At 35.4% G+C, this 86,304-nt stretch carries 83 protein-coding genes and 1 tRNA gene (1 of these 84 running past the window's edge); 33 read left to right on the forward strand and 51 right to left on the reverse strand.

Annotated features, from left to right (window positions below; genetic code table 11):
• Both H7350_RS09370 and H7350_RS09375 read left to right on the forward strand, forming a co-directional pair.
• A protein-coding gene (locus H7350_RS09370; RefSeq protein WP_204345646.1) for a hypothetical protein crosses the window boundary here: on the forward strand, positions 1–230 show its 3' portion. 220 nt of this gene lie to the left of the window's left edge; 230 of the gene's 450 nt are visible here — the last part of the coding sequence; its start codon lies off the left edge, out of view; its stop codon occupies positions 228–230.
• A complete protein-coding gene (locus H7350_RS09375; protein WP_204345647.1) occupies positions 230–430 on the forward strand; it encodes a helix-turn-helix transcriptional regulator in 201 nt (66 codons plus the stop codon). Before H7350_RS09370 ends, H7350_RS09375 begins: the two co-directional genes overlap by 1 nt.
• Positions 431–480: 50 nt before the next feature.
• Here the strand turns inward: H7350_RS09375 and H7350_RS09380 are convergent, their stop codons facing one another.
• Together H7350_RS09380 and H7350_RS09385 are read right to left on the reverse strand one after the other, a co-directional pair.
• A complete protein-coding gene (locus H7350_RS09380; RefSeq protein WP_204345648.1) occupies positions 481–1,158 on the reverse strand; it encodes an SIR2 family NAD-dependent protein deacylase in 678 nt (225 codons plus the stop codon).
• Positions 1,159–1,160: 2 nt separating this feature from the next.
• Positions 1,161–2,366, reverse strand: a complete 1,206-nt coding sequence (locus H7350_RS09385; protein ID WP_204345649.1) for a tetratricopeptide repeat protein — start codon at positions 2,364–2,366, stop codon at positions 1,161–1,163.
• 287 nt (positions 2,367–2,653) lie between these two features.
• Here H7350_RS09385 and H7350_RS09390 point away from each other — a divergent pair, with 287 nt between their 5' ends.
• The 3 genes from H7350_RS09390 to H7350_RS09400 all read left to right on the forward strand — a co-directional run bounded on the left by H7350_RS09390 (position 2,654) and on the right by H7350_RS09400 (position 5,398).
• Positions 2,654–4,228: an autotransporter outer membrane beta-barrel domain-containing protein gene (locus tag H7350_RS09390; protein ID WP_204345650.1), complete on the forward strand. Its 1,575-nt coding sequence runs from the start codon at positions 2,654–2,656 to the stop codon at positions 4,226–4,228.
• 60 nt (positions 4,229–4,288) lie between these two features.
• On the forward strand, positions 4,289–4,942 hold the full coding sequence (locus tag H7350_RS09395) for a TrmH family RNA methyltransferase (protein WP_204345651.1): 654 nt from the start codon (positions 4,289–4,291) through the stop codon (positions 4,940–4,942).
• A gap of 81 nt (positions 4,943–5,023) precedes the next feature.
• A complete protein-coding gene (locus H7350_RS09400; RefSeq protein ID WP_204345652.1) occupies positions 5,024–5,398 on the forward strand; it encodes a VOC family protein in 375 nt (124 codons plus the stop codon).
• Between the two features lie 2 nt (positions 5,399–5,400).
• Here the strand turns inward: H7350_RS09400 and H7350_RS09405 are convergent, their stop codons facing one another.
• From H7350_RS09405 to H7350_RS09415, 3 genes are all read right to left on the reverse strand, one after another.
• Entirely contained in the window at positions 5,401–6,210 is an 810-nt protein-coding gene (locus H7350_RS09405; RefSeq protein ID WP_204345653.1) for a carboxypeptidase-like regulatory domain-containing protein, read from the reverse strand.
• A gap of 126 nt (positions 6,211–6,336) precedes the next feature.
• Positions 6,337–8,235 (reverse strand): DEAD/DEAH box helicase, encoded by a 1,899-nt coding sequence (locus H7350_RS09410; RefSeq protein ID WP_204345654.1) that lies wholly within the window; start codon positions 8,233–8,235, stop codon positions 6,337–6,339.
• A gap of 398 nt (positions 8,236–8,633) precedes the next feature.
• The gene (locus tag H7350_RS09415) at positions 8,634–9,209 is read right to left on the reverse strand and encodes a non-canonical purine NTP diphosphatase (RefSeq protein WP_204345655.1); all 576 of its coding nucleotides are present in this window, start codon (positions 9,207–9,209) and stop codon (positions 8,634–8,636) included.
• Positions 9,210–9,294: 85 nt separating this feature from the next.
• Here H7350_RS09415 and H7350_RS09420 point away from each other — a divergent pair, with 85 nt between their 5' ends.
• The 5 genes from H7350_RS09420 to H7350_RS09440 all read left to right on the forward strand — a co-directional run bounded on the left by H7350_RS09420 (position 9,295) and on the right by H7350_RS09440 (position 12,039).
• Positions 9,295–10,323, forward strand: a complete 1,029-nt coding sequence (locus H7350_RS09420; RefSeq protein WP_204345656.1) for a helix-turn-helix domain-containing protein — start codon at positions 9,295–9,297, stop codon at positions 10,321–10,323.
• A 14-nt stretch (positions 10,324–10,337) separates the two neighbouring features.
• Entirely contained in the window at positions 10,338–10,766 is a 429-nt protein-coding gene (locus H7350_RS09425; protein WP_204345657.1) for a BLUF domain-containing protein, read from the forward strand.
• 10 nt (positions 10,767–10,776) lie between these two features.
• Positions 10,777–11,202 carry a VOC family protein gene (locus H7350_RS09430; RefSeq protein WP_204345658.1) on the forward strand — a complete coding sequence of 142 codons (426 nt, stop codon included), beginning with the start codon at positions 10,777–10,779 and terminating at the stop codon, positions 11,200–11,202.
• Positions 11,203–11,267: 65 nt separating this feature from the next.
• Positions 11,268–11,627: a lipocalin-like domain-containing protein gene (locus H7350_RS09435; RefSeq protein ID WP_204345659.1), complete on the forward strand. Its 360-nt coding sequence runs from the start codon at positions 11,268–11,270 to the stop codon at positions 11,625–11,627.
• A gap of 106 nt (positions 11,628–11,733) precedes the next feature.
• Positions 11,734–12,039, forward strand: a complete 306-nt coding sequence (locus H7350_RS09440) for an HPF/RaiA family ribosome-associated protein (RefSeq protein ID WP_204345660.1) — start codon at positions 11,734–11,736, stop codon at positions 12,037–12,039.
• A 4-nt stretch (positions 12,040–12,043) separates the two neighbouring features.
• On the opposite strand, the gene rlmH is transcribed toward H7350_RS09440, so the two are convergent.
• Positions 12,044–12,517, reverse strand: a complete 474-nt coding sequence (rlmH, locus tag H7350_RS09445) for a 23S rRNA (pseudouridine(1915)-N(3))-methyltransferase RlmH (protein WP_204345661.1) — start codon at positions 12,515–12,517, stop codon at positions 12,044–12,046.
• A gap of 89 nt (positions 12,518–12,606) precedes the next feature.
• Here rlmH and nadC point away from each other — a divergent pair, with 89 nt between their 5' ends.
• From nadC to H7350_RS09460, 3 genes are read left to right on the forward strand one after another with little or no spacing between them, the layout of a single operon-like run.
• A complete protein-coding gene (gene nadC / locus H7350_RS09450; protein WP_204345662.1) occupies positions 12,607–13,464 on the forward strand; it encodes a carboxylating nicotinate-nucleotide diphosphorylase in 858 nt (285 codons plus the stop codon).
• On the forward strand, positions 13,464–14,420 hold the full coding sequence (locus tag H7350_RS09455; protein WP_204345663.1) for a YihY/virulence factor BrkB family protein: 957 nt from the start codon (positions 13,464–13,466) through the stop codon (positions 14,418–14,420). The genes nadC and H7350_RS09455 overlap by 1 nt, the downstream gene beginning before the upstream one ends.
• On the forward strand, positions 14,410–14,838 hold the full coding sequence (locus H7350_RS09460; RefSeq protein WP_204345664.1) for a DUF2147 domain-containing protein: 429 nt from the start codon (positions 14,410–14,412) through the stop codon (positions 14,836–14,838). Before H7350_RS09455 ends, H7350_RS09460 begins: the two co-directional genes overlap by 11 nt.
• Here H7350_RS09460 and H7350_RS09465 read toward each other — a convergent pair.
• Together H7350_RS09465 and H7350_RS09470 are read right to left on the reverse strand one after the other, a co-directional pair.
• Positions 14,835–15,569 (reverse strand): LytR/AlgR family response regulator transcription factor, encoded by a 735-nt coding sequence (locus tag H7350_RS09465; protein ID WP_204345665.1) that lies wholly within the window; start codon positions 15,567–15,569, stop codon positions 14,835–14,837. The genes H7350_RS09460 and H7350_RS09465 overlap by 4 nt on opposite strands.
• Entirely contained in the window at positions 15,570–17,321 is a 1,752-nt protein-coding gene (locus tag H7350_RS09470) for a tetratricopeptide repeat-containing sensor histidine kinase (RefSeq protein ID WP_204345666.1), read from the reverse strand.
• 195 nt (positions 17,322–17,516) lie between these two features.
• Between H7350_RS09470 and H7350_RS09475 the strand changes: the two genes are divergently transcribed.
• From H7350_RS09475 to priA, 4 genes are all read left to right on the forward strand, one after another.
• Entirely contained in the window at positions 17,517–18,050 is a 534-nt protein-coding gene (locus tag H7350_RS09475) for a hypothetical protein (protein ID WP_204345667.1), read from the forward strand.
• A 40-nt stretch (positions 18,051–18,090) separates the two neighbouring features.
• Positions 18,091–18,504, forward strand: coding sequence for a hypothetical protein (locus tag H7350_RS09480; RefSeq protein ID WP_204345668.1), 414 nt, complete (start codon positions 18,091–18,093; stop codon positions 18,502–18,504).
• A gap of 22 nt (positions 18,505–18,526) precedes the next feature.
• Positions 18,527–19,411: a tetratricopeptide repeat protein gene (locus H7350_RS09485; protein ID WP_204345669.1), complete on the forward strand. Its 885-nt coding sequence runs from the start codon at positions 18,527–18,529 to the stop codon at positions 19,409–19,411.
• 74 nt (positions 19,412–19,485) lie between these two features.
• Positions 19,486–21,939, forward strand: a complete 2,454-nt coding sequence (priA, locus tag H7350_RS09490; protein ID WP_204345670.1) for a replication restart helicase PriA — start codon at positions 19,486–19,488, stop codon at positions 21,937–21,939.
• A 62-nt stretch (positions 21,940–22,001) separates the two neighbouring features.
• Here priA and H7350_RS09495 read toward each other — a convergent pair whose 3' ends face one another.
• The gene (locus H7350_RS09495) at positions 22,002–22,697 is read right to left on the reverse strand and encodes a LytR/AlgR family response regulator transcription factor (protein WP_040254020.1); all 696 of its coding nucleotides are present in this window, start codon (positions 22,695–22,697) and stop codon (positions 22,002–22,004) included.
• A gap of 200 nt (positions 22,698–22,897) precedes the next feature.
• Between H7350_RS09495 and rpsF the strand changes: the two genes are divergently transcribed.
• The 4 genes from rpsF to H7350_RS09515 all read left to right on the forward strand — a co-directional run bounded on the left by rpsF (position 22,898) and on the right by H7350_RS09515 (position 24,585).
• Complete coding sequence (gene rpsF, locus H7350_RS09500) at positions 22,898–23,236, forward strand: 30S ribosomal protein S6 (RefSeq protein WP_204345671.1); 339 nt, start codon at positions 22,898–22,900, stop codon at positions 23,234–23,236.
• A 2-nt stretch (positions 23,237–23,238) separates the two neighbouring features.
• Positions 23,239–23,535, forward strand: coding sequence for a 30S ribosomal protein S18 (rpsR, locus tag H7350_RS09505; RefSeq protein ID WP_028873640.1), 297 nt, complete (start codon positions 23,239–23,241; stop codon positions 23,533–23,535).
• A 13-nt stretch (positions 23,536–23,548) separates the two neighbouring features.
• Positions 23,549–24,010, forward strand: coding sequence for a 50S ribosomal protein L9 (gene rplI, locus H7350_RS09510; protein WP_204345672.1), 462 nt, complete (start codon positions 23,549–23,551; stop codon positions 24,008–24,010).
• A gap of 101 nt (positions 24,011–24,111) precedes the next feature.
• Complete coding sequence (locus H7350_RS09515; RefSeq protein WP_204345673.1) at positions 24,112–24,585, forward strand: DUF6495 family protein; 474 nt, start codon at positions 24,112–24,114, stop codon at positions 24,583–24,585.
• 27 nt (positions 24,586–24,612) lie between these two features.
• On the opposite strand, the gene H7350_RS09520 is transcribed toward H7350_RS09515, so the two are convergent.
• The gene (locus H7350_RS09520) at positions 24,613–25,851 is read right to left on the reverse strand and encodes an ABC transporter permease (protein WP_204345674.1); all 1,239 of its coding nucleotides are present in this window, start codon (positions 25,849–25,851) and stop codon (positions 24,613–24,615) included.
• A 201-nt stretch (positions 25,852–26,052) separates the two neighbouring features.
• On the opposite strand from H7350_RS09520, the gene hisS reads away from it, so the two are divergent.
• Positions 26,053–27,423 carry a histidine--tRNA ligase gene (hisS, locus tag H7350_RS09525; RefSeq protein WP_204345675.1) on the forward strand — a complete coding sequence of 457 codons (1,371 nt, stop codon included), beginning with the start codon at positions 26,053–26,055 and terminating at the stop codon, positions 27,421–27,423.
• Between the two features lie 93 nt (positions 27,424–27,516).
• On the opposite strand, the gene H7350_RS09530 is transcribed toward hisS, so the two are convergent.
• From H7350_RS09530 to H7350_RS09540, 3 genes are all read right to left on the reverse strand, one after another.
• Entirely contained in the window at positions 27,517–34,005 is a 6,489-nt protein-coding gene (locus H7350_RS09530) for a choice-of-anchor D domain-containing protein (protein ID WP_204345676.1), read from the reverse strand.
• Between the two features lie 256 nt (positions 34,006–34,261).
• Positions 34,262–40,510, reverse strand: a complete 6,249-nt coding sequence (locus H7350_RS09535; RefSeq protein ID WP_204345677.1) for a M14 family zinc carboxypeptidase — start codon at positions 40,508–40,510, stop codon at positions 34,262–34,264.
• A 269-nt stretch (positions 40,511–40,779) separates the two neighbouring features.
• Positions 40,780–40,853: transfer RNA gene (locus tag H7350_RS09540), tRNA-Met, on the reverse strand.
• Between the two features lie 130 nt (positions 40,854–40,983).
• Here H7350_RS09540 and H7350_RS09545 point away from each other — a divergent pair.
• Positions 40,984–41,376 (forward strand): START-like domain-containing protein, encoded by a 393-nt coding sequence (locus tag H7350_RS09545; RefSeq protein WP_204345678.1) that lies wholly within the window; start codon positions 40,984–40,986, stop codon positions 41,374–41,376.
• Between the two features lie 56 nt (positions 41,377–41,432).
• On the forward strand, positions 41,433–42,278 hold the full coding sequence (locus H7350_RS09550; RefSeq protein ID WP_204345679.1) for an aminotransferase class IV: 846 nt from the start codon (positions 41,433–41,435) through the stop codon (positions 42,276–42,278).
• Here H7350_RS09550 and H7350_RS09555 read toward each other — a convergent pair.
• From H7350_RS09555 to H7350_RS09575, 5 genes are all read right to left on the reverse strand, one after another.
• Positions 42,275–42,835, reverse strand: a complete 561-nt coding sequence (locus H7350_RS09555; protein WP_204345680.1) for a YqgE/AlgH family protein — start codon at positions 42,833–42,835, stop codon at positions 42,275–42,277. The two genes, H7350_RS09550 and H7350_RS09555, sit on opposite strands and share 4 nt — an antisense overlap.
• Positions 42,836–42,958: 123 nt before the next feature.
• Positions 42,959–43,231, reverse strand: a complete 273-nt coding sequence (locus tag H7350_RS09560) for an HU family DNA-binding protein (protein ID WP_204345681.1) — start codon at positions 43,229–43,231, stop codon at positions 42,959–42,961.
• A gap of 198 nt (positions 43,232–43,429) precedes the next feature.
• Complete coding sequence (gene fmt / locus H7350_RS09565) at positions 43,430–44,383, reverse strand: methionyl-tRNA formyltransferase (protein WP_235989314.1); 954 nt, start codon at positions 44,381–44,383, stop codon at positions 43,430–43,432.
• Positions 44,380–46,284 carry a RecQ family ATP-dependent DNA helicase gene (locus tag H7350_RS09570; RefSeq protein ID WP_204345682.1) on the reverse strand — a complete coding sequence of 635 codons (1,905 nt, stop codon included), beginning with the start codon at positions 46,282–46,284 and terminating at the stop codon, positions 44,380–44,382. Before H7350_RS09570 ends, fmt begins: the two co-directional genes overlap by 4 nt.
• On the reverse strand, positions 46,285–46,824 hold the full coding sequence (locus H7350_RS09575; protein WP_204345683.1) for an AAA family ATPase: 540 nt from the start codon (positions 46,822–46,824) through the stop codon (positions 46,285–46,287).
• Between the two features lie 90 nt (positions 46,825–46,914).
• Between H7350_RS09575 and H7350_RS09580 the strand changes: the two genes are divergently transcribed.
• The 3 genes from H7350_RS09580 to murA all read left to right on the forward strand — a co-directional run bounded on the left by H7350_RS09580 (position 46,915) and on the right by murA (position 49,276).
• Positions 46,915–47,208 carry a DUF493 family protein gene (locus H7350_RS09580; RefSeq protein ID WP_204345684.1) on the forward strand — a complete coding sequence of 98 codons (294 nt, stop codon included), beginning with the start codon at positions 46,915–46,917 and terminating at the stop codon, positions 47,206–47,208.
• 91 nt (positions 47,209–47,299) lie between these two features.
• Positions 47,300–47,950 (forward strand): DUF4290 domain-containing protein, encoded by a 651-nt coding sequence (locus H7350_RS09585; protein WP_204345685.1) that lies wholly within the window; start codon positions 47,300–47,302, stop codon positions 47,948–47,950.
• Between the two features lie 9 nt (positions 47,951–47,959).
• Entirely contained in the window at positions 47,960–49,276 is a 1,317-nt protein-coding gene (gene murA, locus H7350_RS09590; protein WP_204345686.1) for a UDP-N-acetylglucosamine 1-carboxyvinyltransferase, read from the forward strand.
• A 74-nt stretch (positions 49,277–49,350) separates the two neighbouring features.
• On the opposite strand, the gene H7350_RS09595 is transcribed toward murA, so the two are convergent.
• The 18 genes from H7350_RS09595 to H7350_RS09680 form a co-directional block, all read right to left on the reverse strand.
• Complete coding sequence (locus tag H7350_RS09595; protein ID WP_204345687.1) at positions 49,351–49,713, reverse strand: nuclear transport factor 2 family protein; 363 nt, start codon at positions 49,711–49,713, stop codon at positions 49,351–49,353.
• A gap of 78 nt (positions 49,714–49,791) precedes the next feature.
• Positions 49,792–51,096, reverse strand: coding sequence for a cryptochrome/photolyase family protein (locus H7350_RS09600; RefSeq protein ID WP_204345688.1), 1,305 nt, complete (start codon positions 51,094–51,096; stop codon positions 49,792–49,794).
• Between the two features lie 14 nt (positions 51,097–51,110).
• Positions 51,111–51,578, reverse strand: coding sequence for an SRPBCC family protein (locus tag H7350_RS09605; protein ID WP_204345689.1), 468 nt, complete (start codon positions 51,576–51,578; stop codon positions 51,111–51,113).
• A gap of 1 nt (position 51,579) precedes the next feature.
• The gene (locus H7350_RS09610; RefSeq protein WP_204345690.1) at positions 51,580–52,041 is read right to left on the reverse strand and encodes a TspO/MBR family protein; all 462 of its coding nucleotides are present in this window, start codon (positions 52,039–52,041) and stop codon (positions 51,580–51,582) included.
• Position 52,042: 1 nt separating this feature from the next.
• Positions 52,043–52,213 carry a Lacal_2735 family protein gene (locus tag H7350_RS09615; protein WP_204345691.1) on the reverse strand — a complete coding sequence of 57 codons (171 nt, stop codon included), beginning with the start codon at positions 52,211–52,213 and terminating at the stop codon, positions 52,043–52,045.
• Positions 52,214–52,219: 6 nt separating this feature from the next.
• Positions 52,220–52,702, reverse strand: coding sequence for a glutathione peroxidase (locus H7350_RS09620; protein ID WP_235989315.1), 483 nt, complete (start codon positions 52,700–52,702; stop codon positions 52,220–52,222).
• Between the two features lie 58 nt (positions 52,703–52,760).
• Positions 52,761–53,444: an SDR family NAD(P)-dependent oxidoreductase gene (locus H7350_RS09625; RefSeq protein WP_204345693.1), complete on the reverse strand. Its 684-nt coding sequence runs from the start codon at positions 53,442–53,444 to the stop codon at positions 52,761–52,763.
• A gap of 82 nt (positions 53,445–53,526) precedes the next feature.
• Positions 53,527–53,751 carry a hypothetical protein gene (locus H7350_RS09630; RefSeq protein WP_204345694.1) on the reverse strand — a complete coding sequence of 75 codons (225 nt, stop codon included), beginning with the start codon at positions 53,749–53,751 and terminating at the stop codon, positions 53,527–53,529.
• Between the two features lie 4 nt (positions 53,752–53,755).
• A complete protein-coding gene (gene folE, locus H7350_RS09635) occupies positions 53,756–54,451 on the reverse strand; it encodes a GTP cyclohydrolase I FolE (protein WP_204345695.1) in 696 nt (231 codons plus the stop codon).
• Between the two features lie 53 nt (positions 54,452–54,504).
• Positions 54,505–54,777 carry a TIGR03643 family protein gene (locus tag H7350_RS09640; protein ID WP_204345696.1) on the reverse strand — a complete coding sequence of 91 codons (273 nt, stop codon included), beginning with the start codon at positions 54,775–54,777 and terminating at the stop codon, positions 54,505–54,507.
• A gap of 5 nt (positions 54,778–54,782) precedes the next feature.
• Positions 54,783–55,208, reverse strand: coding sequence for a hypothetical protein (locus H7350_RS09645; protein ID WP_204345697.1), 426 nt, complete (start codon positions 55,206–55,208; stop codon positions 54,783–54,785).
• Positions 55,209–55,368: 160 nt separating this feature from the next.
• The gene (locus H7350_RS09650; RefSeq protein ID WP_204345698.1) at positions 55,369–56,901 is read right to left on the reverse strand and encodes a cryptochrome/photolyase family protein; all 1,533 of its coding nucleotides are present in this window, start codon (positions 56,899–56,901) and stop codon (positions 55,369–55,371) included.
• Positions 56,902–58,212, reverse strand: a complete 1,311-nt coding sequence (locus tag H7350_RS09655; protein WP_204345699.1) for a DASH family cryptochrome — start codon at positions 58,210–58,212, stop codon at positions 56,902–56,904.
• Complete coding sequence (locus tag H7350_RS09660) at positions 58,188–58,331, reverse strand: DUF2256 domain-containing protein (protein ID WP_204345700.1); 144 nt, start codon at positions 58,329–58,331, stop codon at positions 58,188–58,190. The genes H7350_RS09655 and H7350_RS09660 overlap by 25 nt, the downstream gene beginning before the upstream one ends.
• Positions 58,324–59,748, reverse strand: coding sequence for an SDR family oxidoreductase (locus H7350_RS09665; protein WP_204345701.1), 1,425 nt, complete (start codon positions 59,746–59,748; stop codon positions 58,324–58,326). Before H7350_RS09665 ends, H7350_RS09660 begins: the two co-directional genes overlap by 8 nt.
• A complete protein-coding gene (locus tag H7350_RS09670; RefSeq protein WP_204345702.1) occupies positions 59,745–60,371 on the reverse strand; it encodes a flavin reductase family protein in 627 nt (208 codons plus the stop codon). The genes H7350_RS09665 and H7350_RS09670 overlap by 4 nt, the downstream gene beginning before the upstream one ends.
• Positions 60,371–61,681, reverse strand: coding sequence for an ABC1 kinase family protein (locus H7350_RS09675; RefSeq protein ID WP_204345703.1), 1,311 nt, complete (start codon positions 61,679–61,681; stop codon positions 60,371–60,373). The genes H7350_RS09670 and H7350_RS09675 overlap by 1 nt, the downstream gene beginning before the upstream one ends.
• Positions 61,682–61,689: 8 nt before the next feature.
• Positions 61,690–62,346: a TetR family transcriptional regulator C-terminal domain-containing protein gene (locus tag H7350_RS09680; RefSeq protein ID WP_204345704.1), complete on the reverse strand. Its 657-nt coding sequence runs from the start codon at positions 62,344–62,346 to the stop codon at positions 61,690–61,692.
• Positions 62,347–62,584: 238 nt separating this feature from the next.
• Between H7350_RS09680 and H7350_RS09685 the strand changes: the two genes are divergently transcribed.
• A complete protein-coding gene (locus H7350_RS09685) occupies positions 62,585–63,433 on the forward strand; it encodes a DUF2911 domain-containing protein (RefSeq protein ID WP_204345705.1) in 849 nt (282 codons plus the stop codon).
• Positions 63,434–63,523: 90 nt separating this feature from the next.
• On the opposite strand, the gene H7350_RS09690 is transcribed toward H7350_RS09685, so the two are convergent.
• The 9 genes from H7350_RS09690 to H7350_RS09730 form a co-directional block, all read right to left on the reverse strand.
• The gene (locus tag H7350_RS09690) at positions 63,524–64,501 is read right to left on the reverse strand and encodes a Gfo/Idh/MocA family protein (protein WP_204345706.1); all 978 of its coding nucleotides are present in this window, start codon (positions 64,499–64,501) and stop codon (positions 63,524–63,526) included.
• Positions 64,488–66,194 carry a sodium:solute symporter family protein gene (locus tag H7350_RS09695; protein WP_204345707.1) on the reverse strand — a complete coding sequence of 569 codons (1,707 nt, stop codon included), beginning with the start codon at positions 66,192–66,194 and terminating at the stop codon, positions 64,488–64,490. The genes H7350_RS09690 and H7350_RS09695 overlap by 14 nt, the downstream gene beginning before the upstream one ends.
• A gap of 97 nt (positions 66,195–66,291) precedes the next feature.
• The gene (locus H7350_RS09700; protein WP_204345708.1) at positions 66,292–68,817 is read right to left on the reverse strand and encodes a PIG-L family deacetylase; all 2,526 of its coding nucleotides are present in this window, start codon (positions 68,815–68,817) and stop codon (positions 66,292–66,294) included.
• A gap of 94 nt (positions 68,818–68,911) precedes the next feature.
• Complete coding sequence (locus tag H7350_RS09705; RefSeq protein ID WP_204345735.1) at positions 68,912–69,460, reverse strand: mechanosensitive ion channel domain-containing protein; 549 nt, start codon at positions 69,458–69,460, stop codon at positions 68,912–68,914.
• A gap of 44 nt (positions 69,461–69,504) precedes the next feature.
• Positions 69,505–70,440 (reverse strand): septum formation inhibitor Maf, encoded by a 936-nt coding sequence (locus H7350_RS09710; RefSeq protein WP_204345709.1) that lies wholly within the window; start codon positions 70,438–70,440, stop codon positions 69,505–69,507.
• 34 nt (positions 70,441–70,474) lie between these two features.
• Positions 70,475–71,062: a Maf-like protein gene (locus H7350_RS09715; protein ID WP_204345710.1), complete on the reverse strand. Its 588-nt coding sequence runs from the start codon at positions 71,060–71,062 to the stop codon at positions 70,475–70,477.
• Between the two features lie 7 nt (positions 71,063–71,069).
• Positions 71,070–71,984, reverse strand: a complete 915-nt coding sequence (locus H7350_RS09720) for a geranylgeranylglycerol-phosphate geranylgeranyltransferase (RefSeq protein WP_204345711.1) — start codon at positions 71,982–71,984, stop codon at positions 71,070–71,072.
• Between the two features lie 42 nt (positions 71,985–72,026).
• Positions 72,027–72,557 (reverse strand): KdsC family phosphatase, encoded by a 531-nt coding sequence (locus H7350_RS09725; protein ID WP_204345712.1) that lies wholly within the window; start codon positions 72,555–72,557, stop codon positions 72,027–72,029.
• Positions 72,547–73,305, reverse strand: coding sequence for a Rossmann-like and DUF2520 domain-containing protein (locus tag H7350_RS09730; RefSeq protein ID WP_204345736.1), 759 nt, complete (start codon positions 73,303–73,305; stop codon positions 72,547–72,549). The genes H7350_RS09725 and H7350_RS09730 overlap by 11 nt, the downstream gene beginning before the upstream one ends.
• Positions 73,306–73,390: 85 nt before the next feature.
• On the opposite strand from H7350_RS09730, the gene H7350_RS09735 reads away from it, so the two are divergent.
• The 3 genes from H7350_RS09735 (at position 73,391) to mscL (ending at position 77,743) form a co-directional block, all read left to right on the forward strand.
• Positions 73,391–73,792 carry a group III truncated hemoglobin gene (locus H7350_RS09735; protein WP_204345713.1) on the forward strand — a complete coding sequence of 134 codons (402 nt, stop codon included), beginning with the start codon at positions 73,391–73,393 and terminating at the stop codon, positions 73,790–73,792.
• 107 nt (positions 73,793–73,899) lie between these two features.
• The gene (locus H7350_RS09740) at positions 73,900–77,151 is read left to right on the forward strand and encodes a cytochrome c biogenesis protein CcsA (RefSeq protein WP_204345714.1); all 3,252 of its coding nucleotides are present in this window, start codon (positions 73,900–73,902) and stop codon (positions 77,149–77,151) included.
• A 142-nt stretch (positions 77,152–77,293) separates the two neighbouring features.
• Positions 77,294–77,743 (forward strand): large conductance mechanosensitive channel protein MscL, encoded by a 450-nt coding sequence (mscL, locus tag H7350_RS09745; RefSeq protein ID WP_204345715.1) that lies wholly within the window; start codon positions 77,294–77,296, stop codon positions 77,741–77,743.
• On the opposite strand, the gene H7350_RS09750 is transcribed toward mscL, so the two are convergent.
• From H7350_RS09750 to H7350_RS09770, 6 genes are all read right to left on the reverse strand, one after another.
• Positions 77,740–78,147: a DUF2452 domain-containing protein gene (locus H7350_RS09750; protein ID WP_204345716.1), complete on the reverse strand. Its 408-nt coding sequence runs from the start codon at positions 78,145–78,147 to the stop codon at positions 77,740–77,742. The genes mscL and H7350_RS09750 overlap by 4 nt on opposite strands.
• A 654-nt stretch (positions 78,148–78,801) precedes the next feature.
• On the reverse strand, positions 78,802–78,951 hold the full coding sequence (locus H7350_RS09755; RefSeq protein WP_204345717.1) for a DUF1737 domain-containing protein: 150 nt from the start codon (positions 78,949–78,951) through the stop codon (positions 78,802–78,804).
• A 14-nt stretch (positions 78,952–78,965) separates the two neighbouring features.
• On the reverse strand, positions 78,966–79,631 hold the full coding sequence (locus H7350_RS09760; RefSeq protein WP_204345718.1) for a hypothetical protein: 666 nt from the start codon (positions 79,629–79,631) through the stop codon (positions 78,966–78,968).
• 20 nt (positions 79,632–79,651) lie between these two features.
• Complete coding sequence (locus H7350_RS17080) at positions 79,652–79,780, reverse strand: hypothetical protein (RefSeq protein ID WP_262891166.1); 129 nt, start codon at positions 79,778–79,780, stop codon at positions 79,652–79,654.
• Positions 79,781–79,958: 178 nt separating this feature from the next.
• Entirely contained in the window at positions 79,959–80,246 is a 288-nt protein-coding gene (locus H7350_RS09765; RefSeq protein WP_204345719.1) for a DUF2188 domain-containing protein, read from the reverse strand.
• 111 nt (positions 80,247–80,357) lie between these two features.
• Entirely contained in the window at positions 80,358–81,026 is a 669-nt protein-coding gene (locus tag H7350_RS09770; RefSeq protein ID WP_204345720.1) for an HAD family hydrolase, read from the reverse strand.
• Between the two features lie 320 nt (positions 81,027–81,346).
• Between H7350_RS09770 and H7350_RS09775 the strand changes: the two genes are divergently transcribed.
• Complete coding sequence (locus H7350_RS09775) at positions 81,347–82,753, forward strand: MATE family efflux transporter (RefSeq protein ID WP_204345721.1); 1,407 nt, start codon at positions 81,347–81,349, stop codon at positions 82,751–82,753.
• A 237-nt stretch (positions 82,754–82,990) separates the two neighbouring features.
• Positions 82,991–86,304 (forward strand): beta strand repeat-containing protein (locus H7350_RS09780; protein ID WP_420825365.1); only part of this gene is annotated, 3,314 nt, incomplete at its 3' end.

Genomic DNA, 86,304 nt, shown 5'->3' on the forward strand with positions numbered 1-86,304 from the left:
GAGATAAAAATGAAGATGAGATGATTGTAAAATTAAGAATGCAATCCTACACATATGCTTTTGTTGTAGGTGTTATTTATGCTTTAGTTATGCCTTATGTAGATTATGGTGTGTCTAATGTATTGAAACCAGAAGGTGAAGCATTTCATGATTTAGGTGATTTTCAGGTGTTGTTGTTTATCCTAATGATACAGCTTTTATGTTTTCATGTTTTAAAACGTATGAGATAATGGAAAACACAATAAAAGTAGAGCGTGCTATTTTAAGTTTAACTCAGGATGATTTGGCTAAGAAAATTGGGGTGTCTCGTCAAACCATAAACTCTATAGAAGCCAATAGATATGTGCCTTCAACGGTTTTAGCACTTAAGCTTTCAGAGGTGTTTCAAAAACCAGTTAATAATTTTTTTAAACTGTCTGATGATGATTAAATTGTCTCTGTTTCTAGTGATATTAGTATGCTTTGTAGTACTTTTACTCGTTAAAGTTTAAGCAAGTCAATGATGTGTTTCATGCCATTAGTGGCTGTATCTGAAATCACAGTCAGGTTTTTATGACTGTCAACAGAGGGTTTGGGATCTATAAAATAGATAGGGATTTGTTGTGACACATAATTTATCAAGCCTGCTGCAGGATAGACCTGCATAGATGTACCAATTATTAATAATATATCAGCTTGCTCGCAAATGTCTATAGCTTTTTCTATCATAGGGACATCTTCACCAAACCAAACAATATGTGGTCTTAACTGATGACCTTCGTCGCATAAATCACCTAGATGTAAATCATTTGTCCAGGATTTAACGTTAGAAAGGTTTTTAGTACTTCTTACTTTTAATAATTCACCATGTAAATGAATCACATTTGAACTACCTGCACGTTCGTGTAAATCATCAACATTTTGTGTTATAATAGTTACTTTGTAATCTTGTTCGAGTGTAGCTAAATCCTGATGAGCGCTATTAGGTTGAACCTCATGCAATTGTCGACGTCTTTGATTATAAAAATCTAGTACTAACTCAGGATTTTTTGCAAAGCCTTGAGGTGTTGCTACTTCCATAACATCATGACCTTCCCATAAACCATCAGCATCTCTGAAGGTTTTGATACCACTTTCGGCACTCATTCCTGCGCCTGTTAAAACGACCAGATGTTTCATGATTAGTCTTTTGCGGCTTTCCAGGATTTGAATTCGTCCGATTTGGTAAACCCGTCAAGAATGTTTCCTCCAAACTCATCTTCTTCTTCAACATAATCTATAAGCGATTGTTTTTCATAGCCTTCAGCAACTAAAGTTTCTAAATATTTAGAAGCGTCACTGTAGTTTTTCATCATCACTAAAGTACTTAAGTAACCTGCTTGTCCTTCAAAAAAATCGGGATAGTTTTCAATAGTATACTTGTAAAGGTTGAGCGCTAAATCATAGTTGTTATCCTCAAAAGCAATACCAGCTTTCATAAAGTTTAAAAAGTCATCCTCAGTTTCATTTTGGAGTTGATTGACCACCTGAATAGCTTCAAAGTATTCCTCTTTAAAAATATGATAATCTATTTTGTTGAGCGCTATAGTTTGATCGTCAGGAAATGTAGTAATCAAATCTTCTAAAGATTTTAAATATTTGGTTTCGTCAAGCTGACTGGCTATTAGGGATTTGAAAATGAGTAGGAATTTTTCTTTAGAGAGTTCAGATTTTAAACCATCCATAATTTCAAAAGCTTTCTCATAGTCACCATTATTATTAAGCAAAACAGCTTTAAAGAGATCTTTTGATTCACTATTTAAGGTTGATTTACTGTTTCCTAATAATTTACTTTCAGGGATTGAGTAACTCATCATTCTCCCAATAGTATTAGTAAAATGCTCACCAGTTAAGTACACGTACATGTCTGAAAACTGAAGTTCATCATTGTTTTTAATTACCCTATAATCGTGATAATTCATACCTGTTTCCGAAGAATATAATCTAAATAAAGCATAATAGGTTTGAGCTTCATCATCATAACGGTAACTGATAAAATCATAGTATGCACCATTTTCAATCTCAGTAATGATTTCACTTGGGAATGATGTTAGGGCTTGACTCATACCAATTAAAAAACCTCTGACAAAGTTGTCTTCTCGATCTACATTTGGGTAATCACTAAATACGCGATCAAAAAAGATGGTCTTATTTAAATAGGACACAAACTTGTCTGGATCGCTATCATGAATTGCGGTTTCGATTAATTTTCCAAATTCGATTATTTTTTGAGTGTTTTCTTCACTTAAGCTAATAGTATCTTTTACGGTTTCTTTTGTAGAGTCTTGAGCATAGGTTTTACTAAAGCAAAATAGTACCAAAAGAAAGGGTAGGTATTTTAATCCCATGGAGTTTTATATTTTGAACTAATATAAACTTTTAATGATACATACAAAACATTAGAACATCTAGAAACATAACTTTTTTAAGAACTCTGCTGTAAATTCCTATTAGCTATTGTTTATGATTATTCGTGTTTTAATAACTAATTACAAGCTTATAAATACTAAATAATTTTGCTGAGACCTTTAATTACAGGCATTTTATCATATGAGTCAATATGCAATTGGATAGCATCATAAAGAAAGGTATCATGATAGTATATTACCTGTGAACTTAAAAAAAGAAATTTATTATGAAAACATTATTAAAACTATTATTAATCGTGCCTATTGCTTTTATGACAAGTTGTAGCAACGATGATGATTTAAGCTCAAATGGTAATCCATTTGTTGGAGATACTAAAACCTATCAATTAGAATCAGTTGCAGATCCTACTATTTCAGGTTCAGCAACATTCATTGAAAATGAAAATGGATCAACTACCATTGAATTGCAACTTTCAGGAACACCAAGTGGAGGGATGCATCCAGCACACATCCACTTTAATACGGCTGCCGAAGGTGGTGATATAGCATTAACCTTGGGTACTGTTGATGGTGATACTGGTTTTAGCACAGTGACAACTTCCGAATTAAACGATGCCACATCTGTAACTTATGATGAACTGATTGCCTTTGATGGATATATCAATGTACATTTGAGTGCAGATGCTCTGGAAACATTAGTGGCACAAGGAGATATTGGTCAAAATGAATTAACTGGTGCCGAAAAAGTATATACTTTAGGAAGTGTAGATGTGCCTAGTGTTAGTGGTACGGCAACATTTTCTGAACGTGTAAATGGTGAAGCTCTAGCTACTATAGCTTTAGATGGTACAGCAGATGGCGATATGCATCCAGGTCATATTCACCTTAACACTGCAGCAGAAGGTGGTGCGATTGCATTTACTTTTAATCCGGTAATTGGAGCCACAGGAATGAGTAAAACCAATGTAGCTATGTTAGACGATAGCTCAGGTTTTGGTTATGACGATATATTATCCTTTGATGGTTATATTAATATTCATTTAAGCGCTGATGATTTAGGAACTTTGATTGCTCAAGGCGATATTGGTCAAAATGAATTAACTGGTACCGAAAAGGTATATGCTTTAGGAACTGCAGATGTTGCAGGTATTAGTGGAACCGCTACGTTTTCTGAACGTACAAATGGGGAAGCCTTAGCAACAATTAATTTAGATGGTGCACCTGATGGCGGAATGCATCCAGGACATATTCATTTTAACACTGCTGCTGAAAGTGGAGGAGTTGCATTTACCTTTAATCCGGTTAACGGAACAACAGGCGTGAGTGTAACAAATTTAGCCATGCTAGATGATAGCACTGCTTTTGGTTATGCTGATATTTTAGATTTTGACGGATATATCAATATTCATTTGAGTGCAAGTGAATTGTCAACTATAGTTGCTCAAGGAGATATCGGTCAGAATGAATTAACTGGCATTTCAACTGTATATAATTTAGCTACTGTTGATGTTGTAGGTATTAGCGGTACTGCTACCTTTTCAGAACGAGTGAATGGTGAAGCTTTGGCAATACTTACCTTAGACGGAACACCAGATGGTGGTATGCACCCAGCTCACATTCATATGGGTAGTGTAGCAACTGCACCAGGCGGAATCTTATTTACTTTTAATTCGGTAGACGGAACAACTGGTATGAGTATGACAAATGTGGCTGCACTTGATGACACGACAGCATTTGGATATAATGATGTTCTAACAGTTGATGGATACATTAATGTGCATCTTAGTGCTGATAATCTTGGGACACTTGTTGCTCAAGGTGATATTGGAGTAAACCAATAAGAACACATATTAATTAAATTAAAACCCGACCATTAGGTTGGGTTTTTTTATTTTTACATTATGATAGATTTAAAACTTCTTGAACATCTAGAGACCTATCTTACCGAGGCACGTCATGATAAGTTTCATAGAGTACTATCACAGCGCACAAAACATTTTACAGTGGCTACCGAAGATGTGTACCAGCTGCATAATACTAGCGCAGTGATTAGGAGTTGTGATGTGTTCGGAATTCAAGAAGTACATATTGTAGAAGAACGAAACACGAAGCGAATTGATAGAGAGATAGCCATGGGAGCGCAAAAATGGGTAGACCTAAAGCGCTATCATTCGGTTAAGGATGCTATTCAAACTTTAAAACATCAAGGCTATCAAATCGTAGCGACAACACCTCATGAAAATGATAGCTTGCTTGCAGATTTTGATGTTTCAAATAAGTCTTGTTTCTTCTTCGGAAGAGAGATGTCTGGTTTATCTCAAGAGGTTTTAGATGAAGCCGATTGTTTTTTAAAAATCCCTATGGTGGGTTTTACTGAAAGTTTAAATATTTCTGTATCTGCGGCTATTATTCTTCAGCATGTTACAACACAACTCAAAGCCTCAACTATCGACTGGCAACTCTCTGAAAACGAACGTTTGGAAAAACGGTTAGATTGGTGTAAAAAAACAATTAAAAGCTATGATGAAATTGTCGAACGGTTTTATCAAAGCTAATAATTTCGTGTTTTTAGATAAAGAATCATTATCTTATAGTCATGATTATTCTATACATTTTAGAAATTTAATAATTTGGATATGAAGCACAATATGGTAGGATGGTTCGAAATCCCTGTTCACAATATGGATAGAGCCAAGGCGTTTTATGAATCCGTGTTCAAGGTCGAACTGGCTATTCATGATTTTGGAGGAATTCTTATGGGCTGGTTTCCTTTTGATGAAAAGAAACCTGGAGCAACAGGAACTTTAATAAAACAAGAAAGCTACATACCTAGTCAGGAAGGTACACTGGTCTATTTTGTGTGTGACGATGTGGCTAATGAAATAGGACGAGTAGAAGCCGCAGGAGGTATCATTTATCAGCCTAAAACGCAAATATCACCTGAACATGGATACATGGCCGTATTTTTAGATACTGAAGGAAATAGAGTTGCCTTGCATTCTAATTCTTAGGTTTAGAATCGTCCCGATTTGTTACGGTTCAAGACTTTGTACTCTTCATAACATTCGTTAATGGCATCTAATATTTGAAGATCATTTGCCGATTGGATGAAGTCTTTAGAGTAGTTACATTGGTTAACGATTTCATCTAAATCATAGCGATCTACCTGTAATAAAACCATTAGCATTTCTCTGTCAAAACGGGAAGCAAGTAAGTTTCTAATCTCGTCATCCTGTTTCATTTTTTTGAGCCTTCGGAGTTCACGAGGCTTTTTCCCAAACATATTGTGCAAGAAATCGGCAGGATTAAATATCGCTCCTAATACTTTACTAACCGCATTTGGTCGTCTGTTACCTGCTTCGTAACCATTGTTTAAACCAGAAATACTATATCTGTAATTTGATTTTATAGGCACTTGTTTAACGTCAATTTCCAAATATCCTGTCAGTTTAAGTTGGTTGACAACAACTTCCTCTAAGGCTAATGCCAGTTCGGTCATACCAATTTTGGTCTCACCAAATTTTAACCAGTCATTAGTGACTCTAACTTTTATAGATTTAAATCCTAAATACGATAAATGTAGCGTATCGTTGAGTTGTGCTCTGATTTCAAAATCACCATTGTCATCTGTTGACGTTCCAATAACCTGATTGAGGTTTACAATATTAACGCGATCTATAGGTGTGTCGGTGCTTAAATCAATGACAGTACCTTTCACATAAGTTGGAACTTGAGTAGATATTGAATCTTTTGTTTCTGCCTCCTGAGCAAAACTGACAGCAGAAACAGAGACTAATAATAGTATAGTAAATAGGTACCTCATGTAATCAATTAAGTGATAAAAATAGTAAACAAATAGCATACAGCTATGTCAATAGACGTAAATTTGACTAAATATTAACATGATGGTTTAAAAAAACCTCGCCGTAGTATGGCGAGGTTTCTTAATTTAATCTCTTCGTCTAGAGCGTCTTGGCCTATCAAAACTCGAAGCACTTTCCGATCGGCGAGCAGGCTTAGAGTCTCCTCCAGAACGTCGCCTTTCACTTCTGTTTCCAGATGTTTCACTTGAGCGTCTTCCTGATCGTTCAGAAGAACGTCGGTCACTTCTGTTTCCAGATCCCGAATCACTTCGTCTACCACCAGAACGTCTTTCTCCTCTTGGTTTATCATCACGTCTGCGTCTTCCGCCTCCGCCACCATCACGACGTCTTCCACCGCGATTTCGACCGCCTTTGTCTTCACTAACTTCAACATTAACAAAGCGTCCGTCATGTTTGAAATCGGTAAAAAAGGCCAGTACTTTTTCTTGGTTTTCTTTTTCCGTGTTAAAGAAAGAGAAGCTGTCTTTGACATCAACTTTAAAGACATCATCACGTCCTAAAACTAAGACTTCTTTTAAGAAATCTTTTAGCTTCATCCAATCGTAACCGTCTTTACGTCCTACGTTAATAAAGTAACGTGTTTCATTATCGCTACCTCCATAACCACGTCCGCTTTCTCGTTCAGAATCTCGGGATGAACTAGCAACGTTGAGGTCTTTGGATTTTTGGTAATAGTTAAAAAAACGTGAGAATTCAACAGAAAAGAATTTTTTAATCAATTCGTCTTTATCAGTGTCTTCAAACAATGCATTAATACTGGTTAAATATTTGTCAATTTCGTGATTGACTTCTGTGTTGTGAACTTTATTGGCAAGTGACATTAACTGCACTTCGCAAATTTCCATGCCATCAGGAATTTCCTTTTTCTCAAATTCCTTCTTGATGATGCGCTCAATACTTTTAATTTTACGTACTTCACTCTTAGAAACAATCACCATAGAAACACCAGTTTTTCCAGCACGACCAGTACGACCAGAACGGTGCGTATAGGTTTCAATTTCGTCTGGTAACTGGTAATTGATCACGTGAGTAATATCATCAACATCAATACCACGTGCTGCAACATCGGTAGCTACAAGCATTTGAATTTGTTTATTTCTAAACGATTTCATGACCAGATCACGTTGATTCTGACTCAAATCACCATGTAAAGCTCCTGCGCTATACCCATCTTCAATTAAGTTTTCAGCCACTTTTTGCGTATCGCGTTTGGTACGACAGAAAATCACAGAAAAAATATCTGGATTAGCATCGGCTAAACGTTTTAAAGCCTGGTAACGGTCTCTGGCGTTTACCAAATAATATTCGTGAGATACCTGACTGGTACTTTCGTTTTTATTTCCTACGGTTATTTCAATAGGGTCGTGCATGAAATCTCTGGCAATTCTGGCGACCTCCTTTGGCATGGTAGCCGAAAATAACCAGGTGCTTTTATCGTTTGGTGTATGAGATAAGATGTCTGTAATGTCATCATAGAATCCCATGTTTAACATTTCATCGGCTTCATCTAAAACAGCATATTCAATTTTAGAAATATCTACCATGTTACGACTAATCATATCTTTCATACGACCAGGAGTTGCCACAATAATTTGCGCACCACGTTTTACAGATCTTGCCTGATCAGTAATACTGGCACCACCATAAATAGCAGTAACATTTAAGCCTTTACAATGCTTTCCGTAAAGTTTAAGTTCGTTAGTAATTTGTAAGCATAACTCACGGGTAGGTGATAAAATTAAGCCTTGAGTCGTACGACTACTAATGTCAATTTTTTGAAGCATTGGAAACCCAAATGCTGCTGTTTTACCTGTTCCTGTTTGCGCTAAGGCAACTAAATCGGAGTCTTTTTCTAATAAAATAGGAATTGCTTTTGCTTGTACATCACTAGGCGTTTCAAATCCTAAATCGGTAATAGCATGTAATAGGTCTTCATTAAGACCGAGTTCTTGGAATGTGCTCATTCGTTTGTTTTGTATTCGATTATGTCCTTTGGTGTTACAAAAGAAGCGAATCGACATACTAAACACTTAAACTTCTAGGTAACACATCCTCACTCTGAGGAATTTAGCGACACTCAATTTTTAAAAGCTAATTGGCGATATAAAAATTGTTTGTTGAACTAACCGCGTTTTTATAACTAAGTCTCGCTATTTATTTTTTCAAGGTGCAAAGATAGTCTTTTATTTGGATAATCAATACTTGGGCGTTTTAACACGCTCTCACTACTCAATCTTTTTGCAAAAAAGCAAAAAGGATTTTAAACAAACCGTTCCATCGTTAACGCGAAGTGTAGGCCTTTTATACGTCATTAAGGCATAAAAATACTTTCAATGACATACACAGTCTTTAATGTACTGCTTTACAAGGTATTTAAAAATTCGACAAGCTTACGAATAGCTTTCCCACGATGGCCAATCTTGTTTTTTTCTTCTAATGAGATTTCAGCAAAGGTTGCATCATAACCTTCTGCTTTAAATAGAGGATCGTATCCAAAGCCTCCTTGACCATGCTTTTCTTTGGTGATTTCACCTTTGCAAATACCAGTAAATGTGTTTAAATGGTCGTTAAGTTGCAAGGCGATTACGGTTTTAAATTGAGCGGTTCTGTTAGGTTTATCGTCAAGATTTTTTAGCAGCAAATCCATGTTGTCATTGGCATCGCGTTGTTCTCCAGCATAACGCGCACTAAAAACACCAGGTGCTCCATTTAATGCATCAACTTCTAAGCCTGTATCATCGGCAAAACAAGCATAACCGTATTGCGTTTTAATGAACTCAGCTTTTTGAATAGCATTACCTTCAATAGTTAGTTGAGTTTCTGGTATATCTTCAAAACAACCAATATCGCTTAAGCTAATCAATTTGATATGCTCAGGAATTAAACGTTGTACTTCCTTGAGCTTATTGAGATTGTGTGTAGCGAATACGAGTTGCATGGAATTTAATTATTAGATTAAACCGTAAAATTATAATAAAAGAGTTAAATTTGAATTACGCGCAAACTAAAATCGCAGTAATCATATGATAAAGCTTCAGGCAACATATATTAAACATTTAGAAAACCTTGAAGCCATTTCTAATGAAATAGGCGATAAGTGTGTTAAAGGTAAAGCTTTTGCTTACACTCAGTTACGGGATGAGTTTGGGAAAGGTAACATTTCAATGACATTAATTTCTAATGATATTTCTGTTATTGTTTTTGAGGTTACTTTTCATAAGGAAGTCACGTTGCATTTAATAGGAGATGCAAGTAAGGTCATCGATTTTATATTTTGTTTAGAAGGTCATGTGGATCATAAGTTTGGAAGCCAGTCTAATTTCATTCCTGTGAATTTTAGACAAAACACTATTGTCAACAGGAGTCAAACGACGACAAGCATAATTAAATTTCCTGCTAACAAGTCCTTAAAAGTAAGTTTGATTTCTTATTACCCAGATCTGAATACATCAGACAAGGAAGATTTAAATGAATTACGTTTAAATGCCTTTAGTTGTTTGTCAGATTTTTATGCCAATGGAAATCAACTGTATTCAGGAAGAGTCTGTTTTAGAACATCAAATTATGTTAATGATATAATGAAGTATGGTTTTAAAACGCCTTCTGAAATATTATTCAAAGAAGCAGCCATTTTAAATACGATAGCATCTCAAGTCGATAGGTATTTAAAAGATATCTCAAATGATTATAGTAAAGCGCCTTTACGATTATATGAGATTGACAAATTACTTGCATTAGAGACATTTATTGAAAATAATTTATCAGAAAACCTATCTATTCGAAGGCTAGAATCCATTGCAGGTCTTAATGCGTCTAAACTTCAAATAGGGTTCAAATATCTCTATGATAAAACCGTGTCAAATTATGTGACAGAAAAACGTTTAGAAAAAGCTGCAAAATTAATCTATGAGTCCGATTTAAACGTGTCTGAGTTAGTTTATAGTGTTGGCTTTTCAAGTCGAAGCTATTTCTCTAAAATTTTTAAAAATCACTTTGGAGTTCTTCCATCAAAATGTATCTCTAATCCAGACCTGTTAGTCGTCAACTCATAATTTTAATTTTTTTTATGTCTTATTCTGTAATCTATCAATCCAAAGCTAAAGCAGATTTTACTATTGCTCAAATAGACACGATGTTACTCAAAGCAAAGCAGTTTAATAAAACTCATAACATTACTGGATGCATTATCTATAATAATAACAGATTCATACAAATTATAGAAGGAGCTAAAGCAGATATCACAAATTTATATGCTAAAATTAAATCAGATCATAGGCATGAAAACGTCATAACATTGGTTGAAACTTCTACCTATGATACACTGTGGAATGACTGGTCAATGGCTTTTTATAAGTTTACAGGTGATACTACAAAAGATCAGCATAATCATATGTTATTAGAAGTTTATTTGAATGCAGTTGGCGATGCTCAAAAATCATCTGAAGTCTATACTATTTTTAAAAAGAATGTGTCTCAATTATTAGCTTTAGACTAAACGTTAGTGTATGGCTGAAGATAATCTCATAGAGTTAATTTTTTTAGACCACGTGGCTATTCGTGTGAGCGATATATCCCGATCTATAAACTGGTATGAGGAGGTACTCGGACTTAAAACTTACAAGCTTCCTGAATGGGGAGAGTTTCCTGTTTTTATGCTTTCTGGTAAATCTGGTATTGCATTGTTTCCAGCAAAGCAAAACAATACACAGTTTGATAAGAATGAGCATCCCATACAAATTGATCACTTTGCTTTTAATGTGACTAATGAGAATTTTGAAAAAGCAAAACAACGATATAAAAACCTCAATTTAGAATTTAGCATTCAAGATCATTTTTATTTTCACTCTATATATACTAATGATCCAGACGGACATACTGTAGAGTTAACCACCTTAGTTGTTAATGACGACGAATTTTATAAGTCGGTTTAATAATAAACCGTTTTATTCTGATATTCTGGGTTGTTTTATGCTACATTTACTTAAAATTAAATATGATGAAAAAGATATTATTACTGTTGTCTGTGTGCTTTATACTGTCTTGTGCCGATGCAAAGTATGCAGAAGCAATTGTAGGTGAATGGGAATGTGTAAGCTGGATTGATACAGCATCATCTCAGGATAAATGTAATGATAATGCCTATTTCAGTTTTAAAAGTGATAAAACCTATACATCTCAGGTTGGTGCTCAAAACACCAAAGGTACCTATAAAATTGTAGATGGGATTTTATATTCAATGCCTGAAAATAAATTAGAGATTGCAGTAGAAATCAAGACACTTAGTAATGACACTTTATCATTTACGATGAGTCGTTCAGGGAATGAAGAAATTCTAACTTTGATTAAAAAGAACTAGAATTTCTTTTAGAAAAAATTACCAATACTTTATGACATTCGGAGTGTTAGATTCATGAAAATTTTGTAAATTAGAGTTAAGAAATTAACCTAAAACGAGAATGATTATGAATGTAAATTTTCAGTATGTAGATGTCGATGTAAGCGAAACCCTAAGCGCTTTTACCGAAGAGAAACTAAGTAAATTATTTAACAGATACGAGTTTGTAGTTGGTGCAGACGTGTTTTTTAAGAAAGATCTTAATGAACATGAAAATAATGCTGTGTGCAGTATTAGGTTGAGTTTGCCTGGACCGCGATTATTTGCAACATCTAATGAGAAAAAATATGAAGTTGCAGTAAGGCAAACGATAAGTGATTTAGAACGCCAGCTAAAAAAGCGTAAAAACGTAGTGTTTAAGAAAGTAAGTTAAAGATTTAGCGATGATGGTAAGGCTCATTTTTTAAAATAGTGAAGCCTCGATACAATTGCTCAATCATAAATAAGCGAATCATTTGATGGGAAAAGGTCATTTTAGATAATGACAGTTTCCCATTTGCTTTTTGATACACCTCTGGTGAAAACCCGTACGGACCTCCAATTACAAATACCAGTTGTTTAATTCCAGAATTCATATGCTTCTGTAAGTATTGAGAAAAGTTAACCGAATCTAATTGTTTTCCGTTTTCGTCGAGTACTATCATAACATCGGTAGAATTGAGCTTTCCTAAAATAAGCTCACCTTCTTTTTGTTTTTGCTGATCTTCACTTAAGTTTTTGGTTTTTTTTAGGTCTGGAATGATTTCAAATTCAAACTTCACATAAAACCCTAAACGCTTCTGGTACTCATCAATTAATGATTGTAAATCTGTATGATCTGTTTTGCCTATGGCTAGAAGTTTAATTGTCATGTTTCAAAGTTATACTTTTTTATAATTTGCAATTTATTTTTTTAAACTTTTTAAGTTGCAATTACTATTTTTACAATAAATACATCGATATGATTTCTAAAGAACAATTCAACACAGAAATAGACCTTATAATTTCAAATGCAATTCGTGAAGACGTTGGTGATGGTGACCATAGTTCATTGGCTTGTATTCCAGCTTCAGCTAAAGGAAAAGCAAAGCTTTTGGTAAAAGATGAAGGCGTTATTGCTGGTGTGGAGTTTGCCAAAAAAGTCTTTGCTTATGTTGATAAAGATATGACTGTCGAAACTCTTATTGAAGATGGAAGTCAAGTCAAATATGGCGATATTGTATTTTATGTCGAAGGTGCTTCACAATCAATTTTAAAGGCTGAACGTTTGGTGCTCAATGCCATGCAACGTATGAGCGCAATTGCGACTAAGACCAGACATTTTGTTGATTTGTTAGAGGGAACAGGAACAAAAATTCTAGATACTCGAAAAACGACACCAGGAATTAGAGCTCTCGAAAAATGGGCTGTAAAGATTGGTGGAGGCGAGAATCATAGATTCGCATTATACGATATGATTATGCTTAAAGATAATCATATTGATTTTTCTGGAGGCATCACAAAAGCAATCAATACAACCAAACAGTATTTAAAAGATACCAATCGCGATTTAAAAATTATTGTCGAAGCGAGAAATCTTGATGAAATTAAAGAAATTCTCGAAACAGAAGGCGTGTATCGTATTTTAATTGATAACTTTAATTATGAAGATACCAGAACTGCTGTTGCATTAATTGGCGACCAGTGCTTAACCGAATCTTCAGGAGGAATTAATGAAAAAACAATTAGGAAGTATGCCGAATGTGGTGTGGATTATATTTCTTCTGGAGCATTAACACATTCTGTATATAATTTAGATTTAAGCTTAAAAGCTGTTTAATGTCAAAATCCTTAAAAGAGATACTAAGTGGGATTCCTATTGTTAATCGAATTGTAGATTTACTTAGGAAATTAAAACTTCCCGGACTCGAAGGTTTGTCATTTTATGATTTACTCGAATTGTATGCTATAGGCATTTTCAAAGGAGCTCTAACAGCCAGAGCGAGTGCCATTGCTTTTAGTTTTTTTACAGCGATATTTCCGTTTTTACTATTTGTTTTAATCGTCATTCCATATATCCCAATCGAAGGTTTTAGAACAGAGTTTTTAGCATTTTTAGATTCCTTTCTTCCGCCTCAAACATCTGATTTTTTCTTTACAAATATTTTTGATAATATCGAAAGTACAGAACGAGGTGGTCTTTTATCATCAGTGCTTTTAGTGTCTGTGTTTCTAATGGCTAATGGTGTAAATGCTGTGTTTTCAGGGTTTGAGAATTCTTACCATCAGGAACTGACTAGAAATGTATTTAAGCAATATCTCTATGCGCTGGGTGTTGCATTGATTTTGGCCTTATTATTAATTCTTACTGTTGCGGTTTTTGGATATTTTCAAATTTATGTCATACAACCTTTATATGAACAGTTTGAAAATTTAGAGTACGCATCTAAAGATGCCAATCTATTTTGGGTGGTTTTTGCTAAATATCTGTTTTTTGTGTTAATGGTTTACTTGGCTACAGCAACCTTGTATTACTTCGGGACAAAGGAAGGAAAGTCTTCAAAGTTTTTCTCTATTGGCGCTTTGTTTACCACCTTGTTAATTATTTTAACTTCTTATTTATTCGGTATTTATATTGAAAATTTCTCACAATATAATAAGCTCTATGGTTCTATTGGAGCCTTATTGATTTTACTATTTTATCTATGGCTTAATGCTAATATTTTATTACTTGGATATGAACTAAATGCCACAATTAGACGTTTAAAGAAAAAAGGAACTGAGGATGAAGAATAAATATTGGTTACTCATAGTGGTGCTTTTAATGAGTTTGTCAATAAACTCCCAGAGTATTTTAGGACAATGGAAAACAGTAGATGATAAAACTGGCGAAGAGAAATCTATTGTAGAAATCTATATGAAAAACGGGAAAGTCTATGGTAAAATCGTAGATATATTCGATCCCGAAAAAAGAGATTTGCCTTGTCAGTTTTGCGAAGGAGCCGACTATAATCAACCTATTCTGGGCTTAAATATCATTAAAGAGATGACCAAGTCTGGAAATGCATATAAAAACGGAACCATAACCAATCCTGAAGATGGTAAAGTTTATGATTGCCGACTTAAGTTAGATGAGGATGATGTTAACAAACTTCAGGTAAGAGGCTATGTTGCCTTTTTCTACAGAACGCAATACTGGATTAGAGTCAACTAATTAAAATGTCTTAAGAAGTCTTCTTTTTTACGTACGGAAATAGGCACTTTCGAGTTATTAGTCATCACCACATAACTCTGCTTTCCTTTATAATATTTTTGGACGTGATTGATATTAATCAAATGCGACTTATGTGTCTTAAAAAAGGTGGTGTCATCCAATAGGTCTTCATAATATTTAATAGGCTTTGAAACTACAATCTTTTTATTTTTAGTGTAAATATGAGTAATACTAGTATCGGCTTCTAGGTGAACAATATCTCCAACTTTAAGTGTTTCAAACCCTGTTAATGAAGGTATGGTTATAATTTTTGCCTGATTGGGTTTAAGATTGTTAAACAGATTTTGAATTTGGTGTTCAATGGATTGTTGTGAGAGTTCCGTTTTTAAACGTTCTATCGAATTACTAAAATCATCACTATCTATTGGTTTCAATAAATAGTCAAAAGCACTAAATTTAAAGGCCTTAATTGCAAAATTGTCAAAGGCTGTGGTGAAAATAATCTTGAAATTGATAGTGTCTAAACCTTTTAAAAAATCAAAACCAGTCTTTTCATGAATTTTTATATCTAGAAACACGAGATCAGGTTGTAGCTTTGGAACCACCTCTAGAGCTTCTTCAACAGTAGTACAGGTTGCAATAATATCAAAAGTGTTCGGTTGCCTATTTATTAAATCCAATAAGCGTGTGATGCAATGTTGTTCATCATCAATAAGTATCGTTTTTATCATCTAGTAAGCAAATTGTATAGGTAGCGAAACTTCAACTCTGGTGCCTTTAGCCTTATCAATAATTTTAAGGTCTCCATTAGTGTTTTTTAGTTTATTAATAATGTCAATTCTACTTTTAGTTATAGCAATTCCCATAGATGTATTACTAGTATTCGATGTTGCTGATTCTGAATTTTGACGTCCAACACCATTGTCATCGACACTACATACAATCATATTGTTTTGGTCTTTAAAACTAATAATAATTTGTCCTTTTTCGGTGTTTTTATTTAAGCCATGAATAATACTGTTTTCTAAAAAAGGTTGAAGTATCATTGGCGGAATCAAAATATTATCGACATCTAAAGTGTCATCAACTTCAATGCAATAATCAAATCTATTCTCAAAACGTTTACGCTCTATATCTAAATAGGTTTTTAAAAGCGAAATATCTTCAGAAAGTAGAATTTCACTTTTTTCAGAATTTTCTAAAGTTAGACGCATCAGTTTAGCAAATTTGCCCAAGTAGTCACTTGCAGATTGTGTATCATTTTTTAAAATATAGTCGCCTATCGAATTTAGCGAATTAAATATAAAATGCGGATTCATTTGCGACCTGAGTGCTTTAAGTTCTGTATCTGAAACCTTAGCATTAAATTCGGCTTCTTTGGTTTTAGTTACGGCTTCTTGCTTTCTTCTGTATAGTATAAATCCAATTAAAGAAGCAGCTATAAGTCCGCTACCTCCAATAATTGAAGCATTTTTTATAGATTTTTGACGCGCTATTTCAACCTGAGCTATGGCGCGATCTTTATCTGCCTCGTACTGAATTTCCTTTCTCGAAATTTCTAATTTCCTGTCAGCATTAATCACGCTATCTTTTATAATGATATGTTCTTTATAATGGCTTAAAGCATTTTTGTAATCGCCTTTACGTTCATATACATGAGCAAGAGTTTCTAGTGCGCTATTTTTTGTAGCCAAACTGTTTAAGGCTTCATTGAGCTTTAAGCTATTGGTAGCGTAATATTCGGCTTTTTCAATATTGTCATTTTTTAAATACACTTCGGCAGCATTAACATAAGCAGAAACTCTCAGCATCTCAAGATTGTTTTCTTCAACAAGTGCTAAGCTTTCAGTAGTGTTTTTTAAGCCTTCATTTAAATATCCTGCAGTGCTTTGCACAAGTCCTAAATTGCTTTTAATATTAGCAATATGCATGATATTATTACTTTTTTCTGCTTCAAAAATAGCGTCCTTATAGTAATAGATCGAGGAGTCTAATTGTTTTTTATGGCCATAAATATTGCCAATATTAAAAAGGGTGTTGGTTCTATAATCTGGATATTCTAATAGTGTTTTAAAGGTTTTTAGAGACTTGTCATATTCTTGTTGCTCATAATTAATAAGTCCAATATTTGTAAGCACACCAACGGCATATTTTTTTAGCGTAGGTTCATTTTCAATAATCGCATAACTTTCCTGATAATAATCTAAAGCGTCTAATGGATCTGACAGAAAATAATGTTGAATAATCCCTAAACTATTATATGATAATGCAATGCCTTTAGCGTATTTGAGACGTTTTGAAATTTCTAAAGTTTTACGATTATAATCCGTCCAGGTTGTGTCTGATGGAGTCAGAAACATTTTTTTTGCAACATAAGAGATCCTTAAATTAACGTATGTGGTGTCTTCAGATTTATGATTTTTAATCACTCTGTCGAGGGAATCTATGACTGCATTTTGAGAAAAACAAAAAAGCGAAGTCATGAAAAAGATGATTGGTAAAACTCTTTTCATATAAGACCTTAATAAAAAATAGCTGTATAAAAGTAGCAATTAAATGTCATAAATAGACTACAAGTGCTACGTTAATATGTTCAATGTCAACGATAATAAGTTTTCTGTGGTTTTTTTCTTAAGTAAAGGGTTTCTTTAAGTTTTTAACCTTGAAACTTGTGTCTTATGAAAACGAAAATTTATGTATTAAAAATTGTATTACTGGCTTTATGTGTAATTGGTTGTTCAAGCGACGATGATGGTAATTCAGGAAGTGGCGATATTTTTGGAAACATTCAATTATCAGGAACCGATACGTCTACTGTTGGTAGTGTACTGGTTGTTGGTAATATTGATGAAAGTGCGCTTTCAACAACTGGAACGACAAGTTCAGTTGTACTATTTGATGAAAACACGAGTATAGTAGGCGGTGAATTGGTATCAACCGATTTCACTAATGGCTTTGTTATAGTAGCTGCACAGTTTGATAGCGATGATAATGCCGAAGTTGAAACTGCCATTTCAATGACTATTGTTAAAAATAGTGAAGAGTTTAGTTACGTCTGTACTAATCCTCCATCTTCTGGTGGCGATAATACCGATTGTGGTACAGGTTTTAGTGTAGATAAAATAGCAAAGAAAATAGTATTTGATAATACTACGGTTATAAATGTAGATTCTGGCGCTATACTAACCATGGATGGAATTATTAACTATTAATTTGAACCTGATGAAAATAAGTTATTGTATACAACAGCGATTGTCTCTATTTATACTGATTGGTTTTTTTATTCCTCTTAGTGGTTATGCCCAACCCAAACGATTAAAACCACCAAAGAGACCCTCTAAAATTCAAAGTGTAGATCGCTTTGTCGATAATGCTTTTGAACTGTATCATAATGTGTTTGTATATGACAGTTTAACGCAAATGGGTGTGGAGGTACCTACGGAAATTGAAGATGCTCTGGTTGAACGGGCTGAAAGAGATATTGATAGTCTATGGCAGGTTTTGCCAACAATTGTGGATGATATGTCTAGCGGAAATGCTAATATCATGAAAAAAGGAAAGGCTACAATAAATCTGAATAAATCAAAAAAAGCTTTGAAATACTGTATGCAAACCGTGAAGGCTTATTTTATTGGCTCTAAGGACGATGAGGAAGATAATGAGTAATCGTTTTTAAAATTTTAAAAAAATGAAAAATATCAGCATCATAACAACTTTGATAATTAGTATACATATCAGTTATAGTCAGGCTTATAAAACAGCTTTTAGAGCAGAGATGTGTGATTGTCTCACCACTGAAAGTTTAAAAAGGCCGCTTTCAGAAAATACTTATAAAACATGCTTTAGAGAAACCTTGCCTAAATTTGCTAATCAAATAGATGCGTTAATCATTGAAGAAGATCTTAATCAAAAATACCTATTAGGACAAATTGCCAGGCGAGATTTGATTGTTGAAATACAACCAGAATTGGTATATACGTGTACAACATATTTTGAGTATTTAGAACGTGGAAAACTAAGTAAAAAACTCATAGCTCAAGAATCTATAAATGAGAGTGCTTTGGAAGCTCAAAATCAATATGTAGCAATGTCTCCGAATGCTTATGCATATTTTTCTAGAGCACAACTGCATTATAATCTTGGGAATTTGGCGGAGTCTGAAGCCGATATCAGAAAAAGCCTAGAGGTAAATCCTAATAGTGATAATCCAAAATCGACACGAAACGAATTACTTTTACTCGCTTTGATCTATGAAGAAAATCAGCAGTATGAAAAAGCCATAGCGATATACGATCAGGTTTATATGGGAGTTTATGACTCTGGAACTGCTATTCTACGAGCGTTAGCCGATAAAAAAAATGGTGGAACGATTTCTAATATACCTAAGTTCAGTGAAGATAAATTATCATCAGTCAATTCGAACTCTAGAAGAAATGGACGAGCGGCTAGATCAGGTAAAAATAAGGAAGCGGGACAGCAAAATGCTAAGGCTAAAGCCAGAAATGAAAAGAATCGTAGCAAAAAAAAGTCTGACACATCAGCTCTCAAAAAATTATTTAAAATCGATAATTGATGCTACAAAATAGCTTGTAAAAAACCATCACTCTCTACGATGGTTTTTTTGTGTAAACCTATTACCTTTGGCATGTGGATTACTTCATTAATGTCATATTACCAATTCCCTTAGAAAAGAGCTTTACGTATGCTATTACAAAAGCAGAAGCCGATTTTTTGAAGCCTGGTATTCGTGTGTCTGTTCCCTTCGGAAAATCAAAAATTTATACCGCGTTAGTCATCGAAATTCACACCAATGCTCCTTTAGTTTACGAAGCAAAAGAGATTCACCAAATACTCGATGAAGTTCCAATTGTGACAACTGAGCAACTAAAACATTGGACTTGGATTTCTAACTATTATATGTGTACCCTGGGAGAGGTGATGCGTGCTGCTTTGCCAAGTGCTTTTATTTTAGAAAGCGAAACTGTAATTAGTAAAAATGATGAGGTCAGACTTAATGATGAGGACTTAAAAGATGATGAGTTTATTGTTTACGAAGCCTTACACCATCAGTCTTCGTTAAAAATTCAGGATTTAATGGCAATTCTTGATAAGAAAAATGTATTGCCAGTTATTAAGCGCTTGTTAGAAAAAAATGTAATTTCAGTTCAAGAAGAAATCTATGAAAAGTATAAACCTAAGTTAGTCCGTTATGTCAAGTTAGGTGCTAATTACTCCTCAGAAAAGTCGCTGCAAAACTTAATGGAAGATTTAAGCCGTGCGCCAAAACAGAGAGATGTGGTTATGACATTATTTTCTGTTTCTGCGCAAACTAAAAAACCTGTCAAGGTATCTGATTTATCTCTGGAAAGTGGTGCGTCATCATCGATTATAAAAACATTAATTGATAAAAGTATTCTTGAAGAATATCATATTCAAACCGATAGAGTTCAATATGATGGAGGCGATAATGAAGCTTCAAAACATTTAAACGAACACCAAAAGAAAGCTTTAAGTAATATTAGTGAATCTTTTGAAAATCAAAATATTACATTATTGCATGGTGTGACATCTTCAGGTAAAACTGAAGTTTATGTTAAGCTCATCGAAGCTCAGCTTGACGCCAATAAACAAGTTTTATATTTATTACCTGAAATTGCATTAACAACGCAATTGGTCGAGCGTCTTCAAAATTATTTCGGAGAGAAAGTCGCGGTGTTTCACAGTAAGTATTCGTCTCATGAACGTGTTGAAGTGTGGAATAATGTCCTTCATAATGCACCAACAGCTCAAGTGATTTTAGGAGCCCGTTCATCAGTTTTGTTACCGTTTCAAAATCTAGGACTTATCATCGTTGATGAAGAGCACGAATCATCTTATAAGCAGTTTGATCCAGCACCTAGATATCATGCTCGTGACACAGCAATAGTGTTGGCAAGTATTTTCAATAGTAAAACCCTTTTAGGGTCAGCTACTCCAAGTTTAGAAAGCTATTATAATGCCAAGCAAGGTAAGTACGGTTTAGTAGAATTAAATCATCGTTATAATAATGTTCTTATGCCTGATATCGAACTGGTTGATATCAAGGACAAGCATAAACGAAAACGAATGCAAGGTCATTTTAGTGATCGTTTAATAGAGGAAATGACAGAAACCTTAAAGAATAACCATCAAATTATTCTGTTTCAAAATCGACGCGGTTTTTCTCCGATAGTTGAATGTCAAACTTGCGGACATTCGCCACAATGTCCTAATTGTGATGTGAGTTTAACTTTTCATCAATATAGAAATCAGTTGCGTTGCCATTATTGTGGCTATCATACAGTCATGCCTAAAACCTGTGATGCTTGTGGTAGTGTAGAACTAGATAGTAAAGGTTTTGGTACTGAGCAGGTAGAGCAGGAGGCAAAGTTGCTATTTCCTGATCATAATGTGGCTCGTATGGATTTAGATACAACCCGAGGTAAGTACGGTTATGAGAAAATTATAACCGCTTTGGAGCAAGGTGAAATTGATATTTTAGTCGGAACGCAAATGCTGACCAAAGGTTTGGATTTTAGAAATGTAAAATTGGTTGGCATTATGAATGCTGATAATATGCTCAATTTTCCAGATTTCAGAGCGCATGAACGCAGTTATCAGTTAATGGCTCAGGTATCGGGTAGGGCAGGACGCACTGAAGAACGCGGAAAAGTGCTTATTCAAACCTATAATCCGTATCATAAAATACTTCAGCAAGTCTCAACAAATAACTACCAGCAAATGTTTGAAGAGCAATTGGATGAGCGACATATTTATAAATATCCGCCAGTGTTTCGAATGATAAAAATTACGTTGAAGCATAAAGATTACAATCGGGTAAATATTGGAGCCGACTGGTATGCGAGATCGCTTCGAACGGTTTTTGACGCCCATGTTTTAGGTCCGGAATATCCTCCAGTAGCTCGTATACGTAATCAGTATTTAAAGCATATTTTGGTAAAGATTCCTCAAAAACAATCGCTATCAAAAACAAAAGAAGCTATTATTAAAATAAATAATAGCTTCTTGAGTGTAAAAGATTTTAGGGCAATAAGAGTAATTTTAAATGTCGATAATTACTAAGTTAAAGTCAATTGGTTAAATATTTAACGTTATATCTTCAAACGAAATCGTCTTTATTGGCCTTAAATATTATTTAATGCGTCTACAAGTTGGGTTTTCTTGTTTCTACTTAATGGAATTTCATAAGCTCCAACTTCAACATTTTTACTGTTAAATCGATCAACCTTATCAAGGTTTACAATATAAGATTTATGGATTCTTAGAAATTTACCTTCTGGTAATTCATGTTCGAAAGCTTTCATTGTAGATAAAACGACCAAGCTGTTTTCTTCAGTAACTAGTTTTACGTAATCACCAAGTGCTTCAATCCATTTAATATCTTTGATGTAAACTTTTCGTTTTTTCAAGTTACTTTTGACGAAAATATGTTCGCCATCAGTTTCATTGAAATCTAGCTTAAGTTTATGTTGCTCAAGTGCTTTTTCTACAGACGTATTAAAACGTTCCCTTGTTATAGGCTTTTGTAGGTAGTCGGTTGCATCATAATTAAAAGCTTTAAACGCGTATTCAGTTTTACCTGTAACGAAAATAATTTGGGGTTTGTTGTTGAGTACATCGAGCAGTTCAAAACCATTGAGTACAGGCATCTCAATATCTAAGAAGATTAAATCTACTTTATGAGTATTGAGCCCGTTCTTGGTCTCTAATGCGCTACTGTATTCTGCAATAAGGTTAAGTGAGGAATGATTCTCAATTAACTTTACAATTGATAATCGTTGAATCGCAGAATCATCAACTACTACACAGTTTAAAGTCATAACATTATTATATTTTAGGTTAAGATATCGACAATAGTACAAAAAATTCGGTTAAAAACCAAAAAACATCGGTAAAGTGTTAATTTTAACAAAATTTTAAGAAACTAATAGAATCCAAATTTTTATATGCAAAAACGTTGCCAGAAAAAGAAATTATAGTTATTTTTGCACTCATTTTTAACACAATAAAATAGATTTTTATGAATCATTATGAAACTGTTTTCATCTTAAATCCCGTTTTATCTGATGATCAGATAAAGGAAACAGTAAAGAAATATGAAGATTTTCTTGTTTCTAGAGGAGCGAAGATGGTAGCCAAAGAAGATTGGGGCTTAAAAAAATTAGCGTATCCAATCCAAAACAAAAAGAGTGGATTTTACCACTTATTTGAGTACACTGTAGATGGAGAAGTAATTACTCCATTAGAAGTAGAGTTTAGACGTGATGAGCGTTTTATGCGTTACTTAACAGTAAAATTAGACAAGCATGCGATTGCTTGGGCAGAAAAGAGAAGAAACAGAGATAAACAAAAAGCGTAATTATGTCTTCAATTGAACAACAAGCAAAAGGAAAAAAAGATGGAGAAATTAGATATCTAACTCCATTAAACATTGACACAAGTAAAACGAAGAAATATTGTCGTTTTAAGAAATCTGGAATTAAATACGTTGATTATAAAGATGCAGATTGGTTATTAGGTTTTGTTAACGAACAAGGTAAAATTTTACCAAGACGTTTAACTGGAACTTCATTAAAATACCAAAGAAAAGTATCTGTTGCTGTAAAAAGAGCACGTCACTTAGCGTTAATGCCATATGTGGCTGATTTATTAAAATAAAATACCAATAACTATGGAACTTATATTAAAACAAGACGTTGAGAACTTAGGATTTAAAGACGATATTGTAACAGTAAAGAACGGTTATGGTAGAAACTTTTTAATTCCTCAAGGACAAGCTGTTATGGCAACGTCATCTGCTAAGAAAGTATTAGCAGAAACTTTAAAGCAAAGAGCTTACAAAGAGAAAACAATTATTGCTGATGCTGAAAAAACTGCTGAAGCAATTAAAGGTTTAGATATTAAATTAACGTCTAAAGCTGGAACAGGCGCTACTGCAGGTGATAAATTATTTGGTTCTATTACCAATATGGATTTAGCAAATGCATTAAAAAATGAAGGTCACGATGTAGATAAGAAATTTATCTCTATCACTGGTGGTAACATTAAGCGTTTAGGTCAGTACGAAGCTGTGATTAGATTACACAGAGAAGTAACTGTAGATTTAACTTTCGAAGTTATCGCAGAAGCTTAAGCGTTATTTTCTATAATATTTTAAAGCCTCAGCAAAATATGCTGAGGCTTTTTCAATACTAAATTTTAGTTATTACACATTTAAAGGCATAACATTTCAAAATGAAATACTCAAGACTCACAAAAGAACAGTTTGAAGAATTGCATCAAGAATTTATCAATTTTTTGGCAACACAATCTATCACGGCTGATGAATGGACCGATATAAAAGCTAATAAACCTGAAGTTGCCGAACAAGAACTGGATGTGTTTAGCGATTTAATATGGGAAGGTGTATTGTCTAAAGTTAGTTACTTAGAGCACATTTCTCCACAACAAATGCACTTGTTTCATTGTACCGAAAAGCAAATGCGATTGATTGCTTTAAAAATAAATAAAGCAGATATAGACATTACAACTAAAGAAGGCTACAATTGGTTTAGAGATAATTTGATGTCTGATGATGTCGAATTTTATACTGCGACTAAAGACTATTCTGAAGATAAAGGCTTAGATAAATTCAAACTTATCCAAGAAGGCGCTACAATTACCAAAGGTCAGTTATATCAGTATTTTGAAAATTTAGTGAGTAAATAATACGTTTTAAGTAACCAATAGTATTATTTATTCATAACGTAAGGATTCTACAGGATCTAATTTTGAAGCTTTTACAGCAGGCATCAAACCAGAAACTATAGCGACAATGAAAGTGATACCTACAGCACTCATCATCGCAAACCATGGCGTTGTAAATTTAAATCCAAGTCCGGAAGAAATTCCCCAACCTGCTAAAATCCCGAGTAAAATCCCGAATAAACCACCTAACTGACTAATAATAAGGGTTTCAATTAAAAACTGAAATGCGATAGTACCGCGTTTAGCGCCTAAAGCTTTTCGTACACCAATTTCTCTTGTTCTTTCAGAAACGGACACCAGCATCATGTTTAAAAGTGCAATAGTCGATCCGAAAATGGTGATAATTCCGACAATCCAGGCAATAGTATTTAAAACGCTGGTCATTGAGCCTACACGATTTATCAAATCATCACTTCGTTCTAAACCAAAATTGTTTTCCTCTACAGGGTTAAGACCTCTAATATTTCTAAATAAAATAATAGCTTCGTCTTGAGCGCCTTCAAGCATATCCTTTTTTTCAGTTTTGATGCTTAAATTGTAGTTGATATTCGGATTTGTAAAAATAGTTCGTGCTTTTTGAATAGGCATCAGTACGCGTAAATCCTGATTGTTTCCAAAGGTTGATCCTTTTTCTTTTAATACACCAATAACTTTAAATTTTGCACCTCTAATACTTATCATTTTATTTAAAGGGTTGACATCATCAAGTAATGCTTTTTTCAAATCACTACCAATCACACATACACTATTGTTGTTTTCAACATCAAAATAATTTAGCGATCGTCCCACTTCTAGTTCTAAACCAGAGTTTTGTATAAAATGTTCATTAATTCCGAAGACTTGTACCTCAGGATCAGTTTTTTTATTGTCAAACTTCACTTCTGCAGTACGTGTTCCTAAAAATGAAATGGCAGTTTTTGTAAATGGAAAATTATAATCTTCTTTAAAAGTTTTTACTTGTCGGTAACTGATTACAGGGTTTATTTTTTGAGCTTCATCACCACGACGCTGTGTGTTGAATTCATAACGCTGTATATTAAAGGTGTTAGCTCCCATCGAAGAAAAATCACTGGATATGGTGTTCTGTAATGCTGAAACAGCACTTAAAATGCAAACTAAGGCAGTTATTCCTATGGCTATGATTAATATGGTAAGAATGGTTCGTAAGAGCTGACTTTTAATAGAATCGAATGCAATACGAATATTTTCTCTGACTAATGAAAACATATATGGTCTCTAAAGTGGTTGCGTTTTACAATAAGACTACAAAACACCTATAAAGTTACTATAAAATTGAAATAAGTTTCGAATGCGACTAAAAATTATAATATTTTTGTGCTAGATTAAACGAATTCAGCGCATTTATTTCCTACGGAAATTTTAAATGAACACAAAAAATGAGATTCCTGATTTCTCAGGACGTTAACTATGGCACAAAAACCAAGCATTCCAAAAGGCACAAGAGATTTTAATCCGCAAGAGGTCGCAAAGCGAAATTATATATTTAACACCATTCGTACACAATTTGAAATTTTCGGATTTCAACCTATTGAAACCCCAAGTTTTGAAAATTCAGAAACCTTGATGGGTAAATATGGAGATGAAGGCGATCGCTTGATTTTTAAGATTTTGAATTCTGGGGACTATTTAAGTAAAGTTAATGATGACTTATATCAAACTAAAGATTCTCAAAAAATTACTTCTAGTATCTCAGAAAAAGCCCTACGCTACGATCTTACCGTTCCGTTTGCGAGATATGTGGTACAACATCAAAATGAGATTGACTTTCCGTTTAAGCGTTATCAAATTCAGCCAGTCTGGAGAGCCGATCGTCCTCAAAAAGGTCGTTTTAGAGAATTTTATCAGTGTGATGCCGATGTTGTAGGAAGTGATTCTCTATGGCAGGAAGTGGAGTTCGTTCAACTTTACGATGCTGTTTTTACTGCTTTAGGTTTACATGGTGTAACGATTAAAATTAACAATCGTAAAATTTTATCAGGTATTGCAGAAGTGATTGGAGCACAAGATAAGCTCATCGATTTTACAGTAGCTTTAGATAAATTGGATAAAATAGGAGAGGAGAAGGTAAAAGCTGAAATGTTAAGCAAAGGGATTCCTCAATCTGGAATAGACAGATTGCAACCGCTTTTTAATTTAAAAGGTGATTTCGGAACTCAAATTTCCGAATTAAAAGAGATGCTTTCGATATCTGAAGAAGGTAAAAAAGGTATAGAAGAGCTTGAGTTTATCAATACAGGAATTAATACCTTGGGCTTAAAAACAGCTACACTTCAATTGGATGTGACACTGGCTCGTGGCTTAAACTACTATACAGGTGCTATTTTTGAAGTGGCAGCGCCAGAAGGTGTAAAAATGGGCTCCATTGGAGGTGGTGGTCGTTATGATGATTTAACCGGGATTTTTGGATTAAAAGATGTAAGTGGCGTTGGGATTAGTTTTGGTCTCGATCGTATTGCTTTGGTTCTTGAAGATTTGAATTTGTTTCCTGAAACAATTACCAACACTGTTAAGGTGCTCTTTATTAATTTTGGTGAGGCTGAAGCAATGGCAAGTATGAAAGCGATTAAAGCGCTTAGAGAAAGAGGAGTGAGTGCCGAATTGTTTCCTGATCATAAAAAAACAATCAAGCAATTTAATTATGCTAATAAGCGTAACATCCCTTTTGTGGTATTATTAGGAGAGTCTGAACTTTCATCACATACTTACACACTAAAAAATATGAGTTCAGGTGAACAGCAGCAGTTAACTTTAGATGAGCTTATTTCTGCATTGCAATAATATTTTAGAAATTAGAATTAGATATAAAAATAAACCTCTTTCCAATTAAGGAAAGAGGTTTTTAAGTTAAGATCATGGTAGATTTGGGTCTATTTATTTCACCAAAACTTTCTTAGACAACATACCGCTTAAAGTGTTTATCTTAATGATGTAAGTTCCAGTGCTTAGGCTCTTAACTTTGTATTCAGAATAGTCCAGTTCTGAAATATCTTCTATGGTTGTAATATTTTGTCCGATGATGTTTAATAATTCAATAGACTTTACATCGACCAAATTAGGATTTAATAAGGCTATACTTCTAGTGTCGTTATTGTAGAACACATCTAAGGTTCTCAATTCAGTATCGTCAACACTTAGCGAATCGGCATTAACATCTCTAAACGTTAATTCAAATCTGTCTAAATATTCACCTGCAGGAAGGAAGAATTCAAAATCGCCTTCTCTTAGGTTGTGATACGTATCATTATCGATATCATGAATGTAAATTTCAATACTATCAGGTACATTTTCTAAACTGTCAATAGTAATGGTGTTTAAACCGCTATCACTGGTTTTAATTCCTAGTGGGTATACACTTTCTGGTTCAGCTTCATTACTTCCCTGAATTGTATATTTTTCACTATCTATAATCCAGTATAAATCATCCATTTGATTGTCATAGATTTTAGCATCAAATGCCCAGTCAAATCCAGTTGTCGTATTTTCATCAATAGTTAATAATAACTGTCTGTGAATAGTATTAATTGAATTGAAACCAATTCTAAATTTCATACGATCATCTAGATCCTCATTGTTATAAGCTGTGTTAGCACTACTGCCATCATTTCTAACAAATATTGAAGTACCAGGCGCTTCTTTTCTATACACACGCTGACCGTTATTAAAGTTAATAGTTCCTGTGCTTTCACCAACTACGAAGAATCCTTGACTTACTGGGATGTAACGGGCAGGTAACTTTGTAGGTGTTCCGCCTGTAGCTACATCTGGATCATTGGTTCCTAATGATGGAGCACCAACACCTCCTGAGAAGTTATAAGTTGCGTAACCACCTTGGTATTCGGCTAAATTATGACTTCCGCCTCCCCAATGTTCCCAGAAATAAAGTGTACCACTAATTAAAGGGTCAGCACCAGCACCAGTAATATTTGGTCCGTTATCTGTAATGAATTGGTTGGCGTCAATTGCAGAAGGGTATGGGTTACCAACGAGGTAATCGTTTCCTGCATTGAGTGTAAGGTTCACATCTCCATTGTTAGGTTTTCCTAAGAACACATAGTTTTGTTGATCTACAATGGTTCCAGAACCTGGCCCTTTCATCGTAAACCCTTCACCTGTTAAAAGTGTTCCATTACGGCGTACATGTTGCCAAGCTGAATAGTCATCGTCTAACTGATTTGCAAATTTCCAAATCCAGTAATCAGCAATACTAATAGTAGCACCATCTGCACCATCATATCCTGATGTTATGAAGTTTATTGGGTTGACGCCATCATACATCACATCTGTAACAGAATATGAATTGTTATTTGTTGTGGCATTAGTTTCTCCAACTGGAGAAGACCAGTAATTATAAGTGTATACATCGGCAGTTCCTTGTTGATCCTTTTCTAAAGAACCAGATGATGTAGGATCTAAGTCACTACCAATTGTTTGAACCAATTGTGACTGTCCTTCAAGGTCAATTTTTCCGTCAAGTTTTAAATAGTGTGACACTGTTAAACCGTTTCCTGCAGCAGCATCGGCATTGTTGCCATCAACTGTTAACTCTCCGGCATCTAGCATTAATCCGAGTACTTGTCGATCTCTTCCTAATACAACTTCAGTATCGATAGTCACATCATGACTTATTCTAACAATGTTCCAGTCTATCGGAGTAACATTATCTACAATAGATAATGCGTTTGGTAAGGTTTGAACAGCATTATTTAACCACGTAGCCTCTGTAGTCCAATCACCATTAGCTTGAGATTCATATGGAAGCGGAGCAGTTTGTCTGTCAACTGTATCTAAGTTTCGTAATGCACCTTGATTTCCATTACCAGAAGCATCTTCTGTATTTGTATACGTATATGTTGACATCGGGTAATATCCTGCTAATTCTGTCCAAGGAATCGTACCAACATCATTTTTAGTAATCGTAGTTGGTAATACATCTCCAGCAACAAAAGCTGTGTTTTCTAAAATTTCTTGATTCATAATGAATCGTACTTGGTCTATAGTTAAATCTGTATCCCAGATACGTACTTCGTCAATATTTCCTCTAAAGTGTTGAACTGGACTGTTTTTACCAGCCGCTGCAATATAGAAGGATTCATTAGTGTCTACAGGAGGTGTTCTGTTATCAGAAATACTCAATACACCATCAATGTATATCGATGCTCGCGTACCGTCATAAATTGCAGCAATATGATGCCACTCGCCATCAGGAATTCGTGTAGGAGCGTTTAATATTTGATTTGTTCCGTTTTTCCACCACAATTGAATTCTATCATTATTTAAAATTCTTAAGTCATAACCTTGAGTAAACGTTGCATCTCTTTTTGATAGAATAGATTTAGTGCCAGAATCTGCAGCATCTCTTTTTATCCATGCAGAGATTGTGAATCCTGTTGGGTTAAGATCTAAAGCATCTTCAACATCAATATAATCTACAGCACCATCAAAATAAACAGAACGTTCAACAATAACCTGAGGCGCATAACCAAAAGTGATATATTTTGTACCATCAAAATCGTAATTAGTTTCTAGATTACCATTTCCGTCGGCAGTCATTACTCTATAATCTGCAGTTGGATCAAATACACCAGTACTAGAGATAAACATGTAATAATTACCAGGAGGTGAAATGTTTCTAATAGCGTTTTGTGGTAGTCTTACTTTTACTGAAGGAATATCTCCACCAGTTTCAACAACCTTCCAAACACGTTGCATAGCTGTAAACGACACATCAGTTGTAAGCGCAGGAGAAATACCAGCACTCATATTAACCGTAATTGTAGATGAGGCTAAGTTAATATCTGCTCCATTATTTCCCCATACTAGAAATTCTCGGTCGTTAAAATTTGTAGCGTTACCAGATTGATTTAATTTGTTTGTATCATAGATGTCTGTTAAGCCCATGGTTAAGAATCCACTTGTAAATCCTGTTCCATCACTTTCAACATTCTGACTTTTAGATTGCTTTTGGTTTAGTATAGATGCATTATCACGTCCAATACCAGCAATATCATAATTGTATGCACTATTAGCACTTGTATCCCAAATCACTGTGCCTTGAGAGTCGATATAATCAACATCATTTTGTCTGTGATTGCTATGGGCATAGGCAGACGATGAACTTTGTAAAGTAACGCCGTATTTTAATGCTAAATAACTTTGTATTTTTTGTTGATTTAAAGCTGAATTAGGAGATACATAAGAAATCACTTCAGCAATCATACCATTCATTTGTGATGATGTTCTTCCTGCAATTCCACTTCGTCCAGTTCCTATTAAAAAGGATAAGTTGTTAAATTCAGTGAAATTAAGAGTTCCACCATCACCAGAAACACCAGTTGTATTGTCAACGCGTTTTCCGTTTTTATAAATTTCTGAAGCTGTACCAGCTCCATTTGTTCTCACATTTACAATGGTAGGATGATTTTGGTAACTGTCTGTAGTAGTTGTAAAAGCTCTACCATAAGAATCGGCATCTGGAGGTCCAGACAATGGATAAGAATCAACAGTATGAGACAGGATTTCATCTGTGTATCTTGCAGAAACACTTCCTAAGCCTAAACCAGTTGGGTCTTCATGGAAGCTAATGGCTGAAAATCGTCCTCCAATAGCAAATTGTCTTCCTGGAGAAAAAGCACCAGTATTGGTATCTACTTCATCATCACTATGAAAAACGACGTAATAATCTTGCGAAAAGAATCCACCTTTACCATTCATGTATTCTATATTATTATGGTCAAAGTCGGCTACTGGATTAAAATTGATATTTCTAGTAGCATTGTCTCTATAAGTAGGTGCAATCGAACTAGCAGCGCTAGCATCTTCTTTATCTAAGGCTGTGGCATAAGCTTGATCTTCCCAAGATGTTAAAGGATCTCCATCAGAAGCAGAGATGCCTTCATTCATTTTTAACCAAAGTCTTAAATTGTTTGTAAGGTTAGCAGGTGCTACAGAAGCATTAGATAAACTTGTAATTGGATCTGCTTCAATTCTGAAGTTATCAAAGGCGACACCATCATCAACATTAGAACCATCACTTCTAAACTGAATTCTAAATCTTACATTACTCTGATTAGAAAATGTACTCTCATCAAGATCTATTCTTGTGTTGTTAAATTGATTGTGAGGATTAAATGTTGGAGAAGCTGTGTGTGTATCTCCATTCCAGGCATCGCTACCAAATACAGATGTACTGCCTTCATACCAATTAGTTCCATCACCAGAAGCTCCAAGTGTTGTCCATGTGCCTCCAGATATAGAATACTGAATAATCATTCCATCATCACTATCTTCTGTTTTACACTTAACATCTAAACTTAGTTGTAAATTATACAAACCTGAAAGATCAATTACAGGACTTTGTATGACAATATCTGTATTGTTATTGTAGTTGTCAAAATTATTGTTTCTCCAAAAACTGCCTTCACCTAACTCATTTGTTGGAAAGCTATTCGTCCAAACCCAAGAATCATTTGTAGATGTAATGCTAGTCCAACCACCATTTGTTATGTCAAAATCTTCAAAATAAGTAGTGTATGATGGAGGTCCAGAAATACCTGAGCCTTCAATGTCAAAGTTGTATGGATTTTCATCACCATCATTATTAGCAATACTTACAGACGCTGTTCTAAGTCCGACACTACTAGCATCGAAAGTAATGTCAAAAGTTGTACTTCCTCCAGAACCAACTGATCCGGCAGGCGCAGATGTTACAGTAAAATCTCCAGCATGAGCACCAGTTATAGAAATAGTTCCTACAGATAATGGTAAAGCTCCTGTATTTCGAATTGTAAATGTATTTGTGTTTGAACCACTTACCGGGTTTACAACTCCAAAATAAGTGTCATCGACAGCAGAAGGTGTTGTGTCCCCATCTACGATTAAAGTACCATTTCCTTGTACGTCAATCTCAGGTAAGGGAGACAGACCATTACCTTGTATATTGAAGGTGTAAGGGTTTTCGTCTGAATCGTCATTTAAAATGGTTACTGTTGCAGTTCTAAGTCCAACAGCACTCGGATTAAATGTAATATCAAATGTTGTTGAGGCTCCTCCAGCTCCTATGGTATTTGAAGGTGTTGAAGTAACAGTAAAATCTCCTGCATGAGCACCAGAAATGGATACATAAGGCGAAGGTCCAGTTAAATTTAAAGTTGTAGTTCCAAAGTTTTGAATTGTAAATGTATTAACTTGAGTCGCCAAGGTAACACTTACTGTTCCGAAATCTGTATCATCAGCTGCCGAAGGTGTTGTGTCTCCATCAGCAATAGTAGTTCCGTTACCCAGAACACTAATTTCAGGACCAGAAACTACAGCAGTAGTTAATGAAATGTCATCAATAGCCATATCACCTCTATAGTTTGAGCCTGTTGTACCATTAAAGCGTATCATGATAACTTGACCAACGTAGCTACTTAAATCTACATTAGCTAAAATCCATGCTTGGCCGCTACTTGTTTGTACTTGTCCGGATTGTGTCCAGACAGGAGTAGAGTAAGAAGCTCCACCATCGGTACTTACTTCTACGTCTAGAGTTCCCATGTCAGAACCGTACATATGGTAATAAAATGAAAAATCAGCTGTCGATGCTGCAGATAAGTCAAAACACGGACTTACTAAATTGAATACATCATTAAAGTTGGGATCACTGGCTTCTGTAAACATATACCATGAACCTCCATTAGCACTATTAGGACCTGTATCTGATGAAGGTGTTCCTCCTGAATTACGAGTCCAATCTCTATCGTCTCCAGTATCTTGAGACCAGTCTCCTAATCCTGATTCAAAACCTTCAGTATATGGGAATGAGTTTATTGGAGTAGCACAACCAGTACCAGTAATAAGGACATCATCCCAAACAGCCCATTCGTTTGTAGCATTACATCTTCCAACAAATCTAATTCTAGAATTGGCGTCAAACGTATATGTTCCTGAATTTATAGAGACACTAAATGACTCTTGACCTGATCCAAAATAATCAGTTCCTTTTCTATAATCTTCTATTAATGTCCAACTAGAACCGTCAAAGTATTCTAAATCATAACCATCTCCTGTATCCTGACGATTACTATTGATATTACAGAATGATATTGTAATGTCTGTGTATGGTGTAAAATCGTAAGTTGGAGAACTTAAGTAAGCACTACTGTCTAAATCAAAATCATAGTAGGTGTAAATTGCTCCATAATTGGTACAACTATTACCATTAAAATTACGTCCTGCTTGAGTTCCTCCATCGGTCCAACCTTCTAAATTAGATCCAAATGTATGATAAGCAATTGTAGTTTGTGAGTATGATAAGATTGATAGTAAAAGTATACAACACATTAGTGCATACTTTCTAAGTGAAAGTGTAGAAGTTTTCATAAGCGGTTAAATTTTAGTTTGGGACTAATAAAATTATGGTACAAACTTAAGTTAATACTCTGTGAAATGCAAAAATAATCGATGAAATGCATTATATATTTTTAAACTATTGATAATCAGTTAATTGGTAAGTCAAAGCGTTTTGAATAATTGTATAAGTTCAGGTTAGACTGTGTTTCTGTTTGATTATTAGTGAGTTAAATAAAAAAAAAGCCAGAGCGTTAACTCTAGCTTTTCATATTTTGTAATGTTTATATTAGAATTTAATTAGCTTTTTGGTGACTACCAATCCGTTATCATTATTTGATATTCTAATGAAATAAGGTGCTTCCTCAAGTCTGTCAAGGTCATTTAATATTATTTCTCCATCTATACTTGATTTTTGTTTCTTGTAAACGATACGGCCATTAAGATCATATATGTTGATATTAAAATCACTTCCATTGAAACTTAATGGTAAGCTGATGGTAATTGTGGTTTTGAACGGGTTTGGTTTTATAGTCACTGTTCTGTTTATAATCTCATCAGTGTCTAAGGTGTTTTCATCCATTCCATCACAATCTTCATCTATACCATTATCAGGAATCTCTGTAGCTCCTGGGTAAATTTGATCATTAGTATCATCACAATCAGTATTGTCTGTTACATATCCGAAAGGTTGAGTACATGTAATGATTTCATTTAGTGGGTCACCAAATCCATCTTCATCAGTATCAGCATAATACGTATTAGTAGCAGGTGTTACTGTAATATTAAGTGTTTGATCAGCATCACAGTTTTCACCTTCAATCGTTACTGAAGTATTTCCATCGGCACCATTATAAGTTAAACCGTTAACTGTCCAAGTATAAGACTCATCCGAACAAATCGTCACATCAGTTACAACTGCAGCAGGCTCAGGTGTTACTGTAATATTAAGTGTTTGATCAGCATCACAGTTTTCACCTTCAATCGTTACTGAAGTATTACCATCAGCACCATTATAAGTTAAACCGTTAACTGTCCAAGTATAAGACTCATCCGAACAAATCGTCACATCAGTTACAACTGCAGCAGGCTCAGGTGTTACTGTAATATTAAGTGTTTGATCAGCATCACAGTTTTCACCTTCAATAGTTACCGAAGTATTACCATCAGCACCATTATACGTTAAACCGTTAACTGTCCAAGTATAAGACTCATCAGAACAAATTGTCACATCAGTCACAACAGGAGCAGGCTCAGGCGTTACTGTAATATTAAGTGTTTGATCAGCATCACAGTTTTCACCTTCAATCGTTACTGAAGTATTACCATCAGCACCATTATACGTTAAACCGTTAACTGTCCAAGTATAAGATTCATCTGAACAAATTGTTACATCAGTCACAACAGGAGCAGGCTCAGGCGTTACTGTAATATTAAGTGTTTGATCAGCATCACAGTTTTCACCTTCAATCGTTACCGAAGTATTACCATCAGCACCATTATAAGTTAATCCGTTAACTGTCCAAGTATAAGATTCATCTGAACAAATTGTTACATCAGTCACAACAGGAGCAGGCTCAGGCGTTACTGTAATATTAAGTGTTTGATCAGCATCACAGTTTTCGCCTTCAATCGTTACTGAAGTATTACCATCAGCACCATTATAAGTTAATCCGTTAACTGTCCAAGTATAAGACTCATCCGAACAAATCGTTACATCAGTCACAACAGGAGCAGGCTCAGGCGTTACTGTAATATTAAGTGTTTGATCAGCATCACAGTTTTCACCTTCAATAGTTACCGAAGTATTACCATCAGCACCATTATAAGTTAAACCGTTAACTGTCCAAGTGTAAGATTCATCCGAACAAATTGTTACATCAGTCACAACCGGAGCAGGCTCAGGCGTTACTGTAATATTAAGTGTTTGATCAGCATCACAGTTTTCACCTTCAATAGTTACTGAAGTATTACCATCTGCACCATTATAAGTTAAACCGTTAACTGTCCAAGTATAAGACTCATCCGAACAAATCGTCACGACAGTTACAACCGGAGCAGGCTCAGGCGTTACCGTAATATTAAGTGTTTGATCAGCATCACAGTTTTCACCTTCAATCGTTACCGAAGTATTACCATCAGCACCATTATAAGTTAAACCGTTAACTGTCCATGTGTAAGATTCATCCGAACAAATCGTCACATCAGTCACAACCGGAGCAGGCTCAGGCGTTACTGTAATATTAAGCGTTTGATCTGGATCGCAACCACTACCTGTGACAGTTACAGATGTGTCTCCATCAGCACCATTGTAAGTCAATCCATTAACAGACCAAGTGTAAGACTCGTCAGAACAAATTGTCACATCGGTCACTACAGGAGTAGGAGGAGTTCCGCTAACATCCCACATACACGTTGTGTAATTATAGTTAGCAGTTTCCCAACATTCTAATCCTGTTGGAGCATCTTGTAATGTGATAGTAACTACAGCAGTGCATGTGTCCACATTTCCATTGGTGTCAGTCACAGTAAGTGTAACGTTATTATCACCTTCATCAGCACATGTGAAATCTGTTTGAGATGCCGCAATTGATGCTATAGCACAATTATCAGTAGATCCATTATTTATTTGAGCAGCTGTAATTGTAGCATTTCCTGAAGCATCTAACTGAACAGTAATATTTTGACACACAGCTACCGGGTTTTGGTTATCGACAACTACATTTACAGTAAATGATGCTGTATTTGTGTTTCCATTTCCATCGTCTACTGAATAACTGATGGTTGTTAATCCATCAGGAAATGTGCTTCCACTATTAAGACCTGTTCCGTCAGTTCTTACAGGTGTTAAGCCTGTTCCGCAATTATCAGTAACGGTAGGATCTGTCCATGTTGGCTGATTATTTCCGCAGGTTAATGTAATATTAGCAGGAACATTAACAAATTCAGGATCTACTTGATCTTCAACAGTAACTGTTGCGATACATGTATCTGTTTGATTATCTCCATCGGTCACTGTCAATGTCACATCAACAGGTGTTCCAATATCACTACAATCGAAAGTATCTATATCGATGCTTAAGTCGGTAATAAGAACATCATCTGTAGAACCACCATCAACATCTGCAGCAACTATAGTTGCATTGCCAGCAGCATCTAACTGAACTGTTATGTTTTGGCAAAGAGCAGTAGGAGGAGCAGATACAGAAGCAACATCAGCTGTTATATTTATATAGTCAATAGCCATATCGCTTCTAAAGGGTGCATTTGAAGCAACACCACCACTAGTATCTAATGGTGTAGTACCCGAAAAACGAATTTTAATAATTTGATTATTGTAAGCAGAGAGGTTGATATCTGCTTTTTCCCAGGCATCAGTTTCATCAGATTGTTCTTGTTGACCACTTAAGGTATTTATGGTGCTCCAAGACGTTCCATTGTCAGTACTTACATCGACAGTTAATATGCCCATATCACTACCAAACATATGATAGTAAAAGGAGAAGTTTCCGTTTTCAAAACCACTTAGATCAATACAAGGACTTACTAAATAAACTGTACTTTCTGGTCCAGGGTTTTGATTAAGAGAAGCTTCAACATACATATAGTTACCTGAAGTTCTGTTCACAGTTGGGTTGGAAGGATCGAAGTCTCCACTCGGTCCAGTATCAGGAGATCCAGTACCAGCAGAATCAATGGTCCATTCACCATCATCACTTGGATCATGATTCCATAATCCGAGTCCTCCATTAACAGCACTTTCAAAATCTTCAGTGTATGGGTATGAACTTACACTACTTCCAGTACAAGCAGCAGATGTAGTTGTTGTAAAGTTTTGTGATGTACTATACGATGATGTTGTCGAGACACATCTAGTTGCTATTTGTACCTCATAATCAGTATTTTCTGAAAGACCAGATATAACGTACGGATTTACATCAACATCTGTAATTACAGTCCAAGTTGGAGCTCCAATTTCTCTATACCTTACATCATAAGTTGCTGAAGGGATAATGTCCCAGCTAATTTCCGCTGAAATAGGAGTTACTATGTCAACGCTGAGATTATTAGGAGGCGTAGTGTTATCACAAGGTGTTTTTATTTCAATAACTCTGAAATCATCAAAAGTAAAACCTTCAAAATCTACATTTGTATATGAATCTTGTCTATTGTTGTTGCTTGATGGGGAATTACCTGTATCCGTTTTAAAATCAAATCTAAGAAATACTGTAGGTTGGTTCAATAGAAACGAATTATTAGAAGCATCAATTACGATTTCTTCCATGTTCCATTTATCCTGAGTATCACCATCGTATAATGGTTCTCCAGCAGGCTGAAACGTATCTGTTGATTTCTGTGAATACTGATTGTTAATTTGAAGAAATCCTGCTTTTGTGAGTTTTCCACATAAAGGCGTCCATCCAGATGTTCCGTTTAATGAGGCCTCAATTTGAACATAATCAAAACTACGTTCAAGATCCCATTTTCCATAAAACTGAATCACTGTAGCATCTTTTCCACTCAAATCAATAGATTGATTGTATTGTAATTGTTTGTTTTCTCCATTAGAATAAGGAGCAGTAGCCGTTGTTGTGATTGCAGTTGTTCCAGAGTAAGCATCAGAAGTAGTAGACCATGTACCACCAGACGCTGTCCAGTTTCCTAAGTTAGTGGTGTCAGGATCATCACTTAATAGTACATTTGGATTATAAGCTTTTTTGATATTAGCTTCATATAATACATTGTCAGTTGCATAATCACTTGTCAATACTATTTTGTATTCTATAAGTTCTTCAGGAAGAATTCCTGGGTCTAAGGTATAACTTATATTTACATCTCTTTGGTCTAAAGTGACCTGAATCGGGTTCGTTTCTGTAGCAGGAAAATTTGGATTAGCTGCATTTGTAAAGCTTTCGGTAACAGCACCTCCAATAGATACAATGTTTGAAGATACTGGTGTTACTGTAAGTGTAAAATCACCAGCAGTTTGACCTAAACGTTCTATTTCGAATTTTAAATCTCCAGAAAGTGTGGTAAGGTTACTCTGTGTCATATCATGAACCTGAGCATATTTACCACTGAAGTATGCCGCCAGAAGATTCATACGCATAGCACGTTTTGCAATAGGTAAAAAAGCTGATGGTGAAGGCCAAAATCCTCCATAAGTTCCACCTGTTGTTTCAATTCCAGTACCAGATCCATTTTCAGGAGTCCAAGCCATTGTGTGTTTGTTAGATCCTGTTCCACCTGAAGATACACCGTTTCCAGGATTAGTACCAGATGGTCCACCAAGCATCCAGTCATTCATATTACCACTATTTAAAGAAGTAATAGATGTAGATGGTCCATAACCATATCTATTGTATTTGGTCATGTCATGGTTATATTTTGAATACTCATCAGGTCTAGGGTTTGGTATATGATCAACACCTGCATAAGCATGTAGCATTGTATTTTTAAAGGAATGGTGATTTAAAGCGATTTTAAAATCGTGCTGTAGAAAGAAATCACGCATAATTTGTGTTTCATTCTCAGAGAATGCAGAAGATCCAGCATATATTGAACTACAGCTATCTGAAGTTGAAGAACCTCCATTGCCCCAATAGTAACCCGAATTTCTATTTAAGTCAATACCTTCACTGTAAGTACCGCATGATCCAGATGTATTTCTGTTTTTTCGTTGTCCGCCACCACCATTTGGCGCTACTGTTTGATTATAAACAAAACCATCTGGGTTAAAAACGGGAATAAAATATAACGCTTGATTATTTACTAAATTTCTTATCGCAGGATCAGTATCATAATTTTCGAGCAAGTACCACATGAAGAATAGTTGATTCATTACAGTAGCAGATTCTCTAGAGTGAATTAATGATTGATATAAAGTTTCTGGTTCACCAGCTTCATCAATATCTGGGTTATCAGATATTCTAACCATCCATACCGTTCTGTTTTCTAAGGTAAGTTGGTTGGTTGGTGATGCATTGGTTTTTGCTGAAATAAGATGTGGATATAAGGCTCTCATATCATCTAACTCTTGAACAACCATGTCAAATGTTAAACAACCACCAAAATGATTTGTTTCTGCTGGATAATTTGCAGCATCATTTATATTCCAGTTTGTTGGGACTGCCCAATCTATCTCGTCACATTCATTATATTGTCCTACATTATTAATCAATTCACTAACACTCAATGATCTTTGAGCGGCTAGTGATTTTTCTTGTTGAATTTCTAAACTTGCTTTTGGAAGGTCACTTATTGCTCGATCACTATAAAATTTAGTGACATCATCAATTAAAACAGTGTATGCAATATTTTCACTTTCAAGTCGCTGTATTTGATAATCTTCGATTTCCATAAATATGCCATTACTCTCGATGAGTACGCCACATGTTAAATCGATGCTAAGATGATCTAGCTTTTCGATAGTCATCTGATCAGAACTGTTGATGCGAATTCTTTTATAAGTCTCTTGCGCAAAGGAAGTTTGCACTATTATAAATAACAGTGCAATTAAGCAGGTAATTTTTCTCATTAGTTTGGGGTTTAATGAATTTATGTCCAATAATTAGGTTGCTAATATATTACTTTATTTATAATTCACTCCATAAAATGCAAAAAAAACCGTTGAAATGCACTTTTTTAACATTTAAAAAAACACTTATAGATTTAATTGATTGATAATTAAGTGTTTATAAAAACTGTTAGATTGGACAAATTTTATTGGGAAAATTGGTAATAAGCAGGTATGTAAAAGGTCATAAAATAAGAAAGTCTTATACAAACGTATAAGACTTTCTTCTGTAGCGAGAACGAGATTTGAACTCGTGACCTCTGGGTTATGAATCCAACGCTCTAACCAACTGAGCTACCTCGCCATTTATGAGGGTGCAAATATAAAAACAAAATTTATCTGAACAAACATAAAATGGGCAAATTATTTTTTTTCAGTTTTAGTTTTAAACTCAACAATTAATGTATATATTGAGCACAATAATAAATATATCTATGGAAGACAAAGTAAAAATTGAGATGGAGTTTGTAATACATGCGTCGCCTCAACTTTTGTATCAATATATATCAACACCTTCGGGCTTATCAGAATGGTTTGCTGATAATGTAAATTCTCGTGGAGAATTATTTACATTTATTTGGGACGGAAGTGAAGAAAAAGCAAAGTTGTTGAGCAAGAAAAGTGGAGAGCGTATAAAGTTTAGATGGTTAAATGACGATGAAGATGGCGCAAGTTATTTTTTTGAAATCAGAATTCAGGTTGATGAAATCACTAAAGACGTATCTATTATTGTAACTGATTTTGCTGATGAGGATGAAGTTGATGAAGCTAAAATGCTCTGGGATAATCAAATTTCAGATTTAAAGCAAGTTTTGGGTTCTGCCTAGAACATAACAATCAATAAGTTTTATATTTGTCTCGATGTTTAATCGAGACTTTTTTTATGATAAATTTTAATGGCAAACTTATAAAAGAGGATAACTTCATTACCAACGATAATAGAGGGTATAAGTTTGGTGATGCACTTTTTGAAACATTAAAAGTAGTGCATGGTAAAATCTTATTTTGGGAGGATCACTATTTTAGACTCATGGCTTCTATGCGAATTATGCGTATGGAAATCCCAATGAATTTTACGATGGAGTTTCTTGAAGCTGAAATTTTAAAAACCATAAACGTTAATGGATTGGCAAAATCATCAGCGAGAGTTCGTTTCAATGTCGATAGAGGTGATGGAGGTAGATATCTGCCAAAAGAAAACAGAGTTAGTTATAGTATTGATGCCGAGCCTTTACCTAATGATTTCTATACAGTATCTTCATTAAAATCTTATACTGTAGATTTATATAAAGATTATTCTGTTGCTCCTGGATTGTTATCTACACTCAAAACTAATAATAAAGCGATTAATATTTTAGGAAGTATTTACGCCAAAGAGAATGATTTTGATAACTGTCTATTACTCAATACAAATAAAAGCGTCGTTGAAGCGTTACAAGGTAACTTGTTTTTAGTGTCTGGTGAACACATTAAAACACCACCAATAACAGATGGATGTTTAAATGGTGTTATGAGAAAGCAAATTATTGATGTTATATTAAATTCTGGAGATTACGTCTTAGAAGAGGCATCAATTTCACCGTTTGAACTTCAGAAAGCAGATGAATTATTCATTACAAATGTCATTATAGGAATTCAACCCATATTGAAATATCGCAAAAAGGTGTTTGATACTAAAGTTTCCGAAGATATTTTGAGAAGGTTAAATACTAAGATGCGCTTATCTTAATTATAACTTGGGTTTTCTGGCGCATTAGACCACAGCGAATAATCACCACCTAATTCTAGCATTTTTTCTTTCCAAAATGAATCACAACATTTATTGATGAGTTCGTTTTTGTAAACATTTTCAGAAACAATCCAGGCATTAGACTCTAATTCGTTATCTAACTGTTTGGCTTCCCAACCCGAATATCCTAAGAAAAATCTAATATCAGAGGTGGTCAGCTTTTCGTCTTTAAGAAGTTGTAAAACAATCTCAAAGTTTCCTCCCCAATATACGCCATGTGAAATTTCAATACTGTCTGGAATCAACTGTGGTACCTGATGTATAAAATATAAATTATCCTGCTCTACAGGACCTCCATTATGGACTTTGAATGTCGCTTCAGTATCAGGTATTAAATCGTTTAATGTGTATTCTAAAGGTTTATTAAGAATAAAGCCAATAGAACCTTCGTCATTATAATCTGCCAGTAGAATAACTGACCTATTAAATGATAAGTCACCAATAATTGATGGTTCAGCAATGAGAAGATGTCCTTTTTTGGGCTTTGATATAATCATATGTGCATGATTTACGTACTAATCTAAAACATATTTTTCTAATAACCAATAAATTCGAAGGAGAATATAAAAACAAAAAAGCTCACTTTTAAGTGAGCTTTTCGTAATCTATTTAAAGACATACTAGTTTACAGCACTACTTAAATCAGATCCAGCTTTAAACTTTACTACGTTTTTAGCTTTGATTTGTATAGTTTTACCAGTTTGAGGGTTTCTTCCTTCTCTTGCAGATCTTTTAGAAACTGACCAAGATCCAAATCCTACTAAAGAAACTCTGTTTCCTTTTTGTAAAGATCCTTCGATGTCAATTAATAATGAATCTAATGCTTTCTTAGCAGCTGCTTTAGTAATTCCAGCATTTTCTGCCATCCCATTGATTAAATCTGTTTTGTTCATAAAATTTGTATTTTAAATTGTTAAAAAAATAGTTGGGTTAAACGTTATTGTTAAATCCGTCTACAAATTTATACGTAAAATCAACCTACGCAAGTAATAGCAAGGGAAATACAAGTATTTGTTGATAACTTAGAGCATTTGTTAATAAAGGTTTGCATTTCATCGGATTTTTTTCAAATATCAATGTATACAAGGGTTTTAGAGCATTTTTGCATTTTTGTTAAAATCATAACCGTTTAATAGTGATTGTACATCCATTTTACGTTTGCCTGGAAGCTGGATTTCTTTAATTATAATGTAACCTCCTCTTACTGCTACTTTTAACTCTTTTTTTGATACTAGTAATGTGCCAGAGTCTAAATCATGCGAAGCCATTTCTTTTTCAACCTTATAAATCTTAATGTTTAAGGTGTCTTCTCCATTAATAAGTTGACACCATGCGGCAGGAAACGGATTTAAACCTCTAATCTTATTATATATGGTGTCAAGGTCTAAACTCCAATCAATTTTACAATTGTCTTTATGAAGTTTGTAAGCCGTTTTTAAATGCTCTGTTTTGGGTTGTATAGTGGTTTCTATATCGCCTTCTTGAATTAGATGTACCGTTTTTAAAACTAAATCACTCCCTATATGCATTAATTTATCGTGAAGCGCACCAACAGTTTCATCATTTTCAATAGGTATCTCTTCTTGAAGCATCATTGCGCCAGTATCAATTTTTTCATCTATAAAAAATGTAGTAACACCAGTTTTAGTCTCACCATTAATAATAGCCCAATGTATTGGAGCTGCACCTCGGTAATTTGGCAGTAGTGACGCATGTAAATTAAATGTGCCATATTTAGGCATGTCCCATACCACTTTCGGAAGCATTCGAAACGCAACTACAATTTGAAGGTTAGCTCCTAGTGATTTCAATTCTGTAATAAACGCCTCATTTTTTAAATTGGTGGGTTGTAAAACAGTAAGCCCTTCCTTTACAGCATATTTTTTTACTGCCGATTCGTTCAATTGACGCCCTCGACCTGCTGGCTTGTCTGGTGCTGTAATAACGCCTACAACATCGTAATTGTTTTCAACTAATGTTTTAAGTGTGGCAACTGCGAAATCTGGAGTTCCCATGAAAATGATTTTTAATTTGTCGCGCTTCATGTATGTTTAATTTTATAGGTGTTTGCAGGTGTTAGTATAATCATATGATGTTCAAGCAATAACTGTAACACAGGTAATATGTGTTCTTTGTTCTGCGGAAATCGTTCTACGAGTTGTCTTGAAGTCATTGGTTGTTTCTCAAGGGCTTCAATGACTAGAGCTTTTATTTCCGGGATTGAGTTTGGATTTTGTGAAATGTCTTTTGATGTACACACCGAACATGTGTTGCAATTGACTTCAGAAACTTCTCCAAAGTAATGCAAAAGTTGTTTGTTTTTACACACTTTATCATTAGTGATATACTCCAATACCGAATTCACCTGATAGCGTTTTAATTCTTGTTGTTGTTCTACAACATTAGCTATTCTATTAATTGTTTTGTCATCTTCTCTGGGTTGAAGAAATATAACTTCAGAATCGGTATTAGAAAACAAAAAATCGACTATACCATCTTTATGTAGTTGATTTAAAATAGCAATGATTTGTTTTTCGCCGATTGTAGATTTATCAGCAATGAGAGATATATTAATCGCTAGTTGATGCTCAAAAATTCCGCCGTAAGTCCTTAAAATTGTTTTTACAAGAATATTGTATTGCGCATGTGTTTCCAGATAAGAAAACAGAGCAGTGTTACTAACAATAAACTGAAGTTTGGTTTTATAATTAAACTGCTGTGATAATTTTATGATACTATTTCTATCTAGAAGTTGTAAGGTATTATAGGTTTTTGAACTTTTAAAGTCATAAGCTTTGCAAAAATCACTAAAGTTAAAGCGATGTGTGCTCAGTTCACCTTCGCCATAAGATATTTGAAAGAAATTACAGAGTTTTCGATATACAAGTTTAATCTCATCAAGAGATGGCAAACTGGCAATGAACTGATTTTTTAAAGTTTGCTCATCAGATTTATTAGTTAAGATGATAGCAAAGGCATCTTCATTATTTCGACCAGCACGTCCAGCTTCCTGATAGTAACTTTCAAGACTTTCGGGTAAATTAATATGAATTACTGTTTTTACATCTGGTTTATCAATTCCCATACCAAAAGCAGTAGTTGCTACCATAATTTCTTTTTGGTTATTCATCCACTGCTGTAAGCGTTCCTGTTTGTCTTTTGAAGGAATGCCACCATGGAAAAACGTACTGCTAAATCCTTTTTTGCTTAAAACATTATGTAAATTAATACTCATTTTTCGACTACGAACATATACAATAGATGACCCTTTATGCTTTTTTAGAAGCTGCTCCAGATCGTAAAGTTTGTCTTCACTAAACTTAACCTGATAGGATATATTTGGCCTTGAAAATGATGCTTTAAATACCTTAGGCGATATAAAATCCAATGCGCTTATAGTGTCTTTAATAACTTCAGGTTTTGCTGTTGCCGTAAGCGCAATTACATTTACACTTGGCTGTAACTGTCTTAGTAAAACGATATTTTTATAAGCAGGTCGAAAATCATTTCCCCATTGACTAATACAATGTGCTTCGTCTACAGCAATTAGGTTCACATTCATTTGCTGAATACGTTGCTGAACAATATCCTGTTGCAAGCGTTCGGGTGAGAGGTACAAAAATTTATAATTTCCGTAAATGCAATTGTCGAGTAAGGTATCTAATTCACTGTATTTTATCCCACTTGTAATCGCCATAGCTTTTATACCCTTAAGTTTCAAACTGTTTACCTGGTCTTTCATCAAAGCAATAAGCGGAGAAATAACGATACAGATACCTTCTTTAATGAGTGCTGGAATTTGAAAGCAAATCGATTTGCCACCACCAGTCGGCAGTAATACAAAGGTATCGTTATTTTCTAAAACCGAATTGATAATATCTTCTTGAAGCGGTCTGAATGAGGTGTGATTCCAATACTGTTCTAATATGTTTATTGGATGTGGCATCTATAATTTTAACACGTCTATAATGAAATCTGCTCGACTTGAAATACTTGCAAAAGGCACATCAATGAGATCATATCCAAATCGATTGTACGTGTCTATTAATGAATGGTGAATTTCTACAGCTTGCTCAAAGTTTTCATAGCGTTCACTGTCGCTAACAAAAATTTCCTGCCATGGCGCTAATATAAATACTTGGTCATACTTGTGTTGCTCACAAGTTTCGGTGAAATGTGCTGGGTAGTCTGTTTTAACAAAATTCATATAAGCTAAAACATCAGGTAAACCACGGTCAAGAAAAACTACGGGTTCAGTAGAGGATGATGCATCTTTGTATTGTTGTATTCTTGCTTCTAATAACAATTCGCTAAAAAGTAGTGGTTTGGTTAAAAAAAGTTGGTCAACGCCATCTTTTCGGGCTTCTAGTGTTACTTGTCTTGATACTTCTTCTAAACAAGTGTAACCTCTTGAAATTAATTCATTTATGATTGATGATTTTCCGGTTCCAGGACCACCAGTTATAACAATACGTTGTGTTTTCAATTTGGCAAGATTTTGGTGATAAAATTAACAATAATTAAGCAAAGCAAAATGCAAAGTATAATGTATCTTTGCTTGGTAATAAAAAAAAGCATGAGTTCACAGAAAAAAACAGAAGAATTTTATAAAAAACTTAGAAGCCAGTTGTACGAAACATCAAGCTGGCCTTCAGAATATCTATACAAGTTTATTGTTCCGACAGATGAACATAAAATCAAGCAAATAGAAGATTTATTTGACAATATAGGAGCCGTTATTACAACCAAAGAATCTGGAAAAGGAACCTATACAAGTGTTTCGGTAAATTTACATATGAAAGATCCTGATGCTGTCATTGCTAAATACAAGGAAGTTGCAGAGAAAGTAGAAGGTGTTATTTCTTTGTAAAAAACAGTTTCGATAATTATTTTTTTGTATTTTGCATCGATATGCAGAAATACTTCATGCATAGTTTACAAATACTACACAAATATATATTTTGATTGACGATTTAGAATACAACACAGAGCGTGAACATTTGATTATTCCTGAGTATGGAAGACATCTTCAAAAAATGATTAATTACGCTAAAGAATTACCAACAAAAGAAGAACGCAATAAAGTGGCAAAATCTATCATTAATGTGATGGGTAATTTACAGCCACATTTACGTGATGTACCAGATTTTCAGCATAAACTTTGGGATCAGCTGTTTATTATAGCCGATTTTGAATTAGATGCAGATTCACCTTATCCAAAACCTTCAAAAGAAGAACTCTCAGAAGGTCCAGAACCTTTAAAATATCCGCAAAATCATCCTAAATACCGTTTCTACGGAAACAATATTAAGACGATGATTGATGTCGCTAATACATGGGAAGAAGGTGAGCTAAAAGAAGCATTAGTATATACTATTGCTAATCACATGAAAAAATGCTTTTTAAATTGGAACAAAGACACCGTTGAAGATGATGTTATTTTTAACCACTTATACGAATTGTCTGGTGGGAAAATCAACTTAAAAGGAAGTGATGAGGATCTTTCAGATGCTACAAGTTTAATGCGTAATAAGAAGAAATATTCTAATTCCAATTCTAAGAAATCACATCACAAAAAAAATAATTCTAACCGAAACAGAAAACGCTACTAATCAAACTTCATGGCAACATTTATTATTGAAGGAGGTCATAAATTAAAAGGAAGAATCCAACCTCAAGGCGCAAAAAACGAAGCATTACAAATTCTATGCGCAGTGCTCTTAACTGCCGAAGAAATTAAAATTGACAACATACCAGACATCATAGATGTCAATAAATTGATAGCCTTACTTAAAAAATTAGGGGTGAAAATCAATAAAGTAGGTAAGGGGTCATATACATTTAAAGCTGATGATATCAATTTAAAATATCTGGAATCTGCCGAATTTAAAGAAGATGGAAAAGGTTTAAGAGGTTCAATTATGATTGTTGGTCCGTTATTAGCTCGCTTCGGAAAAGGTTACATTCCAAAACCTGGAGGTGACAAAATCGGACGTCGACGTCTGGATACCCATTTTGAAGGATTTATAAATTTAGGAGCTAAGTTTCGCTACAACAAAGAAGATTTATTCTATGGAGTAGAAGCCGATAAACTTACAGGAACCTATATGCTTCTCGATGAGGCATCAGTTACTGGTACAGCAAATATTGTGATGGCAGCTGTTTTAGCAGAAGGAACCACAACGATTTATAATGCTGCTTGCGAACCTTATTTGCAACAACTTTGTAAGATGCTTAACAGAATGGGAGCTAAAATCAATGGTGTTGGCTCTAATATGTTGATTATAGAAGGGGTTGATAAATTAGGTGGTACAGACCACAGAATGCTACCAGATATGATTGAAATTGGAAGTTGGATCGGGTTAGCAGCAATGACAAAAAGTGAACTTACTATTACTAATGTAAGTTGGGATGATTTAGGACAAATCCCTAACGTGTTTAGAAAAATTGGAATAACAGTAGAACGTCAAGGCGATGATATCTATATTCCTGCTCATACAAATGGGTATGAAGTACAAAACTATATTGACGGTTCTATTTTAACCGTTTCTGATGCACCTTGGCCAGGATTTACACCAGATTTACTAAGTATTATCTTAACTATTTTAACTCAAGCCAGAGGAAGTGCAGTTGTACATCAAAAGATGTTTGAAAGCCGTTTGTTCTTTGTAGATAAGTTGATTGATATGGGAGCAAAAATTATTCTTTGTGATCCTCATAGAGCTACAGTTATTGGTCACGATTTTAAATCGACATTAAAAGCAACAACAATGACTTCTCCTGATATTAGAGCGGGTGTATCTTTATTAATAGCAGCATTATCAGCAAAAGGCACATCTACAATTCATAATATTGAGCAAATTGACCGAGGTTATGAAAACATTGATGAGCGTTTACGTGCTATTGGTGCAAAGATTACTCGTGTGGATGGAAATTAATAATACCATACTTTTAAAACATAAAAAAGCCTTGATCAATCAAGGCTTTTTTTATGTGAAATAATTAATATTGTTTATTCCATAGAATAGAAAAACTGTTCGCTGGCGATTTTTCCATCTTTAACACCAAAAACAGCGACTTCTTCCATTTGCTGTCTGCCACGATCTTTAAAAGTCACATCAAAAGTCATTTTTGATGTAAAATGATTATCTGCAATGACAGGGTCGCTAATCTGTCCTCCGTGAAATTCACTCACGTTATCTAACCATTCTTTGTTTTTGTTCCATACATTTTGTTTCCCTGAAACAAGCTCTCCTGGCATACCAGGCATTTCTCTACTCACTATATTTTCTGCATAGAGTTCGTTGATGCAATCCAGATTTTTACCTTCTCTACACATTTGTGTCCATTTTTGAGCAACATCTTTAGTGTTCATTGTTATTAGTTTTAAAAATTAGTACTTAAAGTTACTTAAAAATGAAGTATGGGATTTAAAAATAATGTTAATCTTATGTTAGCTAACTGCTTCTTTATAAGTTTTTAAACAGCGTTCTCTGGCTTCTTTATGATCAACTATTTGGTCTACATATTCGTCTGTGTCAAACTCTGGTACATAGGTTTTGATGTATTTTCGGTCTTTATCAAATTTTTCAATTTGAGTTGTCGGATTAAAAATTCTAAAATAAGGAGCAGCATCAACTCCCGAACCTGCTACCCATTGCCAGTTGCCAACATTACTCGCCATTTCATAATCGTGTAATTTTTCAGCGAAATACGCTTCACCCCAACGCCAATCGATAAGCAGATGTTTGCATAAAAAGCTACCAACAAGCATGCGAACACGGTTATGCATAAAACCAGTTTTATTAAGTTGACGCATTCCAGCATCAACTAGAGGATAACCTGTTTTACCTTCACACCACAACTTAAATTCATCTTCATTGTTTCGCCATTCAATGCGATCGTATTTCGGTTTAAACGCCTCTTTAGTGGTCTGTGGAAAATGCCAAAGAATTTGCATAAAAAACTCTCTCCAAATTAATTCTTGCCAAAAGACTTCATTACTCTCTGCTATGGCTTTTTTTACCATTTTCCGAATACTAACTGTCCCAAAACGTAAATGCGGACCCAATCTTGAAGTCGCATCTTTAGCTGGGAAATTCCTTGTATCCTCATAAGATTGGATGAGTGTTGGTGTAACTGTATATTCAGCAATAACCTGATTTGAAGTTTGAAAACCAATATCAGATAAACTTAAATTTGGTAATCGTGTATGCTTTACAAGATTATCGAGATACGCATTAGTATAGAAAATTTCTAAATCATGGGATTTAAATTTTTCTTTCCAGACTTTCATATAGGGTGTGTAAACAACATAAGGGTCGCCATCTTTTTTAACGACTTCATCTTTTTCAAAAATAACCTGGTCTTTATAGGTTTTAAATGCGATTCCATTTTCAGATAACATATCACTTACCTTGGTATCACGCTCTTTAGCATAGGGTTCATAATCATGATTAGTATAAACTGTATGAATGCTATAAGTTTCTATGAGTTCTTTAAAAATGTCAAGAGGTTTTCCGTGATATATGGCAATACTACTGTCATGTTCATCTTGAAGCGTTGAGCGCATGCTCTGTAGTGTATTATGAATAAACGTTACTCTTGCATCATCTTCAGGCAGTTGGTCTAATATTTCAGAATCAAAAATAAAAATGGGCAATACAGGATGCTCACTTTTTAAGGCTTCATAAAAACCAAGGTTGTCATCTAAGCGTAAATCGCGTCTAAACCAAAAAATATTGATGGGTTGTGTCATAATGTCAAGTGACTTTAAATGCTATAGGTTCCAAATAATTCTTCTAATTTTTTTGTGCGATAGTTGAAAATTTCCTCCAGTTTAGGTTTGACTAAGATCGGATGTACCAGCTGTCCCAGAATTCCGAAAGGGACTTTGTAGTCAATAATATCTTCCATTTCAACACCACCTTCAATTTCCTTAATAAAATGTTTGTGATGCCATAAGGCGTAAGGGCCGAAACGTTGTTCGTCAACAAAATAGTGATTGTCTATACTATGAGTGATTTCAGTAACCCATTTTGTTTTTATACCTAAAACTGGTGTTACAATATATTGTATAATCTGTCCTGCAAACATAGGTCTGTCTGCTCCAGACAAAATGTGAAAGCCCATATAATCAGGTGTTATAGTCTTAAGGTTATTAGGGTCTGATAAAAACTTCCAAGCAGTCTCCACTGTGATTGGTAAATTTTGTTTTTTATGTAGCCTGTATATTTTCATATTAATTATATAAAACAATGTATAAATTTAGTGAGGTGGCTATACAAAGCCAGATAAGGTAGGGAAGTATAAGTGCCGATTTTACTTTTAAATCTTTTGAGTAAGTCAATAAAAATGCAGCAACTATAATGGTTAAAAGAATTATAGCAATTAAGCCTAATGTGGTGAGCCTCTGATTGAAAAATATAAAGTTCCAACCTATATTGAGTAAGAACTGTATAGTGAATAATAGTTTAACTTTGGACGTTGGTCGTATAGAATATAAGAATGCCATATACATTGAAAAACAAATCATGATGGTTGTCCACGCGACTCCAAAAACCCATCCATCGGGAGTCCAAGGTGCTTTTGAAAGCGATTGATACCATTCCCCTTGAGGTCCATCAGCCATTAGCCAACTACCAATTCCTAGAGCTGCAAAATTGATAATTAAAAAGACGATAAATGGCTTAAAGAACTTCATTTTAATGATTTTGTAATAATTCTATTTGCTCTTGAATTTTATTAGCTTCAGCATATTTTTTGTCACTCTCTGCTCGATTTGTGGTCGATAATGCATGCCACTCTTTCATTAGCTTTTCGTACTTTTTTTGAAGTTTTTCAACCTCCGATGTGTTTTTGAATAATCCAAACATGATTAATTATTTTAAGTGCTTTGTAATTTTTGAACTCGCTGGAGATGTAATTGAATAGTAATAATCTATTAATTCACCATCAGGACTAATCAGATATTTCTGAAAATTCCATTTCACTTTGGAGTTCGTTATGCCGTTTTTATTTTTTTGAGTGAGCCAAGTATATAACGGGTGTTGTTGACTGCCTTTAACGTCTATTTTTTCTGTTATAGGAAACGTAACGCCATAGTTAATTTCGCAAAAGGATTCTATTTCACTGGCATTTCCTGGTTCTTGCATTCCAAATTGATTGCATGGGACGCCTATAACAATAAGATCATCCTTATATGTATCATAAAGGCTTTGTAAGTCCTTATACTGAGATGTGAAACCACATTTTGATGCTACATTGACTAAAAGTATAAATTTTCCTTTGAAATTTGAAAGCGATAAAGGTACTCCGTTAAGGCTGTTGATTTCAATATCATATATAGATGTTTTTTCTATCATATGTGAATGTTTAGTTTTTGAAAAGAGTGTTACCATAAAAAAGCTAACAGGTTTATAATTATAGTTTAAAGCTAACAATACCACAATCCATTTCAAAGACTTGCCCAGAAATAGGACTCGATTTTTCTGATAATAAAAATTCTGCCATTTCGGCGACGTCTTTTGGTTGTAAGAACTTTTTCATGGGATGTCGCTCTGTAATATTCTCAATCATTTTATCATTACGTAATAGTTTTGAAGCTAAATCGGTGTTTGTAACTGTTGGTGCAATTGCGTTAATTCTTAATGTTGTCGCTAGTTCGGCACCCAAAGATTTCACCAAGCCTTCAACACCAGATTTAGCAGCAGCAATGCTAGCATGATAAGGCATACCTAATTTTGCTGCAACAGTACTAAACAATACAATTGAAGGAGATTCGCTGTGTTTTAAACAACTTAGATAGTGCTGTATGGCTTTTACGGCACCAATGACGTTAATTTCATAATCGTCTCTAAAATCTTCCAGACTTAATCTCCCTATTGGTTTTAAGTTGATACTACCAGGACAATACACCAATCCATCCGCACTTTTGATTTCAGGAAGTTCATCATTAAGTATATCACACTTGTAATGCGTTAAATTTTGATGAGATTGCTCAGGTGCTGTTCTACTTAAGTTAATTACCTTGTGATTTTGAAGTAAATTATTGGTTAATGCGTTACCAATACCCTTACTGCCTCCAATAATGATGTATGTTTTCATGAGTGTTATAATTTTATAAAAAAGCGTAACAGATAGATTTTATAATCCATTACGCTTATGTTTTTTTAGTACGCATGACAGACTATGCTGTTAGAGGTGCACCTTTTAAACGTTTCTCAACTTTACGTTTTATCGCTGTGAGACGTTTCATGATATCCATAATATTTTGATCTTTCTTCTGCTTGTAAATTTGATTTAAATCCAAAATTAAGGCTTTGGCTTCACGAGAAATTTTTACACGATCACTAGTGGATAAGGATCTCATTTTTCTTTGCTCGAACTCTAAGGCTTTGTTTATTAGTTCCATAATATTAATTATTTATATAGTTGTGTAATTCTGCGATTTTTTCTGGTGTATTAAATTGTCCGCCATAGTAAGTCGTAACCGTTGCTGAAGTATTATCTTTTATGCCTCTGGAAGACACACATAGATGTTTAGCATCAATAATGACAGCGACGTCTTCGGTATTTAAAACAGCTTTTAATTCTTCGGCAATTTGGTTGGTCAAACGTTCTTGAACCTGAGGTCGTTTAGCGTAATACTGTACAATTCTGTTCAGTTTTGATAGCCCTATAACTTTTCCGGAAGAGATATAAGCCACATGAGCTTTTCCTATTATTGGGACAAAGTGATGCTCGCAATTAGAATAAAACGTGATAGATTTTTCAACCAGCATCTGATGGTATTGATACTTGTTATCAAATAAGGCGATTTGTGGTTTGTTTTTAGGGTTTAGGCCTGAAAATATTTCGTCAATATACATTTTAGCCACACGTTTAGGTGTTCCTTTCAGAGAATCATCTGTTAAATCTAAACCCATGACATCCATGATTTCTTCAAACAGAATAGCAATGCGCTGCTTTTTTTCGTCATCACTTAATTTAAAAGCGTCTGCTTTCATTGGAGTTTGCAGACCAGTGTACATATGGTCTTCGCCAATGTCTTCTGTAGAGAAATTTGCAAGGCTCTGACCGTTAATTTTTGATTTTAAAGTTTTGGTATTCATAATGTCTTTTTAGTGTGCTGTCCTTAAGAACTCATCTCTTAAGTCAAAGCACGTTATCGTTTTGAAATCGAGTTTTGGGTGATTTGTTTTTGCCTTGAGCATTTGAAACGACCTTCTTGAAATGACCGAAGTTTTTCGTGTTTGGTTTTTCGACCTTGAACCCGCTTGCGCCACATTTTGAAACTTTTGGTTGTCATTTCTTTACGCATGAGCTCGATAACTTCCTGTTCTTTCAAACCAAATTGAAATTGTATAGCTTCAAATGTGGTTCTATCTTCCCAAGCCATTTCTATAATTCTATCTGTCGTTCTTATATCTAATTCCATACATTTTAAAACTGAAAACTGTATTGTTCGTCATGCTTTATTTTGGCATTCATTAATTTCTTAAAAAAAGTAGCATTCTCTTTGAATGTTTTAGTATTGCTAAAACGAATAAATTTTCCTTGGGCATGAATACTCGTACCATTAGTTTTGTACAAAACAAGTTGATAATAAGGAATGACCCAAGTGTAATTTTTAAGCCCTTTGTTGATGTAAATTAATATGCCATTTGGTCGCATTTCTATATTAGCATAATTGATGTCGGAAACTACGTTTAAATACTGTTCCATATTAGGGCTCACCTGCTCAATAATCATACGCTTAGAACCAACGCCTCCCATTTTGAGCGCTTCAAAAAACGAATATGGTTTACCAATCAAATCAGCAATGATATGCTTGTGCTCTTTCTGAGTATAAGTGGAGTTGAGTATCAAATTATAATTTCTATTTGACTCAAATTTACAAAATGTTTAATGTTTTTTGTTAATCATTAAACAAAAATTAACATAATTATAGGATTAATCATCTGCTTTGGATGTATATATTTGATTTTCAAATGATTAAAAATTATATTGAATTTAAGATTTAGCCTTGTTAGTAACTGTTTTGATGTGTAATAATATCTTGCGCCTTTTCTTTTATCTGTTGAAGATCTTGTGGATTCATTTTATCTAATATATTATACATCATTCCCATTCTGAAATTATCACCTAATTGATCTCGTTTATCATCTAAGAAATTCCAATACAGACTATTAAACGGACAAGCATCATCACCAATTTTTTTATTTTTATTATAGTGGCAAGACTTACAATAGTTGCTCATTTTGTTGATATATGATCCTGAAGAGACATAAGGCTTGGTGGCAATTTGTCCGCCATCAGCAAATTGACTCATGCCTCTGGTATTTGGTAATTGCACCCATTCTATAGCATCTACATAGATTCCAAGATACCAGGCATCAACGTCATCAGGATTGGTTTGCGTTAATAAGGCGTAATTCCCTGTAATCATCAATCGTTGAATATGATGCGCATAACCATTGTCAAGAGAATTGGTGATAGCATGCTTAAGGCAATTCATTTTGGTGTCACCAGTCCAGAAAAAATCAGCTAGTGAATTATGATTCTCTAATTCATTTTTAGATTTATAATCTGGCATTAAAGCCCAATACATACCTCTCATGTATTCCCTCCAGCCAATAACTTGCCTTATAAATCCTTCAACTTGCGAAATGTGAATGGCATCGCTATGTTTCCTGTAGTAATTCATTACTGTAGTAACAACATCTCTGGGAGATAACAATTTTAAATTCATAGCAAATGATAAGCGTGAATGAAATAAATACGTTTCATCTGTGTGCATCGCATCCTGATAATCGCCAAAATGAACTAAAAGTGTTTCACAAAAATATTTAAGTTGTTTTAACGCTTGAGGCCTTGTAATAGGGTAGGAGAATGTTTTAGTTTCTAAGCGTCCAAATGTCTTAATTTGTGCTGTTTCTATATCTGTTTGTACTTCGGAAACATCATTTTTAAACAATTTATAAGTTGGTATGTCAACATCGCCTTTCCAAGTATTTCTATTGCTTTTATCATAGTTCCATTGTCCTCCTTCTGGCTGATCACTAATCATTAAAATATCATGCTTTTTGCGCATATCTCTGTAGAAATTTTCCATGAGATATTGTTTTTTTCCTTTAAAAAATTGAGCTAAGTCCTGACGTTTTGTGTAGAAATGCTCTACGGAAACAGCTTTTGATTCAAATTGGAGTGCTTTGCACAAAGTTTTAAGCTGAAGGTCTAAACGGTACTCATCAGGTTGGATATATTCAAAACACTCGATATCGTGACGTTCAATTAATAACTTTAAGTTTTTAGTAAGGTCTTGCGTATTTTGTGTGTCGTTAATTCTGAAGTATTCGATATGATGACCTTCAGAAGCAACAGTCTTTGAAAATTCACGCATGGCAGCAAAAAAGCCAATTACTTTTTGAATGTGGTGCTTAACGTAGTCGGTTTCCTGGCGCATTTCAAACATACAGTAAGTCACATCTTTGGTAGTGCTTTTAAACCACGAATGCTTAATGTTGAGTTGGTCACCTAATATGAGCCTTAATGTTTTCATTTAAAATAGTGTGTCTTGTAACCATAAGTTTTGAAATCTACCATTGGCATCATAACGCTCGGCTTGTAATTTGACATTGAATTTTCGGTCTCTTGGGTCATTTCCAACACCAGCAACATACATCCAGTTTCCGTAGTTGCTATGTACATCATAATCGATAAGCATGGATTCAAAATACGCGGCACCAATACGCCAGTCTAAATGCATGTCTTTGGCAAAGTAAGACGCTACATTTTGCCGACCTCTATTGCTCATCCAGCCGGTTTTGGCGAGTTCAATCATATTCGCATTTACAAAATGTGATGGTGTAGTTCCGTTAATCCACTTTTTGATCTGATTTTCATTTTGATACCAATCATAATCTTTATGGAGAATACCACCAAGTTTGAAAATGTCATTTTGATGTTTCAAAGCAATGTATTTAAAATAGTCTCTCCATATAAGTTCAAAAATGAGCCAGTAGGTTGATTCATTTTTAATGTGTTTGTCTTCAAATGTTTTAATTTGCCAATAAATGGTTCTGGCAGAAATACTACCATTGGCTAACCAAGGTGAGAACTTTGAACTAAAATCTACTCCAACTAAGCCATTTCGTGTTTTTTTATAGGAGGCTATTTTTTTAGATTTAAAAAAATAATTATCAAGTCTTTGTGTGGCATTTGTTTCGCCACCCTCAAAAGGAAAAGCGCTGTTAGGGTGTTTGTCAAACACTTCAAAACCTAATTCCTGAAGTGTAGGAGCATAAGTGTCATTAGTAATCTCGCTAATTTGTTCAGATGGAGAATTGATAGTAACAGGTCTAACTGTACTATTTAACTCCACATTTTTTCTAAACCTGGTAAAGACTTCAGGGATTTCATCAAACGACATCTGAATGTCATCTGGGTGAAATAAAAACTGATCGTAATATTCGTGAAATATAATCGTATTCGGTAAGCTGGATTTTGTTCTTGCTAATGTTTGGACTTCTTCATCTGTCCATTCCTTTTGTAAGTATATGGAAGAAATCGAGAATGTATCTACTAAGTTTTTTATAGCGTTTTCAGGGGTGTCTATGGCTATAAACAACTCGATGTTGAGTTGCTTTAGGTTGGTTTTTAACTGGTTAATGGTTTCAATCAAAAATTGAGTTCTGTAGCGTTCGGTTTTTTTAAAACCAAATTTAGAAATGCTATACTGTTTAGGATCAAAACAATAACAAGCTATAAGGTGCTTATGATTTGAAATGGCCTGATTGAGTGTATAATTATCTTGAACTCTTAAGTCGTTTCTAAACCAAATTAATCCTATGTTGTCTTGTTTCTTCTGCACTTTTCACTACAATATTTTACATGTTCCCAGTTCTTTGCCCACTTCTTTCTCCAGTTAAATGTGAGTCCGCAAGTTGGACACTGTTTTTCTGGAAGATGTTGTTTTTTATGATTAGACATCGACAAGCTTATTAATCATACCTTTAAAAATTAAGCCATGAAACGGTAAAACGCTATACCAGTACAAGCGTCCCCAAAGTCCACGAGGTCTAAACGTTGCTGTTTGTTTGAGTAAACCGTCTTCGATTTTAAATTCCAGCCAGGCTTCACCAGGCAGGCGCATTTCAGCATAGAGTAGAAGCTTTTTTTGAACTTTATCGACAAATATGACGCGCCAAAAATCCAATGCATCTCCAGCATCAAGTTGTGTCGGACTTGTTCGTCCGCGACGCAAACCAATACCACCAAAAAGTTTGTCTATATAACCTCTAATTTTCCATAAAAAAGTACCATAATACCATCCTGTGGTGCCACCAATACGCCAGATTTTGTCAATAGTTTTTTCAGAATTTATGACAGGACGCTCTTTATAGTCCTGAAAACAACCGTACTTAGGAACATTCACGTATTTATGAAGGTTGTTTCTTAACCGACCACTACTTACCATAGAATCTTTCCAACTGGAAATGATACTATTCTGTTCTATCTTTTCAAATGCGTGTTCTACAGCTGCTTTATATGAAATAGGTTCTACCTGAAGTAAGGTGTTTATTTGACTTGGTTTTCCAATAATTTGAACACCCATACTATCAACGAGACTGGTTGCTAGTTTGTAAGAAGTAGATGTGACAAAATATAGCCAGTAGGATGATAATTTTGGAGTCATTACTGGGACTGTCAATATATAACGCTTTAATCCTCTCACTTCGGCAAATTGTAAGAGCATTTGTTTGTAGGTTAAAACTTCAGGGCCAAACACATCAAATGATTTGTTATAGACCTTTTCAAAACCAACACTGCGATGTAAAAAGCTTAGAACATCTCTTACAGCAAGCGGTTGCGTTTTGGTATTTAGCCATTTTGGAGCAATCATAAACGGTAACTTTTCGACTAAATCTCTGATGATTTCAAAAGAAGAGCTTCCGGAGCCAACAATAATTCCTGCTTTAAAAATGGTAAGAGCATAGGCGTCAGACTTCAGTAGATTCTCAACATTTTTACGAGACTGAAGATGCTTAGATAAATTATCTTCGTTTGTAATCCCGCTTAAATAAATAACTTGTTTAACTATTGTTTTTTCAAGTTGATTTTTGAAGTTTTTTGCACAGCGTTCTTCAAGAGATTCGAAATCTTTAGAGGAATTAGACATGGAGTGAATGAGATAGAACGCAACGTCGATATCATCCGGAATAGAATGAAGTGTTTCAGGTTTTAAAAAATCGGCTTCAATAACATCGATTGAGGCTTCTTCAGCATAACTTTTATCGGCTCGTAATTTGTCTCTTACGGCACATACAACTTGGTGGTCGTCATTTGCTAATAACGGAATTAAACGCTTTCCAATATAACCTGTTGCTCCAGTAACCAGAATTTTCATGACAAATCAGTTTTTGGTCTTTGGTATGCAAAGCGTGATTTTAATTCGGGAATTGCGTAGCCATCCAAACCATTAATTGTGGCTACATTTCCTTTTGATAAATTTATAAACCCATCATCTTCAAGTAATTCGTTATCAACATGTAATCCCATAATTTCTCCAATGACAAGGATGGTATCATTAGCTTTGATGTGATATTCTTCAACAAATTTCATGGCTAATTGGAGCGGAGCACCTTTGACGAAAGGCGCATAGAACTCATGTTTATATTCTGAAATGAGCTGTGTTTTATCAAATTCGGAAATATCTGAATCGTATTTGGCCGACGTATGATGCGCATCTTCTAAAATAGGTTCATGAATATGGTTAATGGTATAAAATCCTGTAGACTTTATATTTTCATAGGTATGTCTCAATACCGTTGTTGGTCTACAGAAAAATCCAAGCATAGGCGGATTTGAACCTATATGGGTCACAGAACTAAATACAGCAACATTTTCTATGTCATTTTTAGATTTTGTACCTAATAAATTAGCCGATTTGTAACCCGAACAACTATTGATTAAGTTAATGCGGTATACATGATGAAAGTTGTTCAACGCTTCATTGCTAATATAAGTCATTATAAGGTTTTAAAATTATTGATTTTGATGTCCTTGGCTTTTAAATCAAACATAAGATTGTATAGTCCAAAAAATGTTCTGTTGATGTAAATAAAATGTTTAGAACCACGATTACCATTCATTTTTCTGAGTTCCGTACTTTTTGAATAACGTTCACCCAATTCGGCTATTTTTCCAAAAAAATCACCATCAGAAAAGTCGAAGGTTTTAGCATGAAAAGGCTGTGTGAACAGGCTTAGCATTTCGTGGAACATATCAGTGAAAAAAGCGATTTCGTTAGGTGTATCGTCTGGTCGTAATATTTCAAGTTGGTATAGTTTTTCAATAAAATAATCACGATTATTAATATTGTCTTTTTCAGCTAATTCAAAATATGGGATATAGAATTCATTCGGAATGGTTTTCATACAGCCAAAATCGAGCGCAATCAATTGTCCGTTTTCAGATACCAAAAAGTTACCTGGATGCGGATCGGCATGTACCTTCTTTAATTTGTGAATCTGAAACATATAAAAATCCCAAAGCGCTTGACCTAATTGGTTTGAAAATTCCTGATTGGTATTATGAGCTGTAAACTCTGAAAGGTGCTCACCAACCATATAATCCATAGTGATGATACGGTCTGAAGATAAGTCTTCGTAATATTTGGGGAATAAGAGATTAGGAATATGAGCGCAATTTTGAGCAATTTCTTTACTCTGCTTAACTTCTAGAATGTAATCGGTCTCTTCAATGAGTTTGCTTTCGACCTCTTTAAAATATTTGTCAGAATCTTTTCCTTTAATATTAAACATACTCATGGCTATGGGTTTTACCATGGCGAGATCTGAAGCGATACTTTCTGCAACTCCTGGATATTGGATTTTCACAGCAAGTTTCTTCCCGTTTTTTTCTGCAATATGGACTTGTCCTATACTGGCAGCATTAACAGAAGTTGCATTGAAGGTATCATAGATGTCACTTGGCAATTTTCCAAAGTAAGTTTTAAATGTTTTAAGAACCAGAGGAGCAGATAAGGGTGGTACAGAAAACTGCGCCAGAGAAAACTTTTCTACATAAGCCTGAGGTAATATGCTTTTTTCCATACTGAGCATTTGTGCTACTTTAAGAGCGCTGCCTTTGAGTTGTTTTAAACCATTGTATATGTCGTCAGCATTATTTTGATTGAGGCGTTCTTTAGCTTCGTTCTCTGTTTTAGTTAATTTGTCTCCATAGTATTTAAGATAATTAACTCCAACTTTTGCTCCTGTAGAAACCAGCTTTGTAGCTCTTTGTATTTTTGATGTAGGGATGTTGTCTATAGTTTTCATAGGAAAGTTTAATGCATTTGTACTTTTTCTTTAAAAATGAATTTCCCAAAGTCAATAAGGCTTTTTAGTGGAGCAATATTTAGAACATCAAAACTTGTGTTTACAGATTTTTCAATGAAAATATCGGTTTTTTCAAATCCAGGAGAGGTGTCGTCCATCCAAAACTTCATTGTTATCAGCAACTGCATCCAGGCAGTTTCTTTTAATCCGCGACGTTGAATCTTATCTATTTGTTCTTGCTTGGTGTCTATAAGCTCAATCTCTAGTTGTGCTATATAATTTGTGAAAGCCTGCTTCAGTTGAGACAGTAATGTTAAACCCTTTAAACTGTGTTTATGTCGTTCTAATGCATGTTTAACATAGCTGCGATTAGCAGTCAAGTTTTCAAAAAAAGTGAAATAAAAACTTAAGAGTTTATTTCTTGCATCAAAATTAGTATAATCCTCGCTTTTTTCTAATATGGAAATAGTGTTGTGGAAAAAAGCATAAAAAATATGCTTTTCAATGGCTTCAAATGACCCAAAATGCTCATAGAATTTTTGTTCTTCAAAATGATTTGCCTTTGCAAATGCGTATACCGTTTTAGGTTGAGTATTATGCTCCAAAACATAATCCATATAAAACGTAATAATGTCTGTGTTAGAGATAGTCTTCTTTTTTGCCATGTTTCATAAATTGTGTAGTAAAGATACGATTGTTTAATATATTTTGTATAATGTTAAACAAAATTTAACAAGAGATTAGTAGTTTAATAGGTTTGGATATAATTTTATTGGTGATATAGCAGTGCATTTAGCCTTTGTCAAGTTCAAGAGGTTATATTTAAGGTTTTATTAACAAACAAAGGCTTAGCTTGTTTGTAAATTTACGTGAATTAAAAACTAATCATTAAATCTGATACAAATGAAAAAATTATTACTCGTGTTTGCAGTGTTTGCTATGACATTCACTTCATACGCACAAATCGAAACGCCAGCACCAAGTCCCTTAGCTAAGTTTGAACAAAAAGTAGGATTAACCGACATTACGATTGAGTATTCTCGTCCGAGTGTTAAAGGAAGAACTATTTTTGGGGATTTAGAACCTTATGGAGGTATGTGGAGAACTGGAGCCAACAAAAACACTATAATTACTTTTAGTGATGATGTGACTATTGCAGGGCAAGATGTTAAAGCAGGAGCTTATGCTATGTTTACAAAATTGAATTCTGCTAAGCAATGGGATGTTATATTTTACAGCGACACCGAAAACTGGGGAGCACCAAGAGAGTGGGATGATAGTAAAGTTGTAGCAACTGCTAAAGTTGATGTGATTGAAGTTCCATTTAGTATTGAGACGATGACTATAGATATTAATAATATCACTAACAATGGAGGAACCATTGATATCATATGGGAGAAATCTTATGTGGCAATACCGTTTACTGTACCAACAGATAAAAAAGTGACTTCTGCAATTGATAGTGTGATGTCTGGTCCAAGCGCCAACGATTACTATGCCTCTGCTGTTTACTATTTAAACTCTGGTAAGGATATCAAAAAAGCAAAAACTTGGATTGATAAAGCGATGTCTATGATTGAGAAACCTGGATTCTGGCAAGTAAGACAGCAGTCATTAATTTATGCAGCAGCTGGAGAGAAAAAAGCAGCTATAGAATTGGCAAAAAAATCAATGCAGGCAGCTAAAGAAGCTGGTAACCAAAATTATGTGAATCAAAACATGGAATCTCTAAAAGAATGGGGAGCGATGTAAGCTTGTAATTGAATATAAAATTAAAGACCTTTTGAACTTCTCAAAGGGTCTTTTTTTATGCGAATCTAAGATATGAGGCGTGGTGTAGCGCTAATAGGTTAAGCCTATCTGTTGTCTAACTGTATCGAGCATTGTGATGAGCTTTTTGCTAAAATCAAAAGTCATAATATCACTTTCTGTTTTGTTTTGTCTTATAAGTTCGTTAAAATGATGCGCCTCATAGTTATACCCATTTGTAGTATAGTCAAATTCATATGTGTCTTCGTTTCCTTCTGAAATTACTGTGACACTCGATGGTTCATGAAATCTTGAATTTATTTTAATAATGCCATTGTCACAATAAAAAATAGCTTCAGTAGGTGTCTGTTCTACTAAGGTGCTTTTCAAATGTGCCTCAACACCATTAGCATAGCTTAAAAGCATTAATGTTGACGAATCGACACCGTTTTCAAAGAATGTGGCTTTAGACTCTATTTGAACAGGTTCACCAAGAGTTGACAAAGCTGCAAAAAGAGGATAGATGCCAATATCAAGTAAGCTTCCGCCACCTAAAGATTTTTTAAACAATCTTGAAGTCATGTCTATTTCTGGTTGGAACCCAAAATCAGCTTCAATTTTTTTTATTCGTCCGTAAGTTGCTTGTTGTAAGTGGTTCAGAGTAAATTGATAATGCGGAAGGAAATAGGTCCACAGGGCTTCCATCAATAAGACATTATTAGCTTTTGCTGTGGCTATCATTTCGTCAACTTCACTTAGGCTCATGGCAAAAGGTTTCTCACATAACACCGCCTTTTTATGATTGAGACACAATATAGAATGCTCATTATGAAACGCATGAGGTGTAGCAATATACACAGCATCAATATTTTGATCTTCAACTAAAGCTTCATAATTACTGTATGCGATTTGAGAACCATACGATTTTGAAAAACGATTAGCTTTAAGTTGATCTCTGGAAGCAACTGCGTAGAGTTTACAGTTTGGCACATGGCTTAAGTCTTGCGCAAATTTATGAGCAATTTTTCCTAGGCCTATGATTCCCCAATGTATTGTTTTAGGATGCTGCATAGTTTGTATTATTAGAACTAAGGGATTGAATTAAACACGCTATCACAATAACTATAAGACAGCCTACAAAATTAAGCCATAAAAAAGGCAGGTTAATGATGTCATATTCATTGAGTAAGAACAAGCCTATCACTAAAACCTGAGTTATCAGAGCTGCCGTAAATACAGCATTGGCTTTAACGAATTTAAAAAAGAAAGCCAATAGGAAAATACCGAGCACATTTCCGTAGAAAATGGAACCAATAATATTAACCAGTTGAATTAAATTTTCAGCAAGATTGGCGACACAAGCGACTCCAATGGCGATAATTCCCCATGCTAAAGTAAACCATCTTGAGGCTTTAACCATTTCGGTTTCAGATTTTTCAGAGGTATTTCGTTTGTATAAATCCATAGTTGTAGTACTTGCTAATGCATTTAATTCACTAGAGGTACTTGACATGGCAGCACTTAAAATAACAGCAAGTAACAAACCGATTAATCCACGAGGTAAATTATTTAAAATAAAGTGAATAAAGACATAATCTTTATCATTGCTCTCTACTTTTAAATTTTGAGAATCACCTGCTTTATCAATAAGTCGTCTTGCATTTGCACGTAACGTATCACTTTGTGCATTGTATTTGGCAATGACATCGGGATGCACTTTTCCATCGGATTTTGAAAATTCGTTTATAGACGCTTTTTTCATTAAGAAGTTGTCCTGCTGTGCTTTTTCTATAGCCTTATATTGGTCTGCATATTCAGAATTTAAAACAACTTCGGTCGCAGTAGGGTTAAAGTTTACAGGCGCCTCATTAAATTGATAAAATACAAATACCATCACACCTACAAGTAGTATGAAAAATTGCATAGGTACTTTTAGTAAGCCATTAAACATCATTCCGATTTGCATTTCTTTAAGCGACTTTCCTGATAGGTAGCGTTGTACCTGGCTCTGGTCTGTTCCAAAATAGGAGAGCATTAAAAATGTACCACCAATGAGACCACTCCAAACAGTATAGCGGTTATTGAGATTAAATGAGAAATCTAAGACTTCCATTTTGCCACTGGCTCCTGCAATATCAAGTGCTTTTGAAAAGGTAATACCTTCGGGAAGTTTATCGATGATTAAGCAAAAGGCGATAATCATACCAGTAAAAATGACAATCATTTGGTGCTTTTGAGTCACATTTACGGCTTTAGTTCCTCCAGAAACCGTATAGATGATGACAAGAACACCGATAATAACATTAAGTAAGAGGAGATTCCAGCCTAAAACTGCAGATAAGATAATAGCTGGCGCAAAAATGGTAATTCCTGCGGCTAAACCGCGTTGTATCAAAAATAAAATAGCGGTTAATGTTCTGGTCTTTAAATCAAAGCGATTTTCTAAGAATTCATAAGCGGTATACACTTTTAAGCGATGGTATAATGGAATAAATACCATGCAAATGACGACCATGGCTATAGGAAGTCCGAAATAAAATTGTACGAAACCCATACCATCATTAAAGGCCTGACCAGGAGTAGATAAAAATGTAATGGCACTGGCTTGAGTAGCCATAACCGATAAGCCGATAGTCCACCATTTAGAGGTATTGCCGCCTTTGAGGTAATCTTGTACATTTTTACTGCCTCTCGATTGAATGGTGCCATAAATGACAATAAGTAATAATGTGCTAATGAGCACAATCCAGTCTAATGTTTGCATTTTTAAAAGGCTTTAGTGATGAAGTAAAATGCTATGATATAGATGATATTGGCGCAGAGTACAAGAGTGTACATTTTATTCCATTTGTACTTTTCCATTAGTTTTTGATTTGATTAGGAGAGTTAATATCGTTTTTGCCTAGAGATAGCATATTTGCAAACAGGCGATAAGCACCTGAAACACCAGCAGGAAATTCTCTAAAAAAACTCAAGCCTGTGTATATATAATACCCTTTACCATGTTTAGCAACGAGTAAACTTCCGGTTTTTGGTGTTTCGCCATCATCGTTCATAGATAAGATTGGTGTGAAGTCTTCAGACCATTCATCAGGGAAATACAGACCGCGTTCTTGGGTCCAGCCTTCAAAATCGTTTGGCGAAATTTTATTCGGAAAGTTTAAAACCTCATGATCGGTCGCCAGAAGCTTAACTTCTGCAGTTTCATCAGTCACACGATCTCTCGACAACTTTAAGTCGTAAGGTGCAATTTGATCGACTTTAATACGACGATTGGTATTGTACTGCACGATCATATTTCCGCCTTGAGCGACATAATCAAAAAGTATTTGTTGCTTAAAATTTAAGGTCTCGACAGTGTTATAAGCTCTAATGCCAATAACCACAGCATCAAAACGACTCAGGTTTTCTGCGGAAATATCCTCAGGTTTTAAAATCGCTACGTTGTAACCAATTTGTCTCAGACTCTCTGGAACAACATCACCAGCACCTTCTATATAACCGATGTTCTCACCACGTTTTTGAATGTCTAAGCGTACAATTTTGCTTTCGCTTGGTAATAGTACGGTTTGAAATGGGATATGGTCATAATCGATTTCAATGAGTTCTTTAGTATAAATATTATCACCAATATGAACCATAGGAGTAAGCAAGCCTTCGCTTTGTTCCTTTGGTGGTATAACGGTAAAAATGATATGTGCTTCCTGACCTTTATGATTAATATTTATTTTTTGTTTTTCTGGATAAACGCTCCAGTTATTTGGGTACGCCAACTGGACATATCCTTCTACATTATCTCTTCCTGCTGTAACGATTACCTCAATGTCTCGCTGTTTGTCGGTATCTAGAATGATGACTTTTTCTGAAATTTTAGCAGACACTTCTGGAATAATCTCAAACGGTTTATAAACTTCGCCTTTTACAGGGTCGTTAGTTTTATAGACTATAGGTTTGGTAAATGGAATACTGACATTTTCGATGGCTAGATGAAATGTAACGTTAAGATTTCTTGGTGTTTCAGGTTTCCCAATAAGTGATTTGTCGGTAACAGTGTACATGCCCAGAGTTCCTTTTTTTGTGAGCCAGTATGGCGTGGACACCTCCTGATTTGAATTGATTTTTAAAGTTTCCTTAAAATCAAATCGGGTGTTGTTATCAAGTGGAATGTTTTTATCGATTTTAATACCATTTGGATTCACAAAGCTTGATAAGGTGATGTTGGCATCAGACCTGTTAATGACTTCAATATTTAAATCAACACGAGATCCAGCAGTCGTTTGGTTGGTATTAGAGGTGGCTTCCAGATATAATCCAGCACAAGCAGCAATGATATCTTTTATTTCTTTAGTTTTTACCGCTTTCCAGTGTTCATTTTTCAGATTTTGAATGGCTTTATACGCTCTCATAAGTTCGGTAAGAGACGCTGACGGATTTTTAAAATCATAATACTTTTCTACAGCGTAAAGGATATCTCCAATAGCTTTACCTCCTTCAATGCGATTCCACGAAGTATCTATACCTTCAAAAATATTGGTTTTATCAGAAGGCAACTCGCCTTTGATGAGTTCTATGTATTCAATTTGTGAACCTCTGCTTCCTGTGCTTCCAAACCCTTGTGATTTATGCTGACTTCGACTTAGTGCAGCAATTTCAGGATTACTCAATCCGTCACTAGGAAAAAAGACACCAGTGTCAATAGCTAAAAGATTGGTTTTATCGGCTTTGTCAAAATTTTCCTGACTACCATAAAACCACCATGAGGTATTAAAGAAAAGGCGTTGAGGTTGCCAGGTATCGACCATAGATAATTGGTCTGGATAAGCAGTCTTGTCGCCAACAATATCAAAAGCTTCAAGACTTAACATCGCCGAACTCGTATGATGACCATGTGTGGTACCAGGAGTTCTGTGATTAAAACGGTTGATAATCACATCAGGTTTAAATTTCCGAATCGCTAAAACAACATCGCTTAATACCTGTTCTTTATTCCAGATAGCTAGAGTTTCGTCGGGATGCTTAGAGTAACCAAAATCATTAGCTCTGGTAAATAATTGTTCGCCTCCATCAGTACGACGAGCTGCAAGCAACTCCTGAGTTCTTATCACACCAAGGAGCTCTCTAATTTCAGGGCCAACCAGGTTTTGACCACCATCACCACGCGTTAGTGATAAGTAGGCAGTTCTAGCCTTAACTTCATTAGACATGTATGAAATGAGACGTGTATTCTCATCATCGGGATGTGCGGCAACATACAATACCGAGCCCAAAAAATTAAGTTTTTTAATGGACTCATAAATTTCAGATGAGGTAGGTTTTTTAGGTTGTTGCGCTGTAATTAACGTTGTAGAACATAGGAAAATAAAAAGTAGGCGTAATCTTGTTTTCATTATGATATAGTTAGTTATAACCAAATATAATGAAGTATCTCAGGGAAGCCCTTGGTTTTAGTTTTTCTTTAACGTTAGAAGCGTGAATTGAGTTTTAAATGGAATCGCTACCATCATCCAGCAAACCTTCAATAGCATCTTTTTCAATAAGGGTTACTGCTTTTTGAAGAATTAAATTGTTGGGATAGGTAACCAAATCACCATTGTCTAATCGAAGGTGAAGTTGAAATGCTCTAATGTCTTCAATGATGGCTTCAATAGGAAAGTCTTTGTCATGTATCTGAATTTTATCACCAACTTTATACGGAAAAGAGAAGAACATAATAATACCTGATGTTATATTGCTAAGGATAGACCAAATGGCAAATAAGGCAATTCCGATAACAGCAAAAACCGAAGAAAAGATAAGGGTCATATCTTTAAACTCTGCACCAAAAACAAAAGCTTCAATTATTAAAGCTATAATTAAGAAAGTTACAGATACATATCTGTTAATCAATTTTATACGTGCTTCATTAATATCGCTTTTCTTCCCTATTTTTCTAATAATTGTATGACTGAAAAAACGAATGATTAATAGTATAAGAAGTACAATTCCTGTTATGATTAATTCAGTTTGATAGGTTTGAAAAAACATGTACATTGATTTTAGTTGATGTATCAAAGATACATTTTAAGGATGAAATTTTACTTTAATTTTAGGGTGTCACGTAAGTGTAAATCAGCATTCGATTTTTTAGTCCAATACGGTGATTTTATCGTGTTTAACAAAGTTGCTTTTGTAATGAGCATTTTGGAATTATCTCCATATCCATCTTTATAAGAGACTTCCCAGCTGGTAATCTGGTGAGGAAATGCTACAGCATAATTGATGGTTAATTTACGGTCAAGTGTTTTAAAATCTATTATATATTGTCCTTTGGTATGTGTAACGTTTGCCTCGTATGCCTTTGTGTCTAGATGTTTAAGTCTCAGATATGCTAATGACGGAATGATGTTAAGCGTGCCAGTTGGTAAACTGGAAGGGTCGAGCCTTAACTGCGTCCATAGTTCATTTTCTAAAACCGCTTTATCTAATTTGAAATTGGCATCGCCTTCACTTTCAAAATAACTGTGTGAGCTTATTTCAAATTGCGACCTGTTATTGAGTTGGGAATATACGTGGCCACACCATTCCTGAACCGAGCAGCTCACTTTCATAGCGTGCGCTGTATTGCTTACAGGATAAAAAGTAGACTCCATAATGGAATACGGATAAATACCAGTCGTAAAGGTTTTCATAGCATTCAGCTTTAAAACTGGTGTATTCGCTTTGTCATACTGGTCTGCTTTTACTTGTGCTTCAGGTAAAAAATCTTCAGTAACGAATACTAAAACAGCTTCGCCATCACGTAATTCACCATAACGAGCCTGCTCTAATTTGTAGGATGATATTTCAGCTTCACCTGCATACCAATAAGATTTAAATGCTTCAGACGGAATAAAAGCATCTGTCGTTTCAATGTTGTCTTCAACTTCTGAAATAGACATAGAATGAAGGGTTTGGTCGTTTGAAACAGAAGGATTTTTACAGGATACTAAAATTCCTAACAATATTGTCAAGGTCGGAATAAACGTTTTCATAATTAAAATTTACTACAAAATTACAACCGAAAACTTATTGAACCATACTGTTTAACGTTTTGTAAAGGAGATGTGTTGGTAAGCCTACAACATTGGTATAAGAACCTTCAATGTTGACGATTCCAATTTGACCAATCCATTCTTGTATGCCATAAGCACCAGCCTTATCAAAAGGTCGATAAGTTGTAATATAATGATTGATTTCGTCTTCAGTTAGTACTTTAAAGGTAACCTTAGTTACTGCATTAACTGTTTTTTGAGTTGTAGGTGTTGTAAAGCAAATAGAGGTAATGACCTCATGTGTTGTTCCGCTCATAGAAGACAACATGTCAAAGGCTTCTTGGGCGTCTTTTGGTTTGCCAAGAGCTTTTTGATTATGCCATACAATAGTATCACTCGTGATTAAAATCTCTTTATCTTGAAGCTCATTTTTAAAGGGAAGAGATTTTAATTGTGCTAAATAATCACTAATCTCAAAATGGCGCAACCGATCTGGATAAGACTCATCAACAGGCTTAAGTCTAATTTCAAAATCTAAACCCAATTCATTAAAAAACTGCTGACGCCTGGGAGAGCCAGAAGCCAGAATAATATGGTAGGTCGCAAGTTTATCGTTAATCATGGTTGAGCTATTTTAGAAGTAAAGGTAATAGCACTAAAGATACTAAACCTAAACCTAATATGATTTTATACATCATACTAAGATGTGTGTAGTGTGATTTATGTTCTGCAGAGAACATTTTTATTGTACAATACAGCAAAGGAGCAATAACAAAACATAAGAAGTAGCCAACGACAATAAGATTGGTATACAAAAATGTAACGATAACATAAATTAGTGCTCCAATAGGTAACATGCTTAAAGCAAAGGCAATTTTGTTAGCACGTTCGCGGCCAATAGCTATTGGTAATGTGTTCATGCCTACTTTGTAATCGCCATCAACATCCTGAATGTCTTTTATGATTTCACGAACAAGATTGATTAAAAAAGCAAAAAGCGCATAGACTCCTGCAATTTGTAAAAAGATAATTTGCGTGTCTCTAATTTGCGGAACAGCTGCTGGTAATATATCAAAAACACCTACAATAATGATGCTCATTGCAACTAAAAATGAGATGAGCAGATTACCAATAAGTATAGTGCCTTTTAGATATGAGGCATACACATAGAGCAATATAGAAATGATAACAAATATTGAGAAAAACGAACTCTCACCAATGCTATGAGATAAATAGAGACCGAGTAAAACTCCTATAACATTGAGCGTAAAAAACAGGGTGTAGGCAAAAGATTCAGAGATCTGTTTACCAATAACAACCTGGTCAGGTTTATTTACCAAATCGGTGTCTACATCATAAATATCATTGATGATGTTTCCGGCTGCAGCAATACAGAGTGTTGTAAGTACTAAAAGAATAAAACGGGTAGTATCTAAAACAGTAATAGGAGCATAGGGCTCAAAAAGTGCATACTTAATAAGAACCTGAGCAATGATAATCATTACCAGATTTTTCCAGCGAATAAGGTTTAAAATACTTAGCATTTATGGTATCCGAAACGTTTAAGAAAATGTCCTAAGAGCGACTTAATCATATTTAGCATCAAAATTCCCGTTCCATTTGCCTTGCACTTTCATAATTTGCTCAATAATATCTCTAGCAGCACCTTTTCCGCCGCCTTTATGTGATATGTACTTGCTCACTGCTTTAACTTCTATGGCTGCATCTTGTGGACAACACGGCAAGCCTACCAGTCGCATGACAGGAATATCAGGAATATCATCTCCCATATATAACACATGTTTAGGATCAATATTGTTATGGCTTAAGTACTCATGAAACTGATTCACCTTTTGATGGGCACCTAAATAAATGTCAGTAATGCCTAAACCTTCTAACCGTTTTTGAACACCAAGGTTACTTCCGCCAGAAATAATACAAATATTAAAGCCAGCATCTTTTGCTGTTTTAAGCGCATAACCATCTTTAATATTCATACGTCGTAGCATGTCACCATTGGTCATAACAGTAACAGTGCCATCGGTAAGCACACCGTCAACATCAAAAATAAAGGTGGTAATTTCTGCCAGATATTCTTTGTAACTTTTATCGTCCATGTGTATGTTGTATTGAAGCGGTTAGGAGTTTATAAATCTCTTTATGTTGTGCATTATCAAGTAATTTCAAATGCTTTTTTATGGTCTTTTTGTCTTTTCGTTTTGCAGGTCCGGTTTGCGACATAAAAGGCGAGTGGTCCTGAACTTTTTGTGCCGTTTCTAAAATTAAAGGTTTTAGTAAATCAAACTCTGCGCCTTGAGATTCGGTAATTTCATGTGCAATGCGATAGAGCTGATTGGTAAAATTGTTTACAAATACAGCTGCCAGATGCAGTGCAGCACGTTGATCACTATTAACACGTTTTGTAATATCAGAAATGCATATAGCTAACCGCTTTAAGGGCATATAATCTGTTTTTCTTAAGGTTTCCAGACAAATTGGAACCTGAGAAAAATCAACTTTTGCAGCTTTAGAAAAGGTTTGTAGCGGGTAAAAGACGCCACGTCTGTTTTTTTTATCGAGGTCATAAGCACTTACACTTCCTGAGGTATGTACAACAAATCGGTTCTCAAAAGGCAATTGCTCTGATAATGGAGCAATAGCATCGTCACTAACGGCTATGATATAAATATCGGCCTCTACAAGTTGTGATATGTCATCAGTTATTTCAACCGTATTGCTATACGATCTAATACCGTCCAAATGCCTGTTATACCACTGTTTTACAACAACGCCATCAGAGGCTTTAAACGCCTTGTACAAATGGGTTGCTACATTGCCAGCTCCTAAAATAACTACTGAAATCATGTTGCAAACATACAATAGAAATACGACATATAAATATGATGTTTTACATTTCATATGAAGATGTATTCGATTATCTTAGCAGTATATGAAAAGAGATATTCAAAATAGAGATGATATTTTTTTGTTGGTAAAAACCTTTTATGATAAGGTGCGTGCTGATGAAACGCTCGGGCCTTTTTTTAATGAGACAATCAAAGATTGGGAAGCGCATTTAGACCATTTGACCACCTTCTGGGAAACAAGTCTCTTTATGACCAAAACCTTAGAGGAAAAGTACTATGGAAATCCGCTGGAAGTTCATGTAAAGGTCGATGCAATGCATGATAATAGCATCACCGAAATGCATTTTGGAATTTGGTTAAACCTCTGGGCGCAAACACTCAATAGCTTATTTGAAGGCGAAGTTGCCGAAAATGCCAAACGCAGAGCTCGTAAAATGGGAACCTTTATGTATCTTAAAATATTCGAAGCCAGACAACAGAAATAGCAGTGTAAAACCTGCTAAAGTTTTAACAGATTTTTGGTGCTAAAAGTCAGGCCAGATACAAACAAAAATGGTTATCTTTGCACAACAAAAAAATAAGCTCTCGCGCTATGCAAAAGAAACTTGCTAACATTCTCTTTTCTACACGTCTTACTGGTATTTTATTTATTGTTTACGCTATCGCTATGATAGTCGGCACATTTATGGATGCTGGCCAGGAGACATCACCAACACCTTACTCAAGACATTACATCTATAATGCATGGTGGTTTGAAACCATAATGATTTTATTTATGGTGAATTTCATCGGAAATATCTTTAGATACAGACTCTTAAGAAAAGAAAAATGGGCAACCTTAATTTTGCATCTGGCATTTATTTTTATCCTTTTAGGTGCAGGAATTACCAGATATATTGGCTTCGAAGGTTGGATGCCAATTCGCGAAGGTGAAACAGAAAATACATTCCTTACCAGAGATATTTATGTTACGGCTTTTATTGATGGTGACCTGGTTATCGACGGACAACAGCAACGACGTGTGATTCAGGAGCGTGTTGATTTTTCAGAGCGCTTAGATAATGACATGGACGTCGAAACCGAATATAATGGTACACCTGTAAAGTTAAGTGTCAAAAAATTTGTCAAAGATGCCGAACTGGATATCATTCCGAGTGATGATGGTGAATCGTATTTAAAACTTGTTGAGGCAGGTGATGAAGCGTCTCATAGTCACTTTATTAAAGATGGTGGTGAAGAACTAATCCATAATGTGGTATTTACCTTAAATAACCCTAAAAAGGGGGCAATCAATATCACGACTCAGGAACATCGATTATTTATCGAATCTCCGTTTGAAGGGGATTATATGACCATGGCAACGCAAGCGACAGGGACGCTTGTCAAAGATTCTATCCAGCCACTAATACTGCGTTCACGATATCAGATTGCAAATATGGCAATGGTGTTTCCAAAGCCCGTAATGAAAGGACAATTTGGCGTTGTAAAAAAATCGCAGTTGCTACGTAGTCGTGAAGATGGTGTGGTTATCGATGTCACTGCAAATGGAGAAACCAAAACAGTGAATTTGTTAGGCGGACAATATGTCAACGGTCGTTTTGAGCAAGTTAATGTTGGCGGATTAGATATCGCTGTCAAATATGGCTCTATAGTCAAAGAACTTCCGTTTAGCATAAAACTCAATGATTTTATGGCAGAACGTTATCCTGGTACCGAAGATAATTTTTCGTCATTCGCTAGTGAAGTAACGGTTATTAAGCCTGATGAAGCGCCTTATGATTATCGCATTTTTATGAATAATATTCTGGATGAAGGTGGCTATCGCTTTTTCCAATCCAGCTTTTTTCCAGATGAAAAAGGAACCAAACTTTCGGTCAATCATGACCAATGGGGAACTTGGGTAACCTATTTCGGATACATGTTATTGTACTTCGGCTTAATGGCTATTCTTTTTGCTAAAGGCACTCGTTTCGCAGATCTTAAACGTATGCTCGAAAAGGTAAAGGCTAAAAAAGAAAAGCTCTTATCTATTCTTGTATTGTGTTTCGGACTGGTAGGATTTGCTCAGGAACATACTGAAGATGATGGCCATAATCACGGTCAGAACCAACAGGAACATTTCGAAGGGGATGGGCATAACCACAGTGCGCAGGTAGCGTTTACTCGACCTTCAAAAGCTGAAATTGATTCGGTAATCAGAGCCAATATCAATCCGAAATCGCACAGTGATAAATTTGGCGAATTAGTTATTCAGGATTACAGTGGTCGTATGATGCCAGCCAACACGTTTGCTTCCGAAGTCCTGAGAAAACTGAGTAAAAAAGACCATTACGAAGAGTTTGATGCCAATCAGGTCTTATTGTCAATGCAAGAGAGTCCGCTCTTCTGGTATAACGTCCCTGTAATTTATCTGGCAAAACGTAAAGCCGATTCTATCCGAAAAATTATTGGTGTCGATACCGATGTGAAATATGTATCTATCGCCGATTTCTTAACCGATGATGGTCGTAACAAATTGGGACCTTACTTACAGGATGCTTATAGTACAGATACGCCTAATGGGTTTCAAAAGGAATTCAGAGAAGCTTATGACCGCATGAGTTTGTTATTTAATACGCTCGACGGACGATCAATGAAAATTTTTCCTGTGCCTGGTGATGACAAAAACACATGGATTTCTCCAGTGGAATACAGAGAAGACTACCGAACTAAAATTAAAGATACACTCTACGGAAAGTTTATTGAAAACAGTTTAAGTTATTACCTGAGCGAATTGTATAAAGCGAGACAATCGGGAGATTTCTCAACGGCAGACCGCTTGTTGGACGGATTTAAAAAGAACCAGCAACAGGAGGGAAGTGAAGTCATGCTTTCCGATGATAAAATCAAAACCGAAATTTTATACAACAAATACGACATTTTCAAAAAACTGTATTTGTATTACATGCTTTTTGGTGTTGTTCTGTTTGTATTACTTATCATTCAAATTTTTAAAACACGAAGTAAACTTATAGATGTTGCTGTAAAAGTTTTTGGTATTGCCATCCTCCTCACGTTTTTAGTGCATACAGGCGGATTAATCGTCCGTTGGTATATTTCAGGGCACGCACCTTGGAGTGATGCCTACGAATCGATGATTTATGTCGCATGGGCAACCATGTTTTTTGGTCTCGCCTTCGGACGACAAAGTCGATTAACACTTGCAGCTACAGCCTTTGTAACGTCTATGATTTTACTGGTAGCGCATTTAAATTGGATGGATCCTGCCATCTCCAATCTGCAACCGGTTTTAGATAGTTACTGGTTAATGATTCACGTGGCAGTTATCGTGGCAAGTTATGGTCCGTTTACCTTAGGTATGATTTTAGGCTTGACCGTTTTATTGCTGATGATTTTTACAACCAAAGAAAATAAAGTTAAAATGGACATGAACATCAAAGAGCTCACCATTATTAACGAAATGGCACTTACGGTTGGTCTGGTGATGCTTACTATTGGAAATTTCCTTGGAGGTATGTGGGCAAACGAAAGTTGGGGACGTTATTGGGGCTGGGATCCAAAAGAAACCTGGGCACTCATCAGTATTATGGTATATGCCTTTGTCATTCATATGCGTCTTATTCCTGGATTGCGTGGCCGCTTTGGTTTTAACCTGTTATCGGTTTTTGCATTCTCAAGCATTATGTTTACCTATTTTGGTGTAAACTTCTACCTGGCAGGATTACACTCATACCAATCAGGACAGCAAATCTTAAGCTTTAAAATTATAGCGAGTGTTATTGCTGTTTTAGTGGTTATTAGTTTACTGGCATACCGAAAATATGCGAAATATTATAAAAAATAAACCCAAATAATTAAGAAGTTCAATACTGCATTGCGGTATCAAAAGCGATGTAATGTCTTTAACATACAAGCAATAAAGTTCATTTTGTATCTAAACGACGATTAGAATACCTTTGCAACCAGTCACTAAAACATATAACACCATGAAGTTTTTAAAAGAGTTTAAAGAATTTGCTGTAAAAGGCAATATGATGGATATGGCTATTGGTATCATCATTGGCGCAGCATTTAATAAAGTGATAGATGTATTAGTCAAAAAAGTCTTTATGCCACCATTGTCTTTAATGACCGACGGACTCAATTATCAGGATAAAAAATATATACTACGCGAAGCCGTAACTAACGCTCAGGGTGAGATTACTACGCAGCAAGTAGCGATTGAATATGGTGTGTTATTCGAAACATTTTTAGATTTCCTAATAGTCGGACTTACCGTATTTATCGTCGTTAAAGGCATGAATCGTTTACGAGATAAAGCGCAGGACCCAAAAAACAAAGTCGTTAAAACCCCTAAGGATATTGAACTGCTTTCAAAACTTACTGAATTGCTAGAGGAGCAGAACGCGCTGTTAAAAAAGCCTAAAAAAAATTAATGTGCTACCTTTTTCCAAAGCAATTCGCTGGTCAATTGAAAACTGCCGATATAGTCAAAATTATTACTATCAGGCGTCAGTATAGATAAAAAAGGAGCATCGTGGGTATCGCGATATAAATGATACGTTTCACCAACGATGGGTTCGAAGTTATAACGCGCATTATAAACGAGCGTATTGTATTCCAATTCCTCAACCATTTGATCATAAGCGGCTTTAAGCTCTACATATTTCGCTTGTATCTGCTTATTGGCTTTATGGACGTTACGGTCTTTCCATGATGAGGTATCGCTAACCTGTATAGAAGGCGCACCTACATTTGTAGCAAAAGGCTTCAGAGACGCATCATAACGTTGGGTAGCTTCATTAAATACAACTTGATCTGGTTTTTTCGCTTTCGACATGGTAAATATTCATTTTTGCAAAGATAAAGCACACATTTTATTCATATTGATTAATCTAAAAGTTTTTTTAAAGCCAATTTTGTCATGTTAAACAAAGCTATTAATTAAAACCATCACTAATGGATACGGATACAATCATGTTGATATTAACATTTCTAGTCTCAGCAGCTACAATTCTTTGGGGGATTCAGATTATTAATTCTAAGCGTTAACATCAAGTTAGACATCAACACAAACCTGATACCACAGAAACCTTATTTTTTCTTATCTTAGGAAAGTGAACCAATACATCAACCATGAGTTTTTTTAAAAAAATCGGTCCTTCTAATTTGTTTATGTTGGCACTCTGTGTGCTCATCATTGTAGTGGCCGAATACCTATTCTTAAGAGGTGATCAGCTGCATGGTATATTTGTCGGACTTTGGGTACCGACACTCCTCGGAATAGTCATCTTTATAAAACAGATAAAAAATGGACGCTAACGATATTGTACTGTGGTTTTCGGTGTTTGTTTCCATTTGTGTCGTTATATGGGCTATTCTTGCCATCCGCGCTTATGATAAGGTGGATCGGGATAATCGATAAGTACCAACGCACAAGTCTACGTCAAAATATCATAGTCAGTGTAGCCTCCGTTTATGATCTAATATATATTTAATGTTTAGGCATCACCACAGCCTGATAGACTTCATCGCCAACACCTTTAGCGACACCGCCTTGGAGTTGCCATCCTGATTTAATATGGTCGTTTACGATATGATTTAAATTATGGTAATTGATACTATGTAAAATTTTATATTCCATGATATGTTTATGAGTTATGTGGTTAGGGCATTAAAGTCTTGGTCTTCTTTTTCGGCTAACTGTTTCACTAAAGCGTCAAACCGTTCAGGTTCGCCAATCTCTTCAAAAAATTGTTCGACCAATAGCGGCGGAAAGGCTTTAACCTCAGGATAAGACGCACCAATAGAGTTAAAATAATCCTGAGCCTGAGGTACATGCACAAACATGCTGGCTATTTTTTTAGGATACAAACCTTCCAGATTGGCTAAATCCTGTTTGCTCACAGGTTGCCATAATTCGCCCTTAGAATCCTGCCATTTGGTAACTAATGTTAGTATTAAAAACCCAAGTTTTGGCTGTTTTGGGAGCTTAAGATAATCTGCATAATTTTTTTTAAAGGTATTAGGACTTGTACGTAACAGACTGTAGATATCGGCTTTCCTAATTTTACCTGTAAGATGCGCATCTACAATTGAAGCAAGTGTCTCATTTGATAGACTGGTATATGGGGTTTCACGTAAATCTAACCAGTTGGCATGATACATCACATACACGAGCCAGCGTCGTCGTGAACGAAACCCGTCACTAAACACACCAGCCATCACTACACCACACAGATGCCAAAGATCCTTCCAGCGATGGCCTTTGGGCACTATGGCTTTTAAAAGCTCAGCCCATTCATTATTGCTTTGTTTTGGCATCTGTAGGTATGCTTTAGATGTTACTTTTTTCGATTCGGGTTTAATTGTGCGCCTCGATTCCCTTGGGTTTTGCTGTAGGCTTGGTTAGATCCAGATGTCCCTTTGTTAGCATTAGATTGGTTCGATTTGTGGTTGTTTTGTGTTCGCATGATTTTATAAATTTTAAAGATTAATACCACAAAACTAAAACCTCTTTTTTTGCGGTTTCTAGATATTGACGATTTTTGGGTTTATTTAAAAAAATAATTCAGTTTTAGAATTTTAGTATTTCATAACTAAGTTTAATTTATTTCTAAAAATAATAAAGGATTAAATTTAAAACCACAATCAATCACCATAACTTACCCGATCCCGAATTCCACCACGCTCACGATGAATAATCACATCAGCCTTATAGCGTTTCGCCAGCGTCTTGGCTTTATTAATGGCGGTACTCTGTTTACGGTGTTTGGAAGTAATACGTTTATTCCCCTCACGACGAACAGCCCAGCCGTTTTCATAAGGTACCACATGTTGGTGCCATGTACGCTTCCGTTGGGTATCATATCCCAAAGCTTTCAAAATAGCGTGCAGTAACTTTTGTATATCGTTTGTTAGGGAGTTCTGTTGTGACATGTTTACTGATATACTGTAAAAGTAATAAATTCGGACTATCTTGTGTATGCTATACTTTTAACACTGACAAAGTATAACAAACAACCACATTAGTACAAGTAATGTCGTTTTTCATGAGGCTGTAGATAATAATGTCGCTAAAGCATCATACCTGATAGCTTTAAAATCTGAAACCACCAAATCGGCTTTACTGTAATCCTGATCTTCACTGTGTAAACTGTCATAACCTATACAGTAAATCCCAGCAGCTTTGGCAGCAGCAATTCCATTCGTAGAATCTTCAATCACAAAACAGTCTTTGACATCATGCCCCGAAAGTTCAGCAGCTTTCTCAAATATTTCTGGATGAGGCTTTGAGGCTTTTAAGTCGGCACCACTAATTTTAGCAACAAAATAGCGGTCTAAATCAAAACGCTCAAAAATACGGTTGATATTGGCCATCGATGCTGAAGAAGCGAGCACCAAAGTCATGCCATGACTGTGATAATCTTTGATCAAATCTAAGACACCATCTAAAAGATGAAGCGATGTATCGGTATCAAATAACTGTTTGAAATGGTGACGTTTGATGTCAACTAAAGTCTGAGCACCCAAAGGGAGTTTAAACTGAGATTTCAGAGACTCACAAATTTCTAAGGTAGATTGTCCAGTAAATGAAGCGTATAAATCGTCTGGGACTTCGATATTAACGTCATTAAACATTTGGTAGTAGGCTTTATAATGTAATGGCTCAGAATCGACAATGACTCCGTCCATATCAAATAAGGCGGCTTTAAACATGTTGGTTGAATTAATTAGCGTTACGAATATATAGAAATACCTATTGATTATCAATAGTTTCAATGTATAAATATACTTTCATGGCGTTCAGACGCAGTTATGTTCGATAAACTGTGTGTAACAGGTATTTTTAGTCTGTGCAACATAAAATTGAAATAGGATTTGTCTTTCCTATTTTGAAATCTAAAATTAATTCTGCACCTTTGAGTTATGATTGTTTAAGCCACACTTCGCGATACGTCACAATGTATAAGTGACATTCAAAACTTGCCATGAGCACGTAGCTCTTGGTTATACCTATTATTTTATAGTTTACAATCATGTCAAAATCAAATATTTCAATTTCCAAATTATACCTTTACTTCAAACAGGCAGTTTCAGGTAAGGAACAAGAATTCACGTCTGGTAGCATTCGAAAAGCAGTGTTTATGCTCTCTATTCCTATGATCTTAGAGATGCTTATGGAATCCATTTTCGCAGTAGTCGATATCTTTTATGTGTCTAAAGTTAGCGTTAATGCTGTGGCTACTATCGGACTCACCGAATCGGTTGTCACACTGGTGTATGCGGTGGCTATCGGACTCAGTATGGCTGCAACGGCTATTGTTGCTAGGCGTATTGGTGAAAAAGATAATGAAGGTGCGTCGCAGGCTGCTGTTCAAGTGATTCTCCTAGGGATTTTAGTGGCTGCTGTGATTAGCGTTATCGGAATCTTGTTTCCCAAGGACATCTTAGCACTCATGGGTGGCGAACCCGATTTAATTGCTGAAGGCTACGGATATACGCAAATTCTTTTAGGCGGAAATGTAACCATCATGCTCCTGTTTTTAATTAATGCGATTTTTAGAGGTGCTGGCGATGCATCGATGGCGATGTGGACCTTGATTCTATCCAACGGATTGAACATCATCTTAGATCCCATGTTTATTTTCGGCTTTGGGCCAATTCCTGCTTATGGTGTCGAAGGTGCAGCTATAGCAACGACCATCGGTAGAGGGTCTGCTGTGGTGTTTCAGCTAATCGTTTTATTCTATGGATGGAGCCGAATAAAAGTCGGAGTTAAAGATGTGGTATTAAGAGTTGCAGTAATGGTCAACCTGATTAAAGTGTCGCTTGGTGGAATCGGACAGTTTTTAATAGGAACGTCATCTTGGGTGTTTCTTATGCGTATCATGAGTGAGTTCGGCAGCGAAGTCCTCGCAGGATATACCATTGCCATTCGCGTCATGATGTTCACCTTTATGCCTGCATGGGGAATGAGCAATGCTGCAGCAACCTTAGTCGGACAAAATCTCGGCGCCAAACTACCTGAACGTGCCGAACAATCTGTCTGGAAAACAGGGAAGTACTGTGCTTATTTTATGGGTGTTGTTTCCATTGCTTATTTAGTGTTTGCACCACAAATTATTTCATGGTTTACAGACGTTCCAAGTGTTGTAGAAAACGGAAGTCTTTGTCTTAGAGTGATTGCTGCAGGTTATATTTTTTATGCCTACGGTATGGTTGTCATCAATTCGTTTAATGGCGCAGGAGATACAATGACACCAACCATTATCAACTTTATTTGCTTTTGGTTATTCCAATTGCCATTTGCCTACCTCATGGCGATTACCTTTGATTTCGGACCAACAGGCGTGTTTTTAGCTATCGTTCTGGCCGAAGTTTTAATTTCGATAATAGCCATCCTATGGTTTCGTAAAGGACAGTGGAAATTAAAGCAAGTCTGAAAGACCATGATTTTGTCGAGATTTTCGTACAATATTACCTTGAAAATCAATGTTTAAAGTTTTTTTTAGTGTTTGAACGAGTAAATAGTTTTAGAAAATAACTTAGCTGTATTTTAGCTTATTCCCTCATTTGATTAATAGCCATTTAATAGTACCAAATCTAGTATGTGACTAATGTTTCCATTTTATGGAGATAGCATTACGAATGTGCATTAACCTATTTAAAGGATATTAACAATGAAAAATTTACGTTCATTATTACTCGCTTTAGCATGTTTTTGTTTAGGAATTTTTGCTTCATCTGCACAATCTGGCATCTATGAAAGCTATGCGATTTTAGATACAGGTTCAGGGAATACCTATTTTGACTTACAGGCATCTACAGGAAATATAGATTTTGATGGAGCAAACCTAGGTAATTTTAGTTGTGACGGCTCATTACTCTTAAATGGAGCTCAAAACAAAATTTATAAATGTGATACGGATAATATTACGAACGGTTTTTTAAATTACCGTATTTATCTCACTTCAGATACACCACCAGCATTTACAGGCAGTGTGTCCTTACCTTTTTTAAGTAATGATGCGGCAACAGGACAATGTACTCCAGGAGAAACTAACCAAACTTGGGAAGAAGCCTCAGCCAATATTAATATCATTAGTGGTTTAGCTTTAGGGACATATTATCTCGAAGTTTTTACAACAGCAGATTTTACATATACTTCAGGTGGAGGAGGTTCTGGGACGCATTTTGCTCATAATGCCACTTTAAATTATAAAGCTACATTTTCAGTAGTTGATACCACAGCACCAACGCCAGATGCAGCAAGTCTGTCTGATATTACAGCCGAATGTGAAGTGACGAGTTTATCAGCACCAACAGCAACAGATAATTGTGGCGGCTCAGTGACAGTAAGCCATGATGCTACTTTACCAATTTCAGGAGAAGGCACAACAACCATAGTGACCTGGACGTATGATGATGGCAACGGTAATACATCTACTCAAACTCAAAATGTGATTATTGATGATATCACAGCACCAACGCCAGATGCAGCGAGTCTGTCTGATATCACAGCTGAATGTGAAGTAACCAGTTTAACAGCACCAACAGCAACAGATAATTGTGGCGGAACAGTGACAGTAAGCCATGATGCCACTTTACCAATTTCAGGAGAAGGATCGACAACCATAGTCACCTGGACGTATGATGATGGCAACGGCAACACGTCTACACAAACTCAAAATGTGATTATTGATGATGTGACAGCACCAACGCCAGATGCAGCAAGTCTGTCTGATATTACAGCGGAATGTGAAGTAACAAGTTTAACAGCACCAACAGCAACAGATAATTGTGGCGGCTCAGTGACAGTAAGCCATGATGCCACTTTACCAATTTCAGGAGAAGGATCGACAACCATAGTCACCTGGACGTACGATGATGGCAACGGCAATACATCTACTCAAACCCAAAATGTAAGTATTGATGATATCACAGCACCAACACCAGATGCAGCAAGTCTGTCTGATATCACAGCGGAATGTGAAGTAACCAGTTTAACAGCACCAACCGCAACAGATAATTGTGGCGGCTCAGTGACAGTAAGCCATGATGCCACCTTACCAATTTCAGGAGAAGGATCGACAACCATAGTCACCTGGACGTATGATGATGGCAACGGTAATACATCTACTCAAACTCAAAATGTGATTATTGATGATATCACAGCACCAACGCCAGATGCAGCAAGTCTCTCGGATATTACAGCGGAATGTGAAGTAACAAGTTTAACAGCACCAACCGCAACAGATAACTGTGGCGGCTCAGTGACCGTAAGCCATGATGCTACTTTACCAATTTCAGGAGAAGGATCGACAACCATAGTGACCTGGACGTATGATGATGGCAACGGCAACACGTCTACACAAACTCAAAATGTGATTATTGATGATGTGACAGCACCAACACCAGATGCAGCAAGTCTGTCTGATATTACAGCGGAATGTGAAGTAACAAGTTTAACAGCACCAACAGCAACAGATAATTGTGGTGGCTCAGTGACAGTAAGTCATGATGCCACTTTACCAATTTCAGGAGAAGGATCGACAACCATAGTCACCTGGACGTATGATGATGGCAACGGCAATACATCAACTCAAACCCAAAATGTAATTATTGATGATATCACAGCACCAACGCCAGATGCAGCAAGTCTGTCTGATATTACAGCCGAATGTGAAGTAACCAGTTTAACAGCACCAACCGCAACAGATAATTGTGGCGGAACAGTGACAGTAAGCCATGATGCCACCTTACCAATTTCAGGAGAAGGATCGACAACCATAGTGACCTGGACGTATGATGATGGCAACGGCAATACATCAACTCAAACCCAAAATGTAAGTATTGATGATGTCACAGCACCAACGCCAGATGCAGCGAGTCTGTCTGATATTACAGCGGAATGTGAAGTAACCAGTTTAACAGCACCAACGGCAACAGATAATTGTGGCGGCTCAGTGACCGTAAGCCATGATGCTACTTTACCAATTTCAGGAGAAGGATCGACAACCATAGTCACATGGACATATGATGATGGCAACGGCAATACATCAACTCAAACCCAAAATGTAAGTATTGATGATATCACAGCACCAACGCCAGATGCAGCGAGTCTGTCTGATATTACAGCCGAATGTGAAGTAACGAGTTTAACAGCACCAACGGCAACAGATAATTGTGGCGGCTCAGTGACCGTAAGCCATGATGCTACTTTACCAATTTCAGGCGAAGGATCGACAACCATAGTCACATGGACATATGATGATGGCAACGGCAATACATCAACTCAAACCCAAAATGTAAGTATTGATGATATCACAGCACCAACGCCAGATGCAGCAAGTCTGTCTGATATTACAGCGGAATGTGAAGTAACAAGTTTAACAGCACCAACTGCAACAGATAACTGTGGCGGCTCAGTGACAGTAAGCCATGATGCTACTTTACCAATTTCAGGAGAAGGATCGACAACCATAGTGACCTGGACGTATGATGATGGCAACGGCAACACGTCTACACAAACTCAAAATGTGATTATTGATGATGTGACAGCACCAACACCAGATGCAGCAAGTCTGTCTGATATTACAGCGGAATGTGAAGTAACAAGTTTAACAGCACCAACAGCAACAGATAATTGTGGTGGCTCAGTGACAGTAAGTCATGATGCCACTTTACCAATTTCAGGAGAAGGATCGACAACCATAGTCACCTGGACGTATGATGATGGCAACGGCAATACATCAACTCAAACCCAAAATGTAAGTATTGATGATATCACAGCACCAACGCCAGATGCAGCAAGTCTGTCTGATATTACAGCCGAATGTGAAGTAACAAGTTTAACAGCACCAACGGCAACAGATAATTGTGGCGGCTCAGTGACCGTAAGCCATGATGCTACTTTACCAATTTCAGGAGAAGGATCGACAACCATAGTCACATGGACATATGATGATGGCAACGGCAATACATCTACTCAAAC

It is taken from the genome of Psychroserpens algicola, assembly GCF_014526325.1.
GTDB classification, from domain to species: domain Bacteria; phylum Bacteroidota; class Bacteroidia; order Flavobacteriales; family Flavobacteriaceae; genus Psychroserpens; species Psychroserpens algicola.

Excerpts from the sequence above, each read along its gene's own strand:
- H7350_RS09375 (WP_204345647.1), top strand. The coding sequence starts at position 230 with ATGGAAAACACAATAAAAGTAGAGCGTGCTATTTTAAGTTTAACTCAG.
- H7350_RS09380 (WP_204345648.1), bottom strand. The coding sequence starts at position 1,158 with ATGAAACATCTGGTCGTTTTAACAGGCGCAGGAATGAGTGCCGAAAGT.
- H7350_RS09385 (WP_204345649.1), bottom strand. The coding sequence starts at position 2,366 with ATGGGATTAAAATACCTACCCTTTCTTTTGGTACTATTTTGCTTTAGT.
- H7350_RS09390 (WP_204345650.1), top strand. The coding sequence starts at position 2,654 with ATGAAAACATTATTAAAACTATTATTAATCGTGCCTATTGCTTTTATG.
- H7350_RS09395 (WP_204345651.1), top strand. The coding sequence starts at position 4,289 with ATGATAGATTTAAAACTTCTTGAACATCTAGAGACCTATCTTACCGAG.
- H7350_RS09400 (WP_204345652.1), top strand. The coding sequence starts at position 5,024 with ATGAAGCACAATATGGTAGGATGGTTCGAAATCCCTGTTCACAATATG.
- H7350_RS09405 (WP_204345653.1), bottom strand. The coding sequence starts at position 6,210 with ATGAGGTACCTATTTACTATACTATTATTAGTCTCTGTTTCTGCTGTC.
- H7350_RS09410 (WP_204345654.1), bottom strand. The coding sequence starts at position 8,235 with ATGAGCACATTCCAAGAACTCGGTCTTAATGAAGACCTATTACATGCT.
- H7350_RS09415 (WP_204345655.1), bottom strand. The coding sequence starts at position 9,209 with ATGCAACTCGTATTCGCTACACACAATCTCAATAAGCTCAAGGAAGTA.
- H7350_RS09420 (WP_204345656.1), top strand. The coding sequence starts at position 9,295 with ATGATAAAGCTTCAGGCAACATATATTAAACATTTAGAAAACCTTGAA.
- H7350_RS09425 (WP_204345657.1), top strand. The coding sequence starts at position 10,338 with ATGTCTTATTCTGTAATCTATCAATCCAAAGCTAAAGCAGATTTTACT.
- H7350_RS09430 (WP_204345658.1), top strand. The coding sequence starts at position 10,777 with ATGGCTGAAGATAATCTCATAGAGTTAATTTTTTTAGACCACGTGGCT.
- H7350_RS09435 (WP_204345659.1), top strand. The coding sequence starts at position 11,268 with ATGAAAAAGATATTATTACTGTTGTCTGTGTGCTTTATACTGTCTTGT.
- H7350_RS09440 (WP_204345660.1), top strand. The coding sequence starts at position 11,734 with ATGAATGTAAATTTTCAGTATGTAGATGTCGATGTAAGCGAAACCCTA.
- rlmH (WP_204345661.1), bottom strand. The coding sequence starts at position 12,517 with ATGACAATTAAACTTCTAGCCATAGGCAAAACAGATCATACAGATTTA.
- nadC (WP_204345662.1), top strand. The coding sequence starts at position 12,607 with ATGATTTCTAAAGAACAATTCAACACAGAAATAGACCTTATAATTTCA.
- H7350_RS09455 (WP_204345663.1), top strand. The coding sequence starts at position 13,464 with ATGTCAAAATCCTTAAAAGAGATACTAAGTGGGATTCCTATTGTTAAT.
- H7350_RS09460 (WP_204345664.1), top strand. The coding sequence starts at position 14,410 with ATGAAGAATAAATATTGGTTACTCATAGTGGTGCTTTTAATGAGTTTG.
- H7350_RS09465 (WP_204345665.1), bottom strand. The coding sequence starts at position 15,569 with ATGATAAAAACGATACTTATTGATGATGAACAACATTGCATCACACGC.
- H7350_RS09470 (WP_204345666.1), bottom strand. The coding sequence starts at position 17,321 with ATGACTTCGCTTTTTTGTTTTTCTCAAAATGCAGTCATAGATTCCCTC.
- H7350_RS09475 (WP_204345667.1), top strand. The coding sequence starts at position 17,517 with ATGAAAACGAAAATTTATGTATTAAAAATTGTATTACTGGCTTTATGT.
- H7350_RS09485 (WP_204345669.1), top strand. The coding sequence starts at position 18,527 with ATGAAAAATATCAGCATCATAACAACTTTGATAATTAGTATACATATC.
- H7350_RS09495 (WP_040254020.1), bottom strand. The coding sequence starts at position 22,697 with ATGACTTTAAACTGTGTAGTAGTTGATGATTCTGCGATTCAACGATTA.
- rpsF (WP_204345671.1), top strand. The coding sequence starts at position 22,898 with ATGAATCATTATGAAACTGTTTTCATCTTAAATCCCGTTTTATCTGAT.
- rpsR (WP_028873640.1), top strand. The coding sequence starts at position 23,239 with ATGTCTTCAATTGAACAACAAGCAAAAGGAAAAAAAGATGGAGAAATT.
- rplI (WP_204345672.1), top strand. The coding sequence starts at position 23,549 with ATGGAACTTATATTAAAACAAGACGTTGAGAACTTAGGATTTAAAGAC.
- H7350_RS09515 (WP_204345673.1), top strand. The coding sequence starts at position 24,112 with ATGAAATACTCAAGACTCACAAAAGAACAGTTTGAAGAATTGCATCAA.
- H7350_RS09520 (WP_204345674.1), bottom strand. The coding sequence starts at position 25,851 with ATGTTTTCATTAGTCAGAGAAAATATTCGTATTGCATTCGATTCTATT.
- hisS (WP_204345675.1), top strand. The coding sequence starts at position 26,053 with ATGGCACAAAAACCAAGCATTCCAAAAGGCACAAGAGATTTTAATCCG.
- H7350_RS09530 (WP_204345676.1), bottom strand. The coding sequence starts at position 34,005 with ATGAAAACTTCTACACTTTCACTTAGAAAGTATGCACTAATGTGTTGT.
- H7350_RS09535 (WP_204345677.1), bottom strand. The coding sequence starts at position 40,510 with ATGAGAAAAATTACCTGCTTAATTGCACTGTTATTTATAATAGTGCAA.
- H7350_RS09545 (WP_204345678.1), top strand. The coding sequence starts at position 40,984 with ATGGAAGACAAAGTAAAAATTGAGATGGAGTTTGTAATACATGCGTCG.
- H7350_RS09550 (WP_204345679.1), top strand. The coding sequence starts at position 41,433 with ATGATAAATTTTAATGGCAAACTTATAAAAGAGGATAACTTCATTACC.
- H7350_RS09555 (WP_204345680.1), bottom strand. The coding sequence starts at position 42,835 with ATGATTATATCAAAGCCCAAAAAAGGACATCTTCTCATTGCTGAACCA.
- H7350_RS09560 (WP_204345681.1), bottom strand. The coding sequence starts at position 43,231 with ATGAACAAAACAGATTTAATCAATGGGATGGCAGAAAATGCTGGAATT.
- fmt (WP_235989314.1), bottom strand. The coding sequence starts at position 44,383 with ATGAAGCGCGACAAATTAAAAATCATTTTCATGGGAACTCCAGATTTC.
- H7350_RS09570 (WP_204345682.1), bottom strand. The coding sequence starts at position 46,284 with ATGCCACATCCAATAAACATATTAGAACAGTATTGGAATCACACCTCA.
- H7350_RS09580 (WP_204345684.1), top strand. The coding sequence starts at position 46,915 with ATGAGTTCACAGAAAAAAACAGAAGAATTTTATAAAAAACTTAGAAGC.
- murA (WP_204345686.1), top strand. The coding sequence starts at position 47,960 with ATGGCAACATTTATTATTGAAGGAGGTCATAAATTAAAAGGAAGAATC.
- H7350_RS09595 (WP_204345687.1), bottom strand. The coding sequence starts at position 49,713 with ATGAACACTAAAGATGTTGCTCAAAAATGGACACAAATGTGTAGAGAA.
- H7350_RS09600 (WP_204345688.1), bottom strand. The coding sequence starts at position 51,096 with ATGACACAACCCATCAATATTTTTTGGTTTAGACGCGATTTACGCTTA.
- H7350_RS09605 (WP_204345689.1), bottom strand. The coding sequence starts at position 51,578 with ATGAAAATATACAGGCTACATAAAAAACAAAATTTACCAATCACAGTG.
- H7350_RS09610 (WP_204345690.1), bottom strand. The coding sequence starts at position 52,041 with ATGAAGTTCTTTAAGCCATTTATCGTCTTTTTAATTATCAATTTTGCA.
- H7350_RS09615 (WP_204345691.1), bottom strand. The coding sequence starts at position 52,213 with ATGTTTGGATTATTCAAAAACACATCGGAGGTTGAAAAACTTCAAAAA.
- H7350_RS09620 (WP_235989315.1), bottom strand. The coding sequence starts at position 52,702 with ATGATAGAAAAAACATCTATATATGATATTGAAATCAACAGCCTTAAC.
- H7350_RS09625 (WP_204345693.1), bottom strand. The coding sequence starts at position 53,444 with ATGAAAACATACATCATTATTGGAGGCAGTAAGGGTATTGGTAACGCA.
- H7350_RS09630 (WP_204345694.1), bottom strand. The coding sequence starts at position 53,751 with ATGGAACTAATAAACAAAGCCTTAGAGTTCGAGCAAAGAAAAATGAGA.
- folE (WP_204345695.1), bottom strand. The coding sequence starts at position 54,451 with ATGAATACCAAAACTTTAAAATCAAAAATTAACGGTCAGAGCCTTGCA.
- H7350_RS09640 (WP_204345696.1), bottom strand. The coding sequence starts at position 54,777 with ATGGAATTAGATATAAGAACGACAGATAGAATTATAGAAATGGCTTGG.
- H7350_RS09650 (WP_204345698.1), bottom strand. The coding sequence starts at position 56,901 with ATGAAAACATTAAGGCTCATATTAGGTGACCAACTCAACATTAAGCAT.
- H7350_RS09660 (WP_204345700.1), bottom strand. The coding sequence starts at position 58,331 with ATGTCTAATCATAAAAAACAACATCTTCCAGAAAAACAGTGTCCAACT.
- H7350_RS09665 (WP_204345701.1), bottom strand. The coding sequence starts at position 59,748 with ATGAAAATTCTGGTTACTGGAGCAACAGGTTATATTGGAAAGCGTTTA.
- H7350_RS09670 (WP_204345702.1), bottom strand. The coding sequence starts at position 60,371 with ATGACTTATATTAGCAATGAAGCGTTGAACAACTTTCATCATGTATAC.
- H7350_RS09675 (WP_204345703.1), bottom strand. The coding sequence starts at position 61,681 with ATGAAAACTATAGACAACATCCCTACATCAAAAATACAAAGAGCTACA.
- H7350_RS09680 (WP_204345704.1), bottom strand. The coding sequence starts at position 62,346 with ATGGCAAAAAAGAAGACTATCTCTAACACAGACATTATTACGTTTTAT.
- H7350_RS09685 (WP_204345705.1), top strand. The coding sequence starts at position 62,585 with ATGAAAAAATTATTACTCGTGTTTGCAGTGTTTGCTATGACATTCACT.
- H7350_RS09690 (WP_204345706.1), bottom strand. The coding sequence starts at position 64,501 with ATGCAGCATCCTAAAACAATACATTGGGGAATCATAGGCCTAGGAAAA.
- H7350_RS09695 (WP_204345707.1), bottom strand. The coding sequence starts at position 66,194 with ATGCAAACATTAGACTGGATTGTGCTCATTAGCACATTATTACTTATT.
- H7350_RS09700 (WP_204345708.1), bottom strand. The coding sequence starts at position 68,817 with ATGAAAACAAGATTACGCCTACTTTTTATTTTCCTATGTTCTACAACG.
- H7350_RS09705 (WP_204345735.1), bottom strand. The coding sequence starts at position 69,460 with ATGTACATGTTTTTTCAAACCTATCAAACTGAATTAATCATAACAGGA.
- H7350_RS09710 (WP_204345709.1), bottom strand. The coding sequence starts at position 70,440 with ATGAAAACGTTTATTCCGACCTTGACAATATTGTTAGGAATTTTAGTA.
- H7350_RS09715 (WP_204345710.1), bottom strand. The coding sequence starts at position 71,062 with ATGATTAACGATAAACTTGCGACCTACCATATTATTCTGGCTTCTGGC.
- H7350_RS09720 (WP_204345711.1), bottom strand. The coding sequence starts at position 71,984 with ATGCTAAGTATTTTAAACCTTATTCGCTGGAAAAATCTGGTAATGATT.
- H7350_RS09725 (WP_204345712.1), bottom strand. The coding sequence starts at position 72,557 with ATGGACGATAAAAGTTACAAAGAATATCTGGCAGAAATTACCACCTTT.
- H7350_RS09730 (WP_204345736.1), bottom strand. The coding sequence starts at position 73,305 with ATGATTTCAGTAGTTATTTTAGGAGCTGGCAATGTAGCAACCCATTTG.
- H7350_RS09735 (WP_204345713.1), top strand. The coding sequence starts at position 73,391 with ATGAAAAGAGATATTCAAAATAGAGATGATATTTTTTTGTTGGTAAAA.
- H7350_RS09740 (WP_204345714.1), top strand. The coding sequence starts at position 73,900 with ATGCAAAAGAAACTTGCTAACATTCTCTTTTCTACACGTCTTACTGGT.
- mscL (WP_204345715.1), top strand. The coding sequence starts at position 77,294 with ATGAAGTTTTTAAAAGAGTTTAAAGAATTTGCTGTAAAAGGCAATATG.
- H7350_RS09750 (WP_204345716.1), bottom strand. The coding sequence starts at position 78,147 with ATGTCGAAAGCGAAAAAACCAGATCAAGTTGTATTTAATGAAGCTACC.
- H7350_RS09755 (WP_204345717.1), bottom strand. The coding sequence starts at position 78,951 with ATGGAATATAAAATTTTACATAGTATCAATTACCATAATTTAAATCAT.
- H7350_RS09760 (WP_204345718.1), bottom strand. The coding sequence starts at position 79,631 with ATGCCAAAACAAAGCAATAATGAATGGGCTGAGCTTTTAAAAGCCATA.
- H7350_RS17080 (WP_262891166.1), bottom strand. The coding sequence starts at position 79,780 with ATGCGAACACAAAACAACCACAAATCGAACCAATCTAATGCTAACAAA.
- H7350_RS09765 (WP_204345719.1), bottom strand. The coding sequence starts at position 80,246 with ATGTCACAACAGAACTCCCTAACAAACGATATACAAAAGTTACTGCAC.
- H7350_RS09770 (WP_204345720.1), bottom strand. The coding sequence starts at position 81,026 with ATGTTTAAAGCCGCCTTATTTGATATGGACGGAGTCATTGTCGATTCT.
- H7350_RS09775 (WP_204345721.1), top strand. The coding sequence starts at position 81,347 with ATGTCAAAATCAAATATTTCAATTTCCAAATTATACCTTTACTTCAAA.